This window comes from Mycobacterium sp. 852002-51152_SCH6134967, from assembly GCF_001667105.1.
GTDB lineage: Bacteria > Actinomycetota > Actinomycetes > Mycobacteriales > Mycobacteriaceae > Mycobacterium > Mycobacterium neumannii_A.
In genome coordinates this window covers 112142-227484 of the sequence record NZ_LZIK01000068.1, presented here as the reverse complement: position 1 = coordinate 227484, position 115343 = coordinate 112142, and the positions used below count along the sequence as shown (strand labels likewise).

The window sequence follows — 115343 nt, the reverse complement described above, 5'->3', positions numbered from 1 at the left end:
GGGCATCGCCATGGCGCTGCTCGGTATGCACACCTCTGTACAAGGAGCTATGCGTCCGGTTCGAGCCGCACTTGCCGCCGATACCGTAGTCGGTGACGAGCTGCCCCGCTCACATCCGACCTTCGCGGCGTGGCTCAACGTCGCGATGCTGGGCTCTCTGTTCGCTTCCACAGTCATCGGCGCGATGCTGGGCATCGTGTGGGATGCTGCCGCAAAGTTCCCGGCGCTTCTCGTCTTAATCGGTTGTGTGGCAATCGGTCTCTACTGGCCGATCACCGTCAGCGGCATCGTTCTACCGTCTTTGCGACCGATTCGCGACCTCGCCAGCGGCACCGAGCGGGTCGCCGCCGGGGACTACAGTCAGCGCCTTCCCGTGGTCCAGGATGACGACTTGGGTGCGCTTGCGGCGTCGTTCAATCGCATGCAGACGGGACTGGCTGAGCGGCGACGACTCCAGGCGGCCTTCGGAACCTACGTCGATCCTGCCCTAGCGAGTCGGCTACTTGAACAGGGCGACGACATATTTTCTGGTGAGCGCCGAGAGGTGACGGTGATGTTCGTCGACATCCGCGACTTCACGCCTTTTGCAGAGGCCAACCCCGCAGAGGACGTCGTCGCGCGTCTCAACGCGTTGTTCGAGATCGTCGTGCCTGCCGTCGTCGACGCCGGCGGGCATGTCAACAAGTTCCTCGGCGACGGCGCCCTGGCCGTGTTCGGCGCTCCCAACGACATTGCAGATCACGCCGATGCCGCGGTCAGTACCGCGGTATTGATCCAACGTCTTGTCGTCGAACGATTCGAAGGAGCACTTCGGATCGGCATCGGAATCAACACCGGCACAGTCATCGCGGGCACCATTGGTGGGGCAAGCAAGCTGGAGTTCACGTTGATCGGCGATGCCGTCAACGTCGCGGCGCGCGTCGAGCAGCTGACCAAGACCACCGGTGACGCGATACTTCTCACCGAGCAGTGCGTCGACGCTCTGACTTCACCACCGCTCGGACTGAGAGACTGTGGATCACATGCGCTGAAAGGTAAGTCAGCTGCCGTGCAGCTTTTCGGACTCGCCTCTGGGATTGCTCGTTGAGGCTTACATCCAGTACTGGCAGTACCAGCGAGACCGCAGCGCAGAGCGTACCAACCGGACCATCAAATTGCTGCGGCTGGCCCCCGCGTCGGAATAGGAACCCGTGACGAGGCAAGAGAACACCCCGGTCCTATTGGGCCGGGGGTGTTTTCGTGGTTGGGCCGGTTTCACGGCACCCTAAGCCTCGGCCGCTCTTCCTCCCAGTGTCAGGCCCGGGTGAGACCGATGGCGACGGGGACTGGGTTGGTGATCAAGTCGCGGACGGGCGAGTAGCGGGTGAGGCCGGCGAGCTCGGCGAGCTGATCGTCATCGAAGTCGCCGGTGACCTTGAGTGTGACGCTGATCTGCTCGTACCCAGGGCGCACACTGTCGTTGAGCCCAAGGATGCCCTGCGCGTCCAGGTCCCCTTGGATGGTGGCTTCCAGCCCCTCCAGTGCTATGCCGCGGGCGGCGGCGTGGAAAACGATCGTGCCCGTGAGACAGGCCGCAAGGGCGTGGAGAACATATTCGCTGGCGTTGGGCGCCCGGTTTTGACCGAGCAGGACCGGCGGCTCGTCGGCATCGACAGTGAACGTCGCCGTGCGGGAGGCGTCTTCTTGGCCGACGCCGTAAAAGTCCTTGATCGTCGTGCGACTGTAGCTGCCGTCGATCCACTCGTGGTGAGCCCGGAATTGAAACCGTCCTAACGCAGGGTCCTCAGTGACGGCGTCCATCGTCGCCGATATCTGGTCGACGTCGAGGCCATTGATGGTGGTGGTCGCGCGCATGATGAGCTCCTTTTGTGAGTAACTTAGCACGATCGATCGTGCTAACTAAGAAAGTACGACCGATCGTGCTATGTTGTCAACATGACGGCTGAAATGTCCCGGTCTCGAGTTCAGCGACGGTCTCGCGCCGACGGAGAACGAACCCGTGGCGCGATCCTGCGCACCGCCGCTTCGCTGGCCACCGTCGACGGTCTAGAGGGCCTTTCCATCGGGAATCTCGCCGCCGCGACCGGCATCAGCAAGAGCGGCCTTTATGCGCATTTCGGAAGCAAGCAGGAACTCCAGTTGGCCACCGTGGAGGAAGCGGAGCGGATCCTCGACGCCGAAGTCATACAGCCTGCGCTCGGCGCCCGGCCCGGCCTGGCGCAGTTGGCAGCGGTGTGCGAGGCGTTCCTCGACTACCTGCAGCGGCGTGTCTTCCCCGGCGGCTGCTTTTTCGCTGCGACAGCGCTCGAGATGGGCACTCGCTCAGGTCCGGTAAAGGAACGGATCGCCGCGTTTCAGGACAAATTCGTGGGATTGCTGCGGGAGATTGCCTTCATTGCGGTCGAACAGCACGAACTTCCCGCCGCCGAGAATCCCGATCAGCTGGCATTCGAGTTGCATGCGGCGCTCCTAGCCGCCGACGCCAGATTCGTACTTCACGATGATCCGGCAATTCTGGGCCTGGCCAGACAGGTCGTCCGCAAGCGGCTAGGACTGGCCGCCGGCGCGAACCCCGACTGAAACACGGCGGCGCGTCTGCCAGTGCCACTCTGGTTATCTCCTTAGACTTTTCGTTCACCGGCGAAAGGATCAACCGTGGGCAACACCGCTATCCGGTGGTCCCCCCGCCTGGGACCGCTGGTGGCCATCGCGGCGGCCAGTGTCGGCGTCATCTACGGCTACGACCTCTCCAACATCGCCGGTGCGCTTCTGTTCATCACCGACGAGTTCGGGTTGACAACCCGGCAGCAGGAATTGGTGACCACAGCGATAGTCATCGGCCAAATCGCCGGGGCGGTCGGCGGCGGGATGCTCGCCAACGCCATTGGACGCAAGAAGTCGATGGTGCTCGTCGCCGTCGCGTACGCGGCCTTCGCGCTTCTCAGCGCGTTGTCGGTGTCGGTGCCCATGCTGCTGGTGTCGCGCTTTCTGCTGGGCCTCACCATCGGTGTGTCGGTGGTGGTCGTGCCGGTGTTCGTCGCCGAATCAGCACCGGCGAAGTCCCGCGGTTCGCTGTTGGTCGCCTATCAGGTGGCCACGGTCGTCGGCATCATCATCGGCTACCTGGCAGCTTACTTCCTGGCCGGCTCGGGCAACTGGCGGTGGATGCTGGGCCTGGCAGCGATACCGGCGGTGCTCGTCACATTGCTGCTGCTGTGGATGCCGGACACCGCGCGGTGGTACATGCTCAAGGGTCGGGTCGACGAAGCCCGCCAAACGCTGCGCCGGGTCGAGGCCAGCGCCGACGTCGAGGCCGAACTCGCCGAAATCAGCCGCGCGCTCAAGGAGGAAACCGGGGGCGCCGTGCGCGAGATGCTCCGGCGGCCCTACCTTCGCGCCACGGTATTCGTGGTGGTGCTCGGCTTCTTCATCCAGATCACCGGCATCAATGCGATCGTTTATTACAGCCCTCGATTGTTCGAGGCCATGGGCTTCGAGGGAAACTTCGCACTGCTGATACTTCCAGCGCTGATTCAGGTAGCGGCCCTGGCAGCGGTGTTCGTTTCACTGATGCTGGTCGACCGAGTAGGTCGACGACCGATCCTGCTGGGCGGCATCGCGATGATGGTTGCCGCGAACGCCGTGCTGATCGGCGTCTTCGTGGTCGGAACGGAGTTCGGTGGTGCGCTCACCACGATCGGATTCCTCGGCGTGCTGCTGTTCACGATCGGGTTCACCTTCGGCTTCGGCGCGTTGGTCTGGGTTTATGCCGGTGAGAGCTTTCCCACCCGGCTGCGGTCGATGGGCTCGAGTGCGATGCTCACCTCCGATCTGGTGGCCAACGCCATCATCGCTGCCTTCTTCCTGACGATGCTCAATTCGCTGGGCGGTGGCGGGACATTTGCGCTGTTCGGTGCCTTCGCGCTGGCCGCTCTTGTATTCGTCTACCGATTCGCGCCGGAAACGAAGGGCCGCCAGCTCGAGGAGATCCGGCACTTCTGGGAAAACGGCGGGCGCTGGCCTGATGAAGCCGACGGCGCGGCCGAGGATCTCAACGCGTTGAAACAATGACGGCGGACAAGCCGCGGGCTGCACAGGTTAATGGAGATGCGGTGACGCTCATCGCCGCGGGGACCATCGTCCTGGAGGACCGGGTCTGCAAGCCGGGTTGGATGGCTACCTCTGCCGGTCGAATCATCGAGTGCGCGCCCGGCCCGCCACCGCGACCGCCCGACCATGACTTCGCGGATCACTTAGTGGTGCCCGGGTTTGTCGACATGCACGTGCACGGGGGCGGCGGGGCGTCCTACGCCGACGGCATCGGCTCAGAGATCGAACAGGCAGCCGAGTTCCACCTGCGCCACGGCACCACCACGACGGTGGCCAGCCTGGTCACCGCATCACCCGAGGACCTCTTGCGCCAAGTGCGCGTGCTCACCAGGATGACTCGGCATAGAACCATCGCGGGCGTGCACCTGGAAGGCCCCTGGCTGAGTGCGGTGCGCTGCGGTGCACACGACGCAACGTTGATGCGGGCCCCCGACCCCGCCGAGATCGACGCTCTCCTGACTGCCGCGGACGGCACCATCTTGATGGTCACGCTGGCGCCCGAACTGCCGGGCAGTCAGGACGCCATCAGCCGCATTGCGGACGCGGGTGTGGTCGTCGCCATCGGCCATACAGATGCCAGCTACGACGACGCGCAGCGTGCGATCGAATCGGGCGCGACCGTCGGTACCCATGTGTTCAACGCGATGCGGCCACTACATCATCGCGACCCGGGTCCGGCGTTGGCGCTGCTGGAAGACCCGCGCATCACAGTGGAACTCATTGCCGACGGCGCGCACCTCCATCCCGCGCTCGTGCGGCAGGTCATCGAGACGGTCGGGCCTGATCGCGTCGCGCTGGTCACCGACGCGATGGCGGCAGCCGGACTGCCGGATGGCTCATTTCGAATGGGGGCCGTCGAAGTGGAGGTCACTGAACGCGTCGCGCGCGTGCGCGGGACGTCGACGATAGCCGGCAGCACGACGACCATGGATAAGCTTTTCCGGACAGCGGTCGGCCAACTCGGTGGCTCGGATGAGGCGCTGGTGAAGGCGGCGCGGATGACGGCGACCACCCCGGCCCGCGCGTTGAAGCTCGACCGTGTCGGCAGCCTACGCGTCGGCATGGATGCCAATTGTGTTGTGCTAGAAGAGAGTCTACGTGTTCAGCAGGTGATGCGTAACGGTTCGTGGCTACTTCACTGTTAGCAGTTCAGGTGCTCACCGCGCTCGGTTCGAGCTGTAGGGGATCGCCACCAACGCCGGCCCGGATGTCGCGGTCGCGGTGAATGGGATCGCGGAACCACCTGCGGGACAACGCTTCAACGCCGCGACGCTCGCCTTCGGTGAATTGGCGACCGACGGAGTCGTCGACTCGGCCCGTGGTGCTGACCACCGAGACCGCCGTCGCCGACATGCCGGAGGACCATGGGCATGGACACGGGTGCGGGCATCACGACTATCGCTGAGTAACAAAACGAAACACCACGGGTGGACGAACCTTCGACGACCCGACGCGAGGGCACACCCTTGTACGGTGTGAACTCGAAATTTCGTACAAGGGTGCGCGCTGGGCGGGCAGAATTCCGCGTGCATCGCGATCCTGGGGCTTACGCTCCGAGAAGCCGACACGAGGTGGTGAGGACGTATGCCACATCTGTTCCGCGCGGCGGCCGCGGTGATCGCCGGCATGACCGCGATCGCGACTGCGCCACCGGTCGCGGCCGACCCGATGAACCCAATTCCGGGCAACGGGTTCTTCCTCGTCGGACCCGACATCGCGCCCGGCGTCTACAACACGGCCGGCTCCGCGTCGACCTGGGGCGAGTGGTTCACAAACAGCACACCGGATGCCAATAAGGACAACGTCGTCGCGACGAACATGTCGATCGGCCCGATGAACGCCAACATCAACTCGTCGGTGAAGGCCTTTGAATCGAGGAACTGCCAGCCCTGGAGACGGCTGACCTGACCCGACTTTTGGCAAACCTCCGGGCCCGGTATAACCTGGTCGGCGTGAACATCGTGACGCGCGCCGGCTATTGGCGCTTTATCGAGGCTCCGGGCGGAGCCGATAAGGCGCAGCGCTAAGCGACGCATCCACCCGGAGCCCAGGCAGTGACCACCAGGTCGCTGCCTTTCGTCATTCAAGGGCCCTGGGCTTTCAACGGGCGCCCACAATCTCTCCAGAAAGGCACCCGAACATGAATCTGGCGCAGACCGCCACCCCGCCCGCCACCTCGGACCGGCGGGTCCGCGGTTTCAGCGAGATCCCCAGCCCGCACGAGGTGCTCACCGAGTTCCCGCTGGGAGCCCGCCGCGCCGAGCGAGTGGTGCGGGACCGGGAGGAGATCGCCGACATCCTCGCTGGCCGCGACGACCGGCTGCTGGTCGTCGTGGGACCGTGTTCGGTGCACGATCCGTCAGCGGCCCTCGACTACGCCAGCCGGCTTGCCAGGGTGGCCGACAAGCTCAGCGACCGCCTCAAGGTCGTGATGCGGGTGTACTTCGAGAAGCCGCGCACCACGATCGGGTGGAAGGGCCTGATCAACGATCCCGGCATGGACGGCACCTTCGACGTGGCGCGCGGTCTGCGTATCGCCCGTCACCTGCTACTCGACATCGTCGACATCGGCCTGCCGGTCGGCTGTGAGTTTCTCGAGCCGACCAGCCCGCAGTACATCGCCGACGCCGTCGCGTGGGGTGCGATCGGCGCCAGGACCACCGAATCCCAGGTGCACCGCCAACTGGCATCCGGGTTGTCGATGCCCGTCGGCTTCAAGAACGGCACCGACGGCAACATCCAGGTCGCCGTCGACGGGGTCAAGGCCGCCGCGGCACCGCACGTCTTCTTCGGCATGGACGATCTCGGGCGCGGCGCGTTGGTCAACACCGCGGGCAACGAGGACTGCCACGTCATCCTGCGTGGCGGCACCAACGGGCCGAACTGCGACGCCGAAGCCATCCGGACGACCGCGGCCAAGCTGACCGCGGCCGGATTGCCCGGTCGCGTGGTAATCGACTGCAGCCACGCCAATTCCGGAAAGGACCACGTCCGCCAGGCCCAGGTCGCCGCGGACGTGGCGCAACTGGTGCGCGACGGCTTACCAGTCAGCGGGGTGATGCTCGAGAGCTTCCTCGTCGCCGGTGCACAGGCCCCCGAAGCCCGTCCCCTGACCTATGGGCAGTCGGTCACCGACAAGTGCATGGACTGGGCCACAACCGATTCGGTGCTGCACACGCTTGCCGACCGCGGGTAGGCGCCCCCGCCCGTCAGGAGGCGCGTCGGATACCGCGCTTCAGCAACAGTTCGCGCTCCGACTCGGACAGCCCGCCCCAGATGCCGTAGGGCTCACCGACGGCGAGGGCGTGTGCGCGGCACTGAGCGATCACCGGGCACTTACGGCACATCTCCTTGGCGCGCATCTCGCGTTGCGCGCGGGCGCGGCCGCGCTCCCCGTCGGGATGAAAGAACATGGAGGAATCTTCGCCTCGACAGAGCCCGGCCATCTGCCAGTCCCAAATGTCAGCATTGGGTCCGGGCAGTTGCTGCGGTTGTGGCATTGGAAACCCCTCTCTGCACATCCATTTCAAAAACGAACGGATGAGTGAGTTCAAAACCGATTCGAGCTCAAGTCGCCGATGACCACTCGTGGAGACAAAGTATGGGCGCCCACGAAATCTCGTCAATAGCCTGACCATGTGCTTATTGACATAACCGCAGGCCAAGAATTTACCTCACGTTCATCATTGCGACCCACAGACAACGAGAACGGTGCTAACCGGACCCACAGCGGTGGACCGAGGAACGCATTTTTCCAGCTCGCGATAATTCGCGGTAAGCGAGCAAATTCCGCCCGCTTACATGCAAGTAACATTGTGACCACCAACTGTTAACCAAGGCGGCGTCGCAATTGATACGGTCGCGACTCGATGTCCGCAGAGACCGTTCTGGCCGCAGCCGCATTCGGAGACGATCCCGGCCGCTGGCCGTTGCCTGCCGGCGCCACCGCGCGCGAGTTGTGGTTGCGCGCCGTCGCGGCGGGCGGACAGGGCCGCTATGCCAGCGCGCGTGTCGATCTGGCCAAGCTCTTCCGGGCCGCTGCACCCGAACGATCATTGGCCCACAGCACCGAGGCGTCGTTCCTACGTCAGCTCGGCTGGCACGCCCGGGCGCGGCGATGGGACGGTCGGGCGTTGGCGCTTGCCGGATCGGATACCGAAGCGGCTGCCGATGCCTTGATCGGTCTGGCCGCCGACGCGCTGGGAGTCGGCCGGTTCGAGGCGTCGGCGCGCGCGCTGGCCCGTGCCGCCGACCTGATGTCTGATACGGCGCCGCCGAGGCTGCGGGTTCGGCTGGGCTGGGTGTCGGCCGAATTGGCCATGGCGCAAGGCAGCGGCCAGGCGGCCGTGGGTCACGCCGAACGCGCCGTCGACGACGCCGCAGCCTTCGGCTCGGTACGCCACGAGGTGAAGTCCTCGGTCGTGCTCGCCGCCGCCTGGTGCAGCGCGGGTGACCTGGCCGCCGCCCGGTCGGTGGCCGACGCGGCGCTCGCCGAAACGCAGCGCTTCGGAATGGTTCCGCTGCAGTGGGCGTTGGCCTGCTTGCTGGCCGACATCGGCAGCGGCGCGCATCCGGCACTCGACATGGTGGCGATCCGCGATCGTTGTGCCGATACAGTGCGTCGGCGGGGCGGCGTGTGGTCGGTGCGGTAACCGGGTCCACACGGAAGTGAAAGTTATTGTTTAGCTGACCGGCCTACCGGATCCGGTCCTGTTCGTAACGTTGGAGAGATCGCCCACGATGACATTTTCGGGAGAACGTCTCGATGCTGTCGTTGCTGAGGCCGTGGCAGGGAACCGAGACGCGCTCCGGGAGGTACTGGAGACCATTCGTCCGATCGTCGTTCGGTACTGCCGGGCGAGGGTAGGGGCGACAGAGCGCAGTGGCCTCTCAGCCGACGACGTTGCGCAGGAGGTTTGCTTGGCCGCCATCACGGCGCTGCCGCGTTACAAGGATCAGGGACGGCCGTTCCTGGCCTTCGTGTACGGCATTGCCGCCCACAAGGTTGCTGACGCGCATCGCGCAGCAGCCAGGAATCGATCCGACCCGACCGATGTCGTGCCGGAGCGATACTCGCTGGACGCCGGACCCGAGCAGATCGCGCTCGATGCCGAGGCGTCGGCACGCATGAAGAAGCTTCTAGCGGTGCTTCCCGAGAAGCAGCGCGAGATCCTGATCCTGCGCATCGTCGTCGGGATGAGCGCCGAGGAGACCGCTGAGGCGGTCGGCAGCACGCCGGGCGCCGTCCGCGTCGCCCAGCACCGTGCGCTGGCGCGACTGAAGTCCGAGATCGTCGCGACGGGGCGTGACTATGCCTGACTTCGGACGCTGGACTTCCAACGGGGGAGATCCCTCGCTCAACGAGATCAACCGCACCGATCGGTTCCTCGATGCGCTGGCCACTGCGCAGCCGGTGTACTCGACCGATCCCAGTGAGGCGGAACTGGCTCAGCTGCTGGAGGGCTGGCGCGACGAGGTCCGCAACGCACCTCTGACCGCGACGGTCACACCGCGCGACGCGGTGCTGGCGCTCGACCGGGCCGCGGCATCGCGACGGCGTACGCGGACGTCGCTGGCGGTCGTCGGGTCGGCCGCAGCGGCGGTGTTGTGCATCGGCGGCTTCGGCGCGGTGGTCGCAGGTTCCGGTCCGGGGGACTCGCTGTACGGCCTGCGCACCATGCTGTTCGGCGAGCAACAGGACACCCGCGACGACGCCGTCGTCCTGGCCGCGCAGACGCAGATGGCCGAGGTGCAGCAGCTGATCGATGACGGTCAGTGGCAAGCCGCCCAGGACAAGCTCGAGACGTTGACCACGACCGTGGCGACGGTGAACGACACTGTGCGCAAAGAAGAGTTGGTCACGCAGTGGCAGGAGCTGACGGTCAAGGTCGAGGCCCAGGACCCGGCGGCGACCCTGCCGCCGAATGCGCCGCCGCCGACCTTCCCCGAGGTCGTGGTGATTCCGAGCGACGGCGCGACCTCGTCGGAGACGACTGTGCCGCCGGGCACCTCCGAGCCGACCAGCACCTCCGAGACGTCCGCGCCGACCAGCCCGACCTCTCCCTCGACGTCCGCGCCGACGACACCGTCGACCTCGCGGGCGCCATCCCCGTCACCGTCGACGACGGCTGCGCCGGGCGGCGCACCGTCGCCCACGTCGGTGCCCGGCACTCCGCCGCCGACGGTGAGTGCCACTCCGCCGCCGACGTCGGCTCCGAACTCGCCGACGGCGCTGCCGACACCGACGGCGCAGCCGACCCCGTCGGCCACGCCACGGCCGACGCCGACGGCGGATACACCGCTGCCGACTCCGAGCCCTCGGGTGGTCGAGCAGCAGGAGGATGAGGTACCGACGGCCGCGCCGACGTCACAGCAACCGACCGTGCAGGCGCCCGCGCCGAGAACGGCCGCTACGACGGTGACCGTCCCGGATGCGGTCGAGGAACCGAGCTAGTCAGCGATAGCCGTCGGACTCCGACGTCGCCTCGTTGAGCGAGGCATCGGCGTAGCCGCGGCAGTAATCCCACGTCACATAGGCGTCGGGTTCGGGATCATAGGCGGGCTCGTGCGGGCGCACCGTGCCGTCGACGAGCAGTTGCAGCAGGTTGGCGCGCAGCATGTCCCAGTCGTGATAGTGGTCCTGCTGGCATTCGTCGCAGCACACCACCAGTCCGCGGATGCCTCTGTGCGCCAGAAGCGCCTCGTACACCGCCAGATCGGCGAGATCGGCCTCGACTGCCGTCCGCTCCTGCGGGTCCAGCGGCTGGCCCGGCTCGAGCGCGTCGAGGGCGGCCGAAGGGTCGCACGGGTCGTCGGCGAACGGGTCCGGTGGCAAACCCGGTGGCAGGTGGTCACGCACGAGTCCACACTACGCAGCGGGGCGGGGATAACGCTAGCCGTCACGCCGACGTCGTCGACGAACCAAGAGTTATGTGCGTCATGGCACGTGAGACCGGGAAGCCGGCCGCCAGCCGATAGGATGGTTTCTTAGCTCGACGACAGTGTTCGGCTGCGTTTGTATCTGGAGGCCCCCACCATGTCGATCGCCGAAAGCAGCATCCCCCTCGCGGTGCCGGTGCCCACCGGCGGGGATGACCCGACGAAAGTCGCCATGCTCGGCCTGACCTTCGACGACGTGCTTTTGCTGCCCGCCGCCTCCGACGTGGTGCCCGCGACCGCCGACACCTCGAGCCAGTTGACGAGAAAGATCCGGCTCAAAGTGCCGCTGGTGAGTTCCGCGATGGACACCGTCACGGAATCGCGCATGGCGATCGCGATGGCCCGCGCCGGCGGGATGGGCGTGTTGCACCGCAACCTTCCGGTGGCCGAGCAGGCCGGCCAGGTCGAGACGGTCAAACGGTCCGAGGCGGGGATGGTCACCGACCCGGTCACCTGCTCGCCGGACAACACGCTGGCCGAGGTCGACGCGATGTGCGCGCGATTCCGGATCTCCGGGTTGCCCGTCGTCGACGACACCGGCGAGCTGGTCGGCATCATCACCAACCGCGACATGCGCTTCGAGGTGGACCAGTCCAGGCCGGTCTCCGAGGTGATGACCAAGGCCCCACTCATCACCGCCCGGGAGGGCGTCTCCGCCGAGGCGGCGCTAGGGCTGTTGCGGCGCAACAAGATCGAGAAGCTTCCGATCGTCGACGGGCACGGCAAGCTGACCGGGCTGATCACCGTCAAGGACTTCGTCAAGACCGAACAGTTCCCATTGTCGACCAAGGACAAGGACGGCAGGCTGCTCGTCGGGGCGGCTGTCGGTGTCGGTGACGACGCCTGGACGCGGGCGATGACGCTGGTGGATGCGGGCGTCGATGTGCTGGTGGTCGACACCGCCCACGCGCACAACCGCGGCGTGCTGGACATGGTCAGCCGGGTCAAGGCCGCCGTGGGCGACCGGGTCGAGGTGATCGGCGGCAACGTGGCGACGCGTGCGGCAGCGGCTGCGCTGGTGCAGGCCGGCGCCGACGCCGTGAAGGTCGGGGTCGGGCCGGGCTCGATCTGCACCACCCGCGTGGTCGCCGGCGTGGGAGCACCGCAGATCACCGCGATCTTGGAAGCTGTAGCGGCCTGTCGTCCGTATGGTGTGCCGGTCATTGCCGACGGCGGACTGCAGTACTCCGGCGACATCGCCAAGGCCCTGGCCGCGGGCGCGTCGACCGCGATGCTGGGCTCGCTGCTCGCCGGCACCGCCGAGTCGCCCGGCGAGCTGATCTTCGTCAACGGCAAGCAGTTCAAGAGCTACCGCGGCATGGGCTCGCTCGGCGCCATGCAGGGCCGCGGCGCGGCTGGGGCGCTGCGCGGGTCCTACTCAAAGGACCGCTACTTCCAGGACGACGTGCTCAGCGAGGACAAACTCGTGCCCGAGGGCATCGAAGGCCGGGTGCCGTTCCGCGGTCCGCTGGGGACGGTGATCCACCAGCTCACCGGCGGGCTGCGCGCGGCGATGGGGTACACCGGGTCGGCGACGATCGAACAGTTGCAGCAGGCCCAGTTCGTGCGGATCACCGCGGCGGGGCTCAAGGAAAGCCACCCGCACGACATCACCATGACGGTCGAGGCGCCGAACTACTACACCCGCTGACGAGCGCTTGCGCGAGGAACAGAACGTACTGACAGGAGAAACTGGCCATGCGAGACATGGTTGAGCTCGGCATGGGCAGAACCGCCCGCCGCACCTACGAACTCGACGACGTCAACATCGTGCCGTCGCGGCGCACCCGGTCGTCGCAGGACGTGTCGACGGCCTGGCAACTGGACGCCTACCGATTCGAGATCCCGGTGGTGGCCCACCCCACCGATGCGCTGGTGTCGCCGGAGTTCGCGATCGAGATCGGTCGGCTCGGCGGGCTCGGTGTGCTCAACGGCGAAGGTCTGATCGGCAGGCACGCCGACGTCGAAGCCAAGATCGCGCAGGTGATCGAGGCGGCGGAGAAGGAACCGGAGCCCTCGGCCGCGATCAGACTGCTGCAGCAGTTCCACGCGGCCCCGCTGGACCCGGATCTGCTCGGCGCATCCGTAGCGCGCATCCGCGAGGCCGGCGTGACGACCGCGGTGCGCGTCAGCCCGCAGAACGCCCGCGCACTCACGCCGACACTGCTCGCCGCGGGAATCGACCTGTTGGTCATCCAGGGCACGATCATCTCCGCCGAGCGGGTGGCCTCCAACGGGGAACCGCTGAACCTCAAGACCTTCATCTCCGAACTCGACGTGCCCGTCGTCGCGGGCGGCGTCCTCGACCACCGCACCGCGCTGCATCTGATGCGCACCGGCGCGGCCGGCGTCATCGTCGGCTATGGCTCGACCAGCGGCGTGACCACCAGTGACGAGGTGCTCGGGATCAGCGTCCCGATGGCCACCGCCATCGCCGACGCCGCCGCCGCGCGCCGCGAGTACCTCGACGAGACCGGCGGACGCTACGTCCACGTCCTGGCCGACGGCGACATGCACACCTCCGGCGATCTAGCGAAAGCCATCGCGTGCGGTGCGGACGCGGTGGTGCTCGGAACTCCGCTGGCGACCTCGGCCGAAGCGCTGGGCGCAGGCTGGTACTGGCCGGCCGCCGCCGCGCATCCGTCGCTGCCACGGGGTGCGTTCCTGCAAGTCGCGATGGGCGAGCGCCCATCGTTGCAACAGGTCCTTACTGGTCCCTCCGACGATCCGTTCGGCTCGTTGAACCTGGTCGGCGGGCTGCGGCGCTCGATGGCCAAGGCCGGTTACTGCGACCTCAAGGAATTCCAGAAGGTCGGCCTGACCGTCGGGAGCTGAGTCTTCGCGCCTACCCTGGACGAGGTGTTCTTCTTCCTCTTCAGCTACGGCACCAAACAGAAGCATCTCGGTGCCGGGGAGGTTCGGACCTGCCCGCGCTGCCACAACACCACCCAGTGGTCGCGGATTCGCGAGTTCAAGCAGTTCTCGCTGTTCTTCATTCCGGTGGCGCGTTGGAACCGTCGCCAATTCGAGGTGTGCGGCATCTGCGGCACCGCGGTCGCGGTCTGACCGACGTGGAAAGTTACCCTGCGGTAACGTCATACTGGGTGTATGGAACCTGACTACGACGTCCTGGTGATCGGTTCGGGGTTCGGCGGCAGCGTCACGGCGCTGCGGCTCACCGAGAAGGGCTACCGCGTCGGTGTGCTCGAGGCCGGCAGGCGCTTCGAAGACGAGGACTTCGCCAGGACCTCGTGGAACCTGCGCAAGTTCCTGTGGGCGCCGCAGTTGGGCATGTACGGCATCCAGCGGATTCACCTGCTGCGCAACGTGATGATCCTGGCAGGCGCGGGTGTCGGAGGCGGCTCGCTGAACTACGCCAACACGCTCTACGTACCGCCGGACCCGTTCTTCAACGACCCGCAGTGGAAGGACATCACCGACTGGCGCGCGGAGCTCATGCCGCACTACGACCAGGCCCAGCGCATGCTCGGCGTCGTCACCAACCCCACGTTCACCGACGCCGACCGCGTGGTCAAGCAGGTCGCCGAGGAGATGGGTGTGGGCGACTCGTTCGTGCCGACGCCCGTGGGCGTCTTCTTCGGCCCGGACGGCACCAAAGCGCCCGGCGAGACCGTGCCCGACCCGTACTTCGGCGGCGCCGGACCGGCGCGCAAGGGGTGCATCGAGGTAGGCGAATGTATGACCGGCTGCCGCCATAACGCCAAGAACACGCTGGTCAAGAACTATCTGTACCTGGCCGAGAAGTTCGGCACGACGATCCACCCGATGACGACCGTCACCGGCTTCGAGCAGCGCCCGGACGGGCTCTGGAATGTGCACACCGTCCGGACCGGTCGCTGGGTTCGCAAGCAGAAGCGCACTTTCACCGCGTCACACGTGGTGCTGGCGGCCGGCACCTGGGGCACGCAGCGGTTGCTGTTCAAGATGCGCGACACGGGCAAGTTGCCGAACCTGTCCGACAAGCTCGGTGTGCTGACCCGCACCAACTCCGAATCCATCGTCGGCGCCGGACGATTCGAGGTGACCGACGACCTCAACCTGACGCACGGCGTGGCGATCACCTCGTCGTTCCACCCCACCTCCGACACCCACATCGAGCCGGTGCGCTACGGCAAGGGCTCCAACGCCATGGGCCTGCTGCAGACGCTGATGACCGACGGCGACGGCCCCGAAGGCACCGACACGCCGCGGTGGAAACAGCTGTTCCTCAACGCGCGCAAGGATCCTCGCGGCACAGTGCGGTTGCTCAACGTCCGGCGGTGGAGCGAACGCACATTGATCGCACTGGTCATGCAGCACCTCGACAATTCGATCACCACGTTCACCAAGCGCAACAGGCTCGGTATCAGGCGCTACCTGAGCAAACAGGGCCACGGGGCGCCCAACCCGACGTGGATTCCCGTCGGGAATCGGGTCACCCGCCGGATCGCCGAAAAGATCGACGGCGTCGCGGGCGGCACCTGGGGCGAGTTGTTCAACATCCCCCTCACCGCGCACTTCCTCGGCGGCGCCGCCATCGGCGACGACGCGCAGCACGGCGTCATCGATCCGTATCACCGGGTGTACGGCTATCCGACGCTCTCGGTGCACGATGGTGCGTCGATCTCGGCGAATCTCGGTGTCAATCCGTCACTTTCGATCACCGCCCAGGCTGAGCGCGCGGCCTCGCTGTGGCCGAACAAGGGTGAGTCCGACCTGCGGCCGGAACAGGGGCAGCCGTACCGCCGCTTGGCGCCCGTCGCTCCGCAGACCCCGGTCGTCCCGGCCCACGCACCCGCTGCGCTGCGCTGGTTGCCGATCCCACCCGTCACCTCGGCTGGTTGAGAATCGGCCGATTCGGGTAACTAACTCCCGCTATCGCGACGGCACATCTTGCGAGTGAGGGGAGTCGCCGATGCGGACCGCTTATCACGAGCAACTGACCGCACTGAGCGCCCAGCTCGGCGAGATGTGCGGGTTGGCGGTCAGTGCGCTCGAGCGGGCGACGGAAGCCCTGCTGGACGCGGATCTCTCGCTCGCCGAGCAGGTCATCGCCGACCACGAGCACATCATCGAGCTCAACCGACGGGCCGAGGAGGCGGCGCTGCGGATCCTCGCGCTGCAACAACCGGTCGCCAGTGACCTGCGCAGGGTCGTCGGCTCCATCCACATCGCCGCGGACATCGACCGGATGGGCGCGCTGGCGGCCCACGTGGCCGGCATCTCGCGGCTGCGGCACCCGGATTGCGCGCTGCCTGCCGACGTGCGCGCGAGCTTCGCCGAGATGGGTTCGCGCGCGGTGCAACTGGCGAAGACGGCACAGGAGGTGCTGCTGTCGCGCGATCCCGACAAGGCAGCACGGCTGCGCGATGAGGACGACGCCGTCGACGCCGAGCACCGGCACCTGTTCACGCTGTTGATCGACCACAAGTGGCAGGACGGGGTGTGCTCGGCCGTCGATGTGGCGCTGCTGGGGCGCTACTACGAGCGGTTCGCCGACCACGCCGTCGAGATCGGCAAGCGCGTGGTGTTCGAGGCGACCGGCGGTCTGCCCGGTCACAAGCAGATCGGGTAGCAAGACCTAGGTCGGGCGCCGACGCACCGGCTCGCGCCCCGGCGGTTGTTGAGGCGTCGGCAGTAGCGGCCGGCAATGGCGAACCGGAACGGTTGTGGGCTCCCGGGAATCCAGGTGCAGGTCTTCGCCGCCGTGGCGGATCAGCAGTTCGCCCTCCGGGCCGTCACGCAGCGTATAGGCGACCTCGTCGTGATCGGCATCGACAGTGAGGCGAAAGTTCCTCCACCTCAACCGAAATCGAAGGCGAGAGATCCCGTCGGGCAGTCGGGGGTTGAGCTCGAGTACCCCTTCATCGTCACGGAGCCCGCCGAATCCCGCCACCATCGCGGCCCATGCACCGCCGAGCGACGCCATGTGCAGGCCATCGCGGGTGTTGTGGTGGAGATCGCGCAGATCGATCATCGCCGCCTCGTAGGCGTAGTCATGGGCGAGTTCGAGATGACCGACGTCGGCGCACATCACCGCCTGTGTACACGCCGACAGCGACGAATCCCGTGTGGTGCGTCGTTCGTAATAGTCGACGTTGCGGGCCTTTTGTTCGGCGGTGAACGCATGGCCCTGCCAGTGCATCGCCAACACCAGGTCCGCTTGTTTGATCACCTGCGCCGGGTAGAGCCGAACATACGGCTCGTTCATCAGCAGTGGATAGATCGTGTTGGCGTGAAAGTCCCACTCGCGCAACGTCGTGAAACCGTCACACTGCTGATGCACGCCCAGCTCCTCGTCGAACGGGATGTGGACCGTGTCGGCGGCGTGGCGCCACACCGCCATCTCTTCGGTGGTGACCCCAGCTGTCTGGGCGGCGTCGACATTGCGCGCACACGCCTCTGCGGCCGCCCGAAGGTTGGCCGCCGCCATCAGGTTGGTGAACACGTTGTCGCGCACGATGGCCGTGTACTCGTCGGGTCCGGTCACCCCGTCGACGTGCCACACCCCGTGACGGTCGTGGTGACCGAGTGACGCCCACAGCCGCGCGGTCTCGATGAGCACCGTCAGACCACATTCCTCTTCGAGCGAATGGTCCCCTGTGACAATGCGGTAGCGCTCGAACGCCATTGCGATGTCGGCGTTGACGTGGAAGGCCGCGGTGCCCGCCGGCCAGTAAGCCGAGCACTCCTCGCCGCGGATGGTGCGCCACGGGTATGCGGCGCCGTCGAGGTCCAGCAGCGTCGCCCGCTCCTTGGCCAGCGGGAGAATCGAAGCGCGCCAACGCAATGCGTCGGCAGCCGCCGAGGGCTGGGTGTAGGTCAGCAGCGGCAGGACGAAACCCTCGGTGTCCCAGAAGGCGTGGCCGTCATAACCCGTTCCGGTGAGACCCTTGCCGGGGATCGCGCGGCGCTCGGCGCGCGCGCTGGCCTGCAGGACGTGGAAGAGGGCGAACCGTACCGCTTGCTGGCAGTCGGGGTCGCCCTCCACCTCGACGTCCGCACCGTCCCAGAAATCGTCGAGGTAGGCCCACTGGGCATCAAGCAACCCCTGCCAGCCGGTGTAGCGCGCGCTGCTGAGCGCCGCCGCCGCCTGGTCGCGCAGTGCCGGGCGCGACCGCAGGCTGGACCAGCCGTAGGCGAGGTACTTGACGATGCGGAGACGCTGGCCGGGGCGCAGCCCGCAGATGACCGTCGTGTTGGCCCAGTCCTTGCCGGCGCCGGTGTCCACCTCGACACGACCGGGAACCTCGATGTCGTGGTCCATGGCCGCGGCCATCATCAGATTGCTTCCACGGGTGCGGTGCAGCAGGATCGCGCCGTGTTCGGAGTGCTCGTGCTGCACCGGCTCCAACGGTCTTTCCAGGACGGCCGATACCCGCGGGTCCTTCGTCGACGGCGGCAACTCCTCGTTGGCCACCAGTTCCGATTGCGCCGTGACACGGACGAATTCGTCCTGCGCCTCGACGATGTACTCGATGGCCGCGACGCTGCGTTGGGTCAGTGAAACGATCCGCGTGGAAGTGATTCTGATCCGCTTACCTGCCGGTGAACACCAGCAGGCGGTGCGTCTGAGCGTGCCCGTCCGAAAATCGAGAACTCGTTCGTGGTCGAGCAGTTCGCCGTAACGCACGTCGAACGGTTCGTCGTCGACCAACAGGCGCATCAACTTGCCGTTGGTGACGTTGACGACCGTCTGCCCGTCCTCAGGCCAGCCGTATCCTGCCTCGGCGTACGGAAGGGGGCGAACCTCGTAGAACGAATTGAGATAGGTGCCGGGCAAAGCGTGTGGTTCGCCTTCGTCGAGATTTCCACGCATGCCGATGTGGCCGTTGGACAGCGCGAACAACGACTCCGACTGTGCGAGCATGTCGAGGTCGAGCGATTGCTCGCGGATCTGCCACGGTTCGACGGGGTAGACGTCGTCGTGCAGGCTCACGTGAGCAGCTCCGCCAGGTCGGTGACCACGATGTCGGCCCCGTTGTGCCGCAACGCTTCTGCGTGGCCTACCCGATCGACGCCGATAACCAGGCCGAATCCTCCGGCCCGTCCTGCCGCCACCCCGGAGATCGCGTCTTCGTACACAGCACCCTGTTCGGGTGTCACGCCGAGAAGCTCGGCTGCGCGCAGGAACGAATCGGGCGCGGGTTTTCCTGCGATGTTCTCTTCGCGCAGCACGACACCGTCCACGCGGTGTTGGACGAATTCGGCCAGCCCAGTCATGTCGAGCACCTCGCGGGTGTTGGCGCTGGACGACACCACCGCGATGCCCAGGCCCGCTGCCGAGGCCGCCTCCAGATAGCGGCGTGAGCCCTCGAACACCTCGACGCCGTCGGTGCGCAGGATCTGTTGGAACAAGTCGTTCTTCGCATTACCCAGCCCGTGAACCGTCTCTTGCGGTGGCCGATCGTCGGGATCGCCTTCGGGCAACTCGATGCCCCGGCTGGACAGAAACGACCGCACCCCGTCTTCGCGCTTCTTGCCGTCGACATAGGTGAGGTAGTCACTTTGCACGTCGAACGGTGTGAACGCCTCGCCGGTGAGCTCCGCTCGTCGGCGGAGGAAGTCGTCGAACATCGCCTTCCATGCTTTCTTGTGCACGCTCGCGGTGTCTGTCAACACGCCGTCGAGGTCGAACAATGCGGCGCGGATCCCAGCGGGCAGACCTAGTCTTTCGGTTTCAGGCACAAACCACCCATTCCCGTCATCGCGCGCAGACATACCTGCGCGTCGATGAACTTACTGCAGCTTTGAAATTGACGCACTCAGCAAACAATTGCCTTATATTGAGCGAGCTTGTCCGCCCGACAGGGTGCTACTCGAGAAAAGGGACCCCCATGACCTATCCGCCTCAGCCTCCGCCGCCACCACCGCCGCAGGGTTATGGTCCGCCTCCCGGGGGTGGTTACCCAGCGCAGCAGCCCGACAGCAACCTCGTGTGGGGAATCCTGGTTACGGTGTTGTGCTGCTTGCCGTTTGGCATCGTGTCGATCATCAACGCCGCCAAGGTGTCCGGCTTGTGGAGCCAGGGTCAGTACGCGCAGGCGCAGAAGGCGTCCGACGATGCCAAGAAGTGGGCGATCTGGGGCGCGATCGCCGGCGCGATCGTCATCGTCATCTACCTCATCATCGGCCTGGCGGGCGGCGGGCTGGCATACATGTGACGCGCGTGCGCTCGCTCGCCGCGCCGCTGGCGGTCGCCACCGCCGCGGCGGGCGGGTGCGCGGCCATCTGGTTGGCGGATCCGACCGTTCCCGGTGGGATACTGCCCGTCTGCCCGACCAAGGCGCTGCTCGGCATCGACTGCCCCGGGTGCGGGAGCCTGCGGATGATCTACTCACTGCTGCACCTCGACGTCGCCGCGGCGGTCCGGTTCAACGCACTCGGCGTGCTCGTGTTGGTGTTCCTGCTGTGGGCATACGGGACCTGGGTCTACGGGTCTCTGGCGGGCAGGCGGGTGCGCAGTTGGCAGCACCTGCGGTGGTCGGCTCCGGTGGCGGTGGTCCTGACCGCGGCGTGGTTCGTCATGCGCAACTTGCCGTTTGAGCCGTTCACCGCGCTGCACGTCTGACGTCCTCGCGGCCAACTAGACTGACCGGGTGACGTCAGGATCTCCCCGACCCGTACTGGTTGTCGATTTCGGAGCGCAGTACGCGCAGCTGATCGCCCGACGGGTCCGCGAGGCGCGGGTGTATTCCGAGGTGATCCCGCACACCGCCAGTGTCGAGGAGATCAAGGCGCGCGACCCCCAGGCCATCGTGCTGTCCGGGGGGCCGGCGAGTGTCTACGAGGACGGCGCCCCGCAACTGAACGCGGAGCTGTTCGACCTCGACGTTCCGGTGTTCGGAATCTGCTACGGGTTTCAGGCGATGGCGCAGGTGCTCGGCGGTACCGTCGCGCGGACGGGAACCCGTGAATACGGCCGCACAGAGCTGAAAGTCACTGGGGGAGAGCTTCATTCGGACCTACCGCCTACCCAGCCGGTATGGATGAGCCACGGCGACGCGGTCACCGAGGCACCCGCCGGCTTCGAGGTGGTGGCCGCCAGCAGCGGTGCGCCGGTCGCGGCGTTCGAGCATCGCGGCCGCCGGCTGGCGGGTGTGCAGTACCACCCGGAGGTGATGCACACGCCGCATGGCCAGCAGGTGCTGAGTCGTTTCCTGCACGAGTTCGCCGGGATCGACTCGACATGGACGCCTGCCAACATCGCCGACGCGCTCGTCGAGCAGGTCCGCGAGCAGATCGGTGAGGGACGGGCGATCTGCGGGCTGTCAGGTGGCGTGGACTCCGCGGTGGCCGCGGCGCTCGTGCAACGCGCCATCGGGGACCGGTTGACCTGTGTGTTCGTCGACCACGGGTTGCTGCGGGCGGGGGAGCGGGCCCAGGTGCAGCGCGACTTCGTCGCCGCCACGCACGCCAACCTGGTCACCGTCGACGTCGCCGACCGGTTTCTCGAGGCGTTGTCCGGTGTGACGAATCCCGAAGGCAAGCGCAAGATCATCGGACGGGAGTTCATCCGGGCGTTCGAAAGGGCGGTGCGGGGGCTTGTCGAGGGCGGCGGTCCGGACGTCGAATTCCTGGTGCAGGGCACGCTGTATCCCGACGTCGTCGAGTCCGGCGGAGGGTCGGGTACCGCCAACATCAAGAGCCACCACAACGTCGGAGGCCTGCCCGACGACCTGAAGTTCAAGCTCGTCGAACCGCTGCGGTTGCTGTTCAAAGACGAGGTCCGGGCGGTGGGTCGCGAGCTCGGCCTGCCCGAGGAAATCGTTGCGCGGCAGCCCTTTCCGGGGCCGGGGCTGGGTATCCGGATCGTCGGCGAGGTCACTGCCGCACGGCTGGAGACGCTGCGTCGCGCCGATGCGATCGCGCGCGAGGAACTGACCTCCGCCGGGCTCGACAACCAGATCTGGCAGTGCCCCGTCGTCCTGCTCGCCGATATCCGCTCCGTGGGTGTGCAAGGTGATGGCCGGACCTACGGGCATCCGATCGTGTTGCGCCCGGTGTCCAGCGAGGACGCCATGACGGCCGACTGGACACGCGTGCCGTATGAGGTGCTCGAACGCATATCGACCCGCATCACCAACGAGGTGGCCGAAGTGAACCGGGTCGTGCTCGACGTGACGAGCAAACCGCCCGGCACCATCGAGTGGGAGTAATTCTCAGGACTCGTCCGTGGTTCGGGCGTCCTTGTCGATGACGTCGCCCAGGATCTGACCGACCAGCGACTCGATCGTCGACTCGATCGAGAACGCCAAGGTCGCCGATACCGCGGATACCGCCTGCGTGCGGAAGCGCACGAGCGTGGTGACGAGTTCGGCGATCTCGGTATCGGGTGGCAGCGCGGCGCCCGGATTGATGCGGTGCAGCACCTCCTCCACGCCCGCCTGCACCAGGATTGCGCTGATCTCGTCGAGCAGCGGAGCGATACGTTCGTGCAGGTCGATCAGTTTGTCGGTGGCTACGCCGTATTGCCGTATGTCGTTGAAGGCCTCGATGAGCCTGGGCCGCACGATGACGGCCTCCCCGTCTTCCAGCCTGATCACCCCGAGTCCGACCATCCGGTCGAAACCGGAGTCGTCGTCCACCAGTCGCCTGGCATCGACGACGCTCATGCGTTCGGGCTTCTCGGTCGCCCAACTGCCCGCGATCGCGGACTCCAGTCCGAGGATTTCGCCGACACCCTTGCCCTGTTCCCAGGCCGCCAGCATCTCGCGCACATGGGAGATGTTGTAGCCGCGGTCCAGCAGTGACGTGATGAGCCGCAACCGGGTCAGATGGGTGTCGTTGAACAGCGCGATGCGGCCCACCCGCAGCGGTGGATGCAGAAGGCCACGGTCGCGGTACACCCGGATGTTGCGAGTGGTGGTGCCCGCCAGCCGGGCAAGCTCCTCGATGCGGTATTCACCGGACTCGCCGACGCCGTGGGGCTGCACGGCGGCGGCGAACAGTTGCGAGACGGCCGTCTCGACGACGTCGCGGGAACCACGGCGCACGCGTTGGGGTGCGCGCCGAAGGCCGTTGAGAATGGCCGAGATCGGTCCCGCTTGTGGTCGCGGCTGTCGTGATGTCACATCAGGCCGCGACCGCGAGGTAGTCGTCCAATCGGAAGTCCCGCATCTGTCGAAGATACTGGGTCGCAAATCCCGGGTACATCGACGCGTTGAACCCGTCGGCCGTCAGGTACCAACTGTTGCAGCCCGACATCCAGGTGGTCTTGGTCAGCCGCTTCTGGATGCGTTCGTTGTAGCGCTGCTGAACGTCCTCGCGCACATCCAGATAGCGCACGCCCTCGCGGAGAACGGTGGTGATCGCTCGCACCGTGTAGTCGAGTTGGCCCTCGACGTAGACCAGGAGCGAGTTGTGTCCCGGTCCGGAGTTCGGGCCCGTCATGAAGAACAGGTTCGGGTACCCGTGTGCGTTGACGCCCTTGTAGGCCTGAGCCCCACCTGCCCAATCGTCGTTCAGCGAGCGGCCACCGACCCCGGTCACTTCGAACGGCGGTCCGGTCAGGTGAACGTCGTAGCCGGTGGCGAAAACCACACAGTCGAGGTGATGTTCGATGCCGTCGCTGGTGCGGATGCCGACCGGGCTCATGGTAGCGATCGGCCAGTCGATCAGCTTGCAGTTGTCGCGCTGCAGCGCCGGGAAGTAGTCGCTGGACATCAACATCCGCTTGCAGCCCGGGGTGAAATCCGGGGTGAGCTGACGGCGCAGCCACCGGTCTTTGACCTGCAGCCGAAGATGTGCCTTGCCCAGCCTGGCGACCAGCCCGGTGAGCGGGGTGTCCCACACCAGCGCGGTCGCGGTCAGCTCGTGACCCCAGAACAACGCCTGGCGTGCGATCTCGTGCAGCGCAGGAACTTTCGCGAACAGAGCCTGCGCCGCGGCGGGTGTGGCGATGTCCAGTCGCGGCAGCACCCAGCCCGGTGTGCGCTGGAAGACCTTCACGAAGTCGGCGCGCTTGACCAGTTCGGGCACGATCTGCACCGCACTCGCACCCGTGCCGACGACGGCGACCCGCTTGCCGGCAAAGTCGTAGTCGTGATCCCACCGCGCGCTGTGGATCTTGTGCCCGGCGTAGCTGTCCAGGCCGCGGATGTCGGGCCACTTGTGGTCGGCCAGCGGCCCGGATGCCAGGACCACGGTGCGCGCCCGAAAAGGCCCGCGTCCCTTCGCGTCGACCGTCCACACACCTTCGGCCTCGTCGAAGTGCAGCCCATTCACTTCGACTCCGAACCGGATGCGGCGATGAAGCCCGAAATCGTCGACCATGTCCTCGATGTGGGCGCGGATCTCGTCGCCCGGCGAGTACGACCGTGACCACCTGGGGTTCCTGGCGAACGAGAACGAGTACAGCAGCGACGGAATGTCGCATGCCGCACCAGGGTAGGTGTTGTCGCGCCAGGTGCCGCCGACCCGGTCGCTGCGCTCGAGGACGACGAAGTCTTCGACGCCGGCCTCGGAGAGCCTGATCGCCGCGCCGATGCCGGTGAACCCGGCGCCGACGATCACCACGTCGTGGCTGCTCATGTCAGGCCGCCGGCTCGTGGGTGACCTCTCTGACCCAACTGGGCACCGACGGCAGCAACGGTCGCGGATACCGGTCGGAAAGCCACACCATCGAATTGGCAAGTAGATGGTAGGGATGCCGCGGGTTGGTGACGACGCCGGCGTAGCGTCTTAGGAAGCGGTACGTCGGCACCCGGTTGGTGTGCTCACCGCGATCGCCGAGTTCCTTGAACCTCTTCACCGCCCGGTACAACCGCTCCGGCTCCATACCCATCGCGACGATCTCGTTGCGGATCCGGTTGATCAGCGGTGCACCCATCACCGCGCCGATGATCAGGCCCGGAGTGGCGTTATGGCCGACGAAGTCGATCAGCAGCCGGCGTATCTGGGCGTGTCCGATCATGTCGAGCACCTCGAAGTCGACCACGAGATGGCGGGACTCGTCGTTGTTGATCTTCTCGAAGACCTTGTGGCAGACCGGATCATGCACCTCATCGAGCAGGAACTTCAGCAGTGCGCCGTCAAGGGCGACCTCGAGCATCGGGATGACCGTGCCGAGCAGCGACAGCGGCATGTCGTCGGCCCAGCGGTCAAGCCAGTCGATGGCCAGGCGGATGTTGACGTTGGGTTCGGGAACCTCACCGTCTTCGAGCATGCCCCAGCGCTTCATCAGTGCCAGTTCGGCATTGGCGTGTCGTTGCTCCTCGGCGTGAAAGTAGCGGTAGATCTCCGCGATCGTCGGGGTCGGCGCCTTCTTGGCCAGCGCCGCGAACCCGCGCGCCCCGATGTTCTCGATCCAGCACAGGTCGGCCATGAACGCCTTCAGTTGCGGGCGCTGCTCGTCGGTGATCAGCTCGGCACCCGGTGCGTCCCAGTCGATGTCGGCCAACGCCCACTGCCGGTCCTTGATCTTGACCAGCATCGCGTCCATGTCGATTGCCATTACGCCTCCTAGAGGGTGATGCGGTTGGTCAAGCCGACGGCTCGCGTATACGCCGTCGGGGTGAATCGTTTGATGCCCCAGCCGATTCGGGCGTCCGGCTGCGGCATGCAATACAGCCCGCCGCGGTCGAGGGTGTCCAGGCAGGCGCGGGCCACCCGGTCCGCGGAGAAGCCGGTCCAGCGCATTAGCCGGTCGGCCATTTGGGTGGACTTGGCCGAGATGCGCCCGAATTCGACGATATTGGTCTTGACGAACGTCGGGCACAGCGCGGTGACATGCACGCCCGTGCCGCTCAACTCGGCGGCCAGGGTCTCCGAAAGCGACAGCACCCCGGCCTTGCTGACGTTGTAGGCCGCCATCCCCGGCGCCGCACCAAAGGCTGCGGCCGAGGCGACGTTGATGATTCCGCCGTAGCGTGCTTCGCGCAGGATCGGGGCGAATACGTGGCAGCCGTGGATCGGGCCCCACAGGTTGATGTCGAGCACCCAGCACCAGTCGTCCAGGGTGGTCTCGCCGATCGGCAGCCCACCCGCACCGACCCCCGCGTTGTTGATGACCACCGTCGGCGGACCGCCGAACCAGCATCGTGCGGCCTCGGCCAATGCGACGACGTCATCGATCCGGCTGACGTCGCAACGCATCGAGGTGGCTTGCCCGCCACGGTTTTCGATCTTCTCGGCGGTGGAGCGGGCCGACGCCTCGTCGATGTCGCTGCACACCACCCGGCCACCGCGCTTGGCGAGTTCGACGGCGAAGGCGGCGCCGATACCGCTGCCCGCGCCGGTGATGACGGCTGCTGCGTAGCGGCTGCGCTTGGGTCCGAAGATCATCTCGTCACCCGCCGGCCGGCTCTTCGTTGAGCACTGTCTCAGTGCAACACCGATTGGTGACATTTGTCAATGTCATCAATTGGTGATGTCGGAGAATCCGCGGGCCGCCGAGCGCACGGTTGTTCGCGGTCCCACTCGAAGTTTGCGTAAACAGCCGTGCGCTCGTGAACCGACCTTGGACGCCCGAAGCCGCTTGACGCTTGTCGGTGGCTGGGTGTTTACTCGAGATATCGAACATACATTCGAACAACTGGTGAGTCAGACGATGCGGGAGGTGCTGTTGTGACAGCGGCCGTAAGCCTGAACCAGCGTCAGCTTACCCGCGCTGAACAGGTGGAACACCTGCGTCGCAAGATTGCGGCGGTGTCCAGCAAGGTGGGCGATGGCCGTCGCGGCGTGGTCGCTGCAGTCGAGCCGCTTCCGGCCTCAGAAAGTTTGCTGCCGGTACCCGAAACCCTTGCCGAACTGGCGCAGTTGCCGCGCGGGACGGTGGCGGTGGTGGCGGGCGCCCGGTCGCTGTCGCTGAGCGTGGTGGCGGCGGTGACGGCGGGTGGCGGGCACGCCGCGATCGTCGGCCAGCCCGACGTCGGGCTGCTGGCGGCCGTGGAGATGGGCGCCGATCTGAGCCGCATCGCGGTCATCCCCGAACCGGGCGCCGACCCGGTCGAGGTCGCCGCTGTGCTGATGGACGGGATGGATCTGGTCGTGCTCGGCCTGGGTGGGCGATCGGTAACCGCCACCCGGGCGCGGGCGGTGATGGCCCGGGCCCGCCAGAAGGGGTGCACGTTGCTGGTCACCGGGGGCGACTGGCAAGGCGCATCGGTCCGGTTGGAAGCCGCGGTGTGCGGTTATGAGATCACGGGTCACGGTCGCCCGGGGTTCGGCCGCATCGGCCGGGTGCGACTGGTCACGCGGGCTAGGGGACGCTTGTTCGGTTCCGCGCGCGCGGTAGGCGGATGAGTGTCGCGCGTTCTGGCCATCTGGTGCATGGACTGGCCGGCGGTCGCCGCGGCGGCCGCAGCCGACCTGCCGCCGACCGCCCCGATCGCGGTGACGCTGGCCAACCGGGTCATCGCCTGTTCGGCATCGGCCCGATCGGCGGGAGTGCGACGCGGGCTGCGTCGCCGGGAAGCCCAAGCCCGGTGCCCGGAACTGCATGTGGTCACCGCCGATCCGGCGCGCGATGCCCGCCACTTCGAAAACGTCACGATCGCGGTGGACGACTTGGTGCCGCGCGCCGAGGTGTTGCGGCCGGGCCTGCTGGTGCTGCCGGTCCGGGGCGCGGCCCGTTACTTCGGGTCCGAACAGGCCGCCGCTGAGCGGTTGGTCGACGCGGTGGCCGCCGCCGGCGTCGAATGTCAGGTGGGGGTCGCCGACCAGTTGCCCACTGCGGTCTTCGCTGCGCGGGCGGGGCGGATCGTCGAGCCCGGACAGGATGCGCTGTTCCTGTCGGCGCTGTCGATCCGCCAGTTGGCCACCGAGCCCAGCCTGGCCGCCCCCGGCCGGGAAGACCTGGCGGACCTGCTGTGGCGCATGGGGATTCGCAACATCGGACAGTTCGCCGCGCTGTCCCGCAGCGATGTGGCCTCGCGGTTCGGGGCCGACGCGGTGGCCGCGCACCAGTTCGCCTGCGGCGAGCCCACCCGTGGTCCGTCAGGCCGGGATCCCGATCCCGACCTCGACGCCGTCATGGACTGTGATCCGCCGATCGACCGGGTGGACGCCGCCGCTTTCGCCGGACGGTCGCTGGCCGCCGACCTGCACCGCACCCTGGCCGCGTCCGGTGTGGGATGCACCCGGCTGGCCATCCGTGCCCGCACTGCCAATGGTGAAGAGCTGGAACGAGTTTGGCGTTGTGCCGAACCGCTGACCGAGGATGCCACCGCCGACCGGGTGCGCTGGCAGCTTGACGGCTGGCTGAACAGGCGCAATCCCAAAGACCGGCCCACCGCGCCCATCACGGTGATCCGGTTGCGCCCAGTGGAGGTGGTGTCGGCCGAGGCGCTGCAGCTGCCGCTGTGGGGCGGAGTGGGTGAAGAGGATCGACTGCGCGCCCGTCGTGCGCTGGTGCGCGTGCAGGGTCTGCTGGGGCCGGAGGCGGTGCAGGTCCCGGTGCTCAGCGGCGGTCGAGGCCCTGCCGAGCGCATCACGTTCACCCCGCTGGGGGATGAGCAGGTGCCGCGGGCCGATCCGTGTCAGCCTTGGCCGGGCCAGCTGCCCGAACCGTCGCCGACCGTGCTGCTCGACGATCCGGTCGAGTTGTTCGACGCCGACGGTCGTCCGGTGCGAGTGACGGCTCGTGGCCTGTTCTCCACCGATCCCGCGCGGTTGGACGCGCCGGGCAAGGCCGTCAAGGCGGGCAGATTGACCTGGTGGGCAGGACCATGGCCGGTCGACGAACGATGGTGGGATCCGGAAGGCCGCAAGCCCGGCCGCACCGCCCGCGCACAGGTGTTGCTCGACGACGGGTGCTCGCGCGAAGCCCGACCGGGGCAGGCCTTGCTGCTGTGCTACCGGCAGCGACGGTGGTACGTCGAAGGGATTTATGAATGACGACCGCGCGATGGGGTACCCGTGCGTCGATGACCGCCATACCGCCCGACCCAGAACCGTCCAACACGCCGGACCTCGAACCCGGTGGTGGAGTGCCGCCGGGGTCGACGCCGCCCGACTCCGACCAGGTCTCCGGTGTGGGCGCCGTCGAGTCCCGGCCGCGGCACCGGTGGACACCGACAGCCGTCGTCAGCGTCATCGCGCTCGCGATCTTTCTGCTGTTGTTCCTGGCGGTCGTGGTCTCGGTGATCCTCTAACCGTTCAGCGCTCGCGCGAGCGCGCCGACGCGCGCGATGAACCGGTCGAAGAACGCTCCCGGGTCGACGTCAACACCGATGAGCGCGTTGGGTTCCCGGCCCCACCGGTTGCTCCAGTCGGCGATGGTCATGCCGCGGGTCAGTGTGCCCGTCAACTCGACGTCGACGGTGGTCGGCCGGTAGGTGACGAGGTCGGGGTCCAGCGCCACCGCCGCGGCCAGCGGGTCGTGCAGATGAGCCAGATAACCCTCGCCCTGGTCGAAATGAAACTCGAAGTAGAACCGCATCGCGTCCTCCAACACCGCGATCAGCGGGTTGGCCGACGCCGACCGGGTGCCGCGGTCGTCGGACACACTCATCGCCACCGACTCCGCTCCGGCCTCGTCTGCGAGCCGGTTCAACAGGGCGGGTGTCAGCGCAATGTGTTCGGTCAGGTTCAGCCCCAACACGATTGGGAGGTGCGAGGGTTTCTCGGCTCCCCACGCCGCCGTCCATCCGGTGAACACCTCGGCGGCTGCTTCCGGGTCCACGCTGATGTTCCATTCGGCGACCGGGGTCGTGTTACCGCGGTAGTCGAACGCGCCGCCCATAATGACCAGCCGGCGCAGCAGCGTGGGAAGGGCGGGTTCGGCGCGAAGCGCCAGCGCGAGATTGGTCAGCGGGCCGACGGCGATCGCGATCAGATCGCCGGGATGGGCGTGAGCGGCACGCACCCACGCCTCGGCGGCGTCGTACTCGGTGAGCCGGCGCTCGGAGGCGGGTAACTGCGCGTACCCCATCCCCTCAGGACCGTGGGTGTCCTCGGCGGTGCGCAGCGGCGAGCTGACGGGCTGCTCGGACCCTTTCGACACGGGGATGTCCGGCATCCGGCACAGGTCCAACAGACCGAGGTTGTTGAGACAAACCTGTTGTACCGGAACATTTCCCGCTGTCGATGCGATGCCGACCACCTGGGCGTCGTCACTGGCGAACAGGTATGCCAACGCCATCGCGTCGTCAACGCCGGTGTCGACGTCGACGAAGACTGGCTGTTTCACCTGGCCAACGATAGGGACAGGCGGTTACCAGTGCACACCCGGTACCAGGCGCACCGCGGACTTCACCGGCCGCGGAACTCGCACGGTGCGGACGGGTCGCTTTGGGCGACGCGTGGTGAACGAGGCCGACGGGGCTGTCGGCACGCCGCGGGCCGCAGCCGAATCCGGATACCCGAGGTAGAGCTGGTGAAGGATCCGCCGCGAGAGTTTCGGCGTGAAGTAGTTGCCGAAGTCGGCAAGAGTGCCCAGCGGGGTGTCGATCCTGGCCGGCTTGTCGATCAGCGCGCGCACCACCATCGCCGCGGCGTGCTCGTCGCTGATCGCCGGAACCGGATTGAGCCGGCGCGACGGCACGATCATCGGCGTACGCACCAACGGCATGTGGATGGTGGTGAATGTGATGTGGTCGGATAGCGTCTCGGTCGCGACAACATCGGCGAACGCGTCGAGCGCGGCCTTCGTCGGGAGGTAGGAACTGTATTTCGGATTGCGCGCCTGCACACCGGCGCTGGACACGTTGACGACGTGGCCGAATCGCCGCTCGCGCCAATGCGGGAGCAGCGCAAGGACCATCCGCACCGCGCCGAAGTAGTTGACGGCCATCACCCGCTCATAGTCGTGCAGGCGGTCGGTGGAGGCGATCACCGAGCGGCGAATCGATCGGCCCGCGTTGTTCACCAAGTAATCGACGTGGTCGAACCGGCCCAGGATGTCCTTGACGGTGCTCTCTACCGAGGTCGAGTCGGTGACGTCGCAGGTGAACGCATGCGCCTGACCGCCGTCGGCCCGGATTTCGGCCACGAGGTCGTCGAGGGCATCGGCGTTGCGCGCCAACGCGAATACTGTCGCGCCACGTTCGGCGATCGCCAAGGACGAAGCCCGGCCGATCCCGCTCGATGCGCCGGTGACGATCACGTGCCTGCCGACCAGCGGGCCGTGGGGATCGTCGCGACGCGCCCGGTCGGGATCGAGATGTTCGGCCCAGTAGCGCCACAGGGCAGGCGCGTAGTCGGCGAAGTCGGGAACCGTGATTCCCGTGCCGCGCAACGCTTCCGAGGCTCGGTCGGCAGTGAACGTCGGCATCAGCCCGACCACGTCGAGGATCTCGGCGGGCAGGCCGATCTGGGTGAGCGCCATATTGCGGATCACCTTGGCGCGGCCGGAGGCCCTCAGGAACGGTGTCGCGGTGGAGCGGGGCAGGGACGCCCGCAGCGGCGGAAGCCCTGCCGTCTTCGCCACACCGCGATAGATTCCGTGCAACCCAACGGATTTCGGTGCGGTCAGATGGAACGTCTCGTCGTGTCGGTCGGGCACGTGCATCAGCGCGACGAGCGCGTCGGCGACGTAGTCGACCGGGACGAGGTTGGTGCGGCCGGCGTCGGGCAGGGCGATCGGCGCGATCGACGGTAGCTTGGCCAATTTCGCGAGCACCGGGAAGAGGTAGTAGGGGCCGTCGACCTTGTCCATCTCGCCGGTGTTCGAATCGCCCACGACGACGGCAGGCCGGTACACGCGGTACCGCAAACCGGGGGTCGTGCGGACAATCTGCTCGGCCTCGAACTTGGTGCGGTGGTACGGCGTGGGCAGGTCCTGGCCGACGTCGAAGTCGTCCTCGGTGAACTCGCCGCGGAACGTGCCTGCGACCGCGATCGACGACACATGGTGCAGCGTCGCGTCGAGCCGCAAGGTCAGGTCGACCACCGCGCGGGTGCCGTCGACGTTGGCCGCACGTTGATCGGCGTCGGAGGCGGTGATGTCGTAGACCGCGCCGCAGTGCACGACGTGATCGACGGCGCCGATGTCGGTGAGGTCGTCGGGCGTGAGTCCAAGGTGCGGTTCGCCGAGGTCGCCGATCAGGGGTTTCACGCGTTCACCCCAGGTCGTGGCCAATCGCTCGAACCGCGACAGCGAAGTGCGCCTGACGAGCACCAGCACCTCGGCGTCGCTGCTGTGGGCCAACAACCGCGTCACGACCCGTCGGCCGATAAACCCGGTACCGCCGGTAACGACATAGCGCATGCGAGCAATCGTGGACCCCCGCGGGCAAGACGTCAATGCGGATATCGTTCGAGGTATGCCTCTCGACCCCAACGCCATCGGCGCCAAGACCGACCCGCATCTGTTCGAATGGACCGACCGCGACACGCTGCTGTACGCGCTGGGCGTCGGCGCGGGCACCGCTGATCTGGCGTTCACCACCGAGAACAGTCACGGCATCGAGCAACAGGTGCTGCCGACCTATGCGGTGATCGCCTGCCTGCCGTTCGCGGCGGTCGGCCTGGTCGGCTCGTTCAACTTCGCGATGCTGCTGCACGGGTCGCAGGGGATCCGGCTGCACGAACCGCTTAAACCGGCGGGCAAGCTCAGCGTCGTAGCCGAGGTCGCCGACATCCAGGACAAGGGTGAGGGCAAGAACGGGATCGTCATGCTCAAGGCGACGGGTACCGACCCCGACACGTCGAATGTCGTCGCCGAGACCTTCACCACCGCCGTCATCCGCGGTGAGGGCGGCTTCGGTGGGCAACCGGGGCAGCGACCCGCCGCTCCGGAGATACCCGACCGCGAGCCCGACGCGCGAATTGCCTTGCCCACGCGCGAAGATCAAGCGTTGATCTACCGGTTGTCGGGTGATCGCAACCCGCTGCACAGCGATCCGTGGTTTGCGCGGGAACTCGCCGGGTTCCCGAAGCCGATCCTGCACGGACTGTGCAGCTACGGCGTGGCGGGTCGGGCGCTGGTCGCTGAACTCGGTGGCGGCGACGCGACGAAGGTCAGCGCGATCGACGCCCGGTTCACGTCGCCGGTGTTCCCGGGGGAGACGCTGACCACCTCGATCTGGCGGACCGAGGCTGGTCGCGCGGTGTTCCGCACGGAGGCGGCCGAACCCGACGGGTCGAACTCGCGGCTCGTTCTCGAGGACGGTGCTGCCGAGTATCGCGACTGACGCGCATTTGGTCGATCCACGGGCGTGCGCCGCTTCAGATTGAAAGGATGACCGACCATGAGGCTCGTCGTTGGATATCTGGCCACGCCCGGCGGCGCGGATGCGCTGGCGCTCGGCCTGCGGTTCGCCCGAACGCTCGGCGCCGACCTCGACCTGTGCATGGTGCTGCCGCCGGACCGGGTGACGCCGTCGATCAAGCCGGTCGGCGACTTCGAGAAGCACCTCGTCGCGCAGGCCGAACAGTGGTTGGAGGAGGCCCGCTCATCGGTGCCCGGCGACATCGTCGTGCGCAGCCACGTCCGCGTCGACGACTCGCCCGCTGATGCGCTGATCCAGGAAGCGGCGCGCGTCGAGGCCGACATGATCGTCGTCGGCGGATCGGGTGGCCTCGTCGCCAGCTACTCCCTGGGATCGACGGTCAACGCGCTGTTGCACTCGGCTCCGCTACCGGTGGCCGTGGCACCCCGGGGTACGAGGCATTCGCCCGTCGACCGCACACGCGAAGTGACATGTGCGATTGGCGAGCGCGAAGGCGCAGATGTGTTGTTGGACATCGCTGTTCAATACAGTCGGGTGGCGGGCACGCCGCTGCGCCTGGTGTCCCTGGTGGCCCTGGACCCCACGTTCGGGGCGCTGCGCGGCGACGGTGACGCGGTACGGGAGCATGCTCTCACTCATGCGCGCCACGTCCTTGAGATAGCGAAATCCGAGCTGCCGCAGGATTTTCCGGTGACCTCGATGATCGTAGAAGGTCGGACGATCGAGGAGGCGGTGGGCAAGCTGGACTGGCAAGACGGAGACCTGATCATGGTCGGGTCGAGCCGGCTCAGCGCGCCACGGCGACTGTTCCTCGGATCGAAGGCGGCCAAGATGTTGCGGGTGCTGGATGTCCCCATGGTGGTGGTGCCGCGTGAACAACTCGGCCCCGACGACTTGCCCTAGCGAAGGCTGACTCTGGTCATGTTCTCCGAGACGCGCTACGCGATGAACGGAGATCTGCGAATCGCCTTCCGCGCGTCCGGCGAGGGCGAGCGCGACATTGTTTACATCCCCAACTGGTTCACAAACAGCGAGCTCGCACCGGAACTTCCCGTCATGCGTGGCTGGGTTGAGGCGATGACATCGCTCGGCCGCCTCATCTTCTTCGACCAGCCGGGCATGGGGGTCTCTGATCCCGTCCCAGGTGGTGCGTTGCCGACCTTGGAGCTGTGGGTCGACAGCATCAGCGCGGTGCTCGACGAACTCGGCAGTCGCGAGGCCATCCTGATCGCGGGCGTCGGCGCGTTGGCGGCGGGGATCCTCTTCGCGGCCACGCATCCTTCACGCACAATCGCGCTGGTGGTGCTGGAGGGCTATGCGGACCCCAACGCTGTGCGCGCCAGTGGGCCCTCTCCTGAAGTCCTCGCGGCGATGATTGATATGTGGGGCACAGGAGAGTCGCAACATATCTTGAACCCGGATATGCCCTGGAACGAGGAGATCAGGGCAGCGTACGCTCGGTTCGAACGCCTGTCGGCGAGTCCGAGCACCGCCGCTTCGATGATGCGATTCATGTCCGAGATGGACGTGCGCGCACTGCTGCCGGCGATCCGGGTGCCCACGCTCGTCATTCAACACACCGATGACGCTGTGGTTCCGCGGGATTGGGGAAAGTACGTCGCGGATCACATTCCAGCTGCGAAATATGTCGAGCTGCCCGGACGGAACTTGTTGCACGTTGTCGAACCATGGCGAGATTCCTTCGAGGAAATAGCGCAGTTCCTCACCGGACATCGGCCCGAGGTGGTGGACGATCGCGTGCTGGCGACGGTGTTGTTCACCGACATCGTGGAATCGACGCGCCGCGCGTCGGAGATGGGTGATCGCGACTGGCGCGCCCTGCTCGATGCACACGATGCCATTACCCGCGCGCAGTTGGCGCGTTTCCGTGGTCGTGAGGTGAATACCACCGGGGACGGCTTTGTCGCGATGTTCGACGGTCCGCAGCGGGCCATCCGCTGCGCCAAGGTGATCCGCGATGCCGTGCAGGCGCTCGGCATCGAGGTGCGCGCTGGTCTGCACACCGGCGAGTGCGAGATGCGTGGCGATGACATCGGCGGTATCGCCGTGCATATCGGTGCGCGCATTGCTGCTCTGGCCGGGCCCAATGACGTGCTGGTGTCAAGCACCTTGCGCGACCTGGTGATCGGATCGGGGCTCGAGTTCGAGGATCGTGGGACACACCAACTCAAAGGTGTGCCCGGGGAATGGCCACTGCTCGCCGCCACCTAGAACGGTGGTGGCTTGTTGCGCTCGTCGGCGTAGGGCTGGTTGCGCTGACGCTCCGCTTTGATGGCGTCGGCCCGGCTCTGCTCGCGAGTTCGCTTGCGGCGGGGCATCTTCAGGCACCGAACCGCGTCGTCGAGTAGGTCGACGCTGGGGTCGACGACCGCGGGGGCGGTCGGCCGGCACAGCGACGGAAACAGCAGTCTGCTGCCGGGATGGGTCGTGTACTTCTGCCCGGTGGGTGAGAGCCAATCCACGGTGCCGTCCGGATGCTGTCGGTCCCGCCATCCTAGGAACGTCTTACAGAGATGATGAGTTCGGCACAGGCATTTGAGGTTTGACGCCTGTGTGGCACCCCGTGGATGAGGGATGGTGTGGTCGATGTCGCACTGGGTGGCCGGCTTGTCACAGTTCGGGAAACGACAGGTTAGATCGCGGCAGCGGACGAACCATGCCAGTGCCGCCGAGGGAACTCGTCGCTTCTCCGGAGCGGCATCACCAGGATGTCTCACGGGTCGACGCCTGGCGACGGCCAGCTTGGCGGCCACGATCGGTGCCGGCACCACTCGACGACCCATCACGTAGCCTGGCCCCGTCGCGGCAGGACCGACCAGCGTGGGATCGTCGGGCTCGACCGCCTCGACTGGCTTATCGCCGTCCAATTCGGCTGGGGTCTCATCATTTAGCGTGTCCTCGCTCGCCACGACGTGCACCACCACGTTGCTGGCCGTGAGACCCGCAGCGGGGCACTCGTTCGAACCGCACGCACACGGCAGCCCTTTGGCGCCGCTGACCGCCGCGGCCAGGGCGTCGCCGCGGCGCTGCTCTTGAGTGCGGGGATCGTTTTCGCACACCGTCGCGGCGAAAGCATCGAGGCGTTGGTCGATCAACTCGCCGTCGTGGGCGTAAACCGTCGCCTCGATGTAGGCAACACCCGTGCCGTTGCCGCTGTCCCGGACGTCGACGTAGCGGCTGCGCGAGCTGTTCTCGGCGCGGCGCACCGCGGCGGGATCGAAGCGGTCGACCCAGAAGTCGATCTTGGTGTGCAACTTCATCAACGACAGCGTCGTCCACTCCTCGACGTTCCCGGCGATCGCGGCATCGACTCCAGCCAGCGCGTCGCCGTCTTGGACCAAACGGGTACGCGACACGATTGCGGCGACCTCGCGGTACGAGATGGCGCCGGTCATGAACACAGCGTTGACGCCGGGGAAGCGGTCACGCAGGGCGACCGCGATCGCCAGCTGGGACGCGGCTAATCCCAGCGACACATGCTGGGTTGGGGCGATCTCGGCGGCGACGGCAGCGTAGTTGTCCAGGATCCATTGGTCGCGCTCGGCCGAGCCGTCGGCGGCGTACATCCGATCCAACACATCGGCCGCCGCCGAGAGCCGGCGCGCGCAGGCGGCGTTCTCGATGCGCGCCCACGCACCGGCCGCTCCGGCACCGCTAATGCCGTCGGCCGCTTCAACCAGCTGTTCGAACATACTAGCGAATTTAGCCACGGGGGCAGACGCGGATCGGCCGACGGCGCACTCCAGCGCCCAACCTGTGGATCAATCTGGTCTTGGGGATAACGTGCGCTCGCAAGACTTGCGCGTCGGAGGTATCCAAGTTGCCTCGCGTAACCGGGCGCGCTGCGCCAACGTCAACCCGATCCGCAACCCGTACGCGCGCATTTCTGATGAGTCAACGCGGTATCGAACGAAGGCAGCTGTTCGAACACAAGTTCGATACACTGCAACCATGGGCTGGCATACCGGACCGCCGAGCTGGGTGGAAATGGAGCGGGTGCTCAACGGCAAACCGCGCCGCGCCGGCGCTTGGCCTTCCCCCGCGAGCGGGGAATATGGCCCGGACGAGCAGATCGGCGACGGCGGCGACAGCCCGGCCTGGTCCAGTAGGCGAGGGGAGTACCAGCCACTCGACGTCGAGCGACCCACGTCGACGGTTCCCTACGCCGAACTGCACGCGCATTCGGCCTACAGCTTCCTCGACGGCGCCAGCACGCCGGAGGAACTGGTCGAGGAGGCGGCCCGACTGGACCTGCGGGCGATCGCGCTGACCGACCACGACGGCCTCTACGGCGTGGTGCGCTTCGCCGAAGCCGCCAGAGAACTGGAGATGTCGACGGTCTTCGGCGCCGAACTGTCCCTCGGCGGGGGCAACCGGACCGAAGACCCCGATCCGCCCGGCCCGCACCTGCTGGTGCTCGCGCGCGGCCCCGAGGGCTACCGGCGGTTGTCACGCGAACTCGCCAAGGCGCACCTGGCCGGCGGCGAGAAGGGCAAGCTGCACTACGACTACGACGCCTTGACCGAGGCCGCAGGCGGACACTGGCACATCCTCACCGGCTGCCGTAAAGGGCATGTTCGACAGGCGCTTTCAGAAGGCGGTCCGCAGGCCGCCGCCACCGCGCTGGCCGACCTGGTCGACCGCTTCGGCCGCGACCGTGTCAGCGTCGAGCTCACCCACCACGGGCACCCCTGCGACGACGAACGCAACGCCGCCCTCGCCGAGCTCGCGCCCCGGTTCGGTCTGAGCGTGGTCGCCACCACCGCCGCACATTTCGCCGAACCGTCAAGGGGTCGGCTGGCCATGGCGATGGGGGCGATCCGCGCCCGGCACTCGATGGACGAGGCCGCCGGTTACCTTGCCCCGCTGGGCGGTTCGCATCTGCGGTCAGGTGAGGAGATGGCCCGGCTGTTCGCCGACCGGCCTGAGGTGGTGACGGCCGCGGCCGACCTCGGTGAGCAGTGCGCGTTCGGACTTGCGCTGATCGCACCGCAGTTACCGCCGTTCGACGTCCCCGACGGCCACACCGAGGACAGCTGGCTGCGTCATCTGGTGATGGAGGGCGCGCACCGGAGATACGGCCCACCGCAACGGGCGCCGCGCGCATACGCGCAGATCGAACATGAGCTGAAAGTCATTGAGCAGCTGACCTTTCCCGGGTACTTCCTGGTGGTCCACGACATCACCCGGTTCTGCAGGGAGAACGGCATCCTGGCCCAGGGCAGGGGATCGGCGGCCAATTCCGCGGTCTGCTACGCGCTCGGCGTCACCAACGTGGACCCGGTCGCCAACGAATTGCTGTTCGAACGCTTCCTGTCCCCGGCGCGCGACGGCCCGCCCGACATCGACATCGATATCGAATCAGACCTGCGGGAGAAGGCTATTCAGTACGTCTACGACCGCTACGGCCGCGACTATGCCGCGCAGGTCGCCAACGTCATCACCTACCGGGGTCGCAGCGCGGTACGCGACATGGCCCGCGCACTGGGCTTCTCGCAAGGTCAACAGGACGCCTGGAGCAAGCAGCTCGGCCAGTGGGGCAACCTCGCCGAGGCGCCGCACACTGAAGACATTCCCGAGCAGGTCATCGATCTGGCCAAGCAGATCTCCAACCTGCCCCGCCACATGGGCATCCACTCCGGCGGCATGGTCATCTGCGATCGGCCCATCGCCGACGTGTGCCCGGTCGAGTGGGCCCGCATGGAGAACCGCAGCGTCCTGCAGTGGGACAAAGACGATTGCGCGGCAATCGGTTTGGTGAAGTTCGACATGCTCGGCCTCGGCATGCTCTCGGCGCTGCACTATTGCATCGACCTGGTGCGCGAGCACAAGGGCATCGATGTCGACCTGGCGAAACTGGACCTGTCCGAGCCCGCCGTCTACGAGATGCTGCAGAAAGCGGACTCCGTCGGGGTGTTCCAGGTGGAGTCGCGCGCCCAGATGGCCACCCTGCCGCGGCTCAAGCCTCGCGTGTTCTACGACCTGGTCGTCGAGGTGGCGCTGATCCGGCCCGGCCCCATCCAGGGCGGGTCGGTGCATCCGTACATCAAGCGCCGCAACGGCGAAGAGCCCGTCACCTACGACCACCCGTCGATGGAGCCGGCGTTGCACAAGACGCTGGGGGTGCCGCTGTTCCAGGAACAGCTCATGCAGCTGGCGGTGGACTGCGCGGGTTTCTCCGCCGCCGAGGCCGACCAGCTGCGCCGCGCGATGGGATCCAAGCGGTCGACCGAACGGATGCGCCGACTGCGGAGCAGGTTCTACGACGGTATGCGCCAGCGCCACGGCATCACCGGCGAAGTCGCCGACCGCATCTACGAGAAACTGGAGGCGTTCGCGAACTTCGGTTTCCCCGAAAGTCATTCGCTCAGCTTCGCGTCGCTGGTGTTCTACTCCTCGTGGTTCAAACTGCATCACCCCGCCGCGTTCTGCGCCGCGCTGCTGCGCGCGCAGCCGATGGGCTTCTACTCACCGCAAACCCTGGTGGCCGACGCCCGCCGACACGGTGTCACCGTGCGCGGGCCGGACGTCAACGCCAGCCTGGCGCACCCGACCCTCGAGAACGCCGGCACCGAGGTGCGGATGGGCCTCGGCGCGGTCCGCCACATCGGCGACGACCTGGCCGAGCAGCTCGTCGAAGAGCGAAAGACCAACGGCGCGTTCACTTCCCTGTTGGATCTGACGCAGCGAGTGCAGCTGTCCGTGCCGCAGACCGAGGCGCTGGCCACCGCCGGGGCCCTGGGCTGCTTCGACATCGCCCGACGTGAAGGGTTGTGGGCGGCGGGCGCGGCCGCCAGCCAACGACCCGACCGGCTGCCGGGTGTGGGCGCCTCGTCGCACGTTCCCTCGCTGCCGGGTATGACCGAACTCGAGTTGGCCGCCTCCGACGTGTGGGCGACCGGTGTCTCACCGGACAGTTATCCGACGCAGTTCCTCCGAGAAGATCTCGACGACCTCGGTGTCATCCCGGCAGGAAGGCTGCTCGACGTGCCGGACGGCACCCGCGTGCTGGTGGCCGGGGCGGTGACGCACCGGCAGCGGCCGGCGACCGCACAAGGGGCGACCTTCCTCAACCTCGAGGACGAGACCGGAATGGTCAACGTCATCTGCTCGCGCGGGCTGTGGGCGCGACACCGCAAGCTGGCGCAAACCGCTCCGGCACTGCTGATCCGCGGTCAGGTGCAGAACGCGACCGGCGCCGTCACCGTCGTCGCCGAGCGGATGGGCAAGCTCACCTTGGCGATCGGCTCGAAGTCTCGCGACTTCCGCTAGCCCGCTACGGTTGAGCGGTGCGGCGACCCGTCTACCTCCTCGTCGGTGCGGGCACCGCACTGATCGCCTGCTGCTACGGCTTCGGGCGGTTCTCCTACGGACTGTTCGGCCCGGTGTTCGGCGAGACCTTCCGCCTGAGCCCCACCATCGCCGGCGTGATCGGTGCGGGCAGCTACATCGGCTACTGCGCGGCGATCACCGCCAGCCTGCTGCTGACCGACCGCATCGGCCCGCGACGGGTCGCGGTCGCCGCCGGAGTCGTTGCCACACTGGGGATCTCCATCATCGCGCTCGCGCCCTCGACGTGGGTGCTCGCAGTAGGTGTGCTGGTCGCCGGCTGTAGCACCGGCATCGTCTCGCCGCCGCTGGCCGCCGCGGTCACCCAACACGTGCCGGCGAACACGGCCGAACGCGCCCAGACCGTCGTCAACGGCGGCACCGGAATCGGTGTGGTGCTGTCGGCGCCGATCGCGCTGCTGTTGCTGAGCCACTGGCGCGCGGCGTGGGTGGTGTACGCGTTGGTCTCGGCGGCGGTGACCGTCTGGGTGTTCCTCGCCGTGCCGGCCGACTCGCAGCGCGCGGCGAAACGGGTCGATCCGCTCTGGCGCACAGGTACTTTCGGCTTGCTGCTGGCAGCCTTGCTGACGGGCGTCGGCAGCGTCGCGGTGTGGACCTTCGGCCGCGACCTGATCACCACCGTCGGCGGGGCGGACGCCACCCGCTCGTCGTTGCTGTGGATCGTCATCGGCGCGGCGGGCATCGCCGGGGCGCTCGCCGGTGATGTGGTGCAGCGGATCGGACTGCAGTGGGCATGGGTGTGCGCGACCGTCGCGATGGCCTCGGCGACGGCGCTGTTGGCGGCCGCCCCGTGGAACCTCGGCGTCATGATCGCGGCCGCCACGCTGTTCGGCGGGGCCTACATCGCGTTGACGGGTTTGGCGCTGCTGTGGAGCGCCCGCTTGTATCCCGACAGCACCTCATCCGGAGTCGGCCTGTCGTTCTTCACGCTCGCGGCCGGTCAAGCCCTGGGGGCGCCCGTGGCTGGTGCGCTCATCGACCTGGCCGGCGGACGGGCCGCGTTCCTGGCGATCGCCGCGGTCGGCCTGTGTGCGCTTGCGGTGCGGCCCGTGAACACAGCGCCGGTGCCCGCAGCGCGCTAACCCTCGGTGGGCGTGGTCCAGACCTTGTCGACGCTGATCCTCAGCCGCGTGTCGTAGGCGGCGAGAAACTCGTCGCTGAAACCGAGGCTGGCCGCCAACTCGGCGTATTTCGCGCGATACCGCTCGTCGTGCAGCGGATTCGCGCCCTCGGCATCGACGGTCGCGGGTCCGCCGACGACGATGATCCCGCTACCGTTTCCATCGGAGTCCAGATTGAGGCTGACCCGTGGATGCGCCCGTATATGCCTGACTTTCGCGGCACTCGGTTCGGTGTAGACGATCATGTCAGTCCCGTCGAAGTAGAACCACACTAATTTCGGGACGGGTTGTCCGGACTTGGCCACCGTGGTCAACCAGCCGTGCTTCTCCGACGAGAGCCGGTCGATGACTTCCTGGGTGAATTTGACTGCCATGAAGCGAATGTAGTCTCGAAAAATGACCTTGAACCTCTCCGCCGACGAAGTCCTCACCACCACCCGTTCGGTGCGCAAGCGGCTCGATTTCGAGAAGCCGGTGCCGCGTGAGGTGTTGCTGGAGTGCCTCGAGCTCGCCATCCAGGCGCCGACCGGATCGAACAGTCAAGCGTGGCAGTGGGTGTTCGTCGACGACGCCGAGAAGAAGACGGCGCTCGCCGAGATTTATCGCAACAGCTGGAAGTTGTACCGCACGATGCCCGAACCCGAATACGCAGAGGGCGACAGCCGCGGGGAGCGGCGCCAGGCCGTGGTGTCGTCGGCCGAATACCTCGCCGAGAACATGGAAAAGGCGCCCTGGCTGCTGATCCCGTGCCTCGAGGGACGATGCGACGGTGTGCCCGGCGCCGTCAGCGCCAGCTTCCGGGGTTCACTGCTGCCCGCCGCGTGGAGCTACATGCTGGCGTTGCGCACGCGCGGTCTGGGCTCGGCGTGGACGACGCTGCACCTGTTGGGTGAGGGCGAGAAGCAGGCCGCCGACGTCCTGGGCATCCCGCACGACCAGTACAGCCAAGGCGGGCTGTTCCCGATCGCTTACACCAAGGGCACCGACTTCCGCCCGGCCAAGCGCCTGCCCGTCGAGCAGATCGCGCACTTCAACTCCTGGTGATGCTCAGGTCGCGCCGCTGAATCCGTGCTGGCGCCACGCCTCGTACACCGCGACGGCGGCGGCATTCGACAAGTTCAGCGAGCGCCTGCCGGCCAGCATCGGAATCCGCACCTGCGCGGTGATGTGCGGATCGGCCAGCGTCGCCTCGTCGAGGCCGGAGGGTTCGGGACCGAACATCAGCACGTCACCCGGCCGGTACTCGATGTCGGTGAACGACGTCGTCGCGTGGGCGGTGAATGCATAGACCCGCTCGGGCGCCATCGCGGACCATGCCGCGGCCAGATCGGGATGGACGGTCACCGACGCCAGGTCGTGATAGTCCAGGCCGGCCCGCCGCAACTTCGGCTCGGACAGGTCGAAGCCCAACGGTTCCACCAGGTGCAGTTCGCAGCCGGTGCCCGCCACCATCCGGATCGCGTTACCCGTGTTTGGCGCGATGCGCGGTGAGTAGAACATCAATCTGAACAACTGGCACCTCTGGGTGGAGAGCGCTTTCGGGGCGAAGGGATAATGCTCGCATGGTCGCGAAGAGCCTCTGGATGCAGAAGGTGGCGGCCGACCCCGGCCATTCCCACTGGTATATCGAGCGATTCCGCGCCATGGCGCGGGCCGGTGACGACCTGGCGGGTGAGGCGCGCCTGATCGACGCGATGGCCCCCCGGGGCGCCCACATCCTCGACGCCGGCTGCGGACCCGGCCGTCTGGGCGGCTACCTCGCCGCCGCCGGTCACCGCGTCGTCGGCGTCGACGTCGACCCCGCGCTGATCGAGGCGGCCGAACAGGACCATCCGGGCCCACAGTGGCTCGTCGGCGACCTCGCCGAACTCGACCTGCCCGGACGGGGCATCGCCGAGAAATTCGACGTCATCCTGTCGGCGGGCAACGTCATGACGTTCCTGGCGCCGAGCACCCGTGGCGAGGTGCTCACCCGGCTGCGCGCCCATCTCAAGGACGACGGGCGGGCGGTGATCGGCTTCGGCGCTGGGCGCGACTACGCGTTCGCCGACTTCTTCGACGACGCCTCGAACGCGGGTCTCGCGCCGGATCTGCTGTTGTCGACGTGGGATGTGCGGCCGTTCGCCGACGACTCCGACTTCCTCGTCGCGATCCTTCGCCCGGCGTAGGCGGGCGCTGCTGCCGGGGGGACATCACGATCGGGTCCCGGTATTTGCTCGGTATCCTCACACCGCTTTTCACCTGCGGTTTTGAACTCTGTCTGTTCAGTAAGAATGGTGGATTCGGCCGCACATCGCTGGCATACTCGTCCAATTGCCAGGGCCGGAACAGGCCCGCCAGGGTGGGCAGATCAGTAGAAAATCAGTGGGAAGTCTCATGAATGACGCGCCATCGCTGACGATGAAGCCGCCGGCCCTGCGAACGGGCGTGCGCCGATGAGCGTGTTCTCCCCGCGCGAACCCGAGCCACCGGTCAGACGGCCGTCGCGGTGGGCCTTATCCAACTGGCCGGTCCGGTGGAAAGTGCTCGCGATCGTCCTGGTGCCGTTGATCGTGGCCGCAACGTTCGCCGGCCTGCGCATCCACGGCGACGTGACCGCGGAGACCGATCTACGCCGCGCCGCCGAACGCGCCGAAATGGTGCCCGCGATCGAGCGCTACATGGAGGCGTTGGAAGCGGCGATGCTGGCCACCTCGGCCGACGGTGACATGCAGCCCGCCCTGAGCCGATTCGACAGCAGCCGCCGTGAACTCCAGCTCCGGATGGAGGCCACCGACGTCGCTCCGGACGTCCGCCAGGGCATCACCACCATGATCGACGACGGTCAGGCGCTGATGGACAGGGTCACCTCGAACAGCGTCGGACTGCGCGACAGCATCCAGGCCTACGCGCTGTTGCTGCTGCCCGCCGAGGATGCGGTGACCGGCTCGGTCCGCGTCGACGACGAACGCATCCGCGCGGAGACCGTCGGGCTGGCCCGGGCGATCGGGGCGCGCGGCCAGATGACGATGCAGACGCTCGCGCTCACCCGCGGTGCCGAGTTGCCCGAGCCCGAGTTGCGGACCGCCGTGATCGCACTTGCCGGCACCGAGCCGTCGACGTTGTTCGGTATGAGCCAGGTGCTCGGGGTGGGATCGCCCGAGGCCAAGACGCTGCAGGCCGAGTTCGTCAAGCGGATGGCGCTGATGACCGACCCGGCGGTGCCGCTGGCCAACAACCCCGAACTGCTGGGGTCGGTGGCCGCAACCGATCAGATCGCGTCCCAGATCATCGAGCGGACCACCGGGGCGGTCACGTCGGCCGTGCGGGATCGAGCCGACGCTCAGCGCACCACCTTGATCCGCGATGCGGTCATCGTCGGTGTGGCGATGCTGGTCGCGCTGATCATCGTGGTCCTGGTGGCGCGCACCCTGGTGCGACCGCTGCGGCGTCTGCGCGACAGCGCGCTCAAGGTCGCCCACGAAGACCTCGGCGCAGAAATCGAGCGGGTGCGTGCCGGTGGTGACGCCTCGCAGATCACCCCGATCCCGGTGCACACGACCGAGGAGGTGGGCCAGGTCGCCCATGCCGTGGACGAACTGCACGAGCAGGCCGTCTTCCTCGCCGCCGAACAGTCGCGGTTGCAGCTGCAGATCGGGGACATGTTCGAGACGCTCTCACGGCGCAGCCGCTCGCTGGTCGACCAGCAGTTGGCGTTGATCGACCGGCTGGAGCGCAACGAGGAGGACCCCGAGCGGCTCGAGAGCCTGTTCCGGCTGGACCATCTGGCCGCCCGGATGCGACGTAACGGCGCGAACCTTCTGGTGCTGTCCGGCGCGAGGGTTCCTCGCGAGCAGGCCGAGCCGGTTCCGGTCTCCGCGGTGATCAACGCCGCGGCCTCCGAGGTCGAGGACTACACCCGGGTCGTCACCGCGACCGTTCCCGACAGTGAGGTCGTCGGCGCCGTCGCCGGTGACCTGGTCCACCTGCTCGCCGAACTGCTCGACAACGCGCTGCGCTACTCGCCGCCGATCTCACAGGTGCGAGTGTCGGCCGTGCACACCGCCAACGGCGGACTGGTCATCGAGGTGAGTGACATCGGGCTCGGGATGACCGAGTCGGATCTGCGGGTGGCCAACTCCCGTCTGCAGTCAGGCGGACAGGTCGACCCCTACACCGCGCGGCACATGGGGTTGTTCGTCGTGGGGCGCCTCGCCGCGCAGCACGGGCTGGTGGTCCGGTTGCGGTCCACGATCGGTGGCGAGCCGGATTCGGGCACCACCGCGGGTGTGTACGTGCCGAGCGAGTTGTTGAGGCGACCCGGGGAGCCGCACCAGTTCAGCGAGCCCGAGTACGCCACGCCCGCCGACGCCCATTCGGGGATCGCGACGGCGCTGGCGCTCGACGAGCCGAGGCACGCCAATGGCCACTCTGATGCGCCGATTGCGGTCCTGCCGCAGCGCAACCCCGGCGCCAGCGGTATCGCGGCAACCCCGGACGAAGAAGTCGGGGAGCCGGAACCGGCCGGCCGGCCGACGGACACCTCGAGCTTCTTCGCGGCGCGGACCCAAGCGGCGGAATCGGCCGATGCCGACGACTCGATCTACCAGAGCATGCTCTCGGAGTGGCTGGTCGACCCCACCGAACTCGCCAACAGCGAGGACCTGAACTGGGAATCGGTCTGGGACCACGGCTGGTCGGCCGCAGCCGCCGCCGACGAGGCCCCGGTCACCGAAGTCACCGACGACGGGCTTCCGGTGCGCACCCCGGGTGCCCGCCTCGTGCCGGGCGCCGCACAGACCGGCGAGGTAGCATCGGCGGCTGAGTTCGGCGCGCAACCAGAAGCCTCGCAACGCGATCCTGACGCCGTTCGCGCCAGCATCAGCAGCCACTTCGGCGGGGTGCACGCCGGCCGCTCGCACGCACGAGAGACCAGAGGAACCGATACCGAATGACGTACCCGGCCCGTTCGACGCAGCGCGACTCGCTCGACTGGCTGGTCTCCAAATTCGCCCGCGAAGTGTCGGGGGTGACGCACGCGGTGCTGGTGTCCGCCGACGGGCTGCTGATGGCGGCCAGTGAGCACATCCCGACCGAGCGGGCCGACCAACTCGCGGCCGTGGCGTCCGGACTGGCCAGCCTGTCCACGGGTGCAGCGCAACTCTTCGACGGTGGCCACGTGCTGCAGTCGGTGGTCGAGATGGAGAACGGCTACCTGCTGTTGATGCGCGTCGGCGACGGCTCGAACCTGGCGACCCTGGCGGCACGGAACTGCGACATCGGCCAGATCGGTTACGAGATGGCGGTATTGGTCGAGCGGGTGGGCACCGTCGCCCAGTCGGCGCGACGGCGCGCACCCCAACATTCGTGAGCGGCCGATGGACCAGTGGGAGGGCGACGTCGCGGCCGAGCCGAGCCTGGTCCGGCCGTACATCCTGACCGCGGGCCGTACCGACTCCCGCATCTCGCTGCCGATGGAAGCGCCGATCGAGACGGTCGACTCGGCCAAGCCGCCGCGCTGGCCGGGTAACGACGTGCGCGGACAGATCGTGGCGATATGCGTCGACCGCCCGTCGGTTACCGAGATCGCTGTGAAGTTATCGTTGCCGCTCGGCGTGGCGCGGGTGCTCATCGGGGATCTCGTGACGCAGGGTTATGTGGCGGTCGGCAGCACCCTGGGCGAGTCGACCGACATCGACGAAAGACGTGAGTTGATAGGAAGGACACTGCGTGGCCTCAAGGCACTTTGAGGAGACCGCCTCCACGAAGATCGTCATCTCGGGTGGCTTCGGCGCCGGGAAGACGACGTTCGTCGGCGCGGTCTCCGAGATCATGCCGCTGCGGACCGAGGCCTTGGTGACCACCGCCTCGGCGGGCGTCGACGGACTCGAAGCCACGCCCCAGAAGAACACGACGACGGTGGCGATGGACTTCGGTCGCATAACCTTGGCCGATGACCTGGTGTTGTACCTGTTCGGCACGCCCGGTCAGCGCAGGTTCTGGTTCATGTGGGACGACCTCGTCCGCGGCGCGATCGGAGCCATCATCCTGGTCGACGTGCGGCGTCTACAGGACAGCTTCGCCGCAGTCGACTTCTTCGAGGCGCGCAACCTGCCCTTCCTCGTCGCGATCAACCAGTTCGACAGCGCGCCAAGGCATCCCGCTGCTGCGGTACGCAAGGCGTTGGCGCTTGGCGAGCACGTTCCGGTGATCACCGTCGACGCGCGAGACCGGCAGTCCGCCAAGGCGGCGTTGATCGCGATCACCGAATACGCTCTGGCGAACCTGACCTCCCTGCCCGGTTGACCGAGTGCGCCCCGACGAAACACTGTGGAGCGACGAGCACTACACCGGCCGCGACTTCCGCGACGACGACCTCAGCAGGCTACGCACCGAACGCGTGGTGTTCGACGAATGTGATTTCCGCGGCGTCGACCTCACCGAATCCGAACATGCCGGTTCGGCGTTTCGGAACTGCCGGTTCGAGCGAGCAACCCTGCACCACAGCGTATTCCGGCAGTGCAGCATGCTCGGATCGGTATTCACCGGAAGCCGCCTTCGGCCGATGACGCTGGTCGACGTCGACCTGACACTGGCCGTCCTCGGCGGATGTGATCTGCGGGGTGTGGATCTCACCGGATGCCGGTTGCGCGAGGCAGGCCTCGTCGACGCCGATCTGCGCAAGGCGGTGTTGCGCGGCGCGGATCTGAGCGGGGCGCGGGTGCAGAACCTGCGACTAGACGAGGCCGACCTTCGCGGCGCGAGGACCGACCCGTCACTGTGGACCACCGCCGGCCTCACCGGCGTGAAAATCGACGTCGACCAAGCGCTTGCGTTCGCCGCCGCGCACGGCCTGAACATCCACGGGGAATGATCCCCATCACGCACGGATATCGGCGCGCTAAGCGCTGCTCAGCCGAATCCGCCAGCGCACGAACGCCGTGTAGCCGATGGAGATCAGCGCCAGCATGGCCATGTCGAACAGCCATGTGCCCGCGCTGTGTTCCCAGTGTCGGTCGTTGGGCGTCAATGGGCCGGGCACCAACCGGATCAGGTCGATCGTCGAGGCCGAAGCCGCGAAACCCCAACGGGCAGGGGTGAACCAGGACATCTGGTCGAGCACGATCCGGTCCGTCACGGGGATCATGCCGCCCGAGAACACCAGCTGGGACATGATCGCCACCACCAGCAGCGGCATGATCTGTTCGTTGGACCTGGCCAACGCCGAGAGCGCCAGGCCCACCATCGCCGCGGCCACCGTCGTCACCGCGATGTCGACGAACAGCTCGATGCTGCGGTTGCCGATAAATGCACCGCTGTCGACGGCACCGGGACCCCAACCTTTGCCGATGATCGCGATCGCCGTCACGATCGCCGACTGGACGACCGCGAACAGGGTGAACACGAACACCTTCGCCAAAAGGTATGCGGTCGTTGACAATCCGACGGCCTGCTCGCGGCGGAAGATCGCCCGTTCGCCGATCAGCGCCCGGATGGTCAGCGCGGTGCCCATGAAAATGGCGCCGACGTTGAGCATGACCAGGATCTGGCCCGGCTCGTTGGGTGCCGGGCCGCCCTGCATCGCAGGCACGGGCACGCCGAACCCGACGTCACCGGGCACCGAGAGCGACAGCACGCCCATGATGAACGGCAGCAGCATCAGGAACGCGAAGTAGCCGCGGTCGGATACCACCAGTCGCACCTGTCGGCGCGCGATCGTCGAGAACTGCCGCCGCACGCTCGTGCTCGTCGGGCTGCCCAGATCGGACGGCTCCTCGGTCGGCGGTGGTGGTGGCGGAGGCCCGTGCTGGGACAGGAAGCGCTCGTTGGCCGCCTTGGGGTCGCTGGCCACCGAGCTGAAGATGTCGGCCCAGTTGGTGGTGCCCATCGACGGGCCGATCTGGCTGGGCGGGCCGTAGAACGCGGTCTTTCCGCCGGGCGCCAGCAGCAGCACCTGATCGCAGACGTCGAGATAGGTCAGCGAGTGCGTGACGACCAGCACGACGCGCCCGGCGTCGGCCAGTTGCCGCAGCATCGTCATCACCTGGCGGTCCAGTGCGGGGTCCAGACCCGAGGTCGGCTCGTCGAGGATCAGCAGCGACGGGCCGGTCAACAGTTCGAGCGCAACCGAAGCGCGCTTGCGCTGGCCGCCGGAGAGCTTGTCGACGCGGGTCTCCAGATGGTTGGTCATCTCGAGTTCCTCGAGCACCTGCATGACGACCTGTTCCCGGTCGGCCTTCGTGGTGTCCGGCGGCAGGCGCAGTTCCGCGGCGTACATCAGCGCCTGACGCACGGTCAGCTGACCGTGCACGACGTCGTCCTGGGGAACCATCCCGATCCGCGAGCGCAGCGACGCGTATTCGGCGTGCACGTTGTGGCCCTCGAAGGTCACCGTGCCCGTCGTCGGATGGGTGTAGCCGGCGACCAACCGGGCGAACGTCGACTTACCGGCGCCCGACGGGCCGATGATCGCGGTCAGCGTTCCCGGCCGCGCGGCGATCGAGATGTTGTCCAGCAGCGTTTTGTTGTTCTCGATCGTCCACGTGACGCCGTGGACTTCCAGTCCGCCGGTGCGGGTCGCGGCCTCGCTCTCGCTGCGGCGGACCAGCGTGCCGCCGGAGAAGACGAGGTCGATGTTGCCGATCGTGACCGTGTCACCGTCGCGAAGCAGCGCGGACTCCACGCGTGCACCGTTGACGAACGTGCCGTTGATGCTGCGGTTGTCGATGATCTCGGTACCGGCCGCCGTCGGCACCAGCGTGGCGTGGTGGCGCGAGGCCAGCACGTCGGGCACGACGATGTCGTTGTCGGTGGCTCGACCGATCTTGACTGCGCCGGGGACGTTGTCCGGCGGCCTGGTTCCCGGCCGCAGGATCTTGAGCATGCTCGTGGCGAGGTTGCCCTCGCTGGAGCGCGGCGCCGCGGTCGGTCCCATCATCGTCGCCGACTCGAGCGCCGGGGACGATATCACCTGACGCACCGGCTGTTGAGGGCTCGTATAGGCCGCGGGCTGCGGCGTGCTGGGATGACGGGGCGGGGGAGGCGCACTCGGGTAGGTCGGTTGCGGACGCGCCTGACCCGGCGGCGGACCGTATGGCCGCGTGGTGTGCGGAGCCGAGTGTGGACCCGAAACCGGCGGGGGCGGCGGCGCGGTGGGGTAGGTGCCCGTCGGTCGCTGGTTGGCGATCGGCACCGCCACGGTCGGCGTCCGGCCCACCGCGCCCTGATGGCGGCCGATCTCGAAAGTCAGTCGCGGACCGTCGGGATTGCCGATGTTGATCGTCTGACCGTCGTGGATGTCGACCGCGGAAACTCTGCGGTTGTTGACGAACATCCCGTTGAGGCTGCCGTTGTCGATCGCCACCCAGCGGCCCTGGTCAAAGCGCAACACCAGATGCGCACGGGAGATCAACGGATGGGCGATGCGAACGTCGGCGCGCAGATCGCGGCCGATGACGACGTCATTGCCCGCCGCGAAGGTTCGGGTCGATCCGTCGTACCGAACGGTCAGCGCGGGCGGGGCGGGTCGGCTCATCGTCGCCAACTCTAACGGTAGGCATGCGCGACCCGGTGCTCCGACCACGGAAGTTTGCCGGTCGTACGGCGAGTCGCGCGCTTATGGCGACGAAACGTGGTCACCATAGGTCATGGTGTCTCGGGCGCCTTTCCTGGTCTTCGGCATTGGCGGGCTCTGTGTCGTCGCGGCGTTCCTGGCGCCGACGGTCGATGCGCAAGGCGCCATAGCGATCGACGCCCGTGGGTTCGTCGACTCAAAAGCCCGTTGCGAGGCGCCATGGCAGCCAGCGGCTTTGGGCCGCACCCAGTTTGCGCTCGTCGCGATCTGCGAGCGGGGCAGCAGCTACGAGTACCGCGGGGTGCGGATGAGTGACGGTCTGGTGCTGACCGCGCCTGCCGTCGAAAACAGTGACGGCGTCTTCACCGTCGAGAACGAGGGCGCCACTTATACGTTCTCGCCCAAGGAACTCGTCGTCACCGCCGGAGACCAGGTTCTGGTGACCGAACCGATGGTGGCCTACGTCGAACCGCGGCCCGCCGTCGACGGCTGATAGTTGTCCGGCGCCCCGGTCAGCACACAGCGGGTGTGGCTGTAGATCGTCGGCATGCACTTGTTGCAGTGATCGCAGATCGACTGCACCGAGCTGTCGGCCTGGATGCGGTTGATCAGGTCCGGTTCGGCCAGCAACGCGCGTCCCATCGCCACGAATTCGAAGCCCTCGGCCATCGCGAGGTCCATCGACTCTCGGTTGGTGATGCCGCCCAACAGGATCAGCGGCATCTTCAATTCGGCGCGGAACTTCTGGGCGTGGCGCAACAGGAATGCGTCGCGGTAGGGGTATTGGCGCAGGAACTTCTTGCCGGTCATCCGAATGCCCCACCGGATCGGCGGCTTGAACGCGTTCGCGAACTCCTTGATCGGCGCGTCGCCGTGGAACAGGTACATCGGGTTGACCAGCGAACTGCCCGCCGTCAACTCGATGGCGTCCAGCCCGCCGTCCTCCTCGAGCCATTTCGCGGTCTGCAGCGACTCCTCGATCGGAATGCCGCCACGCACACCGTCGGTCATGGTCAGCTTCGCGGTCACCGCGATCGGGGCACCTTCCTTCTCCACCGCGCGCCGCACCGCCATGACGACGCCGCGGGCCACTTTGGCGCGGTTCTGAAGCGAGCCGCCGAACTCGTCGGTGCGGCGGTTGAGCAGCGGACTGAGGAACGAGCTGGCCAGGTAGTTGTGGCCGAGATGGATCTCGACCGCGTCGAAACCGGATTCGATCGCCAGGCGCGCGGCGTTGGCGTGGGCCTCGGTGACGTCGCGGATGTCCTCACGCGTGGCCTTCTTGGCGAACCGCATCGACAGCGGGTTGAAGAAGCGGATCGGCGCCAGCGCCTTGGCCTTGTTGGTCCGCGCATTCGCCACTGGGCCAGCATGGCCGATCTGTGCGCTGATCGCCGCGCCCTCGGCATGGACCGCTTCGGTCAGCCGCTTCAGCCCTGGCACCGCCTCAGGGCGCATCCAGATCTGCCAGCCGTCGGTGCGCCCGCCGGGAGCGACCGCGCAGTAGGCGACCGTCGTCATCCCGACTCCGCCGGCGGCGGGCAGCCGGTGGAAGTTGATCAGTTCGTCGGTGACGAGCGCGTTCGGCGTCGACGCCTCGAACGTCGCCGCCTTGATGATCCGGTTGCGCAGCGTCACCGGGCCGAGCTTGGCCGGGGTGAACACATTGGGCCGAGTGTTCATGGTCTCAGAGCATGCCAGACTGTGACGCGTGGGTGCGATCACACTGGACGGCAAGGCCACGCGCGACGAGATCTTCGTCGACCTCACCGAACGCGTCGCGGCGCTGACCGCGGCGGGACGTACGCCGGGGCTGGGCACGGTGCTCGTCGGCGACGATCCCGGCTCGCAGGCCTACGTGCGCGGTAAGCACTCCGACTGCGCGAAGGTCGGCATCAACTCGATCCGCCGCGACCTGCCCGCCGACATCAGCCAGGCCACGCTCGACGAGACGATCGACGAGCTCAACGCCAACCCCGAGTGCACCGGTTACATCGTGCAGTTGCCGCTGCCCAAGCACCTCAACGAGAACGCCGCGCTGGAGCGCGTCGACCCGGGCAAGGACGCAGACGGTCTGCATCCGACGAACCTCGGCAGGCTGGTTCTCAACGAACCGGCCCCGCTGCCGTGCACCCCGCGCGGGATCGTGCACCTGCTGCGCCGCTACGAGGTGGAGATCGCCGGCGCGCAGGTCGTCGTCATCGGCCGCGGTGTGACGGTCGGCCGCCCGCTCGGACTGCTGCTGACGCGTCGTTCGGAGAACGCGACGGTGACGTTGTGCCACACCGCGACTCGCCATCTTCCGGAGCTGGCCCGGGAGGCCGACATCATCATCGCCGCGGCGGGCATGCCGCACATGGTGACCGCCGAAATGGTGCGACCCGGCGCGGCGGTCGTCGACGTCGGGGTCAGCCGCGACGAGAACGGCAAGCTCGTCGGTGACGTCCACCCCGACGTCTGGGACGTCGCCGGCCACGTCTCGCCCAATCCGGGTGGCGTCGGCCCGCTGACGCGGGCGTTCCTTCTGACGAACGTGGTCGAGCGCGCGGAGGCACTGGCGGCGACGTGACGCCAAAGGAGTTCGCGCGCAAGGTTTTCGCGAGTCAGTGGCCGTTCTGGTCGGTCGGGCTGATCTTCGCCGCCGCGTTCGTCCTGGTGGTCGCGGGCTACTGGCGACGCGGCGCGCTGGTGATGGCGATCGGGGTCGGTGTGGCTGCAGCGCTGCGGCTGATGTTGAGCGACGAACGGGCGGGGCTGCTGGCGGTGCGAAGCCGAGGCGTCGATTTCGTCACCACCGCGACCGTCAGCGCGACGATGCTCTATGTCGCCTGGACCATCGACCCGCTGGGTACCAGCTAACGGCACAGTCGCCGAGACTTACGCTTTGGCGGGTTTTCCTCGACCATTTCCGCCAATACGTCGATCTCGGCGCGGCTGTCAGGCCAGCGTCGCCCGGATGCACACCGTGACGTACGGCAGCGCCAGCCCGGTGGAGTTGGCCAGCGCCGGGTGGGTCGACAGCAGCTCGCGCACACGGTCCAGGGTCCTGGTGCGCACCTGCTCCGGTGAGGTGATGCAGTAGCTGCGCGACGCCACCAGGTCGATAAGCGCCTGCGGGGTCAGATAACTGGTCCACTCGACCTGATGACGTTCGACATCGGTGAACGGTTCGGGCAGCGACACGGTGTTGCTGAACGGATCGTGTTCGTGACCGATGATGCGGCCGAGGTCTTTGACCCAGCCGAGCCGCTCGTCGCGGGTGTTCCACACCAGGCCCAGCCGACCGCCGGGGCGCAGCACGCGGGCGACCTCCTTGACCGCGATCTCGGGATCGAACCAGTGCCAGGCCTGGGCCACCAGCACGGCGTCCACGCTGTCGTCGGGCAGCGGGATCTCCTCGGCCGTGCCGAGCAGCGCGGGCGTCTCGGGAAGCGAACGACTCAGCAGGTCAAGCATTTCGGGAATCGGATCGACGGCGACGACGTCGAGGCCGCGCTCGACGAGGCGCGTGGTCAACTTGCCCGTGCCCGCCCCGAGGTCGAGCACCTTGGCGGCGGCCGACGGCAGCAGCCAGTCGATCGCCTCCGGCGGATACGACGGCCTACCGCGTTCGTAGGCCGCGGCTTCCGCGCCGAACGACAGCGAGCGATTTTGTTCCGGCCCGCTCACCGAGATGCCAGCTCCAGCGTTCGGCGGATCAGCTTGTTGACCGCGTCGGTCTCCACCAGGAAGCCGTCGTGCCCGTAGATCGACTCGACGACATCGAGTCCGGCGCAGCCGGGCAGCAATTCGGCCAGCTCCTCCTGCAGCCGAAGCGGGTAGAGCCGGTCGGAGGTGATGCCGCCGACCACGGCAGGCACACCACAGCCACGCAGCGCGGCCTCGACGCCACCGCGGTTCCGTCCGACGTCATGGCTCGACAGCGCCTCGGTGAGGGCCACATACGTGCCCGCGTCGAACCGCGACACCAGCTTTCGGCCCTGATGCTCCAGATAGCTCTGCACGGCGTAGCGGCCGCCGACGCCGGGGTCCTCGTCGTCCTGCGGATCGTTGGCGAACCGGGTGTCGAGCTCGAGTTCGCCGCGATAGGTCAGGTGGGCGAACCGGCGGGCGATCTCCATGCCGAGGTCGGGGGACAGGCCGGTGCCGTAGTAGTCGCCGTTCTGCCAGTTCGGGTCGGCCTTGATCGCGGCGACCTGTGAGCTCTGCGTGCCGATCTGGTCTGCGGTGGCACGCGCGCCGACGGCCAGCACCAGCCCCGAGCGCACCCTGTCCGGATGGCCGACCATCCACTCGAGCGCGCGGGCGCCACCCAACGAGCCGCCCATGACCGCGGCGACCTCGGTGATCCCGAACGCCTCCAGCGCGGCGATGTCGGCGCGCACCTGGTCGCGGACGGAGACGACCGGGAAACGCGAACCCCACGCCTTGCCGTCGGGATGCGGTGAGCTCGGGCCGGTGGAGCCGCGGCAGCCGCCGAGCACATTGGTCGCCACCGCGCACCAGCGGTCGGTGTCGATGGGTCCGCCGGGTCCCGCGACGCCGTCCCACCAGCCGGGGGTCGGGTGGTCGGGTCCTGCCGGACCGGTGATGTGCGAATCGCCGGTCAGCGCGTGCAGCACGACGACGACGTTGTCGCGCTCGGGCGACAACTCGCCCCAGCGCTGCACGGCGATCGACACGTCGTCGATGACCGCGCCGTTCTCCAGCGTCAGCGGGCCGATATCGACCACTTCGATCTCGCCTTCAACCGGCAGGGTCAAGGTGGGTACCTCCGATATCGTCATCAGAACGCCGCCGTGGTGCTCGGATCAATGCGTCTTGGAGAGCTGAACGGCTTGGCGGCGGCGAAGCCCTGCTCCAGATCGGCCAGGATGTCGTCGATGCCCTCGATGCCAACCGCCAGGCGCACCAGCCCGGGCGTGACACCGCTGGCCAACTGCTCCTCGGGTGAGAGCTGCGCATGTGTCGTGGAAGCGGGATGGATCACCAGCGAGCGCACATCGCCGATGTTGGCGACATGGCTGTGCAGGGTCAGCGCGTTGACGAAGGCCTTTCCGGCCTCGACCCCGCCCGCCAACTCGAACGCGAGCACGGCGCCGGTCCCCTTGGGCGCCAACTTCTTTCCGAGCTCATACCAGGGAGACGACGGCAACCCGGCGTAATTGACCGAGATGACATGCTCATGCCCCGCTAGATAATCGGCGACCTTCCGTGCATTCTCGACATGTCGCTCGACGCGCAGGCTCAACGTCTCTAGTCCCTGGGCAACCAGGAACGCGTTGAACGGCGACGCCGCCGAACCCAGGTCGCGCAGCAGCTGAACGCGCGCCTTCAGCGCGAACGCGGGCGGGCCGAGTTCGGCGAACACAACGCCGTGATAGCTGGGGTCGGGCTCGGTGAAGCCGGGGAACTTGCCGTTGGTCCAGTCAAAGGTGCCCCCATCGACAATGACACCGGCGATCGTTGTTCCGTGCCCACCGAGGTACTTGGTGGCGGAGTGCACGACGATGTCGGCGCCGTGGCTCAACGGTTGGATCAGATACGGCGTGGCGATCGTGTTGTCGACGATCAGCGGTACGCCGGCGTCGTGGGCGACGCCCGAGACGCCCGGGATGTCGAGCACGTCGATCTTCGGATTGGAGATCGTCTCGGCGAAGAACGCCGTGGTGTTCGGCCGCACCGCAGCGCCCCAGGAGTCGAGGTCGTCGGCGTCTTCGACGAAGCTGACCTCGATGCCCAGCTTCGGCAGCGAGTAGTGGAACAGGTTGTAGGTGCCGCCGTACAGCCGTGGGCTGGACACGATGTGGCCACCCGTGTCGGCGAGGTTGAGAATCGCGAACGTCGATGCGGCCTGACCGGAGGCCAGAAACAGTGCGGCGACACCGCCCTCGAGCGCGGCGATGCGCTGCTCGACCGCGTCCTGGGTCGGGTTCATGATCCGCGTGTAGATGTTGCCCGGCTCGGCGAGGCCGAACAGTGCGGCGGCGTGATCGGTGCTGTCGAACGTGTACGACGTGGTCTGGTAGATGGGCAGCGCCCGCGCGTTCGTCGCGCTGTCGGGGGTCTGTCCGGCGTGGACCTGTTTGGTTTCGAACGCCCACCGCGCGGTCGGGTCATCGTGTTCGGTGCTCATAGCTTCTCCTGTTGTGAGGGGCCGAAAAGGGGCATTTCACGCACTCAGCGGTAACTGCGCACGCCGGACCTCCACTGTCTTCTCTGGGGGCCCGTCACAACGGACCCGCGCTTGCCGGTAACCGCTTGTCAGCGGGTACTCAACCTGGTCATCACCCGGGGCACCCCACCGCGGTTGGAGGGTTGCCGACCAGCAAGCCGGGGCTTGTCGCTGGCACTCATGACCGATGAGAAGCTTATCGCACGTCACCTGCGTCTGCCAGCAAGGGATGCCGACGACTGGCTACCCGCCGGTAACGGATCACAGTGCTTCCCGGCGGACCCCCTGGCTCACACAGAGCACCGGGTACGGCGCAATACTGGTAGTCGACTGACCGAGGCCTGAACCGATTAGCGAGCCGGGAGAACCCCACATGACTGCCGAGCAGCCGACCATCATCTACACGCTGACCGACGAGGCGCCGCTGCTGGCGACCTACGCGTTCCTGCCGATCATTCGCACGTTCACCGAGCCGGCGGGCATCAACGTCGAGACCAGTGACATCTCGGTGGCCGCACGCATTCTCGCGGAGTTCTCCGACCGCCTCACCGACGAGCAGCGGGTGCCCGACAACCTGGCGCGGCTGGGCGAACTCACGGAGAGTCCCGACACCAACATCATCAAGCTGCCCAACATCAGCGCCTCGGTGCCGCAGCTGTTGGCCGCCATCAAGGAGCTCAAGGCCAAGGGTTACGACCTGCCGGACTATCCCGGCGAGCCAAAGAACGACGAGGAAAAAGAGATCAAGGACCGCTACGCCAAGGTTCTCGGCAGCGCGGTCAACCCGATTCTGCGACAGGGCAATTCGGATCGACGTGCACCGAAGGCGGTCAAGGAGTACGCGCGCAAGCATCCGCACAGCATGGGCGAGTGGTCGATGGCGTCGCGCACGCACGTGGCGACCATGAAGAAGGGCGACTTCTACCACGGCGAGAAGTCGATGACGCTCGATAAGGACCGCAAGGTCAAGATGGTGCTCGAGACACAACGTCCAGATGGGTCGAGCGAGACGATCGTGCTCAAGCCGGAGGTGGCGCTCGACGACGGCGACATCATCGACAGCATGTTCATGAGTAAGAAGGCGCTCTGCGAATTCTTCGAAGAACAGATCGAGGACGCCTACAAGACCGGCGTGATGTTCTCGCTGCACGTCAAGGCGACGATGATGAAGGTGTCGCACCCGATCGTGTTCGGCCACGCGGTGAAGGTGTTCTACAAGGACGCGTTCGCCAAGCACCAGAAGGTGCTCGACGAGCTCGGCGTGAACGTCAACAACGGCATGTCCGACCTCTACGACAAGATCCAGGCGCTGCCCGCCTCGCAGCGTGAGGAGATCGTCCAGGACATCCACGCCGTGCACGAGCACCGGCCGGAACTGGCGATGGTGGATTCGGCCCGCGGCATCACGAACTTCCATTCGCCGAGTGACGTGATCGTCGACGCGTCGATGCCCGCCATGATCCGGCTCGGCGGCAAGATGTACGGCGCCGACGGGCGGACCAAGGACACCAAGGCGGTCAACCCCGAGTCCACGTTTAGCCGGATCTACCAGGAGATGGTCAACTTCTGTAAGACCCACGGGCAGTTCGATCCGACGACCATCGGCACCGTACCTAACGTGGGGTTGATGGCGCAGAAGGCCGAGGAGTACGGCAGCCACGACAAGACGTTCGAGATCCCCGAGGACGGCGTCGCCAACATCGTCGACGTCCACACCGGCGAGGTGCTGATGACCCAGAACGTCGAGACCGGCGACATCTGGCGCATGCCGGTGGTCAAGGACGCCGCAATCCGCGACTGGGTGAAGCTGGCCGTGACGAGGGCGCGGGCCTCGGACATGACCGCGCTGTTCTGGCTCGACACCGAGCGTCCGCACGAGGTGGAGCTGCGCAAGAAGGTCAAGGAGTACCTCAAGGAGCACGACACCGAGGGGCTACACATCCAGATCATGCCGCAGGTGTGGGCCATGCGGTACACGCTGGAACGGTTGATTCGCGGCCAGGACACCATCGCCGTGACCGGAAACATCTTGCGCGACTACCTGACTGACCTGTTCCCGATTCTAGAGCTGGGCACCAGCGCGAAGATGCTGTCGATCGTGCCGCTGATGGCCGGCGGCGGCATGTACGAGACCGGTGCGGGTGGGTCTGCGCCCAAGCACGTCCACCAGCTGGTCGAGGAGAACCACCTGCGTTGGGATTCGCTCGGCGAGTTCCTCGCTCTGGGAGCGTGTTTCGAGGACATCGGGCGCAAGACCGAGAACAAGCGGGCCGTTCTGTTGGGCAGGACGCTGGACTCGGCCATCGGAAAACTGTTGGACAACAACAAGAGCCCTTCGCGCAAGACCGGTGAGCTCGACAACAGGGGCAGCCAGTTCTATCTGGCGATGTACTGGGCGCAGGAGCTTGCCGAGCAGACCGACGACCAGGAGCTCGCCGACCACTTCGCCGACCTCGCGAAGTCGTTGGCCGACAACGAGGATGCGATCGTCAACGAGCTCATCGAGGTGCAGGGCGACTCGGTCGACATCGGCGGGTACTACTACCCGGACCCGGAGAAGACCACCGCGGTGATGCGGCCCAGCAAGACGCTGAACTCGGTGCTGGAGGGCGCGACGAGCGAGCCGGTGACGAAGCTCTAACCGCCGAGCGCCTCCCGCGGCGGCGCGGCGTGCCGGTCGACGAAGTCGACGATCAGGTCGGCCACGCGCTGCGGCGCCTCGTACATCGGAATGTGGCCCACGTCGTCGAGGTGGGTGACCTGCGTGCTCTCGGGCAGCTGCTGGGTGAAGTGGCGGGTGAACCGCGGATGCGGCAGCACCCGGTCCTTCTCGCAGATCACCAGGTGGGTGGGGCACGCGCTTTCGGCCAGTTCCAGCAGACCCGGCGTCAGCAGCGACTTCACCAGCAGCTGGTAGTAGGCCGGGCAGTGGGTGACGTCGTCGATGATGTCGATGAGGTCGTCGTCGGACAACCGGTCCGGCGTGGCGCTGATGGGGAAGTGGGCCAGCCAGCGCGTGAAGGGGAGCTTCAGCACGCGTTGCCGGAACGCCAGGGTGAACACCCACACCGGGAAGCCGGCCAGGAACTTGCCGACGATCTCGAACTTCGCGGGCGTGTACCGACTCCACCCGCCGGCCGGCGCGATCCCGGTCAGCGTGCGTGCGCGGCCGCGGCGCTCCAACTCGAAGGCCACCCAACCCCCGAGCGAGTTACCGACGATGTGGGCGGTGTCCCAGCCCAGCGCGTCCATCCTGCGTTCGACGTCGTCGGCGAGCTCTTTGGTGTCGAGGAATCGGTGCCCCTTCACCCCGCCGTTGTGCCCGGGCATCGTCGGAGCCAGCACCTCGAAGCGGCCGGTGTCGGCGATGAGCGGGGCGACCTTTTTCCAGACGTTCTGCGACATCATGAACGGGTGTAGCAACACGATGGGCTCGCCTGAGCCGACGTGGAGCGGGTCGCGCGGCGATTTTCTAGCCATCAGCCCGACAGTAAAGGTGATACCGGCGGTACCGCAAGTGCGTCGGTATGGTCTGCCGCTGTGACCTCGCTGATCGTCAGCACCATCAACGTCAACGGCATCCGCGCCGCGGTCAAGGAGCGTTCGCTGCAGAACCGCGGCCTGCTGCCGTGGCTGGCGTCGACCCCGGCCGACGTGATCTGCCTGCAGGAAACCCGCGCCGACGATGCCCAGCTCGCGGCCGCGTTGGCACCCGCCCTGGCCGACGGTTGGCGCCTGGCGTCGGCCGAACCGCACGTCAAGGGTCGCAGCGGCGTGGCCGTGCTGTCGCGCCACCCGATCTCGGCGTCGCGGCTGCTCGAGTCCGACGAGTTCGGCGCGCACGGCCGTTATCTGGAGGTCGACACCGCCGGGGTGACGGTCGCGAGCGTCTACGTCAGGACCGGCGAGGCGGAGACGGACCGCCAGCTCGAAAAGGAACGGTTCATGGCCGAGCTCGCCGCTCGGATGGCGACGCTGACCTACCGCGAGACCGTCGTATGCGGCGACTGGAACATCGCCCACACCACCAACGACATCAAGAACTGGAAGGGAAACCTCAAGAAGTCCGGGTTCCTGCCGGGTGAGCGACAGTGGCTCACCGCGCTGCTCGCCTCGGGTTGGGTGGACGTGGTTCGCGAGTTGCACCCCGACCAGCCGGGTCCGTACGCGTGGTGGTCGTGGCGGGGCCGCGCCTTCGACAACGACGCCGGCTGGCGCATCGACTACCAATTGGCCACCAAGGCGCTGGCGGAGCGGGCCGTCGCTGCCCGGGTGGAGCGCGCCGAGGCGTATGCGCTGCGCTGGTCGGACCACGCGCCGGTGACGGTCGAATACCGGTCGCGTGAAATGATCGGGCGATCATGAGCAGTTCGCCGAAACCCGTCGTCTTCTCCGGTGTCCAACCGACCTCCGACTCGCTGCACCTCGGCAATGCGCTGGGAGCGATCCAGCAGTGGGTCGGCCTCCAGGACGACCACGACGCGTTCTTCTGCGTGGTGGACCTGCACGCGATCACGATCCCGCAAGACCCCGAGCGGCTGAGGCGGCGCACGCTGGTCACGGCCGCGCAGTACCTCGCGCTGGGCATCGACCCGGGCCGGGCCACGGTCTTCGTGCAGAGCCATGTTCCGGCGCACGCCGAATTGGCTTGGGTACTCGGCTGTTTCACCGGTTTCGGGCAGGCGTCGCGGATGACGCAGTTCAAGGACAAATCGCAGAAGGAAGGCAACGAGGCCACCACCGTGGGGTTGTTCACCTATCCGGTGCTGATGGCCGCCGATGTGCTGTTGTACGACACCGAGCTCGTGCCGGTCGGGGAGGACCAACGCCAACATCTGGAGCTGGCACGCGATGTGGCGCAACGGGTCAACTCCCGCTTCCCGGACACCTTCGTCATCCCCGAGCCGATGATCCCGAAGGCGACGGCCAAGATCTACGACCTGCAGGACCCGACGTCCAAGATGAGCAAATCCGCGGGAACCGAGGCCGGCCTGATCGGCCTGCTCGACGATCCGAAGGCGTCGGCCAAAAAGATCCGCTCGGCCGTCACCGACAGCGACCGCGAGGTGCGTTACGACCCCGACGCCAAACCCGGCGTCTCGAACCTGCTGACCATCCAGTCGGCGGTCACCGGCTCCGACATCGACAAGCTTGTCGAGGGTTACGCGGGTCGCGGATACGGCGACCTCAAGGCGGACACCGCGGAGGCCGTCGTCGAGTTCGTGACACCCATCAAGGAACGGGTCGACGAACTGCTCGCCGATCCCGCCGAGTTGGAATCGATTCTGGCGGTGGGCGCCGAACGGGCCCGCGACGTGTCTGCGACGACACTGCGCCGGGTATATGACCGGTTGGGGTTTCTGCGGCCGGGGGGCTGACGTGGGGAGGCTGTTGTGAAACCTCCGGGTGAGCCGGAAGAGCCCGACGAGAAGAAGGGGTTCGTCGACCGGCTGCGCGCGCGGCACGAATGGATCGACCACGTCATGCGGGCGCAGGAGCGCTACAACGACAGCAAGGGCGACTTCTACGCGGCGGGCATCACATACTTCACGGTCTTCGCGATGTTCCCGCTGTTGATGGTCGGATTCGCGATCGGCGGTTTCATCCTGGTGAGCCAGCCCGAACTGCTCGCCGACATTCAGGACCGGATCAGGGCGTCGGTGTCCGGCGACGTCGCCACGCAGCTCGTCGAACTGATGGACTCCGCGATCGAGTCCCGCACCTCGGTCGGGATCATCGGACTGGCCACCGCGGCATGGGCCGGGCTGGGCTGGATGGCCAACCTGCGCGAGGCGCTGAGCCAGATGTGGGGCCTGATGCGACGCGAAACCCCCGGCTTCGTGCGCACGAAGTTGTCGGATCTGACGGCCATCGCCGGCCTGTTCCTGGCGATCGCGGCCACCATCGCACTGACCGTGGTGAGTAGCTCCGGAGTGGCCCGCAAGGCCGTCGAATGGGTTGGGCTGGGCGATGTTCCGGGCATGAGCATCCTGCTGCGGGTGATTTCGCTGGCGTTTTCGGTGTTGATCAGCTGGCTGCTGTTCACCTGGATCATCGCGCGGCTGCCCCGCGAATCGATCAGCTTTCGCTCGGCGATGCGGGCCGGGCTGCTCGCGGCGGTCGCGTTCGAGGTCTTCAAGCAGGTGGCGTCGATCTACCTGCGCTCGGTGGTGACCGGCCCGGCCGGCGCGACATTCGGCCCGGTTCTCGGCCTGATGGTGTTCGCCTACATCACCGCTCGGCTCATCCTCTTCGCCACGGCGTGGGCCGCCACGTCGATCGAGAACATGGAGGCCGCGCCGCTCCCGCCGCCGGGGCTCGTGCAGATCGCCCCCCGGGTGCAGGTGCACGAGGGTGTCGGGGTTGGCGGTGTGCTGACCGCGGCGGCGGCGGGAGCCCTTGGCGCGCTAGGGATTTCGAAGCTCCGACGGCGTCATTGATTCTGGCTGACCAGCTGCAGGCCGACCACGCAACCGATGATGCCGAGCAGCAGTGCCACCTTGATCGGTGACGCGCTCTCCTCGCCGGTGGCCAGCGCATAGACGACGGTGAGCGCGGCGCCCACGCCCACCCACACCGCATACCCGGTGCCGACGGGCAGATCCCGCAGGGCGATACCCAAACCGCCCATCGAGATGATCAGTGCCACAACGAAAACGGTTATCGGAACCGGGCGGGTGAAACCTTCCGACTTGCTCAGGGCGACCGCCCACACAGCTTCGAACGCACCCGAAACTATGAGGATGACCCAGGGCATGAAACAACACCTCCGAAACGCCGTCTTGTCGCTGGCCGGGTACGGCGCCGCTCGTCCGGTGTCGACTGCTGACAGCCCCACCGTAACAAAGCGGTAACGTCGCATCCGTGCCCCTTGCGACGCCGTGGTCCCGCCGCATCGGCCTCGAGGTGCCGATCGTCAACGCGCCGATGGGCGGCACGGCGGGCGGCGTTCTGGCCGCCGCGGTATCCCGGGCGGGCGGCCTCGGCATGGTCGGGATGGGAAGTTCGGCCACCGCCGCGAAGTTGGCGGCCGAACTCCCGCACGTCTCGGAGCTCGGGCGTCCGTTCGGTATCGGGCTCGTGCACTGGGTAACGGCGGCAGAGCCGGAACTGTTGGAGGTGGCGCTCGCCGCGAAGCCCGCGCTGCTGGCCGTCAGCTTCGGCGACGAATGGTCCTGGGTCCGGCGGGCCCACGACGCTGGCGTATCGGTGGCCGCCCAGGTCGCCGATGTGACCGGTGCGCGGCGGGCGGCCGACGCGGGTGTCGACGTGATCGTCGCGCGCGGGTCGGAGGGCGGCGGGCACGGCGAGGCGCGCATCGGTACTCTGCCGTTGCTCGCGGAGGTGCTCGACGCGGTGACGGTGCCAGTGCTGGCCGCCGGGGGTATCGGCACGGGCCGCGGGCTTGCGGCGGTGCTGGCCGCTGGAGCGTCGGGCGCCTGGCTGGGTACGGCGTTCACAACCTGCACCGAAGCGACGACGTCCGATGGTGCGCGCCGGCAGCTGTTGCGCGCATCCGGCGACGATACGGTGACGACCCGCGTCTTCGACATCGCGCTCGAGTACCCCTGGCCGGCAACGCTTTCCGAGCGGGTGCTCCGAAACGAATTCGTCGACCGCTTCGACGATCGCGAGGGGCTCATCGACGCCGACGCCCGCGCCGAACTCGCCGCCGCCGCGACCGCCGAGGACTACCGGGTGGCGCCCGTCAACGCCGGGCAGGGCGTCGGCATGGTCGCAGAGTCGTGCTCCGCGGCGGAGGTGATCGAACGGCTCTGCGCCGATGCGGAATTGTTGTTGCGCCGCTGGTGCTAGTGCTGCGGTCGCCGGTTCATCGACCGTGCGCCCATGATCAACGAGAACACGATCACGCTGCCGACCACCCCGACACCGACCCGCACCGGCATCGCGTCGATGTCCGACATCATCGGGGCCGCGTTGAGCGCGGGGTTGGCGTCGTCGCCGTCCGGGTTGGTTCCCAGCAACGACGGGTCGGGCTCGATCAGTGTGCCGACGCTGGTGCCCGGCGCCGTGGCGAAGCCGTAGTCGAGCAGATGCGCGGCTTGCTCCCACGGTGCGATCGGCTGGCGGGTGCCCTTGAGGAGCACCGCGACGAGCCGACGGCCGTCGCGGTCGGCGGCGCCGACGAACGTCTGCCCGGCGTCGTCGGTGTAGCCGGTCTTACCGCCCATCGCGCCGGGGTAGTTGAGCAACAGCTTGTTGTCGTTCTCGATCGGGTAGCCGACATCGCCGCGGCCGGGGAAGTCGAATGCGCGGGTCAACACGATGTCGCTGAAAACCGGGTTGCGCCAGGCGTACCGGTAGAACAGCGCCATGTCGTAGGCCGAGGTGCTCATGCCGGGACCGTCGAGCCCGGACGGCGTGGCGACCCGGGTGTCGAGGCCACCCAGCTTGCGGGCCAGGTCGTTGAGCTTGTGCAGCGCGGCGTCCCAGCCGCCCATCTGGCGAGCCAGTGCGAACGCGGCGTCGTTGCCCGAATACATCAGCAGCCCGTGCAGCAGGTCGTTGATCGAGTAGTGGCCGCCCTCGCCGACGCCGACCTTGGTGCCCTCCTGGGCGGCATCCTCGGCGGTGCCGGGCACGACCTTGTGGAGCGGCAGTTCCTTGATCGCCTGCATGGCGGTCAACACTTTGACGATGCTGGCGGGCCGGTGCCTGCCGTGCGGATCCTTGGCCGCGATGACGTCGCCGGAGTCGAGATCGGCGACCACCCATGCCTCGGCGGAGATGTCGTTCGGTAGTGGTGGCGTGCCCGGCGCGGTGATGACGCCGCAGCCGGAGAGCTTCTCGCCGCCCATCGGCGTGGCGGGCACCGGCAGCGGTGCGGGTGGTGCCTGACCGGGTTTGGGGACCTCGGACGCGTCGACCGCGGGTGGTGTCACCTCGCGGTACGGGCATGCGCTCGCCTCCGGGGCAGCCGGCGGCTGCGCGCTTGCCACGGCCGGTCCCGCGGCCACGAACAAGGCCGTGGCCAGTACGGCGGCGCGTTGCAGCGGAATTCGAAACTTCGCCATCGTGACCGCACATTAAGCCGCGAACGGGCCGATCGCGGGTAGGCGCGCTGTGACTGGTGTTACTTGAGTTTCATTTGTGACTTAAGCGGTCAAAGGGACAGCGGCGCCAGGTCGACGTGCGCGACCGCGGGGAAGCCGATGCTGCCCATCCACAGTCGGCCCTCGGACTCGACCAGACCGGTCACCATGCCGAACCGCGGATGCTCGCAGCGGATACCCGCGACGACGTCACCGGTGTCCGGATCGAACGCCACCGCCCACACCTCGGGCTTGATCTGCGGCTGCAGCTTGTCGGGCAGCTTCCACAACAGCTTGCGCAACGCCGGCCAGCGCGGCGCGAGCCATTCGGCAGCGGCGTTGAGCGGTGAGACCATCGCGCACCAGATGCGGCCGTCGGCGCCGGTGGACAGGTTGTCGGGATGGCCGGGCAGGTTTGCGCGAAGCGGCGTCACCGACCCGGCGCGCTCACCGGTGAGCCAGAACTTCGACAACCCGCGCCCCATCGTCTCGGCGAACACCAACGCCGACCCGTCGGCGGTGGGGGTCACACCGTTGGCGAAATACAGCCCGGCAACCGCGGTGAGCACGGTGCCGTCGGCGTCGCGCCGGAACAGGCTGCCGCGCGGGCGCGCCTCCATCACCGCACCCTTGAAATGGGCGTAGTCGAACGCGCTCGTCGACTCGGTGAAATAAATTGTGCCGTCCGGTGATTGGGTGACGTTCGAGCAGAACATCAATCGCCGGTCATCGACCTCGGCCACGAATGTCTCCACCGTGCCGCTGGCCGGGTCGAGCGACAGCAGGCCGCCGGGACTGGTGCAAACCAGGATGCGGCCGTCGTGGGCGACGTGCATGCCCAGCGGCCGGCCCTCGGTGGTGGCGACGACGACCGGGTCCCCACCGCCGGGGGTGATGCGCACGATGCGGCCGTCGTCGACGCCTGCCCAGATGGCGCCGTCCGCGTCGACGACCACGTCCTCGGGCGCGTTGCCCGGGAGCGGGACGACGGTCAGGTCGGCCGCCGGCAGATCCGGAAGGGGATCGACGGGCGGAGGCTGCCAGCGGACGGGATCGATCGGCGGCTTCTTCGGCATCGGCTTGGTGGACACGCCGCCAGTCTCGCCGAAATGGCATTCCAGCAGGCAGTTACTCGTACTTTCGCTGCTGGAATGCAATCTCGCGCAAATTCAGATGCGGCGGCCGGCCTCGGCGAGCACATCGCGCATGATCTGGTAGATCGCGTCGAACTCCTTCTGACCGCTGATCAGTGGCGGGGCCAACTGCACGACCGGATCGCCGCGGTCGTCGGCGCGGCAGTACAGGCCTGCCTCGAACAGCGCCGGGGTCAAGAAGCCGCGCAGCAGCCGCTCGGACTCCTCGTCGTTGAAGGTCTCCTTGGTGGCCTTGTCTTTCACGAGTTCGATGCCGTAGAAGTAGCCCTCGCCGCGAACGTCACCGACGATCGGCAGGTCGTACAACTGCTCGAGGGTGGCCCGGAATCTCGGCGCGTTCTCCTTGACGTGGTCGTTGAGCCCCTCGCGTTCGAAGATGTCGAGGTTGGCCAGCGCCACCGCCGACGACACCGGATGCCCGCCGAAGGTGTAGCCGTGCGCGAACATGGTCTTGCCGTCGTTGAACGGCTCAAACAGCCGGTCGCTGGCGACCATCGCACCGATGGGCGAGTAGCCGGACGTCAAACCCTTTGCGCAGGTGATGATGTCGGGGACGTAGCCGAAGTCGTCACAGGCGAACATCGACCCGATCCGGCCGTATGCGCAGATGACCTCGTCGGACACCAGCAGCACGTCGTACTCGTCGCAGATCTCCCGGACCCGCTCGAAATACCCTGGCGGCGGCGGGAAGCACCCACCCGCGTTCTGAACCGGTTCGAGGAAGACGGCCGCGACGGTGTCGGGGCCCTCGAATTCGATGGCTTCGGCGATGCGGTCGGCGCAGTACTGTCCGAACGCCTTCTCGTCGTCCTGGTACGGCGCGGGGGCGCGGTAGAAGTTCGTGTTGGGCACCCGGAAGCCGCCCGGTGTCAGCGGCTCGAACGGCGCCTTGAACACCGGCAACCCGGTGATGGCCAACGCACCCTGCGGTGTGCCGTGATAGGCGATGGAACGCGAAACCACCTTGTGCTTACCGGGTTTGCCGGTCAGCTTGAAGTAGTTCTTGGCCAGTTTCCACGCCGACTCGACGGCCTCGCCGCCACCGGTGGTGAAGAACACCCGGTTCAGGTCGCCGGGCGCGTAACCGGCGACGCGTTCGGCGAGTTCGATCGCGGTCGGCGTGGCGTAAGACCACAGCGGGAAGAACGCCAACTGCTCGGCCTGTTTGGCGGCGGCCTCGGCCAATTCCTGGCGGCCGTGACCGACCTGGACCACGAAAAGCCCTGACAGCCCGTCGATGTAGCTCTTGCCGTTGCTGTCCCAGATCGTGACACCCTCACCGCGTGTGATGATCGGCGGGGTGATGCCGGCGCCGTGCCGGGCGAAGTGACCCCACAGGTGACGGTTGGCTTTCGCGCCGAGGTCGGCCGAAAGGGTTGTAGTCATCGAGTGCCCCAATTGTATTGCTGCTTGACGAGTTTCAGGTAAACGAGTGTCTCGGTGGATATCACTCCCGGCAGCGCGCGGATCTGGGTGTTGAGCAGGTCGAGCAGGTCGTCGTCGTCCTCGCAGACCACCTCGACGATGGCGTCGAAGGATCCGGCGGTGAGCACCACGTAGTCGACGGACTCGATGGCGGCCAGCTTCTCGGCCACCTTGGTGGTGTCGCCGGTGCAGCGGATGCCGATCATCGCCTGGCGGGCGAAACCCAGTTGCATTGGATCGGTGACGGCGACGATCTGCATGACACCGGCGTCGACCATGCGTTGCACGCGCTGCCGGACGGCGGCTTCGGACAATCCGACCGACTTGCCGATGCCCGCGTACGAGCGGCGGCCGTCCTGCTGGAGCTTCTCGATGATCTGCTTGCTCAAGTCGTCGAGCGGAAACGCGGCGCCGGGACGGGACTGGTTGAGTCGGAACGAAACGGGGCCGAGGCCGTGCGTCGCACCCGGAGTAGGCATGCCAGTGATTGTGCACGGAATTCGTCGTCAGAGGCAACCACAGCCATGAAATCACTCGTTCGGGCCCGGCTCGGCTATGGGAAAGCGTAGGGGTCCGTTAGCGTGTGGCCATGACTGCGACATCCGTTTCCGCCAGTGTGTCGGGCAGCTGGATCGACGGCGCCGCGGTGGCGACCGGCGGGCCCGCCCACCGGGTCACCGACCCCGCGACCGGGCGGGCCGTCGCCGATTACGCGTTGGCCGCCCCCGCCGATGTGGACACCGCGGTGGCCTCGGCCCGCGCGGCGCTGACCGACTGGTCCACCGCCACGCCCGCAGAGCGCTCGGCGGTCCTGTTCAAGCTGGCGCAACTGGCGGGCGAGAGCGCGGATGCATTGGTCGCCGAGGAGGTCAGCCAGACCGGTAAGCCGGTGCGGCTGGCCGCCGAATTCGACGTCCCCGGCAGCGTCGACAACATCGATTTCTTCGCCGGCGCGGCGCGCCACCTGGAAGGCAAGGCGAGTGCCGAGTATTCCGCCGATCACACGTCGAGCATCCGGCGTGAGGCGGTCGGTGTGGTCGCGACGATCACGCCGTGGAACTATCCGTTGCAGATGGCGGTGTGGAAAGTATTGCCCGCGTTGGCCGCCGGCTGTTCGGTGGTGATCAAACCGTGTGAGTTGACACCGTTGACGACGTTGACGCTCGCGCGCCTCGCCAAGGAGGCGGGCGTGCCCGACGGCGTCTTCAATGTGGTCACAGGACTCGGCGGCGATGTCGGCACGGCGCTGGCCGGCCACCGCGACGTCGACGTCGTGACCTTCACCGGGTCGACGCCCGTGGGCCGCAAGGTGATGGCTGCGGCGGCGGTGCACGGCCATCGGGTGCAGCTCGAGCTCGGCGGCAAGGCGCCGTTCGTGGTGTTCGACGACGCAGATCTCGACGCCGCCGTCCAGGGCGCTGCGGCCGGCGCGCTGATCAACACCGGTCAGGACTGCACGGCGGCGACGCGGGCGATCGTCGCGCGCGAGCTCTACGACGATTTCGTCGCGGGCGTCGCCGAGGTGTTCTCCAAGGTCGTCGTCGGCGACCCCCAGGACCCGGACACCGATCTGGGACCTCTGATCTCAATGGCGCACCGGGCGAAGGTGGCCGGCATGGTGGAGCGGGCTCCCGGTCAGGGCGGGCGGATGGTCTGCGGCGGGTCGGCCCCAGACCGGCCGGGTTCTTTCTACCTGCCGACCGTGATTGCCGACGTCGACGAGCAGTCGGAGGTGTATCGCGACGAGATCTTCGGACCGGTCCTCACGGTGCGCTCGTTCACCGACGACGACGACGCGCTGCGGCAGGCCAACGACACCATGTATGGGTTGGCGGCCTCAGCGTGGACCCGCGATGTCTACCGCGCGCAGCGGGCGTCGCGGGAGATCAAGGCCGGCTGCGTGTGGATCAACGACCACATCCCGATCATCAGCGAGATGCCGCACGGCGGCGTCGGGGCCTCCGGGTTCGGCAAGGACATGAGCGACTACTCGCTCGAGGAGTACCTCACCGTCAAGCACGTGATGAGTGACATCACCGGGGTAGCCGAAAAAGAGTGGCACCGCACGGTTTTCGCCAAGCGCTAGAGGAGTAACCTCGAATCCATGACCGCCAGCACGCGGGTTGACGAGTTCGAGGAACTGCGACCGCATCTGCTGTCCGTCGCCTACCGGCTCACGGGCACGATGGCCGACGCCGAGGACATCGTTCAGGACGCCTGGTTGCGCTGGAGCGCCGCCGGGCACGAATCGATCAAGGACCTGCGGGCGTGGCTGACGACGGTGGTCAGCCGGTTGGCCCTGGATCGGCTCCGTTCAGCCGCACATCGACGCGAAACCTATGTGGGCGAATGGCTTCCGGAGCCGGTGGTCACACCTCTGGACAGCGACGACCCGTTGGCCGTGGTGGTCGCGGGCGAGGACGCCCGGTTCGCCGCGATGGTGGTGCTCGAGCGGCTCAACCCGGATCAGCGAGTGGCCTTCGTGCTGCACGACGGCTTCTCGGTGCCGTTCGGCGAGGTCGCCGCCGTGATCGGAGTCAGCGAGGCGGCGGCGCGCCAACTGGCCTCGCGCGCGCGGCGTGCCGTTGCGGATGCCCCGCCGCCGGCGCCCGACGACATACACAACGAAATCGCGGGTGCGCTGATGGCGGCGCTCGCCTCCGGTGACATGGAAGCCGTTGTGCGGCTGCTGCATCCCGCCGTCACCTTCACCGGTGACTCGAACCGCCGGGCGCCGACGGCACCACGTGTCATCCACGGACCGGAGAAGGTGGCCCGCTTCCTGTTCGGCCTGGTCCGGCGGTACGGCCCGGGGTTTCTGTCGTCGAGCCAGCTGGCGAACGTCAACGGTCAGCTGGGCAGTTATCTGCTCGGCTCACCGGCCGGCGATGGCTATCCAGAAGTGATGCCGCGCGTCACCGCGATGACCGTGCGCGACGGCAAGGTCTCCGCGATCTGGGACATCGCCAACCCTGACAAGTTCACTGGTTCACCGCTGAAGGCTTGTCGGTAGCCCACGGAACGCGGCACGAGTCGCCGGACCCGAAGCCCTGTTCGGTGATGCCCAGCGCCGAGTACATCCGAGCCCGCATGTTCTCCACGCCGATTTGATACGTCAGCTCGATGACACCGTCGTCGCCGAACCGCCGCCGAAGACCCTCGACCTGCTCGTCGGTGATGGTGTGCGGGTCGGTGGTCATGGCGTCGGCGTAGGCGATCGCGGCGCGCTCGTCGTCGGTGAACAGCGGCGACGTCGCGTAGTCGTCGATGTGCTTGAGCCGATCGACGTCGAGGCCGTCGAGGCGCTGCAGCATCGCGCCGAAGTCGACGCACCACGAGCATCCGATCGTGCGGGCGGTCCAGAACACCGCGAGCTCACGGACGCTCTTGGGCAGCTTCTTCGACCCGGACTGCAGCATGCCTTCATGCACGACGTTGGCGAGCATCAACCGCGGGTGGTGCGCCGCGACGGCGAAGGGTTCGGGCACCTCGCCGAACCGCCGCTTGGCGACCCGGTACAGGAGCTTGGTGAGCAGCGTCGCGCGCTGCGGGGGCAGGGGTTCGATGCGGGTTTTCTGTCCGTTTTCGGTCATACCCAATAGACGAGACCGCCGCTCGATATGTGACAGCAGCAGGTAACGGCTGATCCACGGAGGCGAAAATCCAGTTGAGATCGATCAAGTCTGTCCAGGCCCGGACTTGGCGGACCGTCGGGGGTTGTCCTTCTCAGTTTCCTGAAATGTGGGGGAGACGAGGAGTCGCAGATGAAGGTCAAGAAAGTCATCGCACACGGCACGATCGCCGTCATACTCAGCGGTGCGGCGCTGGGATCCGGTCTCGGGTCCGCATCCGCCGATCCCGGCCACGGAGGCCGCGATCACGACCACTGGGTCGGTGACGACTGGCAGCCCCAGGGTCGCGATTGGCAGTGGAACCGGTGGAACGACCACGACTGGGACAAGTGGTGGAAGGCCAACAAGTGGCGCAGTGACGACCGTCCCCCGTGGGGTTGGGGCCCGCCACCGGCGGTGCACTGGCGTGGGCATCCGCCGCCGTGGATCGACTACTGGGGTTACCGGGTGCACCCGGTGTGGGACCCGGGCTTCAAGGCGTTCGGCTTCTGGCTGTTCGGCGTGTTCATCCCGGTGGTCATCCTGTAGCGACCAGGCCAAGCCCCCTCAGCCGAATATCCGACGCGCGGTCATCGCTGGTGACAACATATTGACGTGGAGATCGGGCGGGGTGCCGCCGGGGCCGTGACCGCCGCTGAGCTTCGTTGCGCCGGCTGCGAAGCGCCGCTGGCTGCAACCGCGAAGTTCTGCAGTGAGTGTGGCGCCGCGGTGGCACACACCGCCCGAGCCGCCGAGTACAAGCACGTGACCGTGCTGTTCGCCGACGTGGTGCGGTCCATGGACATCGCCGCGGCGGTCGGTGCCGAACGGTTGCGCGAGATCATGACCGACCTCGTCGAGCGCTGCGCCGCGGTGATCCGGCGCTACGACGGCACCGTGGACAAGTTCACGGGGGACGGACTGATGGCGGTGTTCGGCGCGCCCGTGGCGTTGGAGGACCACGCCGCGAGCGCCTGCCTGGCGGCCCTTGGGGTGCAAGAGGAAACCGAACGCCTCGCGGCCGACGTCGCGGGACGCGACGGTGTCGAGCTACGGGTGCGTGTCGGCCTGAACTCGGGCCGGGTCATCACCGGTGACATGGGTTCCGGCGCATTCGGTTACACCGCCATCGGCGAACAGGTCGGCATCGCGCAACGCATGGAGTCGGTCGCCGCGCCCGGCGCGGTGATGCTCAGCGAGTCGACGGCGCGGCTGGTCGACGGCATAGCGGTGCTCGGCGAACCGGAGCGGGTACGGATCAAGGGCGGAGACGAACCGGTGGCGGCGCGCCGACTGATCAGCATCAGCAGGGTCCACCGCCCCGATAGGCGCGAAGAATCGCCGATGGTCGGCCGACGGTGGGAGCTGGCCGCCGTCGAGGGGCTGCTCGAGGGTGCGATCGACGGCCGCGGCGCCGTGGTCGGGTTGGTCGGACCGCCGGGAATCGGTAAGAGCCGGCTCGCTCGCGAAGTCGCGACGCTGGCCGAAGGGCGCGGCATCGAAGTGGTCCGCTCATATTGCGAGGCGCACACCAAACAGGTTCCGTTTCATGCGCTGGCCGCATTCCTTCGGGCCGCGACCGGAGTGGAGCGCCTCGACGCCGCCTCGGCTCGTGCCCGGCTCCGCGCCGGGCTCACCGATTTCGACCCCGAGGACGTTCTTCTGTTCGAGGATCTGTTGGGTATCGGTGAACCCCACGCAGCGTCGGCTGCCATCACTCCTGATGCCAGACGGCGACGCCTGACCGCGTTGGTCAACACCTTCACACTGGCCCGCAAGAGTCCTGCCGTGTACGTCGTCGAGGACGTGCACTGGATGGATGAGGTCAGCGAGTCGATGCTTGCCGACTTCCTCAAGGTGGTGCCCCAAACCCATCTCCTCACGGTGATCACGTATCGCCCTGAGTACCAAGGGATTTTGACCCGGGTGCGAGGTGGTCACACCATCGCACTGGCACCGCTTCGCGATGCGGAGGTGCGCACGCTCGTCGATGGCCTGCTCGGAGCCGCCTATTCGGTCGGCGAGCTGCGAGAGACGATATGCGAACGGGCCGCAGGCAATCCGCTCTTCGCCGAGGAGATGGTGCGTGAACTCGCCGAGCGCGGCGTGCTCGACGGCGAGCCCGGGCGGTTTCGCAACGCGGCAGACGACGCCGGTGTGAGCGTGCCCGCGACTCTGCAGACGACGATCGCGGCGCGCATCGACCGTCTGGACTCGAAAGCGAAGCGCACGCTCTGCGCCGGGGCGGTCGTCGGCGCGGAATTCGGTTTGGATCTCGTGAGTGCGCTCGGGGTCGAACCCGCCGTGGAGGATCTGCTCGATGCGCAGCTCATCGAGCAGATCAGGTTCGGTCGTCGGCCTGAGTTCGTCTTCCGCAATCCGCTGATCCGCACGGTGGCACTCGAGTCGCAGCTGAAATCCGAACGCGCCGAGCTGCATCGGCGCCTGGCGGCCGCAATCGAAGAGCGTAGCCCGGCGGGTGAGAACGCGGCGTTGATCGCCGAACACCTGGAAGCGGCAGGCGATCTGGCAGCGGCGTACAACTGGCACCTGCGAGCGGCCTCCTGGTCGGTACAGCGCGACATCCGAGGCGCGCGGGCGGGTTGGGAGCGCGCCGCGAAAGCCGCCGACGCGTTGCCCGAGGGCGACCCGAACCGCACGGCCCTGCGCATCGTGCCGAAGACGATGCTGTGCATGTCGACCTGGCGAGTCGGCGGTGGCCTGGCCGACACCGGCTTCGAAGAACTCCGGGAACTGTGTGAGGGTTGCGGTGACTACCTGTCGCTGGCGATCGGCATGTACGGCCAGATCGCTTTGCTGAGTTTCCAGCATCGCCACCGCGAAGCTTCCGCGCTGGCGTCCGAGCAATTCGAATTGCTTCAGCGATGCGACGGTGCGGTGAGGGCGCTCGCGTACATCCATGCGGGCGTGATGGCGAAGATACTCGCCGGGGAGGTGCGAGAGGCGCATCACATCGCGGATTGGGCGGCCGGACTGCTCGAGGGTTACACAGGCGCGGACATGAGCGGCGAGCAGGTCAGCTCGGCGCTGGCGACGGCGTTGATCTGGGGTTCGGTCGCCAAATGCGTTCTTGGCGAACCCGATTGGTTGCAGAGCGCACGCCGAAGTGCCACGCTGGAACGTGAAGTTCGCCCGGTTGGGACACTCCTGGTGTTCGTTATCGGAATCGGCTACTCGTTCGGCATGCACACAAAGGCCATCGTTGCCGACAATCGCGTCCTTGCGGACACGGAGGAAGCGGTCCAGAAGGGACGGGAGATCGGCGACGTTCTCGCGCTGGCCACCGCTTGTTCGGCCCTGGGACTGGTTCTCACTTCGCAGCCGACGGAAGCCGAGCGGCGACGCGGATTGGAGGCTCTCCGCGAGTCGTGCGGCCTGTACGAGGGCAGTTCCATTTTCTCGCCCGCGGTCGGCGCCAGAGTTCGCATCGCCGAGATCGCCGCCGCTTCAGGCGACCTCGACGACGCCATCGAGGACCTGAGATCGATTGTCAACACGCTAGTGCGACACGAAGAGAAGCTCTTCTCTGTAGAGGCCATCGCGGTTCTGGTGGAGTCGCTGCTTCGGCGCGGCGGACCCGATGACATCCGGGAGGCGGCCGAGCACATCGACCGGTTCGCGGACGTAACCACCGAACCCGGCGTGGTTGTCAACGAGATCCAGCTGCTGCGCATGCGTGCCCGACTGGCCCGCGCGCAAGGCGACGACAGCGGCTTTCGCGACCTCGTCGAGCGCTATCACGCCCTGGCGGTCGAATTCGGCTTCCAGGGACACGTCCAGCTCGCCGACGCGATGCGTCTTCCTAGCGCGCGAACATCAGCGCGCGCTTGACCTCCTGGATCGCCTGGGTGACCTGGATGCCGCGCGGGCAGGACTCGGTGCAGTTGAACGTCGTGCGGCAGCGCCACACCCCGTCGACCTCGTTGAGGATGTCGAGCCGCTCGGCGGCGGCCTCGTCGCGGCTGTCGAAGATGAACCGGTGCGCGTTGACGATCGCGGCGGGACCGAAGTACGACCCCTCGCTCCAGTAGATCGGACAGCTCGTCGTGCAGCACGCGCACAGGATGCACTTGGTGGTGTCGTCGTAGCGGGCCCGGTCGGTCTGGCTCTGAATCCGTTCGCGCGTAGGCGGATTGCCGCTGGTGATCAGGTACGGCTTGATCGCGCGGTAGGCGTCGAAGAACGGCTCCATGTCCACGACGAGGTCCTTCTCCACGGGCAACCCGCGGATCGGCTCGATGGTGATGGTGAGCTGCTTTTTCGGGTTTTTCGGCAGCATGTCGCGCATCAGCACCTTGCAGGCCAGCCGGTTGACGCCGTTGATCCGCATCGCATCCGAGCCGCACACACCGTGCGCGCACGACCGCCGGAACGTCAGCGTGCCGTCCAGGTACCACTTCACGTAGTGCAGCAGGTTCAATAGCCGGTCGGTGGGTAGGCACGGAACCCGGAAGCTCTGCCAACCGCCCGAATCCGCATAGGCGTCGGGGTCTTCCGGATTGAACCGCGCGATCTTCAGCGTCACCATCACCGCGCCCTCGGGCACGGGCGGCAGTTCGGGATTCTTGGTCTCGACCTCAGGCGCGATAGTCATTTCTCCTCGCACAAGTGCTCGTCGGGAGTCATTGATCAGTACTTCCGTTCCATCGGCTCATAGCGGGTCTGAACCACGGGCTTGTAGTCCAGCCGGATGTCGGACAGCAGATCCGCACCCTCCTTGTAGGCCATGGTGTGGCGCATGTAGTTGGTGTCGTCGCGGTTGGGGTAGTCCTCGCGGGCATGTCCGCCGCGAGATTCCTTGCGGTTCAACGCCCCAACGACGGTGACCTCGGCGAGCTCGAGCAGGAAGCCGAGCTCGATCGCCTCGAGCAGATCGCTGTTGTAGCGCTTGCCCTTGTCGTGCACCGTGATTCGCGAGTACCGCTCCTTGAGTGCGTGGATGTCGGTCAGCGCCTGCTTCAGCGTCTCCTCGGTGCGGAACACCGCGGCGTTGTTGTCCATCGACTGCTGCAGGGCGCCGCGGATGTCGGCGACGCGCTCGTTGCCGTGCTCGGAGAGGATGTCGCCGACCCAGTCGACCACCATGCCCGCCGGATTCTGCGGAAGCGGGACGTGGTCGTGTCCCAGTGCGTAATTGGCCGCGGCGATGCCGGCGCGACGGCCGAACACGTTGATGTCCAGCAGCGAGTTGGTGCCCAGGCGGTTGGCGCCGTGGACGGACACGCACGCGCATTCACCCGCGGCGTAGAGGCCGGGGATGATCGTCGTGTTGTCGCGCAGCACCTGGCCGTTGACGTTGGTCGGGATGCCGCCCATCACGTAGTGGCACGTCGGGTAGACCGGCACCAACTCCTTGACCGGGTCGACGCCCAGGTAGGTGCGGGCGAATTCGGTGATGTCGGGCAGCTTGGCCTCGAGGACGTCCTCGCCGAGGTGGCGCACGTCGATGTAGACGTAGTCCTTGTTGGGCCCCGCGCCACGGCCCTCGAGCACCTCGAGCACCATCGACCTGGCGACGATGTCGCGTGGTGCCAGGTCGACGATCGTCGGCGCGTAGCGCTCCATGAAGCGCTCGCCATCACCGTTCAACAACCGGCCACCCTCGCCGCGCACCGCCTCGGAGATCAGGATGCCGAGGCCGGCCAGACCGGTCGGATGGAACTGGTGAAATTCCATGTCCTCCAGAGGAAGTCCCTTGCGGAAGACGATGCCCAGACCATCCCCGGTCAAGGTGTGCGCGTTGGAGGTCGTCTTGTACATCCGCCCCGAGCCACCGGTGGCGAACACGATGGCCTTGGCGTGGAAGACGTGGATGTCCCCGGTGGCCAGCTCATAGGCGATGACGCCGGTGGCCACCGGCCCGGCCTGGGTCTCGGTGATCGCGATGTCCAGCGCGTAGAACTCGTTGAAGAACTCGACGTCGTGCTTGACGCAGTTCTGATACAGCGTCTGCAGGATCATGTGGCCGGTGCGGTCGGCGGCGTAACACGCCCGGCGCACCGGAGCCTTGCCGTGGTCGCGGGTGTGCCCGCCGAAACGGCGCTGGTCGATGCGGCCCTCGGGGGTCCGGTTGAACGGCATCCCCATCTTCTCGAGGTCCAGCACCGCGTCGATGGCTTCCCTGCACATGATCTCGACCGCGTCCTGGTCGGCGAGGTAGTCGCCGCCCTTGACCGTGTCGAAGGTGTGCCACTCCCAGTTGTCCTCTTCGACGTTGGCCAGCGCGGCGCACATGCCGCCCTGGGCCGCACCGGTGTGGCTGCGCGTCGGGTACAGCTTGGTCAGCACCGCGGTGCGGGCCCGCGGACCCGCCTCCACCGCCGCGCGCATCCCGGCGCCACCCGCGCCGACGATGACGACGTCGTAGCGATGTTCAACAATCATGTGAAGCTCACCCTCATGAGATGTTCGCGTCGAAGGTCACCAGCACGTAGCTACCCAGGACCAGGGTGAACCCCGTCGCCAGCAGCAGCACCGAGTTCAGCCAGAACTTCGTGGTGTTCTTGCGTGCGTAGTCACCGATGATGGTCCGCAGGCCGTTGGCCCCGTGCAGCTGGGCCAGCCACAGCAACGCCATGTCCCAGATCTGCCAGAACGGAGACGCCCAGCGTTCGGCGACGTAGTTGAAGTCGATGCGGTAGACGCCGTCCTCCCACATCAGCATCACGAACAGGTGGCCGAGCGCCAGGAAGACCAGCGCGACGCCCGAGAACCGCATGAACAGCCAGGCGTACTTCTCGAAGTAGGGGATACCGCGCGGACGCCGTGGTGCTCGCGGGTGGTCCAGACCGGCCGGCCTGTCGTGTTCCTTCTGCATCACCGGGGCTACGCGGCCTTCGCGGTGGTGCGGCGTCCAGGCTCCCGAGGACCCGCCGGCCGGCGCGCTCACAGGAACCGCTCCGCCATGTGCATGCCGATGATGCCCAGCGACGGGATGAAAATCGCCAGGAAGACGCCGACCACCACCCAGAGCATCACCCGCTGATAGCGCGCGCCGTGCTGCCAGAAGTCGATGAGAATCACCCGAACGCCGTTGAGGGCGTGGTAGAGCACGGCGACGACCAGCCCGATCTCCATCAGTCCGATCAGCGGAGTCTTGTAGGTCTCGATGACCTCGTTATAGGCCTGCGGGCTGACCCGCACCAGCGCCGTATCGAGCACGTGAACGAACAAGAAGAAGAAGATCGTCGCACCGGTGATGCGGTGTAGGACCCACGACCACATTCCGGGATCCCCGCGGTAGAGGGTTCGCCTGCGCGACGGTCGCGATCGTGGAGCGGCTGGGCTCTCGGGTGTCGCAGTACTCATCTGGCCTCCAACGCCTTCGGTGGACGATTGGGCTTCGGAGCTGCACCGGGTGGCAGGTTCCTTCCTGGCGGTCGGTTCCGGTTGGCGCACTTCACCCAAACCTCAGCGGCGACTCTAAACCCAGTCGTACTGCTAAACGAACTACGGTTTAGCCGTCGATGTCTTGAAAAACGCCGAAGTTAGGGTTGCCTATTCCGATCTCCGGCTCCGAGGAGGGGGCATCGGAATGCATTCAGAACCGGCCTGGCGAGGGTGAGACGATGTCGGAGATCAACTGGAATAGGTTGCGCCGTAAGGCAACACAAGTATCTGAGAACGCCTACGCGCCATATTCGCGCTTCGCGGTGGGCGCGGCCGCCCTGGTCGACGACGGACGTGTGGTGACTGGTTGCAATGTGGAAAATGTCTCATATGGTCTTGGTCTCTGCGCGGAGTGCGCGGTGGTCTGCGACCTGCATTCGAGCGGCGGTGGACGCCTGATCGCGCTGTCGTGCGTCGACGCGGCCGGGGAGCTGCTCATGCCGTGCGGCCGGTGCCGTCAGGTGCTGCTCGAACACGGCGGGCCCGCGATGCTGATCGACCATCCGAGCGGACCGCGGCCGCTGGCCGATCTGCTGCCCGACGCGTTCGGGCCACAGGACCTCGCCCGGCGGGACCGGTCGGGAGGTGAGGAAACTCCGTGACGCAGTTCACATTTGATGCACCGTCGGTGATCCGGACCAAGCGCGACGGCGGGGCGCTCTCGGACGCGGCGATCGACTGGGTGGTCGACGCCTACACCCAGGGCCGCGTGGCCGACGAGCAGATGTCGGCGTTGCTGATGGCGATCTTCCTACGCGGTATGACGCCGGCCGAGATCGCCCGTTGGACGGCGGCGATGGTCGACTCCGGCGAGCGGCTGGACTTCAGCGATCTCCGCCGGGGCGGTAAGCCTCTGGCGTTGGTGGACAAGCACTCCACCGGTGGTGTGGGGGACAAGATCACCATCCCGCTGGTGCCCGTGGTGATGGCCTGCGGCGGGGCGGTGCCGCAGGCCGCCGGCCGCGGACTCGGCCATACCGGCGGCACCCTCGACAAGCTCGAGTCCATTGCGGGGTTCACCGCCGAGATCTCGAAACACCAGATCCGCCAACAGCTTTGCGATCTGGGTGCCGCGATCTTCGCCGCGGGTGAGTTGGCGCCCGCCGACCGGAAGATCTACGCGCTGCGCGACATCACGGCGACCACGGAGTCGCTGCCGCTGATCGCGAGCTCGGTGATGAGCAAGAAGATCGCCGAGGGCGCCGACGCCCTGGTGCTCGACACCAAGGTCGGTTCCGGCGCGTTTCTGAAGAGCGAGGAGGAGTCGCGGGAACTCGCCCGCACGATGGTCGAACTGGGCACCGCACACGGCCTGGCCACCCGGGCGGTGCTGACCGACATGTCCACGCCGCTGGGCCGCGCCGTCGGCAATGCCGTGGAGGTGGCCGAATCGCTGGAGGTGCTCGCCGGTGGCGGCCCGCCCGACGTGGTGGAGCTCACGCTGACGCTGGCAGCCGAGATGCTGGACGCCGCGGGCCTCGACGGTGTGGATCCGGCCCAGACCCTTCAGGACGGCTCGGCGATGGACCGGTTCCGCGAACTCGTCGCCGCGCAGGGCGGTGATCTGGCAGGGGACCTGCCCGTCGGCCGCCACACCGAGACCATCACGGCGCCGCGCGATGGCAGGATGGAGAGCATCGACGCGATGGCGGTGGGTCTGGCGGTGTGGCGGCTCGGAGCGGGCCGCTCCGCTCCTGGTGAGCGGGTCCAGCCGGGCGCCGGGATGTACATCCACCGGCGGGTGGGCGAACCGGTGAGCGCCGGGGAGCCGCTGTTCACGCTCTACACCGAGACCCCCGGCCGTTTCGAGCGGGCGATCGCCGAACTGGACGGCAACTGGGCCGTCGGTGACGCCGCGCCGCCGCCGCGTCCGCTGATCATCGACCGAATCACGAGCGGAGACTAGAACCGGAGAGCGAGATGACGACGCCGCTGACGCTGGACTCGATCAGGCAAGCGCCCAAGGCGCTGCTGCACGACCACCTGGACGGCGGGCTGCGCCCGGCGACCGTCCTCGAGCTGGCCGAGGCGACCGGATACGACGACCTTCCGGCCACCGATGTCGACGAGCTGGCGACGTTCTTCCGCACCGCCGCGCACAGCGGTTCGCTGGTGCGCTATCTGGAGCCGTTCGCCCACACCGTCGGCGTCATGCAGACCCCCGAGGCGCTGCACCGGGTGGCCTACGAATGCGTCGAGGACCTGGCCGCCGACAACGTCGTCTACGCCGAGATCCGCTTCGCTCCCGAACTGCACATCGATGGTGGACTGTCGCTGGACGCGGTCGTCGACGCGGTGATGGCCGGGTTCGCCGACGGTGAGAAGGCGGCCAGCGCCGAAGGGCGGACCATCACCGTGCGCTGTTTGGTGACCGCGATGCGGCACGCGGCGCGCTCCCTGGAGATCGCCGAATTGGCGATCCGCTTTCGCGACAAGGGCGTTGTCGGTTTCGACATCGCGGGCGCAGAAGCCGGCCATCCGCCCACACGGCATCTCGACGCCTTCGAGTACATGCGAGGCAACAACGCGCGCTTCACGATTCACGCGGGGGAGGCCTTCGGTCTGCCGTCGATTCACGAGGCGATCGCCTACTGCGGCGCCGACCGCCTCGGCCACGGTGTGCGCATCGTCGATGACATCACCGTCGCACCCGATGGCACCGCGCAACTGGGCCGGCTCGCGGCGCTGCTGCGCGACAAGCGGATCCCGTTCGAGATGTGTCCCTCGTCCAACGTCCAGACCGGTGCGGTCGCCAGCATCGCCGAGCATCCGTTCGACCTGCTGGCCCGGCTGCGCTTCCGCGTCACCGTCAACACCGACAACCGGTTGATGAGCGACACGACGATGAGCCAGGAGATGCTGCGTTTGGTCGAGACCTTCGGCTACGGCTGGAGCGATCTACAGCGGTTCACGATCAATGCGATGAAGTCGGCATTCATCTCGTTCGACGAGCGCCTGTCGATCATCGACGACGTGATCAAACCGCGCTACGCGGTCCTGATCGGCTGAGTTCCTTTTCGCGCGAGCGACCGTGTTTGCGCACCGACACGCCGCGTGCGCGTGACAGTTTGCGGTCGCTCGCGGCGAAGGCCTGCCCCTATTCGGGGCGAAGCCGGGACTCGACGAACGCCTCCAACGCCTCCCACTGCTCGACGGCCTTGGCGTACGGCGGGCTCGGTGCGCGGACGGTGTCGGGTTCCAGGACGTGGGCGATCAGCCTGCCGAGCGGTTGGTCCGGATCGAGGGTCTGGTCGACGGTCGTGTCTTCCGAGTAGTCGCCGACGTCGCGGAGCAATTCGACGGCGAGCTCGAGTTGGTCGCGGTCGAGCGCGTCGGGCCCGTCTGCGAGGTCGTCGACGATGCCGGTCAACACGTAGACGTTGTCGTCGGTGATTTCGACCTGCAGCGAGCCGTCGGTGGCCGCCGTGCGGATGTCGTCGTAGGTGGCCAGACCGGACAGGTCGTGGTCGTGTTCGTCGGCCAGATAACGCGCCAGCGCCCGCTCGGAGCCGAACACGCTGATGCGCCCATTGCGGCCGAGGAAGACCGGCTGGTCGTCGAGGTAGCAGCGCAGCGTGTAGTAGGTGCCCGCGCTGGTCATCAACCGGACCGGATCGATGCCGACCTTGAGCCAGAAGTCCTCGTCGCTGCCCAGCACCTGGCTCTGCGCCTGGGTGGTCAGGGCGTCGGACTCCTCCTCGGACTCCTCGGTGTCGTCGACCTCGGAGACCGAGTCGATCAGCTCGTCGTCTTCGGGTTCCGGCGCAGGCTCGGCCAGCTCGGCTTCGGCCTTCTGCGAGGCGGCGGCGTCGACGTCGGGGAGTGTGATCACCTCGTCGAGCGCGTCGACGACGTTGTCCCAGGCCCGGGCGATGACCGCCTCGATCTCGCCCCACCGCTTACGTCCGCTGCGGCCGGAGAAGGCCTCGATCCCGCCGCCGAGAGTGCCCAGCACCGGGTTGCCGTTGAAAAACCTTGTGACGACCGGAAGTTCGCACACCGAGCCGAGCGACGAGACGATCACCAGTGTGCGGTGCAGCTGCCGAACCGCGTCCTCGCTGACCTTCTCCGCGACGATCTCCGGCACGCCGATGACGTCGTAGTGGTGCACCTCGGCGGGGTCCAGGCGGTGGGCGTTGGCCTCGGTGATCTTGGTCCATGCGGGGTGATCGACCAGATCGTTGTCCTTGTCGGTCCTGACGAACGCGACCAGGTCGGCGACCGACTCGAACCCGTACAGATCCTCGTCCTTGCCGAGGAACGCCTCCCACTCGTCGCCGCCATCACGCCAGCGTGGAGCCCACAACGTGTAGAGGTCGCCCTTGGTCAAGCCGAGCCGGATCGCCACGATGTCAGCAGCCATGCGGCACAGGATAGCCACTCGACCCGCACGCCCCTACGCAGAGCAGGGCCCAACGGTAGCGAGCCGCTTCGGAGGGTTCGTGTGGTCGGCGCGCGAAATCAGCCCACCTTCGGGAGCACCTAGGGCAGGCTGGCGTGATGACGGAAGCCACCGACCTGGTCGATGCGGTGGTCGACCTGAGCCAGGTGTTGGCACGGACGACATTTCCGCTACCTGCGCCGTCGGCGTGGCCGGCCGAGCGTGACCGCCGCGAGCTGGCCGGGCAGCTGGCCGACTATCTGATTCCTCGGTTGCGCAGTATCGACGCCCCGCTGCTGGCGGTCGTCGGTGGCTCCACGGGCGCCGGGAAGTCGACGCTGATCAACTCATTGGTCGGTGTCGATGTGAGCCCGGCAGGTGTGCTGCGGCCAACCACCCGGGGGCCGGTGATCGTGTGCCATCCCACAGACCTGATGTGGTTCACCGACAATCGGATCCTGCCGCAGTTGCCGCGCTCGTCGGGGCCGGATGGCCTGCGGTTGGCGACGAATCAAGGTATCGGCCCCGGGCTCGCGCTGCTCGACGCTCCGGACATCGACAGCGTGGTGAGCACGAACCGGGAGCTCGCGGCCACCCTGCTGGCCGCCGCCGACCTGTGGATCTTCCTGACGACCGCGGCCCGCTACGCCGACGCGGTGCCCTGGCAGCTGCTGCACACAGCGCGGGACCGGGGGACGGCGATCGCCATCGTGCTCGACCGCTGCCCGCCGGAAGCGGTGAAGGACATCGGTGCGCACCTGTCGGACATGCTCGCAGCCAATGGGTTGGGAGGCGCGCCGCTGTTCGTTATCGCCGAGCAGTCGTTACGAGGCGGGCTGTTGCGGGAGAAGGCGATCGCCCCAATCCGCTCGTGGCTGGCGAGCCTGACCGCGGATGCGGAGCAGCGTGCCGCGGTGGTCCGCTACACCTTGGACGGGGCACTCCGCAGCCTCGCGCCTCGGACGTATGCGTTGGCCGAGGCGGCCGATGAGCAGGCCGCGGTGCGCAAGCAGCTGGAGTCGTGCGTGTCTTCGTCCTATGCGGGCGCGCTGGCGCGGGTGGAAGAGGCGATCCGCGATGGCGCGTTGCTGCGCGGCGAGGTGCTGGCTCGCTGGCAGGACGTCGTCGGAACCGGCGAGTTCCTGCGCAAACTGGAGTCGCGCGTCGGCCGAATCCGCGACCGGGTGGTGGCCGCGGTTAGCGGGCGGCCCACCCCCGTCGAGGAACTGGGTTCAGCATTGGAGTCCGGCATCGCGACGGTTGTTCAGGCCGCAGTGGAGGACGCCACCGAGACGGCGTACGGCTGCTGGGCCCGGCACCAGGCCGGAGCAAGCCTGCTGACCGACGCATTGGCCCGTCCCGCTGCCGGGCTGGCCGAGGCCGTGGAGCGGATGGTCCGTGACTGGCAGGAGTTTGTGCTCGAACTTGTGCGTACGGAGGGCGCGTCGAAGCGGACGGGGGCACGACTGGCCTCCTACGGCGTCAATGGTGCGGGACTGGTGGTCATGTTGGCGGTGTTCAGCCAGACGGCCGGGCTGACTGGCGCGGAGATAGCGGTGGCGGGCGGCACGACGGTGGCCAGCCAGAAGGTCCTCGAGGCGATCTTCGGCGAGCAAGCGGTCCGCGGCTTGGCCCGGCGGGCCCGCGAGGAGCTGCTGGTCCGTGTCGACGGGCTGTTGCACCAGGACGCCGCTCGGTACGACGAGGTGCTCGGGGCGGCGTCGACGATGATCTCCGGTGACCAGTTGCGAGCGGCCGCCGATCGCATGGCGGCGGTGCTGCGGTGACGCTGACCGATCGCCTGGCGGCGTTGTCGGCGATCACCGCGCTGGGCGACGGTCGCCTTCCCGACGAGCTGCTCGCCGAACTGCGAAACCTGGACCAGCGTGCCGGAACTCGGTTACGGCTGTCGGGCGAGAACACCGTGGTTGCGTTGGCCGGCGCGACCGGCAGCGGGAAGTCGTCGTTGTTCAACGCCATCGTCGGCGCGCCTTTGGCCGCGGTCGGGGTACGCCGGCCGACGACGTCGGCGACCCAGGCCGTTGTGTTCGGGCGTTCGGGCGCAACGGAACTGTTGGATTGGTTGGAGATCGGGACTCGACAGTACAGCGATGCGTCGGCGGCCCCGGAGTGGTCCGGCCTGGTGCTGCTCGACCTGCCGGATCACGACTCCACCGAGTTGTCCCATCGGGCCGAGGTGGACCGGCTGGTGCGCCTTGTCGACGCCTTTGTCTGGGTGCTCGATCCGCAGAAGTACGCAGACGCGGTGCTACACGACTCCTATCTGCGACCGCTGGCCGCGCACCGAGATGTCATGGCGGTAGTGCTCAACCAGTCCGACCGGCTCTTGTCTTCCGATGTGGACGCGTGTGTGCGCGACCTCCACCGGCTGCTGGCCGACGACGGGTTGGCCGGGGTGCCCGTGCTGGCGACGTCGGCGGTCACACCCGACGGGGTGGCCCCCCTGCACGACTTCTTGGCCGCCACCGTGGCCAACCATCGAGCCCGGACCGCGCGGGTCAGCGCGGATCTGGATGCGACAGCCGCCCGCCTTGCCCCGCTGATACCGGAGCGGCGGTCCGATCCCGCGCTGCGCGACGGCGGACGACGGCTGCAGAGCGCGCTGGCGGCCGCGGCCGGTGTTCCCACCGTCGTGGCCGCGGTCGGCCGGGCCTATGATCGACGCGGGTTGGCCGCGGTCGGTTGGCCACCGCTGCGCTGGCTGGCCAAAGTGCGGCCAGATCCGTTGCGGCGGTTAGGAATAAGTCAGCTCGACGGGCATGACAAAGTACTTCGTCGCACGTCGTTACCGTCGGCGTCTGCGGCCTCGCGCGCGGCAGTTGACACCGCCGTCCGCTCGCTGGCCGACGTCGCGTCGGCTGGGCTGCCGGCACCGTGGCCTCGTAAAATGTTGGAGGCAGCCAAGTCTCGGACGCCAGACGTGCCCGATGCGCTCGACCGAGTCGTCGGCGGAACCAACCTCGGCCTGGACCGTGCGCCGCGGTGGTGGGCGTTGGTCGGCGCGCTCCAGTGGGCGTTGCTCGCCGCGGCGGTTGTGGGCGGAGCGTCACTTGGGGTGATTGCCGTGTTGGCCTACCTGCAGATCGATGTCGAGGCCCCGTCACTCGGACCATTCGCCTGGCCCACAGTGCTTCTCGTCGGCGGACTCGCCCTCGGCATGGCGCTGCGGGTGATCATTCGGCCCTTCGTTGCGGTGGGTGCGGCGCGGCGCAGGCGACGAGCGGCAGCGGAACTGCGGCGGCGGGTGGACGCGGTGGGAGAGGAGCTCATCCTGGCACCGCTGCGGGCGGAACTGGCCGTGTACGAGCAACTGTCGGCGGCTGTCCACCGCCTCGGCAGTCGCTGAGGCGCCCCAAAGCTACGCGGAAAACCGTGGTGCTGCGGTTAAGCCGTCGGCCGCCAGAACCCCTGGAAGCCCTGCCCGGCGTTCGTCGTCCGGATCGGCGACAACTTCACCGGGTCGCCGGCCTCGATCATCTGGCCGTTGCCGACCACCATCGCCACGTGGCCGTCCCAGACCGCGAGGTCACCAGGCCTCAGGTCGCCCGGCGACACGGGCGCGCCGACATCCTGTTCCTGCGCCAACCGTGGCAGGGCCAAACCGGCTTCGGAGTAGGCCCACTGCGTCAAGCCGCTGCAGTCCAGTCCGACGCCCGGCGTGGTGCCGCCCCAGTCGTACGGGACCCCCAGTTGGGTCAGGGCATACCTGACGGCGCTCGCCGCCGTCGCGTTCGGTGCGGTCGCCGTGCTGCCATCGGGTAACCGCACCGCCACACCGTCGCCGAAGGTCGCCGCGTCCGGGGTCGGAGCCTCGGGACGGGACAACTCGGCGACGTCGCGCACCAGCGAGGCCAGCCCCGCCGGGTTCGCACCGAACCCGCCTGACGGCGAACCCAGCCCTCCGGCGCCGGTCGGCAGTCCCGCACCACCACCGCCGAAACCCGGCGACGGCGCCGACGGGCCGGTGAACCCCGCCGGCGCGGTCGGTGCCAACCCGGCAGCCGGCGTCGACGCTGCAGCGGGAAGACCTGCGGCATACCCGTCCAGTTCGGCGCGCAATTCCTCGACGACCGCCAGGGCCTCATCTAGTGATCGCCGCGCCTCGGCGACCAGCTCCTCCGTCACCCCCGGCGAGTCGAGGAACGGCTCGAGCGCGGCCGCCCGCGCCTCGAAGCTGTCCACGATGTCGCTCAGGCGCTCACGAGCCCGCGCCACCGCGGCGCCGGCTGCCTCAGCCGCCGTGCCGAGCCGCCCCACCCGCTGCGCGAGCTCGTCGGTTTGTGCGACGGCGGCGTTGAACACGCCCGCGGCCGCATCAGCACCCGCGCCCGCCCAGTGCTGCGCCGCGCGGCCCCACGCCTGGCCGACTGACGCCGACACCTCCCGCAGTGCGTTGTGCGCATCGCGCAGTGCGGTCGTGAGCTCGGCATGCGATCCCGACCCGACCAGCGACTGGACGTTCCGCAGGGGCGCCGCCAGCCCCGCGACCAAGGCGTTGGGCATCGTCAGAGGCCAAGGACCCTGGCGCCCACGCGGTCGTCGGCGTCGTCATAGGCGAGCGCGGTCCGGTATGCGGCCTGACCGCTCGCCGACGCGTGATCGCGCAGCGAAGCCACCATGCGGGCCTCACACTCGACGGCGGCGGCCAGCGCCGCGAGGAACCGCCGGCCTACGGGTCCGAATGCAGCAGCGGATGTGGTGAGGGCGGCGAGCTTCGAGGCGATGGCGGACAGTTCGTCGGCATGCGCGGCGGTGGTCGCGGCCAATGCTCGGACCGCGTCGGTGTCAGCGTGCATATGGAGTAGGACGCGGCGCGGCGACCCTCGGTTCCCGCTATGGTCGCCCCATGGATGTGCGCGTGGTCGATCACCCGCTGGCGGCCGCGCGACTGACCACTCTGCGCGACGAGAACACCAACAACGCCGCCTTCCGGGCGGCACTGCGCGATCTCACGCTGATGCTGGTGTACGAGGCCACCCGCGACGCCGCGGTCGAAACCGTGCCGGTGCGCACCCCCCTCACCGAGACGACCGGCTGCCGACTAGCCAATCCGCCGCTGCTCGTGCCGGTGTTGCGCGCCGGCCTCGGCATGGTGGACCAGGCGCACGCGCTGATACCCGAGGCGCGCGTCGGCTTCGTCGGCGTGGCACGCAACGAGGAAACGCATCAGCCGACACCGTATTTGGAGTCCCTGCCCGAGGATTTGAGCACGCAGCCGGTGATCGTGCTGGACCCGATGCTCGCGACGGGCGGATCGATGGTGCACACCGTCGAACTGCTGTATTCGCGCGGGGCCGTTGACGTCACGGCGGTCTGCGTCGTCGTGGCCCCCGAAGGCCTTGCCGCACTGGAGAAGGCGGCTCCGGACATCCGGCTGGTCACCGCGACGATCGACGAATGCCTCAACGACATCGCCTACATCGTGCCGGGCCTCGGCGACGCGGGGGACCGCCAGTTCGGTCCGCGTTAGTGCCTGACGGTCACCAACGCTCGGCGACCCCCCGCAGCTCGTCCTGCAGGCCCCGGGCCCGCTGCTGGGCCCCGACCAGATCGTTGACGTCGCTACAGCGAACCTCGATGTAGGACTTCACCTTCGGTTCGGTACCGGAGGGCCGCACGACGATGCGCACCGAGACGTCGTCATCGCCTCCGGACATGACCAATGCGTCGGTGCCCTCTTCGGGCAGCAGGTCGGTGACGGTCACGTCGTATCCGGCGATGCTCTCGGGTGGTGTCTCCCGCAGACGTTTCATCACCTCGGCGGTCTCGTGGGTGTCCTCGACGAGTCGCGACACCGCGGTCGTGGTGTGCACACCGTGGCGGCGGGCCAGGTCCTCGAGTGCATCGAGCAGTGTGTGCCCGCGGTCGCGCAGCGCGACGATCAGATCGCAGATCAACACCGCCGCGCTGATGCCGTCCTTGTCCCGGACCGCGGACGGATCGACGCAGTGCCCGATCGCTTCTTCATAGGCGTACACCAGCGTGCTGCCGGGCAGGTCGACGTCGGCTCGGGACAGCCACTTGAAGCCGGTGGGCGTCTCGACGTGCTGTGCACCGCGCTCGCGCGCGATCGCCGCGAGCATGCGCGACGACACCAGGGTGCTGGCCACGACCGTCGTCTCCATCACCGGTCCCGGCTCGATCTGCGAGAGGATGTAATCGCCGAGCAGCCAACCCGTTTCGTCGCCGGAGAGCATCCGCCACCCGTCGGACGTGGGAACGCCGACCGCACATCGGTCGGCGTCGGGGTCCAGTGCTATCGCGACTTCTGCGTCGACTTCGCGGGCCAATCTCAGGACCGCTTCGACCGCCTCGGGTTCTTCGGGGTTGGCCGTGGAGACGGTGGGGAAGTCGGGGTCGGGTGCGAACTGCGCATCGACGACGTGCACGTCGGGCAGCCCGGCGCGGACGAACGCGTCGAGCGCAAGTTCCCCGCCCACACCGTGCAGCGGGGTGAACGCAATGCGGACCGCTCCGTGGGTGTGCCGGACACTCGCGGCGCGTTCGACGTAGCGCTGCACTTCGTCGACGCCGCCCGGGGTGACCTCCTGCCGGGGAATCTCGTCGGCGTGCGGCGCCTCGGCCATGGCCGCCTCGATTTCACGGTCGGTGGGCGAGTTGATCGGGAACCCGCCGCCGAAGAACACCTTGAAGCCGTTGTCGGACGGCGGATTGTGCGAAGCGGTGATCTGGATACCCGCAGCCGCGGGGCGATGGCGCACCGCGAACGCGAGGGTCGGCGTGGGCACGGCGGTGAAGAACAAGGTCACAGGAAAGCCCTGCGCGGCAAGCACTTCGGCGGCCGCCAGCGCGAAGTCGTCGGACCCGTGCCGGGCGTCGCGCCCCACGATCACGTCCTGGCCGGCCAGGCCTCGGTCCTTGAGCACCTTGGCCACCGCCCAGCTGGCACGCAGCACGACGGCGAGGTTCATTCCGCCGGGGCCCCCGCGCAACGGCCCGCGCAGACCGGCGGTGCCGAACGTCAAGGGGTGTGCGAACAGCTGCTCGAGCTCTTCATCAGAACACTCCGAGAGCTCGGCGGCCGTCTTGGGATCCGGGTCATGAGAGATCCACTCCTGCGCAGTACTTGTGGCCGGCGACGCAGTCATGCGGTTAGTGTGCCCAGTTTCACGGCCGCATATTCCGGCGACTTCGACCTCAAAGCCGGGCGATGACCGCCGCCAGCAGGGTGCCCATCCGCGTCGCCGACTGACGGCCGGCCTCTAGCACCTCTTCGTGGTTCAACGGCTGCCCGGTCATGCCCGCCGCGAGGTTCGTGACCAGCGAGACTCCCAGCACCTGCGCGCCGGCTTCGCGGGCCGCGATGGTCTCGTGCACGGTCGACATCCCGACGAGGTCGGCGCCCACGGTGCGCAGCATCCGGATCTCGGCGGGCGTCTCGTACTGCGGCCCCGGCAGGCCGGCGTAGACGCCGTCGACCAGCGTCGGGTCGATCTCCCTGGCGAGCTCGCGCAGGCGCGGGGCGTACGCGTCGACCATGTTGACGAACCGAGCACCCACCAGCGGTGACCGTCCGGTCAGGTTGAGGTGGTCGCTGATCAGCACCGGCTGTCCGACGGTGAAGTCCTCGCGCAGCCCACCCGCGGCGTTGGTCAACACGATCGTGTGCACTCCGGAAGCGCAGGCGGCGCGGACCTGATGCACGACGTGGCGCAGGTCGTGGCCCTCGTAGGGGTGGATGCGGCCCACGAAGACCAGCACTCGGTGATCGGCGATGCGCATCGACAACACCTGGCCGCCGTGTCCCTCGGCCGTCGGTGGCGCGAACCGTGGCAACTCCGCGACCGGCACGACGGCGACCGGATCGCCCAGTGGTTCCACCGCAGGCGCCCAGCCCGAACCGAGCACGACGGCGACGTCGTGGCGGTCGACGCCGGTGCGCTCGGCCAGCGCTTCGGCCGATTCGACGGCCACTGCCTGGGCATCGGTCACAGTGGGCGAGCTTATCTGTCGAACCCGGCGCTCGGCCGCAGTGAGATACTGCCAAGATGCCAGCACCCACCGCGTCGGACGTCGTTGAGGACGCCGTCCGCCGACGCCGTGACGACCTGGTCGAACTTTCGCATTCCATCCACGCCGAGCCCGAACTCGCGTTCGCCGAACACCGCAGCTGCGCCAAGACCCAGACGCTGGTCGCTGAGTACGGATTCGAGGTGACACGGGCGCCCGCGGGGCTCGAGACGGCGTTTCGCGCCGAATACGGCAGCGGGCCGCTCGTCGTGGGCATCTGTGCCGAGTACGACGCGCTGCCCGGTATCGGGCACGCCTGTGGGCACAACATCATTGCGGCCTCAGCCGTCGGCGCCGCCTTGGCCTTGGCGGACGTGGCCGACCGGCTGGGATTGACGGTGGTGCTTCTCGGCACGCCTGCCGAGGAGGCGGGCGGCGGGAAGGTGCTGATGCTGAACGCGGGCACGTTCGACGACGTCGCCGCCTCGGTGATGCTGCACCCCGGTCCGCTCGACATCGCGGCCGCGCGCTCGCTGGCACTGTCGCAGGTTGCGGTCCGGTACGAGGGCAGGGAAGCCCACGCCGCGGTGGCGCCGTACCTCGGCATTAACGCCGCCGATGCGATCACCGTCGCGCAGGTGGCGATCGGGCTGCTGCGCCAGCAGATGGCGCCGGGCCAGATGGCGCACGGCATCGTCACCGACGGCGGCCAGGCCACCAACGTCATCCCGGCGCGCGCCGAGATGCAGTACACGATGCGGGCCAACGACGCGACGTCTCTGCGCGACCTCGAACAGCGGATGGCGGACTGCTTCCTGGCCGGGGCGGTGGCCACCGGTTGCGGCCACGACGTCGCCGAGACCGAACCCAGCTACCACGAACTGACCCCGGACACCTGGCTGGCCGAGACGTTCCGCGCCGAGATGCAGCGGATGGGCCGCGAGCCGGTTTCTCCCGAACTGGAGGCGGCGTTGCCGCTGGGCAGCACCGATATGGGCAACGTCACGCAGATGATGCCCGGAATCCACCCGATCGTGGGCATCGATGCGGGCGGTGCGTCGGTACACCAGCCCGCGTTCACCGAGGCCGCGGCGAGCCCGAGCGCCGACAAGGCGGTCGTCGAGGGCGCGGTCATGCTGGCCCGCACGGTTGTGCGGTTGGCCGAGACGCCCCACGAACGCGACCGGGTACTGGAACTGCAAGCGAGGCGGGCATCGTGAGCGTGCTGCCCCACGCCGCCGCCCGGTGGCTCTCGGCCCACTTCGACGATCTCGTCGAGTGGCGCCGCCACATCCACATGCATCCGGAGTTGGGGCGCCAGGAGTTCGCGACCACGCAGTTCGTCGCATCCCGGCTGGCCGACGCGGGCCTGAACCCGAAGGTGCTGCCCGGTGGCACCGGCTTGACGTGCGACTTCGGGCCCGAGCACGGGCCGCGGATCGCTTTGCGTGCCGATATGGACGCGTTGCCGATGGCCGACCGCACCGGCGCGCCCTACGCGTCGCTGGTGCCGGGCGTCTCGCACGCCTGCGGGCACGACGCGCACACCGCGATCCTGCTGGGCGCGGCGCTGGCGCTGGCGTCGGTGCCCGAACTTCCCGTCGGGGTGCGGCTGATCTTCCAGGCCGCCGAGGAGCTGATGCCGGGCGGCGCGATCGACGCGATCGCCGCGGGCGCGCTGTCGGGGGTGTCGCGGATCTTCGCGTTGCACTGTGACCCGCGGCTGGCGGTCGGAAAGGTGGCGATGCGGCCCGGCCCCATCACGTCGGCCGCCGATCAGCTCGAGGTGACGTTGCATTCGCCCGGCGGTCACACCTCGCGACCGCATCTCACCGGCGACCTCGTCTACGGGCTCGGCACGTTGATCACCGGCGTGCCTGGCGTGCTGTCGCGTCGCATCGATCCGCGCAACAGCACCGTGATGGTGTGGGGTGCGGTGAACGCGGGCGTCGCCGCGAACGCGATCCCGCAGACGGGGACGTTGGCGGGCACCATCCGGACCGCGAGCCGCGACACCTGGGAAACGCTCGAAGCGATTGTGCGGGAGATCATTTCGTCTTTGTTGGCGCCGCTGCACGTCGAGCATACGGTGCAGTACCGTCGCGGTGTGCCGCCGGTGGTCAACGAGGAGATCTCGACACGCATCCTCACCCATGCGATCGAGGCGATCGGCCCCGACGTGCTGGCCGACACCCGGCAGTCCGGTGGCGGCGAGGATTTCTCGTGGTACCTGGAGGAAGTGCCGGGCGCCATGGCCCGGCTGGGTGTGTGGACGGGTCGAGGACCCCAGTTGGATTTGCATCAGCCGACGTTCGACCTCGACGAGCGCGCGCTCGCGGTGGGCGTGCGGGTGCTCGTCAACATCATCGACCACGCCGCCGCGTTCTAGGCCCTGCCCTCTGCCCCGCGAGCGACCGTGTCTGCCCCGCGACACGCCGCTATGAGCGGACAGTAAGCGGTCGCTCGCGGCGGTTGATCGTCCCCAAAGCGCGCTTCATCCACATTCGCGTGCGACACCCGCGGCCGATGAGCGTTCCTCGTTGACGATCGGCGGGTGAACCCAGAGTTGCTGCGACTCTTCAGCGCCCAGGCAGGACTGGCGTCCAGCGGCCAGATTCTGCAGCACATGACCAGACGGAGTTTCGAGAAAGCGCTCGAAACCGGTCCGCTGCAACGACTTTGGCCGGGCGTCTACTGTCTGGACGAACCCGACGACATGTTGCGGTTGCGGGGGCTCGACTTCCGCTGCGGAAGGCCGGTCGCGGCGTGCCTGCACACGGCCGCGGCGTTGTACGGCTTCGATACCGAGGAGCCGGCCGACCTCCACGTGCTCAGCCCGCCGGGCTCACGGTTGCGGTCGAGCGACGGCTTGGTCGTTCATCGTCGTGAGGGTGCGCCGCTGGGTGTCGTCAGCGGCAGACGGGCAACGACGCCGGCGTGGACCGCCGTGGAAGTCGCCCGCTCCCAACGCCGCCCGAGGGCACTGGCCACCTTGGACGCGGCTCTGCGCAGCGGCACCTGCAATCGGACCGAGTTGTGGCGGGCCGCGGTCGCCCAGGCGGGGCGACGCGGCATCGTCGCCGTGCGGGAGTTGATCGCCCTGGCCGACGCGCGTTCGGAGTCGCCGATGGAGAGCGAAGCGCGCCTCGCGATGATCGACGGTGGCCTGCCGACACCCGAGCTTCAGTACGGGGTCGCTGACGGTAACGGTGAGCTGCGGCGCCTGGACTTCGCGTGGCCCGACGTGCACGTAGCCGTCGAATACGACGGCGTCGATTGGCACAGCGACCCCGAGGCCATGCGGCGCGACCGCAGGCGGAGTGCAGCGCTGCTCGACGTCGGCTGGACGGTGATTGCGATTGTTTTCGACGACGTCCGCCACCGGCAGTGGCAGTTGGTCGACCGCATCGACAGACAGCTTCGGCGCGCTCGCGCGGCGTGAGCGACCGCGAATTGTCCGCGAAGTACGGCGTGTCGCGGGACAGACACGGTCGCTCGCGGCACAGGGACTAGGAGCCCGGGCCGATGTTGAGTGCGGGTCGGGTCCGCAGATGGTGCACGTATTCGGCTGGCGCGCCTGCGATTTCGGCGGCGTCGGCCATCACGCCGAGATAGCGCGCCGACGGCAGACCACCCTCCCACGCGTCCACCACGTACAGCCAGGCGAGCACGGGCTCGAAGTCGGTGTCCGACGAGATGCGATGCACCCGGCAGCGGATCTTCTTGTGGAACCCGAGTTCCGAGCCTTCCCAGCGATCCAGGTTGGACTCGTCGTCCTTGGTCATGTCGTAGAGCACGACGAAGACCTTCGACGTCGGATCCTCGACGACGGTGGCGAGCGCACCCTCCCAGCCGATGTCCGCCCCGCCGAACGTCAGACGCCAGCCGTACAGCCAGCCCGTTCCCGCCATCGGAGAATGAGGTGCGCGCTGCAACATCTGCTCCGGATGCATGTTCGATCCGTAAGCGGCATAGAGCGGCACCAGGAAAGACTAAGGGTTCGCGCGCCGCGCGGGCGATCAACCTCCCGCTTCGTTAGGTTGGGGACGTGGCAACCCGCATCGTGATCATCGGCGGCGGGCCCGCCGGCTATGAGGCCGCACTGGTCGCCGCGGCCCGTGGACCCGAAGTTGCCGAGGTCACCGTCATCGACTCCGACGGCATCGGCGGCGCCTGCGTGCTGTGGGACTGTGTCCCGTCGAAGACGTTCATCGCGTCCACCGGTGTGCGCACCGAACTGCGTCGGGCCCCCGACCTCGGGTATGCGCTGGAGTTCTCCGACGCCGAGATCGCGCTGTCCAAGCTCAACGAGCGGGTCAAGACGCTGGCCGCCGCGCAGTCCGCCGACATCGCCGAACGGCTGCGCAACGACGGCGTCACGCTGATCGCCGGCCGCGGTGAACTGGTCGACGACATGGCGGGGATGGCGACCCACACGGTCAAGGTGACCGAGCACGACGGCACCGTCAGCACGATCAAGGCCGACGTCGTGCTGATCGCCACCGGCGCCAGCCCCCGCGTGCTGCCCGGCGCCGAACCCGACGGCGAACGCATCCTCAACTGGCGCCAGCTCTACGACCTCGACGAACTGCCCGAACACCTCGTCGTCGTCGGCTCCGGTGTCACCGGCGCGGAGTTCGTCAACGCCTACACCGAACTCGGGGTCAAGGTGACGGTGGTCGCCAGCCGCGACCAGATCCTGCCGCACGAGGACTCCGACGCCGCCGCCGTGCTCGAGGACGCGCTGAGCGATCGCGGTGTGACGTTGGTCAAGAACGCGCGCGCCCAGTCGGTCACGCGCAACGGCTCCGGCGTGCTGGTCACGATGACCGACGGGCGCACCGTGGAGGGCAGCCACGCGTTGATGACGGTCGGGTCGGTGCCCAACACCAGCGGCCTTGGCCTCGAACGGGTGGGCATCGAGCTCGGTGAGGGCGACTATCTGAAGGTCGACCGGGTGTCGCGCACGGGGGTGCCCGGCATCTACGCCGCCGGTGACTGCACGGGCCTGATGCTGCTGGCGTCGGTGGCCGCCATGCAGGGCCGCATCGCGATGTACCACGTGCTGGGCGAGGGGCTCGAACCGATCCGGTTGCGGACGGTCGCCGCGGCGGTGTTCACCCGGCCCGAGATCGCCGCGGTGGGGGTGCCGCAGTCCAGAATCGACGACGGATCGGTGGCGGCGCGAACGATCACGCTGCCGCTCAACACCAACGCCCGCGCCAAGATGTCGAGCCTGCGGCGCGGTTTCGTCAAGATCTTCTGCCGCCCGGCGACCGGAGTGGTGATCGGCGGTGTGGTGGTCGCGCCGATCGCATCGGAGCTGATCATGCCGATCGCGCTGGCCGTGCAGAACGGCAACGACGTCGAGGATCTGGCGCAGACGTTCTCGGTCTACCCGTCGCTGTCCGGGTCGATCACCGAAGCAGGCCGCCGCCTGATGGCGCACGACGATCTGGACTGAGTCCACGTAGCCTGGACGGGCGAGCGTACCCACGAGTAACTAGGAGCCAATCCGGTGAGTGACCCGATCCCGGCGAACGGGCAGACGCTTCTGGGTCCCCAGCAACGGGCCGAGGCCTGGGAGCGGCTCGGCAGCGAGCAGTTCGATGCCGTCGTGATCGGCGGGGGAGTCGTCGGGGCCGGTGCGGCACTGGATGCGGCCACGCGCGGTCTGAAGGTCGCGCTTGTCGAGGCGCGCGACTTCGCGTCGGGCACCTCGAGCCGCTCGTCGAAGATGTTCCACGGCGGACTGCGTTATCTCGAGCAGTTGGAGTTCGGGTTGGTGCGCGAGGCGTTGCACGAACGCGAACTGTCGCTGACGACGTTGGCGCCGCATCTGGTCAAACCGCTGCCGTTTCTGTTTCCGCTGACCAATCGGTGGTGGGAGCGTCCGTACGTCGCGGCGGGCATCTTCCTCTACGACCAGTTGGGCGGCGCGAAATCGGTCCCGGCGCAAAAGCATCTGACGAAGTCCGGAGCGCTGCGGCTGGCACCGGGACTCAAGCGGTCGTCGTTGATCGGCGGCATCCGGTATTACGACACGGTGGTCGACGACGCACGCCACACGATGACGGTGGCGCGCACGGCCGCGCACTACGGCGCCGTGGTGCGGACCTCGACACAGGTGGTCGCGTTGCTGCGGGAGGGTGACCGCGTCACCGGCGTGGAGGTCCGCGACTCCGAGAACGGCGCCGTGACCGAGGTGCACGGGCACGTCGTCGTGAACGCCACCGGCGTGTGGACCGACGAGATCCAGGCATTGTCCAAGCAGCGCGGGCGATTTCGGGTGCGCGCCTCCAAGGGCGTGCACATCGTGGTGCCGCGCGACCGGATCGTCAGCGAGGTGGCGATCATTCTGCGCACCGAGAAGTCGGTGCTGTTCGTGATTCCGTGGGGCACGCACTGGATCATCGGGACCACCGACACCGACTGGAATCTGGACCTGGCGCACCCCGCGGCCACCAAGGTCGACATCGACTACCTCCTCGAAACGGTCAACACGGTGTTGGCGACGCCGCTGACCCACGACGACATCGACGGCGTTTACGCCGGGCTGCGACCGCTGCTGGCCGGCGAGAGCGAGGAGACCTCGAAGCTGTCGCGCGAGCATGCCGTCGCGGTGCCCGCCCCGGGATTGGTCGCGATCGCCGGCGGCAAGTACACGACCTATCGGGTGATGGGTGAGGACGCCATCGACGCTGCGGCCGAGTACATCCCGGCGCGGGTGGCGCGCTCGATCACCGAAAAGGTTCCCCTGATGGGCGCCGACGGCTACTTCGCCTTGATCAACCAAACCCAAAGCGTCGGAAAGCATTACGACCTGCATCCGTACCGGGTGCGCCACCTGTTGGACCGGTACGGCTCGCTGATCGGCGAGGTGCTGCAGATGGCCGAGGGCAATCCCGAACTGCTGACCCCCATCACCGAGGCGCCTGTCTACCTGAAGGTCGAGGCTTTCTACGCCGCGGCCGCCGAGGGCGCGTTGCATCTGGAGGACATCCTGGCCCGGCGGATGCGGATCTCGATCGAGTACCCGCACCGCGGCGTGGACTGCGCGCGCGAGGTCGCCGAAGTGGTTGCGCCAGTGTTGGGTTGGAGCGACGAGGACATCGACCGCGAGGTCAACACCTACCTGGCGCGGGTGGATGCGGAGATCCGCTCGCAGCAGGAACCCGACGACGAGTGCGCCGATGAGTTACGGGCGGCGGCGCCGGAGGCGCGCGCCGAGATCCTCGAACCCGTTCCGCTCAATTGAGGCGCAGGCGTTGAGGCGCCCGGCGCCGCTGCCCGTGCGGGACGGGTTGGGTCCGGCACGGGTGCGGCTGCGTGGCGGCGCGGTCCTGGTCGAGCTGGCCGACCGGTTCGGTGAGGCAGCCGCGGCCAAAGTGCTTGCGGGCGAGGTGGTGACCGCCGACGGCGACGTCGTGACCGCGGGGACCGTACTGCCGCCCGGTGCGTTCGTGTACCTGTACCGCGAACTGCGCGAAGAGGTTCCGGTGCCGTTCGACATCCCCGTCCTGCACCGCGACGACGACATCGTGGTGGTCGACAAACCGCACTTCCTGGCGACGATGCCGCGCGGTCGCCATGTCGCGCAGACGGCGCTGGTGCGGCTGCGCCGCGAACTGGACCTGCCGGAGTTGTCGCCGGCGCATCGCCTGGACCGGCTGACTGCCGGTGTGCTGCTGTTCACGACGCGGAGTGAGGTGCGCGCGGCATATCAGACCATGTTCGCGCGCGGTGGGGTGCGCAAGACGTATCTCGCGCGGGCCGCAAAAGATCCGGCGCTGGAGTTCCCACTCGTAGTGCGCAACCGGATCGTCAAGCGGCGCGGACAGTTACAGGCGGTGGAGGAGCCGGGCGAGCCGAACGCCGAGACGCTGGTCGACCATCTCGGCGACGGGCTGTACCGGTTGATGCCGCGGACCGGAAGGACGCATCAGCTTCGGGTGCACATGGCCTCGCTGGGCCTGCCGATCGTCAACGATCCGCTATATCCGGACGTGACCGACGTCGCGCCGGAAGACTTTTCGCGCCCGCTGCAGCTTCTGGCACAACGCCTCGAGTTCACCGACCCGCTGAGCGGAGGTCAGTGCGACTTCGTCAGCACCCGGACCTTGTGACTCAGCGACGCTCGACCGGCTCGTCGACCTTTGCCCCCGCGGCGATCACGGCGCGGTTGCGTTCGGCGACCGTCCGCAGCGACATCTTGACCAGCCAGCGGTCGTAGGTCATGTACCCGTTGACCTCGTTCTCGACGTCGGTGGTCTGGGTGTAGATGGCGCCGGACAGGCCGCCCTTTCGGACCTCGTCCTCGAGGTCGCGGCTCACCTGGACGTAGCGCTCGGTCAATCGTGCTCGGCTGTCGGTCATTTCGTAGGCCTGCGGCCTGCCGGGCCAGCGGTTGCCGTGGGGGATCAGCCCGAGGCCGCCGTACTCGCCGTTCACCACGACCCGGTGCTCCAGCGGAATCGGGCGGTTGCCCAGCATCGTGCGCTCGTCGCGCGGGGTGGCCGGGTTGTCGTGCAGGACCGGGCGACCGGGCCCGACGTACGTGTGGTCGTCGTACACGTCGCCGGCCCTGCTGTCGGGCCGCGACTTGCAACAGTTCACCCCGCTGTTGGCGTTCACCATCCGGGTCGGGTCGGCGGCCTTGGCCACGCCTGCGATCCGCGCGGTGTCGAACTCGCCCCACCCTTCGTTGAAGGGGACCCAGCCGACGATCGAAGTGACGCTTCGCAACTGATCGATCATCTCGACGAGTTCACGTTCGAAGTTGACCTTCGCCGCAGGCGACGGATCCGGTGCGGGACCGACCGGGACGTCGAGGGACACGTCCAGCGACGGCATGTCCTGCCACACCAGCAGCCCGAGCTTGTCCGTCCAGTAGTACCAGCGCGCCGGTTCCACCTTCGCGTGCTTGCGCACGAAATTCATGCCGAGCGCCTTGGTGCGTTCGAGGTCGAACCTCAGCGCGTCGTCGGTGGGAGCGGTGAAGATGCCGTCGGGCCAGTAGCCCTGGTCCAGCGGGCCGTGCAGGAACGTGATCTTGTCGTTCAACGCGATTCGCGGACGGCCCTGCGGGTCTCTGACCGTGCTGATGGTGCGCAGACCGCCGTAGCTGGCGACCTCGTCGACGACTTTGCCTTCGGGCGCGACCAGTCGCACCTGCAGGTCGTAGAGGTACGGGTCGTCCGGTGTCCACAGGCGTGGGTCCGGAACCTGCACGCGCACCGGCTTGCCCGGTTCCCCGTAGTTGCGGGCCAACGTCGGACCGTCGGGCGCCGACACGATCACCTCGGCGCGTTCGTCGGTCGTCCCCGTGGAGCGCGTTGTGACGGTGAAACCCTTTAAATCCGCTGTGACGTCGAGCTTCTCAACGTGGGCGGCGCGCACGGGTTCGATCCACACCGTCTGCCAGATGCCGGACGCGCCGGTGTAGAAGAGACCCTCGGGATCGTTGCGCTGCTTGCCGACGGCGAACGGTGCGGCTTCGTTGCGGTCCTCGGCGCGCACGACGATCTCCTGGGTGCCCGACCAGCGCAGCGCGTCGGTGATGTCGGCGCTGAACGCGGTGAACCCGCCTTCGTGGTGGGCGACACGCTTGTTGTTGACCCACACCGTCGCGGTCTGGTCGACCGCGCCGAAGTGCAGCAGTACCCGCTGTCCGCGCCAGGTGCCCGGCACCTGAAAGTTCTTGCGGTACCACATCTGGTCGTCATGACGCTTGATCCCCGACAGCGCCGACTCCGTGGGGTAGGGGACCAGGATCTTCTCGTCGAACTCCTTGGCCGACGGCGGCGTCGTCACCGCGGTGTCCTGCGAGCGCCCGGTGTAGGCCCAGACCCCGTTCAGATTCAGCCAGCGCGCCCGCGCCATCTGCGGACGGGGGTATTCCGGCAGGGCGTTGTTGGGTCCGACGAGATGCGTCCACGGCGTCGACAGCGGCGGGCTCTGCCGCTGCCACGCCTCGGCCGCGTTCGCCGGGGCCGCGCAGATCGCGAAACCCGCCGCCAAGGCCAGCGGTACGGCCGCCATCCGGCTGAGTATCTTGCGCACACGGTGCCGGTTGTTCGACAGCTCGGTGTTCACGGCCACGACTGCTAGTCCCCCCTGCTGGAAACCATCGACGGAAATGCGGTTCGGGTGCTGCGCACCGGACGCCATAGCAAACCTAGTCAGGAGCAGGCCGCGAGGAATCAGGTGTTTCCCTATGCTTTGCATCGGCATGGACGAACCAACCGGTTCGGGCAGGTATCGCGCACCGATCGTGGAAACGATCAAGCTCGCGTGAGTGCGTGAGAGTTGGTGTGCCACACCATAAATGCAAAGTCAAGACGCGCGTCTAGCCTAGCATCGATCCATCGCCGGTGCCACGGGTCGCGCGGCTGTGCGCTGCCTTCCGGACCGAGTGTGTCTCGTCGCTGCGCTGAGGCCGGACACCAAGATATAGCAAATGGTGAATAGGTGAGCTAGATGTACGGCTGGGTATCCTGTTCGGAGCCGGATGCGGCCACCATACAGGAAGGAATGGTTCGGGCATCGCAGTAGACATCGAAGACGCTGAGGGCGTCGTTACGGCGACTCGCCGATCGCGCATTCGGCCCCCTGACGCGAGCGTCACTGCCACAATCGGGTCGGGCGACGGCGCTTGGCACGTCGCCGGAGGGAGGAGATGTGCGCAAGGTAGTGCTGTGCGCTGCTGCGGCCTTGTTCGCCGGGGGATTGGTGACCGTGAACCCGCCGAGCGCCGAGGCAACGCTCTGCGGTTCGGTCGGCGGCAGGTTCGTCGATGTGACCGGCTGCGCGGACCCGCTTTCGTATCTCAACGAGTTGCCGCCACCGCCTCCACCGCCGCCACCACCACCGGTGTACGTCCCGCCACCACCGGCGCCGAACGTCAACGTGTGCGCGAACGTCGGACGACGGATCAGCGTGAGCGGTTGCATCTGAGGTCAGGCCCATCTGCTTGACTGACGGCCGTGGACCGCGCTTCGTTCGACCGTCTCTTCGACATGACCGACCGCACCGTGATCGTCACGGGCGGAACCAGGGGCATCGGCCTCGCGCTGGCCGAGGGCTTCGTCCTCGCCGGCGCCCGCGTCGTCGTGGCCAGCCGCAAACCCGACGCCTGTGAGCGGGCCGCGGAACATCTGCGCGGACTCGGCGGCTGGGCCGTCGGCGTGCCGACCCACCTGGGTGAGGTCGACGCCCTCGAGGCGCTGGTGCAGCGCACCGTCGACGAGTACGGCGGCGTCGACGTCGTGGTCAACAACGCCGCCAACGCCCTGGCGCAACCACTGGGTGAGATGACGCCCGATGCGTTGACGAAATCCTTCGAGGTCAACCTGCGCGGGCCGGTGTTCCTGGTGCAGGCGGCCCTGCCCTACCTGAAGGCCAGCGCGAAAGCCAGTGTGATCAACATGGTTTCGGTCGGGGCGTTCAACTTCTCGGCGTTGACCTCGATCTACTCTGCCAACAAGGCCGCACTGATGTCGTTCACCCGATCGATGGCCGCCGAGTTCGCGCCCTCGGGCATCCGGGTGAACGCGATCGCCCCCGGACCGGTGGACACCGACATGATGCGCAACAACCCGCAAGAGGTCGTCGACGGGATGGCGCGCAGCACCTTCCTCAAACGGCTCGCATCGCCCGACGAGATGGTCGGCACCGCCCTGCTGTTGGCCTCGGATGCCGGCAGCTACATCACCGGAACGGTCATGATCGTGGACGGCGGCGGAACGCCTCGCTAGCCTCGCGCATCTCACCGCTGGTCGAGGCCAGGATCTGGCTGCGGTTCTCCAAGTGCAGGGCGGCTTCCAGGCTCGACGCCTCCAAGTTCGCACACAGCACCTGCTTCGTCGACTCGAGGCCGAACTTGCCATAGCCACAGAGTGTCTCGGCGATCGCCATGGCGTCGAAAACGATCGCTTCGTCGGTCGACACCCGCGACACCAGGCCGAGCCTCAGCGCTTCCGGGGCGTCGACGGCGCGCGCGGTGAGGATGAGGTCGAACGCCGGTCCGGCGCCGATGATCCGCGGAAGCGTGTAGCTGACCCCGATGTCGCAGCCACCGAGACCCAGCTTGATGAACTGGGTGCAGAAGCGCGCCGACTCCGAGGCGATGCGGATGTCGCAGGCCAGCGCGATGCCCATTCCGCCGCCGTATGCGACCCCGTTCACCGCGGCGATCACGGGTTGGCGCAGCCGGTGGATGCGTGCGGTCAGGTCGGCGATGCGCTCCTGCCAACGCATTCCCGAACGCGGGAACTCCGTTCCTTGGCCTGTCTTCTCCGGGTTGGGATCGGTCAGGTCCAGACCCGAGCAGAACCCCCGTCCGGCTCCGGTGAGCACGACGACGCGGCACTCGTTGTTGGAGTCGATCTGCGCCAGCGTCGCGTGGAGGTCCTCGACCAGTTCGTAAGACAGCGCGTTGAGCTTCTCGGGGCGGTTCAGCGTGAGGACGGCGATGTCGGGACGGGGGTAGGCCAATTCGAGGTGCGGCATGCAGCACACGCTAACCCGCGCCTGGTTTCACCCGCTGCTGCGCCATCCCGCGACACCGACTGCGATCATGCGCAGCTGTTTGACCGCCACTCGTTTGATCTCGTTGAGCGCGGCCTGGTCGTGGGCGTCCTCGATGGCCTCGGCGATCACGATCATCGCGTTGACGAACAGGCTCGCCAGGATGTTGAGATCTTCGCTGCTCCACGTGTTCAGGTTCGGGAAACGGGCCAGGTCGATCGCGAGCTCGGAGGTGATCAGCCGGATCTCGGTGCGGATGGCGTAGCGCAGAACGGTGACGCCGCTGTTCCGTTCGCGGCCGATGAACCGCCAGTGCTCGCGCCGTTCGTTCACGCCGTCGATGAGGATGTCGACGCTGGACTCGATGACCCGCTTCGGGTCGAGCCTCCCCGCGCGGGCCCCGCGCAGCATGTCGCGCAGGCTGCGGAATGACTCGTCGATGAGGACGAGACCCAGGGCTTCCATCGACTCGAAATGCCGGTAGAACGCCGCGGGCACGATGCCCGCTTCGCGGGTCACCTCCCGCAGGCTCAGCGCGGAGAAGCTGCGGTCCTCGAGCAACTTGAGGCCCGCCGCGACGATCGCCTGCCGGGTGGCCTCCTTGCGCTCCTCGCGGGACATGGTCGTGCGCGGGTGCTCGCGCGAACGTGACCGTCCCGACCGGCTCGACCGTGAGCCAGGCGTACGACTGTTCACTGTGTGAAACATACCACAACCTGGGTGAATGGGTTGACGAGGTGCTGTACATGCAGGGACGGTGTACATATGTTCACTCAAACGTTGACGCGTGGTCTCCGGGACAGAGTGCTCGGGTCACCGCTGGTCGACCTGCTCACCGGCCCCCATGGCGTGGACCGATACACCGAGCTTGTCGCGCCCACGTGGACGCGCTCAGATGCTCGCGCGGAAGTCGTCGCGGTGCGGCGGCAGACGCCGCGCAGCGTCACCCTCACGCTGGAGCCGAATCAGGCGTTCACCGGTTTTCGCGCCGGACAGCACATCAACCTCACGGTCGAGATCGACGGTCGTCGTCGCACCCGGCCGTACTCTCCGGCCAACGCCGAGGGGGACCCTTACCTCGAGCTGACGGTGGGACGCCATGACGGCGGGCTGGTCTCCGCGCACCTGTGCGAGAACGCCCACCCCGGCATGATCGTGGGATTGGATTCGGTCGGCGGCGACTTCGTGCTCCCCGACGACGCACCGCGCCGCATCCTGTTCGTGTCCGGCGGCAGCGGCATCACACCGGTGATGTCGATGGCGCGGACGCTGCGAGCCCGCGGGTACGGCGGCGAGGTGGCATTCATCCACTACGCCCGCTCGGCCGAGGACGCGTGCTACCGCGCCGAGCTCGACACCATGACCGGCGTGCGGGTACTGCACGGCTATACGCGGTCGACGGCCGGCTCCGACCTGACCGGTCGCTTCGGCCCCGCGCATGTGGAGGCGGCGATGCCCGACCCCGATGCGGTGTTCGTCTGCGGCCCGCCCGAACTCGCGTCGGCCGTGCGCGAGCACTGCACGAACGTGCACTCGGAAAGCTTTGTGCCCCCGACGTACACCGCGCCCGCCGAACCCTCGGGCGGCACGATCACGTTCGCCGATAGCGGGGTGGCAGTGACCGACGACGGCCGCCCGCTGCTGGAGCAGGCCGAAAACGCCGGCCTGACCCCCGAAAGCGGATGCCGAATGGGCATCTGCCACAGCTGCACCCGTCGCAAGACGCGCGGCGTGGTGAAGAACCTGGTCACCGGCGCGGTGTCGACCGCGGAGGACGAAGACGTGCAAATCTGCGTCTCGGCCCCTGTCGGCGACGTCGACCTCGCGTTGTAGAAACCGAAAGGAGTTCGACATGACCGTCATCACCGACATCACTTCGAAACCGCACACCCTCGAAAAGACGGTGGCGGGCAAGAAGATCAGTCTGACCGCCGAGCAGGCCGAGGCCTTCGGCCGCGAACTCGACGCGCTCAAGGAACGCGTGATCGCCGACCTCGGCGAGCGCGACGCCACCTACATCCGTCGAATCATCAAGACGCAGCGCGCATTCGAGATCGGCGGGCGGGCCCTGCTGTTCGGCGGAGTGTTCCCGCCGTTCTGGCTGGCGGGCACCGCGCTGCTGGGACTGTCGAAGATCCTCGACAACATGGAGATCGGCCACAACGTCATGCACGGTCAATACGACTGGATGGGCGATCCGAACATCTCCAGCCGGGGCTTCGAGTGGGACACCGCCTGCCCGGGCGAGCAGTGGCGCCACTCGCACAACTACATGCACCACACCTACACCAACATCGTCGGGATGGACCGCGACGTCGGTTACGGCATCCTGCGGATGAGCAAGGACCAGAAGTGGACGCCGTACTTCCTCGGCAACCCCGTCTACGCCTTCCTGCTGATGGTGCTGTTCCAGTACGGCGTCGCGCTGCACGAACTCGAAACCGAGCGCATCCGCGCCGGCGAGATCACGATCGCCGACAAGCGAGAAATCCTCGAGGGCATCTGGCGCAAGACCAAACGCCAGACGCTCAAGGATTACGTGGCGTTCCCGCTGCTGGCCGGGCCGTTCGCGCCGTGGGTGGTCGCGGGGAACCTGACCGCGAACCTGATGCGCAACGTGTGGGCGTACATGATCATCTTCTGCGGCCACTTTCCCGACGACGTGCAGGAGTTCTCCGTCGAGGAGACCAAGGCCGAGACGCGCGGTCAGTGGTATTTCCGGCAGGTGTTGGGCTCGGCGAACCTGACGGGCGGAAAGCTGTTCCACATCCTGAGCGGTAACCTGTCGTTCCAGATCGAGCACCATCTGTTCCCCGACATCCCCGCGCATCGCCTGGCCGAGATCTCCACCGAGGTCAAGGACATCTGCACCCGCTACGGGATCCCGTACAACGCGGGGTCGCTGCCGAGCCAGTTCGCGACGGTGGTGCGCAAGATCGTCCGACTGGCGCTGCCCTAGCGCCTCCGGGCGCCGGCGAGACTGCGGTTTCTGATGGAAATCGGCCGAAACCCGTCATAAACCGCAGTCTCGGCGCGGCTCAGGTCTGACAGACCGGACACCAGTAGGACACCCGATCGCCCGGCTTGTCGGGACGCGCCGAGTCCGACTCGATGGGCGTGCCACACCGTCGGCACGGTCGGCCACGCCGGCCATAGACCCACAGGTCGCGACCGCCGCGGGTGTCGCCGGTCGTGGTCCGGTTAACGCGGGACCTATTCAGCCACAGCATGTCTCGGGCCCGCTGCACCATCCGCAGCGGGTCTCTGACCTTGCCGACCGGGGTGGTGGGCAGGTAGCCGGTGACGAAGCAGAGCTCGTTGGCGTAGACGTTGCCGACGCCCGCCATCACGCGCTGGTCCAGCAGCGCCTCGGCCAGCGGCCGTTCCTGGTCCTCGACGAGGTTGGCCCTGGCGACGCGCGGTTCCCAGTCGTCGCCGAGCAGGTCGGGGCCGAGGTGTGCGACGGCTTCCATATCGTGGTCACGCTGCAGGATCTCCAGCACGCCGAGGTCGACACCGGCAGCTCGGGAGTCGCTGGTGTGCAACAGGATCCGGATCTTGTACTCCGGCACCCGCCTGATTTGGCCGCCGACCAGCCAGGCGCCCTCCATCTTCAGATGTGAGTGGATGCTGGCGTCCTCGACGCGGATGAAGAGGTGCTTACCGCGGCTGATCACCTCGTCGACGACGCAGCCCGTCAGGTCGACCGTCGCGAACTTCGGCACCCGCACGTCACAACGGGTGAGCTGCTTGCCCACCAACGCCTCGCGCAGCTTGGTGGCGGTGCGGTAGACCGTGTCGCCTTCGGGCATCCGTCAGCGCCTTCTGTTCGTCGCGCAGGCTCTCATCACCGTAACCGCAGGCCGCGCGGTGTACGGGCGAACCCAGCGCCCAGCAGGGCGTCGTGGACCGCGGCGCGCTCACCTTCTGCACCCGGTTCGAGAACGGGGACCCCGTTGACCTTCTCGATGAGAAATGATCCCACCCGACCGCTGCTGACCAGATCGGCCAGGGCCGCAGCGACGGCGACGTGCGCGTCGGTGTCCTCGGTGAAGCTCAACAGCGAGCGCCCGCCACGTTCGAGGAACCACACCAGTTCGCCGTCGACCATCGCGACCAGTGCACCGGCTTTGCGACCGGGGCGGTGTGAGACGTCGTCATCGGATCGCCGCGTCGGCCACGGGAGTGCGGCGCCGTAGGGGTTGGCCGGATCGGCGGCCGCCAGGACGACCGCGTGGTACTCGCGGTGGTCCTGGTCGACGCTGTCCAGATAGGTCCGCAAGCGGTCCACCGTGGATGCGACGGCGAACTGGGCGCCGCCGAGTGACTCGACGAAATAGCCCCGCTGGCATCGGCCGGCGTCCTCGAACGCCGTCAGCACCTTGTAGAGCATCGCGAAACCGCCGGGCACGCCCTCCGCGCCGACGGCTCCCTTGGTCAAGACCCCGTGCCTGCCGAGCAGCAGTTCGGCCTGGAAGTGCGCGCGCACAGTCGATTCCGGTTCGGGCATCGGCAGCGCCGACCACCGTCCAGCCACCGTGGGGTCGGCGTTGCGGGTTTGGGCGTGCGCGACGCTGTAGCGGCTCAACCGCGGCGCCCGCTGCCGCTGCCGGTGTGCTGGTGCGCTGCGCCGCCCCGACGATCCACGGGCGCCCATCAACTTCGCGCGCACCGGCGCGAACGTGTCGCCGGTGATCCAGCCCGCCCAGACCAGATCCCACACCGCGTTCTTGTGGTCTTCGGTCGGATTGTCCGCGAGCTGACGAAAAAAGAAAGCGCCGCCGCGGCCGAGCGCGTCGAGGATCGCCCGGTGGGTGTCGGTGAACTCGATCTCGGTGGGGGCGGTCAACGTCAACGGCGCCGACTCGGCGGCATGGAAGGCGATCCACCCGTCGCCACCACCGATCTGGCCGGCTCCCGACCAGGTGACCTCACCGGAGGCCAGCAGTTCGTCGAGCATGGCGGGCTGGTAGTCGCGGACGCGCTGACCGAACACCAGCGGCTCGACGGCCGAAGCCGGAATCGGCACGCCCGCAAGCTGATCGATCACGGCAGCGAGCCCGTCGACGCCGCTGTTGTGCGCCGAGCCAACCGACTGCCACGCGGGCAGGAAGCGTCCGTACGCCGCGGTGCTCACCGGCTCGATCTGCGCGCGCAGCGCCGCCAGCGACCGGCGCCGCAAAATCTTGAGCACGTCGCTGTCGCACCACTGCTCAGCAGCGCCCGGGTCGGCGACCGGCAGATCGGTGAACTCACCGCGAATCAGCTTGCCGTCGATGGCCATCCGGCCCAGCACGTCGGCGGTGACGCGCAACCCCAGGCCGAACCGCGCGGCCGCATCGTGTGTGGTGAACGGCCCTCGGGTGCGGGCGTAGCGGCCGAGCAGCTCACCCAGCGGGTCATCGACCGACTCGGTGAACGCCGTCGGCACCCCGACCGGCACGGCCACACCCACGCCGTCGCGCAACAGGCCGATGTCCTCGATCGCGGCCCACCAAGTCTGGTCGGCGAACGACACGGTCAACGCGCGCTTGGCAGCGCGCAGGCCCTCGAGCCAGCCGCCGATGTCGGAAGTCGTGCAGCGGTCGGCGATCTCGGTTTCGGTCAACGGGCCCAGCAGCCGCAGCAGGTCGGCGATGCCCTCGGCGTCACGGGCCCGCCGGTCCTCGCTCAGATGCTGCAGTTGTCGCGTCGTACTCGTGATCACCTGCGGGTCGAGCAGCTCGCGCAGCTCGACCCGGCCCAGCAGTTCGGCGAGCAGGACACTGTCCAGCGACAGTGCCGCCGCGCGGCGTTCGGCCAGCGGACTGTCGCCCTCGTACATGAAGGCGCCGACATAGCCGAACAGCAGCGAGGCGGCGAACGGCGACGGCGTGGTGGTCTCCACCTCGACGATGCGCAACCGGCGCTGGGCGACCCGGTGCATCAGCTCTGTCAGCGCAGGCACGTCGTAGACGTCCTGCAGGCACTCCCGCACGGCCTCCAACACGATCGGGAAGTCGGGGTACTTGCGCGCGACGTCGAGCAATTGCGCGGCGCGCTGACGCTGATGCCACAGCGGGGATCGCTTGCCCGGATGGCGTCGCGGCAGCAGCAACGCGCGGGCAGCACACTCGCGGAAACGGGACGCGAACAGCGCCGAGCCTCCGACCTCGGCGGTGACGATCGGCTCGATCTCGTCGGCGTCGAAGACGAACAGGTCTGCGCCAGGAGGCGCGTCCTCGGTGTCGGGCAGCCGCACGATGATGCCATCGTCGGACGCGGTGGGCTTCTCCTCGATGCCGTACCGCTCACGCAGCCGTCGCGACACCGCCAGCGCGAGCGGGCCGTGCACCCGCAGTCCGTAGGGCGAGTGCAGGATGACGCGCCAGTCGCCGAGTTCGTCGCGGAACCGTTCGACGACGAATGTGGCGTCCGAAGGGACAACGCCCGTGGCTTGGCGTTGGTCGTCGATCAGCTGCCACAGGTTGTCGGCGGCGAACTGGTCGAAACCCATTGAGCGGCAACGCTGGTCGAATTCGTCCTTACCGAGGCGGGCCAGCTCGCCGGTGTATGCCCCGACCGCAGCGCCCAACTCTGCTGGGCGGCCGACGCCGTCGCCGCGCCAGAACGGGAGTCGCGCCGGCTGACCGGGCGCGGGGATCACCAGGACGCGGTCGTGGGTTATCTCGGTGATCCGCCAACTCGTCGCGCCCAGCGAGATGACGTCACCCGGGCGTGATTCGTACACCATCTCCTCGTCGAGTTCCCCGACGCGGGAGGGCTTTTCGGAATCGGTGGCCAGATAGACCGTGAACAACCCGCGGTCGGGGATCGCGCCGCCGCTGGTGACCGCCAGCCGCTGTGCGCCGGGCCGAGCCGTCAGCGTGCCGGTATCGCGGTCGTACACCAGGCGAGGTCGCAGCTCGGCGAACTCCGTCGACGGGTACTTACCCGACAGCAGGTCCAGCGTCGCCTCGAACGCGCTGCGCGGCAGGGTGGTGAACGGGGCGCTGCGCCGCACCGCGTCGAACCAGCGGTCGGCGTCGAGCGGCTCGAGCGCACACGCGGCGACCGTGTGCTGCGCGAGCACGTCGAGCGGGTTGGTCGGCACCCGCATGGTCTCGATCTCACCGGAGAGCATCCGTTTCACCGTCACCGCGCAGCCGATCAGGTCGGTGCGGTGCTTGGGGAACAGCACGCCCTGCGAGATCTCGCCGACCTGGTGGCCGGCGCGGCCGATGCGCTGCAGCCCGCTGGCCACCGAGGGCGGGGCCTCCACCTGGATCACCAGATCGACTGCGCCCATGTCGATCCCGAGTTCCAGGCTCGAGGTCGCGACGACGGCCTTGAGCCGGCCGCTTTTCAGGTCGTCCTCGACGATCGCCCGCTGTTCCTTGCTGACCGAACCATGGTGCGCACGCGCCAGCAGCGTGGGCGCACCCGACGCCTGCCCACTGCCCATGATGTGGGCGGGTGAACCGCCGGCGACGCCGGTGTTGGGTCCCGTCTCGAGCTCCTGGCCGGTGCGTTCGGCGTGGATCTCGTTGAGCCGCGACGTGAGTCGTTCGGCGAGCCGTCGCGAGTTGGCGAACACGATCGACGAGTTGTGCGATTCGACCAGGTCGACGATGCGTTCCTCGACGTCCGGCCAGATGGTGTTGTTCTCGAGGTTCGCCATATCGGGCACCGGCACCTGGACCGACAGGTCGAACGTCTTGGCGGCGGGCGGCGCCACAATCGTCGTGCGGGCCTGACCCGACAGGAACCGCGCCACCTCCTCTGGGGGTCGGACGGTGGCCGACAACCCGATCCGCTGCGCGGCTGTGTCCAGAAGTTGGTCCAGCCGCTCGAGCGACAGCGCGAGGTGGGCGCCGCGTTTGGTGGCCGCCACGGCGTGCACCTCGTCGACGATGACGGTCTGGACGTTCGCCAGGGTGTCGCGCGCCGCCGAGGTCAACATCAAAAACAGCGACTCGGGCGTAGTGATCAGAATGTCGGGCGGCCGGGCGATCAGTTCGCGCCGTTGCGCGGGGGAGGTGTCGCCGGAGCGCACGCCGACGCTGATCTCCGGGGCTGGCACGCGGCGCCGTTCGGCCACCCGGGCGATGCCGGTCAGCGGGGTGCGCAGGTTGCGCTCCACGTCGACGGCGAGCGCCTTCAGCGGCGAGACGTAGAGCACTTTGGTGCCGGCCCGCGGTTCGGCGGGAACGGATGCCAGTTGGTCGATCGCCCACAGGAACGCGGCGAGCGTCTTACCGGATCCGGTCGGCGCGATGACGAGTGTGTTGTCCCCATCCGCGATCGCCGCCCATGCTTGGGCCTGGGCGGGCGTCGGCTCGGCGAATGTGCCGGTGAACCACTCCCGGGTCAGCTCGCTGAACCGGGCGAGGGAGGATTCGCTCATCGACATCCATGGTGCACCCCACCACCGACAACTCTCCGGCGGTTTGGGTGCACTAGGTATCGCCCAGCGATAGTTAGTGCACCGAAATCACAGGTCAGCGGTGTTTCGGCGAGACCGCTTCACGGAGGGTAGAAGGGATGCCCGGTACCCGTCCGACGGCGTCGAACAGGGCGTGTGCGCACGCGTCGGCGACCAGACCGGCCTCGATGGACGGGTCCATCAGCCGTTGTCTGCACATCTCGAAGGTGAAGGCCAGCCAGCCGTAGACGGTGACGCGTAGATCGCGCTCCACCTTGGAGTCCAGGTCGTCGCCCACGGCGGCGTGGATGCGGCCGAGGATGCGGTTGGCCTGGCGATCGTTGTCGGTGTCCTCGATGCCGCGCAGCACGGCGTCGGAGCGGCCCGATCCCACGTAGGCGGCCCAAGCACCGTGTGGGTGCTCGTCGTCATAGCGCAGATAGGCGAGCACACCCTCGCGCACCTGGTCGAAAAGGCTCTGCCCGGGCCGCGGCGGCACGTTGGTGGCCTCGAACAACCGCTCGCCCTCCGCGCGGATCACCGCGGCGAAAAACGCCCGCTTGTCCGGGAAGTAGTGGTACATCAGCGCCCGGGACACTCCGGCGCGCTCGGCGATCTCGTCGATGCGGACCTCGTCGTAGGGCCGCTGACCGAACACCTCGGCACCGAGCGTCAGCAGTTCGCTGCGTCGGTCGGCGGGGGAGAGCCGCCGTCGTGAGTCGGCCATGCCGCCATCGTAGTGAACACATGTCAAACAGCGGCACTTCCGACATGCGGCCGGAGTATTCGGACAGCTCCGGGGTAACCCCTGGGGCGAGACATTCCGCGACCACGAGAGGCCATCGATGAGTTTCCCAGAACAACAGCAGTCCCCGCCCGGCGTGCAGAGCGAGATGACCCCAATCCCTGACTGCGGCGAGACGAGCTACCAGGGGTCCGGTCGGCTGACGGGTAAACGCGCGGTCATCACCGGAGGCGACAGCGGAATCGGCCGCGCGGTCGCGATCGCCTACGCGCGCGAGGGTGCCGACGTGCTGATCGCTTACCTGAACGAGGACGGCGACGCCAAGGAAGTGCAGAAGTACGTCGGGGAGGCCGGGCGCAAATGCGTGTTGATGCCGGGTGATCTCGCCGACCCGGCGCACTGCCGCGCCGTCGTCGACCGCGCCGTCGAGGAATTCGGCGGCATCGATGTGCTCGTCAACAACGCCGCCTACCAGATGACGCACGACACGCTCGACGAGATCAGCGACGAGGAGTGGGATTACACGTTCCGGCTCAACGTCGGGGCGTACTTCTACCTCGTGAAGGCCGCGCTTCCGCACATGGGCGCCGGTGCGTCGATCATCGGCAGTTCATCGGTGAACTCCGACATGCCGAACCCGAAACTGGCGCCGTACGCGGCCACCAAGGCGGCGATCGCCAACTTCTCCGCGAGCTTGGCGGAGATGCTGGGCGAGAGGGGCATTCGCGCCAACAGCGTTGCACCGGGCCCGATCTGGACGCCGTTGATCCCGTCGACGATGCCGCCGGAGAAGGTCAAGCAGTTCGGGGAGAACACGCCGCTGGGCCGTGCTGGTCAGCCGGTCGAGTTGGCGCCGGTCTACGTGATGCTGGCCTCTGACGAGGCGAGCTACGTGACGGGCGCGCGGATCGCGGTGACCGGCGGCAGGCCGATCCTGTAGCGTGCTGCGACCGGTCGATCGGGCGGTTTCACCCGCTTCTCGCGGCGTGTCGCGTATGAAACGGCACGTTCGGGCATCAGGGCGCCGACGGCTCCAGAAGTCGCCGGATCGTCGACCGTAACCGCGGGAGGTCGGCGCCGCCGACCAGCTCACATCCGTGAAGTTCGGCGAGTTTGCGTGCGGCGGCGGTGAATTCGTGGTTCGTGACGACCATCGTCCTGGTGCAGTCCTGCATGGGCGCACCGGCCACCACTTCCTGCACGGCGCTCGCGCCGACGGGGCGCGACTGTCGTTTGCACTGGATGGCAAGGCGATC

Annotated in this window: 104 protein-coding genes, 1 pseudogene and 2 riboswitches (2 of these 107 running past the window's edge); of the genes and pseudogenes, 61 read left to right on the top strand and 44 right to left on the bottom strand. The window is 67.6% G+C overall.

The annotated features are described in order from the left end of the window. A protein-coding gene (locus tag A5790_RS22185; protein WP_066849307.1) for an adenylate/guanylate cyclase domain-containing protein crosses the window boundary here: on the top strand, positions 1-1087 show its 3' portion. 425 nt of this gene lie to the left of the window's left edge; 1087 of the gene's 1512 nt are visible here — the last part of the coding sequence; its start codon lies off the left edge, out of view; it ends in the stop codon at positions 1085-1087. A gap of 206 nt (positions 1088-1293) precedes the next feature. Here A5790_RS22185 and A5790_RS22180 read toward each other — a convergent pair whose 3' ends face one another. Beyond that, on the bottom strand, positions 1294-1854 hold the full coding sequence (locus tag A5790_RS22180) for an OsmC family protein (protein WP_066849800.1): 561 nt from the start codon (positions 1852-1854) through the stop codon (positions 1294-1296). An 81-nt stretch (positions 1855-1935) separates the two neighbouring features. Here A5790_RS22180 and A5790_RS22175 point away from each other — a divergent pair, with 81 nt between their 5' ends. The 3 genes from A5790_RS22175 to nagA all read left to right on the top strand — a co-directional run bounded on the left by A5790_RS22175 (position 1936) and on the right by nagA (position 5255). Next, positions 1936-2580, top strand: coding sequence for a TetR/AcrR family transcriptional regulator (locus A5790_RS22175; protein ID WP_197696860.1), 645 nt, complete (start codon positions 1936-1938; stop codon positions 2578-2580). Between the two features lie 75 nt (positions 2581-2655). Further along, positions 2656-4071, top strand: coding sequence for a sugar porter family MFS transporter (locus A5790_RS22170; RefSeq protein ID WP_066849304.1), 1416 nt, complete (start codon positions 2656-2658; stop codon positions 4069-4071). A 41-nt stretch (positions 4072-4112) separates the two neighbouring features. After that, positions 4113-5255 carry an N-acetylglucosamine-6-phosphate deacetylase gene (gene nagA, locus A5790_RS22165; protein ID WP_066849797.1) on the top strand — a complete coding sequence of 381 codons (1143 nt, stop codon included), beginning with the start codon at positions 4113-4115 and terminating at the stop codon, positions 5253-5255. A 4-nt stretch (positions 5256-5259) separates the two neighbouring features. Here nagA and A5790_RS26550 read toward each other — a convergent pair whose 3' ends face one another. Next, positions 5260-5463 carry a hypothetical protein gene (locus A5790_RS26550; RefSeq protein WP_066849301.1) on the bottom strand — a complete coding sequence of 68 codons (204 nt, stop codon included), beginning with the start codon at positions 5461-5463 and terminating at the stop codon, positions 5260-5262. Between the two features lie 231 nt (positions 5464-5694). Here A5790_RS26550 and A5790_RS22155 point away from each other — a divergent pair, with 231 nt between their 5' ends. Together A5790_RS22155 and A5790_RS22150 are read left to right on the top strand one after the other, a co-directional pair. Then, entirely contained in the window at positions 5695-6018 is a 324-nt protein-coding gene (locus A5790_RS22155) for a hypothetical protein (protein WP_064413311.1), read from the top strand. A 232-nt stretch (positions 6019-6250) separates the two neighbouring features. Then, entirely contained in the window at positions 6251-7306 is a 1056-nt protein-coding gene (locus tag A5790_RS22150; protein WP_066849299.1) for a 3-deoxy-7-phosphoheptulonate synthase, read from the top strand. A 13-nt stretch (positions 7307-7319) separates the two neighbouring features. Here the strand turns inward: A5790_RS22150 and A5790_RS22145 are convergent, their stop codons facing one another. Continuing rightward, positions 7320-7610 carry a WhiB family transcriptional regulator gene (locus A5790_RS22145; protein WP_064419454.1) on the bottom strand — a complete coding sequence of 97 codons (291 nt, stop codon included), beginning with the start codon at positions 7608-7610 and terminating at the stop codon, positions 7320-7322. Between the two features lie 369 nt (positions 7611-7979). Here A5790_RS22145 and A5790_RS22140 point away from each other — a divergent pair, with 369 nt between their 5' ends. The 3 genes from A5790_RS22140 to A5790_RS22130 all read left to right on the top strand — a co-directional run bounded on the left by A5790_RS22140 (position 7980) and on the right by A5790_RS22130 (position 10564). Further along, the gene (locus A5790_RS22140) at positions 7980-8762 is read left to right on the top strand and encodes a hypothetical protein (protein ID WP_066849297.1); all 783 of its coding nucleotides are present in this window, start codon (positions 7980-7982) and stop codon (positions 8760-8762) included. 88 nt (positions 8763-8850) lie between these two features. Then, positions 8851-9429 (top strand): sigma-70 family RNA polymerase sigma factor, encoded by a 579-nt coding sequence (locus A5790_RS22135; protein WP_066849295.1) that lies wholly within the window; start codon positions 8851-8853, stop codon positions 9427-9429. Next, the gene (locus A5790_RS22130; RefSeq protein ID WP_066849293.1) at positions 9422-10564 is read left to right on the top strand and encodes an anti-sigma-D factor RsdA; all 1143 of its coding nucleotides are present in this window, start codon (positions 9422-9424) and stop codon (positions 10562-10564) included. Before A5790_RS22135 ends, A5790_RS22130 begins: the two co-directional genes overlap by 8 nt. Here the strand turns inward: A5790_RS22130 and A5790_RS22125 are convergent, their stop codons facing one another. Continuing rightward, on the bottom strand, positions 10565-10969 hold the full coding sequence (locus tag A5790_RS22125; protein ID WP_064345682.1) for a DUF5319 domain-containing protein: 405 nt from the start codon (positions 10967-10969) through the stop codon (positions 10565-10567). A gap of 177 nt (positions 10970-11146) precedes the next feature. On the opposite strand from A5790_RS22125, the gene guaB reads away from it, so the two are divergent. The 5 genes from guaB (at position 11147) to phoU (ending at position 16624) form a co-directional block, all read left to right on the top strand. Beyond that, the gene (guaB, locus tag A5790_RS22120; RefSeq protein ID WP_066849290.1) at positions 11147-12700 is read left to right on the top strand and encodes an IMP dehydrogenase; all 1554 of its coding nucleotides are present in this window, start codon (positions 11147-11149) and stop codon (positions 12698-12700) included. A 56-nt stretch (positions 12701-12756) separates the two neighbouring features. After that, positions 12757-13884 (top strand): GuaB3 family IMP dehydrogenase-related protein, encoded by a 1128-nt coding sequence (locus A5790_RS22115; RefSeq protein WP_197505940.1) that lies wholly within the window; start codon positions 12757-12759, stop codon positions 13882-13884. 24 nt (positions 13885-13908) lie between these two features. Further along, positions 13909-14115 (top strand): zinc-ribbon domain-containing protein, encoded by a 207-nt coding sequence (locus tag A5790_RS22110; RefSeq protein WP_066849288.1) that lies wholly within the window; start codon positions 13909-13911, stop codon positions 14113-14115. A gap of 42 nt (positions 14116-14157) precedes the next feature. Further along, the gene (locus A5790_RS22105; protein ID WP_066849287.1) at positions 14158-15894 is read left to right on the top strand and encodes a GMC oxidoreductase; all 1737 of its coding nucleotides are present in this window, start codon (positions 14158-14160) and stop codon (positions 15892-15894) included. 70 nt (positions 15895-15964) lie between these two features. Then, the gene (phoU, locus tag A5790_RS22100; protein WP_066849285.1) at positions 15965-16624 is read left to right on the top strand and encodes a phosphate signaling complex protein PhoU; all 660 of its coding nucleotides are present in this window, start codon (positions 15965-15967) and stop codon (positions 16622-16624) included. Between the two features lie 6 nt (positions 16625-16630). On the opposite strand, the gene A5790_RS22095 is transcribed toward phoU, so the two are convergent. Continuing rightward, complete coding sequence (locus A5790_RS22095) at positions 16631-18982, bottom strand: glycoside hydrolase family 65 protein (RefSeq protein WP_066849796.1); 2352 nt, start codon at positions 18980-18982, stop codon at positions 16631-16633. 2 nt (positions 18983-18984) lie between these two features. After that, positions 18985-19737, bottom strand: a complete 753-nt coding sequence (locus tag A5790_RS22090) for a beta-phosphoglucomutase family hydrolase (protein ID WP_231987866.1) — start codon at positions 19735-19737, stop codon at positions 18985-18987. 149 nt (positions 19738-19886) lie between these two features. On the opposite strand from A5790_RS22090, the gene A5790_RS22085 reads away from it, so the two are divergent. Genes A5790_RS22085 through guaA form a run of 3 tightly spaced genes read left to right on the top strand, consistent with a single transcriptional unit; the run spans position 19887 to position 22208 of the window. Beyond that, positions 19887-20213: a CD225/dispanin family protein gene (locus A5790_RS22085; protein WP_066849282.1), complete on the top strand. Its 327-nt coding sequence runs from the start codon at positions 19887-19889 to the stop codon at positions 20211-20213. 5 nt (positions 20214-20218) lie between these two features. After that, on the top strand, positions 20219-20620 hold the full coding sequence (locus A5790_RS22080) for a DUF2752 domain-containing protein (protein ID WP_231987865.1): 402 nt from the start codon (positions 20219-20221) through the stop codon (positions 20618-20620). 28 nt (positions 20621-20648) lie between these two features. After that, entirely contained in the window at positions 20649-22208 is a 1560-nt protein-coding gene (gene guaA / locus A5790_RS22075; RefSeq protein ID WP_066849274.1) for a glutamine-hydrolyzing GMP synthase, read from the top strand. Positions 22209-22211: 3 nt separating this feature from the next. Here guaA and A5790_RS22070 read toward each other — a convergent pair whose 3' ends face one another. Genes A5790_RS22070 through A5790_RS22055 form a run of 4 tightly spaced genes read right to left on the bottom strand, consistent with a single transcriptional unit; the run spans position 22212 to position 26334 of the window. Then, a complete protein-coding gene (locus A5790_RS22070) occupies positions 22212-23123 on the bottom strand; it encodes a MerR family transcriptional regulator (RefSeq protein WP_066849266.1) in 912 nt (303 codons plus the stop codon). Position 23124: 1 nt separating this feature from the next. Continuing rightward, positions 23125-24582, bottom strand: a complete 1458-nt coding sequence (locus A5790_RS22065) for an NAD(P)/FAD-dependent oxidoreductase (RefSeq protein WP_066849265.1) — start codon at positions 24580-24582, stop codon at positions 23125-23127. A gap of 1 nt (position 24583) precedes the next feature. Further along, complete coding sequence (locus A5790_RS22060; protein ID WP_066849263.1) at positions 24584-25504, bottom strand: reductase; 921 nt, start codon at positions 25502-25504, stop codon at positions 24584-24586. 8 nt (positions 25505-25512) lie between these two features. Beyond that, a complete protein-coding gene (locus A5790_RS22055) occupies positions 25513-26334 on the bottom strand; it encodes an SDR family NAD(P)-dependent oxidoreductase (RefSeq protein ID WP_156616792.1) in 822 nt (273 codons plus the stop codon). A gap of 282 nt (positions 26335-26616) precedes the next feature. Here A5790_RS22055 and A5790_RS22050 point away from each other — a divergent pair, with 282 nt between their 5' ends. Genes A5790_RS22050 through A5790_RS22040 form a run of 3 tightly spaced genes read left to right on the top strand, consistent with a single transcriptional unit; the run spans position 26617 to position 29144 of the window. Further along, a complete protein-coding gene (locus tag A5790_RS22050; RefSeq protein WP_066849262.1) occupies positions 26617-27294 on the top strand; it encodes a hypothetical protein in 678 nt (225 codons plus the stop codon). Between the two features lie 27 nt (positions 27295-27321). After that, complete coding sequence (locus A5790_RS22045) at positions 27322-28887, top strand: DNA polymerase Y family protein (RefSeq protein WP_066849792.1); 1566 nt, start codon at positions 27322-27324, stop codon at positions 28885-28887. A 29-nt stretch (positions 28888-28916) separates the two neighbouring features. Then, a complete protein-coding gene (locus A5790_RS22040) occupies positions 28917-29144 on the top strand; it encodes a DUF6480 family protein (RefSeq protein ID WP_066849790.1) in 228 nt (75 codons plus the stop codon). Here the strand turns inward: A5790_RS22040 and A5790_RS22035 are convergent. Then, entirely contained in the window at positions 29141-30181 is a 1041-nt protein-coding gene (locus tag A5790_RS22035; RefSeq protein ID WP_156656485.1) for a nucleoside hydrolase, read from the bottom strand. The two genes, A5790_RS22040 and A5790_RS22035, sit on opposite strands and share 4 nt — an antisense overlap. Before the next feature lie 24 nt (positions 30182-30205). Then, positions 30206-32200, bottom strand: a complete 1995-nt coding sequence (locus tag A5790_RS22030) for an SDR family oxidoreductase (RefSeq protein ID WP_066849261.1) — start codon at positions 32198-32200, stop codon at positions 30206-30208. Positions 32201-32255: 55 nt separating this feature from the next. Between A5790_RS22030 and A5790_RS22025 the strand changes: the two genes are divergently transcribed. The 3 genes from A5790_RS22025 to A5790_RS22015 are packed head-to-tail and all read left to right on the top strand — an operon-like array spanning position 32256 to position 35396. Then, positions 32256-33125 carry a MaoC family dehydratase gene (locus A5790_RS22025; protein WP_066849259.1) on the top strand — a complete coding sequence of 290 codons (870 nt, stop codon included), beginning with the start codon at positions 32256-32258 and terminating at the stop codon, positions 33123-33125. Positions 33126-33182: 57 nt separating this feature from the next. Then, on the top strand, positions 33183-34067 hold the full coding sequence (locus A5790_RS22020; RefSeq protein ID WP_066849257.1) for a universal stress protein: 885 nt from the start codon (positions 33183-33185) through the stop codon (positions 34065-34067). An 18-nt stretch (positions 34068-34085) separates the two neighbouring features. Next, a complete protein-coding gene (locus A5790_RS22015) occupies positions 34086-35396 on the top strand; it encodes an adenylate/guanylate cyclase domain-containing protein (RefSeq protein WP_066849254.1) in 1311 nt (436 codons plus the stop codon). Here the strand turns inward: A5790_RS22015 and A5790_RS22010 are convergent. Beyond that, positions 35393-36877: an HNH endonuclease signature motif containing protein gene (locus A5790_RS22010; RefSeq protein WP_066849251.1), complete on the bottom strand. Its 1485-nt coding sequence runs from the start codon at positions 36875-36877 to the stop codon at positions 35393-35395. The genes A5790_RS22015 and A5790_RS22010 overlap by 4 nt on opposite strands. 259 nt (positions 36878-37136) lie before the next feature. Here A5790_RS22010 and A5790_RS22005 point away from each other — a divergent pair, with 259 nt between their 5' ends. Next, a complete protein-coding gene (locus A5790_RS22005; RefSeq protein WP_066849248.1) occupies positions 37137-40457 on the top strand; it encodes an error-prone DNA polymerase in 3321 nt (1106 codons plus the stop codon). Positions 40458-40474: 17 nt separating this feature from the next. Further along, entirely contained in the window at positions 40475-41617 is a 1143-nt protein-coding gene (locus tag A5790_RS22000) for an MFS transporter (RefSeq protein WP_066849245.1), read from the top strand. On the opposite strand, the gene A5790_RS21995 is transcribed toward A5790_RS22000, so the two are convergent. After that, positions 41614-42030: a TIGR03667 family PPOX class F420-dependent oxidoreductase gene (locus A5790_RS21995; RefSeq protein ID WP_066849242.1), complete on the bottom strand. Its 417-nt coding sequence runs from the start codon at positions 42028-42030 to the stop codon at positions 41614-41616. The genes A5790_RS22000 and A5790_RS21995 overlap by 4 nt on opposite strands. 22 nt (positions 42031-42052) lie before the next feature. Between A5790_RS21995 and A5790_RS21990 the strand changes: the two genes are divergently transcribed. After that, the gene (locus tag A5790_RS21990; RefSeq protein ID WP_066849237.1) at positions 42053-42700 is read left to right on the top strand and encodes a nitroreductase family protein; all 648 of its coding nucleotides are present in this window, start codon (positions 42053-42055) and stop codon (positions 42698-42700) included. 3 nt (positions 42701-42703) lie between these two features. On the opposite strand, the gene A5790_RS21985 is transcribed toward A5790_RS21990, so the two are convergent. After that, positions 42704-43168, bottom strand: a complete 465-nt coding sequence (locus tag A5790_RS21985; RefSeq protein ID WP_066849235.1) for a tRNA (cytidine(34)-2'-O)-methyltransferase — start codon at positions 43166-43168, stop codon at positions 42704-42706. Positions 43169-43218: 50 nt separating this feature from the next. Here A5790_RS21985 and A5790_RS21980 point away from each other — a divergent pair, with 50 nt between their 5' ends. The 6 genes from A5790_RS21980 (at position 43219) to A5790_RS21955 (ending at position 48509) form a co-directional block, all read left to right on the top strand. Next, positions 43219-43824, top strand: a complete 606-nt coding sequence (locus A5790_RS21980) for a bifunctional 2-polyprenyl-6-hydroxyphenol methylase/3-demethylubiquinol 3-O-methyltransferase UbiG (RefSeq protein WP_066849233.1) — start codon at positions 43219-43221, stop codon at positions 43822-43824. 267 nt (positions 43825-44091) lie between these two features. Next, a complete protein-coding gene (locus A5790_RS21975; RefSeq protein ID WP_066849231.1) occupies positions 44092-46590 on the top strand; it encodes an ATP-binding protein in 2499 nt (832 codons plus the stop codon). Beyond that, positions 46587-47006: a roadblock/LC7 domain-containing protein gene (locus A5790_RS21970; protein WP_066849230.1), complete on the top strand. Its 420-nt coding sequence runs from the start codon at positions 46587-46589 to the stop codon at positions 47004-47006. Before A5790_RS21975 ends, A5790_RS21970 begins: the two co-directional genes overlap by 4 nt. 7 nt (positions 47007-47013) lie before the next feature. After that, complete coding sequence (locus A5790_RS21965) at positions 47014-47385, top strand: DUF742 domain-containing protein (RefSeq protein WP_066849229.1); 372 nt, start codon at positions 47014-47016, stop codon at positions 47383-47385. Beyond that, on the top strand, positions 47366-47941 hold the full coding sequence (locus A5790_RS21960; protein ID WP_066849228.1) for an ATP/GTP-binding protein: 576 nt from the start codon (positions 47366-47368) through the stop codon (positions 47939-47941). Before A5790_RS21965 ends, A5790_RS21960 begins: the two co-directional genes overlap by 20 nt. A 4-nt stretch (positions 47942-47945) precedes the next feature. Beyond that, positions 47946-48509 carry a pentapeptide repeat-containing protein gene (locus tag A5790_RS21955; protein ID WP_066849226.1) on the top strand — a complete coding sequence of 188 codons (564 nt, stop codon included), beginning with the start codon at positions 47946-47948 and terminating at the stop codon, positions 48507-48509. Between the two features lie 27 nt (positions 48510-48536). Here the strand turns inward: A5790_RS21955 and A5790_RS21950 are convergent, their stop codons facing one another. Then, positions 48537-51170, bottom strand: coding sequence for an FHA domain-containing protein (locus tag A5790_RS21950; RefSeq protein ID WP_066849224.1), 2634 nt, complete (start codon positions 51168-51170; stop codon positions 48537-48539). Between the two features lie 115 nt (positions 51171-51285). Here A5790_RS21950 and A5790_RS21945 point away from each other — a divergent pair, with 115 nt between their 5' ends. Next, positions 51286-51702 (top strand): hypothetical protein, encoded by a 417-nt coding sequence (locus tag A5790_RS21945; protein ID WP_126315890.1) that lies wholly within the window; start codon positions 51286-51288, stop codon positions 51700-51702. Here the strand turns inward: A5790_RS21945 and A5790_RS21940 are convergent. Continuing rightward, on the bottom strand, positions 51669-52892 hold the full coding sequence (locus A5790_RS21940; RefSeq protein WP_066849219.1) for an NADH:flavin oxidoreductase: 1224 nt from the start codon (positions 52890-52892) through the stop codon (positions 51669-51671). The genes A5790_RS21945 and A5790_RS21940 overlap by 34 nt on opposite strands. 28 nt (positions 52893-52920) lie before the next feature. On the opposite strand from A5790_RS21940, the gene A5790_RS21935 reads away from it, so the two are divergent. Together A5790_RS21935 and A5790_RS21930 are read left to right on the top strand one after the other, a co-directional pair. Beyond that, the gene (locus tag A5790_RS21935; protein WP_064394250.1) at positions 52921-53778 is read left to right on the top strand and encodes a bifunctional methylenetetrahydrofolate dehydrogenase/methenyltetrahydrofolate cyclohydrolase; all 858 of its coding nucleotides are present in this window, start codon (positions 52921-52923) and stop codon (positions 53776-53778) included. Further along, the gene (locus A5790_RS21930; protein ID WP_064394249.1) at positions 53775-54068 is read left to right on the top strand and encodes a DUF3017 domain-containing protein; all 294 of its coding nucleotides are present in this window, start codon (positions 53775-53777) and stop codon (positions 54066-54068) included. Before A5790_RS21935 ends, A5790_RS21930 begins: the two co-directional genes overlap by 4 nt. Before the next feature lie 78 nt (positions 54069-54146). Here A5790_RS21930 and A5790_RS21925 read toward each other — a convergent pair whose 3' ends face one another. The 3 genes from A5790_RS21925 to A5790_RS21915 are packed head-to-tail and all read right to left on the bottom strand — an operon-like array spanning position 54147 to position 57345. Then, a complete protein-coding gene (locus tag A5790_RS21925; protein WP_197696859.1) occupies positions 54147-54878 on the bottom strand; it encodes a class I SAM-dependent methyltransferase in 732 nt (243 codons plus the stop codon). Further along, positions 54875-55996: a homoserine O-acetyltransferase gene (locus A5790_RS21920; RefSeq protein WP_066849209.1), complete on the bottom strand. Its 1122-nt coding sequence runs from the start codon at positions 55994-55996 to the stop codon at positions 54875-54877. The genes A5790_RS21925 and A5790_RS21920 overlap by 4 nt, the downstream gene beginning before the upstream one ends. Further along, positions 55996-57345, bottom strand: coding sequence for a bifunctional o-acetylhomoserine/o-acetylserine sulfhydrylase (locus A5790_RS21915; protein WP_066849206.1), 1350 nt, complete (start codon positions 57343-57345; stop codon positions 55996-55998). Before A5790_RS21915 ends, A5790_RS21920 begins: the two co-directional genes overlap by 1 nt. Before the next feature lie 102 nt (positions 57346-57447). After that, positions 57448-57570: riboswitch (SAM riboswitch) on the bottom strand. Between the two features lie 187 nt (positions 57571-57757). Between A5790_RS21915 and A5790_RS21910 the strand changes: the two genes are divergently transcribed. Next, positions 57758-60025 carry an NADP-dependent isocitrate dehydrogenase gene (locus tag A5790_RS21910; protein WP_066849201.1) on the top strand — a complete coding sequence of 756 codons (2268 nt, stop codon included), beginning with the start codon at positions 57758-57760 and terminating at the stop codon, positions 60023-60025. Here the strand turns inward: A5790_RS21910 and A5790_RS21905 are convergent. Beyond that, positions 60022-60864, bottom strand: a complete 843-nt coding sequence (locus A5790_RS21905; RefSeq protein ID WP_066849199.1) for an alpha/beta fold hydrolase — start codon at positions 60862-60864, stop codon at positions 60022-60024. The genes A5790_RS21910 and A5790_RS21905 overlap by 4 nt on opposite strands. A 69-nt stretch (positions 60865-60933) precedes the next feature. Between A5790_RS21905 and A5790_RS21900 the strand changes: the two genes are divergently transcribed. Genes A5790_RS21900 through yhjD form a run of 3 tightly spaced genes read left to right on the top strand, consistent with a single transcriptional unit; the run spans position 60934 to position 63824 of the window. Further along, positions 60934-61749 (top strand): exodeoxyribonuclease III, encoded by an 816-nt coding sequence (locus tag A5790_RS21900; protein WP_066849785.1) that lies wholly within the window; start codon positions 60934-60936, stop codon positions 61747-61749. After that, positions 61746-62762 carry a tryptophan--tRNA ligase gene (gene trpS, locus A5790_RS21895; protein WP_066849196.1) on the top strand — a complete coding sequence of 339 codons (1017 nt, stop codon included), beginning with the start codon at positions 61746-61748 and terminating at the stop codon, positions 62760-62762. The genes A5790_RS21900 and trpS overlap by 4 nt, the downstream gene beginning before the upstream one ends. Positions 62763-62777: 15 nt before the next feature. Next, the gene (yhjD, locus tag A5790_RS21890; protein WP_066849193.1) at positions 62778-63824 is read left to right on the top strand and encodes an inner membrane protein YhjD; all 1047 of its coding nucleotides are present in this window, start codon (positions 62778-62780) and stop codon (positions 63822-63824) included. Here the strand turns inward: yhjD and A5790_RS21885 are convergent. Continuing rightward, positions 63818-64141 (bottom strand): multidrug efflux SMR transporter, encoded by a 324-nt coding sequence (locus A5790_RS21885; RefSeq protein WP_064345721.1) that lies wholly within the window; start codon positions 64139-64141, stop codon positions 63818-63820. The genes yhjD and A5790_RS21885 overlap by 7 nt on opposite strands. 14 nt (positions 64142-64155) lie before the next feature. Then, positions 64156-64223: riboswitch (guanidine-III (ykkC-III) riboswitch) on the bottom strand. Between the two features lie 25 nt (positions 64224-64248). Between A5790_RS21885 and A5790_RS21880 the strand changes: the two genes are divergently transcribed. Next, the gene (locus A5790_RS21880; RefSeq protein WP_066849190.1) at positions 64249-65199 is read left to right on the top strand and encodes a nitronate monooxygenase family protein; all 951 of its coding nucleotides are present in this window, start codon (positions 64249-64251) and stop codon (positions 65197-65199) included. Here A5790_RS21880 and A5790_RS21875 read toward each other — a convergent pair. The 4 genes from A5790_RS21875 to A5790_RS21860 form a co-directional block, all read right to left on the bottom strand. After that, positions 65196-66419, bottom strand: a complete 1224-nt coding sequence (locus A5790_RS21875; protein WP_066849181.1) for a D-alanyl-D-alanine carboxypeptidase family protein — start codon at positions 66417-66419, stop codon at positions 65196-65198. The genes A5790_RS21880 and A5790_RS21875 overlap by 4 nt on opposite strands. Before the next feature lie 89 nt (positions 66420-66508). Further along, positions 66509-67513 (bottom strand): SMP-30/gluconolactonase/LRE family protein, encoded by a 1005-nt coding sequence (locus A5790_RS21870; protein ID WP_066849782.1) that lies wholly within the window; start codon positions 67511-67513, stop codon positions 66509-66511. Between the two features lie 93 nt (positions 67514-67606). Next, positions 67607-68977 carry an aspartate aminotransferase family protein gene (locus A5790_RS21865; protein WP_066849178.1) on the bottom strand — a complete coding sequence of 457 codons (1371 nt, stop codon included), beginning with the start codon at positions 68975-68977 and terminating at the stop codon, positions 67607-67609. After that, complete coding sequence (locus A5790_RS21860) at positions 68974-69495, bottom strand: Lrp/AsnC family transcriptional regulator (protein ID WP_064345726.1); 522 nt, start codon at positions 69493-69495, stop codon at positions 68974-68976. Before A5790_RS21860 ends, A5790_RS21865 begins: the two co-directional genes overlap by 4 nt. 110 nt (positions 69496-69605) lie before the next feature. On the opposite strand from A5790_RS21860, the gene A5790_RS21855 reads away from it, so the two are divergent. Both A5790_RS21855 and A5790_RS21850 read left to right on the top strand, forming a co-directional pair. Beyond that, entirely contained in the window at positions 69606-71102 is a 1497-nt protein-coding gene (locus A5790_RS21855; protein WP_066849175.1) for a gamma-aminobutyraldehyde dehydrogenase, read from the top strand. A gap of 18 nt (positions 71103-71120) precedes the next feature. Then, positions 71121-72029: a sigma-70 family RNA polymerase sigma factor gene (locus A5790_RS21850; protein ID WP_066849172.1), complete on the top strand. Its 909-nt coding sequence runs from the start codon at positions 71121-71123 to the stop codon at positions 72027-72029. Here A5790_RS21850 and A5790_RS21845 read toward each other — a convergent pair. Beyond that, positions 71998-72594: pseudogene (locus tag A5790_RS21845) on the bottom strand (carboxymuconolactone decarboxylase family protein); the annotation flags it as partial. The gene A5790_RS21850 and the pseudogene A5790_RS21845 overlap by 32 nt on opposite strands. Positions 72595-72780: 186 nt before the next feature. Here A5790_RS21845 and A5790_RS21840 point away from each other — a divergent pair. After that, positions 72781-73176, top strand: coding sequence for a hypothetical protein (locus A5790_RS21840; protein WP_066849170.1), 396 nt, complete (start codon positions 72781-72783; stop codon positions 73174-73176). Positions 73177-73242: 66 nt separating this feature from the next. Then, positions 73243-76479, top strand: a complete 3237-nt coding sequence (locus A5790_RS21835; protein ID WP_231987864.1) for an adenylate/guanylate cyclase domain-containing protein — start codon at positions 73243-73245, stop codon at positions 76477-76479. Here the strand turns inward: A5790_RS21835 and A5790_RS21830 are convergent. The 4 genes from A5790_RS21830 to sdhC are packed head-to-tail and all read right to left on the bottom strand — an operon-like array spanning position 76451 to position 79956. Next, positions 76451-77242, bottom strand: coding sequence for a succinate dehydrogenase iron-sulfur subunit (locus A5790_RS21830; RefSeq protein WP_066849169.1), 792 nt, complete (start codon positions 77240-77242; stop codon positions 76451-76453). The two genes, A5790_RS21835 and A5790_RS21830, sit on opposite strands and share 29 nt — an antisense overlap. Before the next feature lie 35 nt (positions 77243-77277). After that, the gene (gene sdhA, locus A5790_RS21825) at positions 77278-79032 is read right to left on the bottom strand and encodes a succinate dehydrogenase flavoprotein subunit (protein WP_066849167.1); all 1755 of its coding nucleotides are present in this window, start codon (positions 79030-79032) and stop codon (positions 77278-77280) included. Between the two features lie 13 nt (positions 79033-79045). Then, complete coding sequence (locus A5790_RS21820) at positions 79046-79537, bottom strand: succinate dehydrogenase hydrophobic membrane anchor subunit (protein ID WP_197696858.1); 492 nt, start codon at positions 79535-79537, stop codon at positions 79046-79048. After that, positions 79534-79956: a succinate dehydrogenase, cytochrome b556 subunit gene (sdhC, locus tag A5790_RS21815; protein ID WP_082696446.1), complete on the bottom strand. Its 423-nt coding sequence runs from the start codon at positions 79954-79956 to the stop codon at positions 79534-79536. The genes A5790_RS21820 and sdhC overlap by 4 nt, the downstream gene beginning before the upstream one ends. A gap of 260 nt (positions 79957-80216) precedes the next feature. On the opposite strand from sdhC, the gene A5790_RS21810 reads away from it, so the two are divergent. The 3 genes from A5790_RS21810 to A5790_RS21800 are packed head-to-tail and all read left to right on the top strand — an operon-like array spanning position 80217 to position 83046. Beyond that, complete coding sequence (locus A5790_RS21810) at positions 80217-80639, top strand: cytidine deaminase (protein ID WP_066849163.1); 423 nt, start codon at positions 80217-80219, stop codon at positions 80637-80639. Next, on the top strand, positions 80636-81943 hold the full coding sequence (locus tag A5790_RS21805; protein WP_066849160.1) for a thymidine phosphorylase: 1308 nt from the start codon (positions 80636-80638) through the stop codon (positions 81941-81943). The genes A5790_RS21810 and A5790_RS21805 overlap by 4 nt, the downstream gene beginning before the upstream one ends. 14 nt (positions 81944-81957) lie before the next feature. Further along, the gene (locus A5790_RS21800) at positions 81958-83046 is read left to right on the top strand and encodes an adenosine deaminase (RefSeq protein WP_066849156.1); all 1089 of its coding nucleotides are present in this window, start codon (positions 81958-81960) and stop codon (positions 83044-83046) included. Positions 83047-83134: 88 nt separating this feature from the next. Here A5790_RS21800 and A5790_RS21795 read toward each other — a convergent pair whose 3' ends face one another. Next, on the bottom strand, positions 83135-84400 hold the full coding sequence (locus A5790_RS21795; protein WP_066849153.1) for a primosomal protein: 1266 nt from the start codon (positions 84398-84400) through the stop codon (positions 83135-83137). Positions 84401-84537: 137 nt separating this feature from the next. Here A5790_RS21795 and A5790_RS21790 point away from each other — a divergent pair, with 137 nt between their 5' ends. Together A5790_RS21790 and A5790_RS21785 are read left to right on the top strand one after the other, a co-directional pair. Then, positions 84538-86205 carry a dynamin family protein gene (locus A5790_RS21790; protein ID WP_082961845.1) on the top strand — a complete coding sequence of 556 codons (1668 nt, stop codon included), beginning with the start codon at positions 84538-84540 and terminating at the stop codon, positions 86203-86205. Further along, a complete protein-coding gene (locus A5790_RS21785; protein ID WP_066849148.1) occupies positions 86202-87785 on the top strand; it encodes a GTPase in 1584 nt (527 codons plus the stop codon). The genes A5790_RS21790 and A5790_RS21785 overlap by 4 nt, the downstream gene beginning before the upstream one ends. A gap of 38 nt (positions 87786-87823) precedes the next feature. On the opposite strand, the gene A5790_RS21780 is transcribed toward A5790_RS21785, so the two are convergent. Beyond that, positions 87824-88942: a C40 family peptidase gene (locus A5790_RS21780; RefSeq protein WP_066849145.1), complete on the bottom strand. Its 1119-nt coding sequence runs from the start codon at positions 88940-88942 to the stop codon at positions 87824-87826. A gap of 2 nt (positions 88943-88944) precedes the next feature. Continuing rightward, positions 88945-89235 (bottom strand): type VII secretion target, encoded by a 291-nt coding sequence (locus A5790_RS21775; protein ID WP_066849143.1) that lies wholly within the window; start codon positions 89233-89235, stop codon positions 88945-88947. A 50-nt stretch (positions 89236-89285) separates the two neighbouring features. Between A5790_RS21775 and upp the strand changes: the two genes are divergently transcribed. Next, entirely contained in the window at positions 89286-89909 is a 624-nt protein-coding gene (gene upp / locus A5790_RS21770) for a uracil phosphoribosyltransferase (protein ID WP_066849140.1), read from the top strand. Between the two features lie 10 nt (positions 89910-89919). Here upp and A5790_RS21765 read toward each other — a convergent pair whose 3' ends face one another. Both A5790_RS21765 and A5790_RS21760 read right to left on the bottom strand, forming a co-directional pair. Next, on the bottom strand, positions 89920-91548 hold the full coding sequence (locus tag A5790_RS21765) for a phospho-sugar mutase (RefSeq protein WP_066849137.1): 1629 nt from the start codon (positions 91546-91548) through the stop codon (positions 89920-89922). 49 nt (positions 91549-91597) lie between these two features. Continuing rightward, positions 91598-92392: a purine-nucleoside phosphorylase gene (locus A5790_RS21760; protein ID WP_066849133.1), complete on the bottom strand. Its 795-nt coding sequence runs from the start codon at positions 92390-92392 to the stop codon at positions 91598-91600. 56 nt (positions 92393-92448) lie between these two features. Between A5790_RS21760 and A5790_RS21755 the strand changes: the two genes are divergently transcribed. The 3 genes from A5790_RS21755 (at position 92449) to A5790_RS21745 (ending at position 95852) form a co-directional block, all read left to right on the top strand. After that, a complete protein-coding gene (locus A5790_RS21755) occupies positions 92449-93630 on the top strand; it encodes a M20 family metallopeptidase (RefSeq protein ID WP_066849127.1) in 1182 nt (393 codons plus the stop codon). Further along, complete coding sequence (locus A5790_RS21750) at positions 93627-94799, top strand: amidohydrolase (protein WP_066849124.1); 1173 nt, start codon at positions 93627-93629, stop codon at positions 94797-94799. Before A5790_RS21755 ends, A5790_RS21750 begins: the two co-directional genes overlap by 4 nt. Before the next feature lie 165 nt (positions 94800-94964). Next, positions 94965-95852: a hypothetical protein gene (locus tag A5790_RS21745; RefSeq protein WP_066849121.1), complete on the top strand. Its 888-nt coding sequence runs from the start codon at positions 94965-94967 to the stop codon at positions 95850-95852. Between the two features lie 67 nt (positions 95853-95919). Here A5790_RS21745 and A5790_RS21740 read toward each other — a convergent pair whose 3' ends face one another. Continuing rightward, positions 95920-96393: a gamma-glutamylcyclotransferase gene (locus A5790_RS21740; RefSeq protein ID WP_064394215.1), complete on the bottom strand. Its 474-nt coding sequence runs from the start codon at positions 96391-96393 to the stop codon at positions 95920-95922. Positions 96394-96458: 65 nt separating this feature from the next. Between A5790_RS21740 and A5790_RS21735 the strand changes: the two genes are divergently transcribed. Genes A5790_RS21735 through A5790_RS21725 form a run of 3 tightly spaced genes read left to right on the top strand, consistent with a single transcriptional unit; the run spans position 96459 to position 100536 of the window. Beyond that, positions 96459-97874, top strand: a complete 1416-nt coding sequence (locus A5790_RS21735; RefSeq protein ID WP_066849118.1) for an NAD(P)H-quinone dehydrogenase — start codon at positions 96459-96461, stop codon at positions 97872-97874. A gap of 54 nt (positions 97875-97928) precedes the next feature. Further along, the gene (locus tag A5790_RS21730; RefSeq protein ID WP_066849115.1) at positions 97929-99668 is read left to right on the top strand and encodes a glycerol-3-phosphate dehydrogenase/oxidase; all 1740 of its coding nucleotides are present in this window, start codon (positions 97929-97931) and stop codon (positions 99666-99668) included. A gap of 10 nt (positions 99669-99678) precedes the next feature. After that, on the top strand, positions 99679-100536 hold the full coding sequence (locus tag A5790_RS21725) for a pseudouridine synthase (RefSeq protein ID WP_066849114.1): 858 nt from the start codon (positions 99679-99681) through the stop codon (positions 100534-100536). Between the two features lies 1 nt (position 100537). Here the strand turns inward: A5790_RS21725 and A5790_RS21720 are convergent, their stop codons facing one another. Beyond that, entirely contained in the window at positions 100538-102451 is a 1914-nt protein-coding gene (locus tag A5790_RS21720) for a glycoside hydrolase family 2 protein (protein WP_066849775.1), read from the bottom strand. A 639-nt stretch (positions 102452-103090) separates the two neighbouring features. On the opposite strand from A5790_RS21720, the gene A5790_RS21715 reads away from it, so the two are divergent. Then, entirely contained in the window at positions 103091-103366 is a 276-nt protein-coding gene (locus tag A5790_RS21715) for an RNA-binding protein (RefSeq protein WP_066849111.1), read from the top strand. Between the two features lie 29 nt (positions 103367-103395). After that, on the top strand, positions 103396-104166 hold the full coding sequence (locus tag A5790_RS21710) for an SDR family NAD(P)-dependent oxidoreductase (RefSeq protein WP_066849105.1): 771 nt from the start codon (positions 103396-103398) through the stop codon (positions 104164-104166). Here A5790_RS21710 and A5790_RS21705 read toward each other — a convergent pair. Together A5790_RS21705 and A5790_RS21700 are read right to left on the bottom strand one after the other, a co-directional pair. Then, positions 104132-104920 (bottom strand): enoyl-CoA hydratase/isomerase family protein, encoded by a 789-nt coding sequence (locus tag A5790_RS21705; protein WP_066849103.1) that lies wholly within the window; start codon positions 104918-104920, stop codon positions 104132-104134. The two genes, A5790_RS21710 and A5790_RS21705, sit on opposite strands and share 35 nt — an antisense overlap. Before the next feature lie 27 nt (positions 104921-104947). Next, positions 104948-105634 (bottom strand): TetR family transcriptional regulator, encoded by a 687-nt coding sequence (locus A5790_RS21700; RefSeq protein WP_066849772.1) that lies wholly within the window; start codon positions 105632-105634, stop codon positions 104948-104950. A gap of 69 nt (positions 105635-105703) precedes the next feature. Here A5790_RS21700 and A5790_RS21695 point away from each other — a divergent pair, with 69 nt between their 5' ends. Together A5790_RS21695 and A5790_RS21690 are read left to right on the top strand one after the other, a co-directional pair. Further along, positions 105704-106771 (top strand): ferredoxin reductase, encoded by a 1068-nt coding sequence (locus tag A5790_RS21695; protein ID WP_066849101.1) that lies wholly within the window; start codon positions 105704-105706, stop codon positions 106769-106771. A gap of 19 nt (positions 106772-106790) precedes the next feature. Next, entirely contained in the window at positions 106791-107897 is a 1107-nt protein-coding gene (locus tag A5790_RS21690; protein ID WP_066849099.1) for an acyl-CoA desaturase, read from the top strand. 79 nt (positions 107898-107976) lie between these two features. Here the strand turns inward: A5790_RS21690 and nei2 are convergent, their stop codons facing one another. The 3 genes from nei2 to A5790_RS21675 all read right to left on the bottom strand — a co-directional run bounded on the left by nei2 (position 107977) and on the right by A5790_RS21675 (position 114069). After that, positions 107977-108750 (bottom strand): endonuclease VIII Nei2, encoded by a 774-nt coding sequence (gene nei2, locus A5790_RS21685; RefSeq protein WP_066849092.1) that lies wholly within the window; start codon positions 108748-108750, stop codon positions 107977-107979. A 35-nt stretch (positions 108751-108785) separates the two neighbouring features. After that, complete coding sequence (locus tag A5790_RS21680; RefSeq protein ID WP_156656484.1) at positions 108786-113324, bottom strand: ATP-dependent helicase; 4539 nt, start codon at positions 113322-113324, stop codon at positions 108786-108788. Between the two features lie 94 nt (positions 113325-113418). After that, positions 113419-114069, bottom strand: a complete 651-nt coding sequence (locus A5790_RS21675; protein WP_066849085.1) for a TetR/AcrR family transcriptional regulator — start codon at positions 114067-114069, stop codon at positions 113419-113421. 118 nt (positions 114070-114187) lie between these two features. Here A5790_RS21675 and A5790_RS21670 point away from each other — a divergent pair, with 118 nt between their 5' ends. Beyond that, positions 114188-115027 carry an SDR family oxidoreductase gene (locus tag A5790_RS21670; protein WP_066849082.1) on the top strand — a complete coding sequence of 280 codons (840 nt, stop codon included), beginning with the start codon at positions 114188-114190 and terminating at the stop codon, positions 115025-115027. Between the two features lie 76 nt (positions 115028-115103). On the opposite strand, the gene A5790_RS21665 is transcribed toward A5790_RS21670, so the two are convergent. Next, positions 115104-115343: the 3' end of a restriction endonuclease gene (locus A5790_RS21665; protein ID WP_066849080.1), read on the bottom strand. The gene runs 342 nt beyond the window's last position; 240 of the gene's 582 nt are visible here — the last part of the coding sequence; its start codon lies off the right edge, out of view; the stop codon is at positions 115104-115106.

Excerpts from the sequence above, each read along its gene's own strand:
- A5790_RS21975 (WP_066849231.1), top strand. The coding sequence starts at position 44,092 with ATGAGCGTGTTCTCCCCGCGCGAACCCGAGCCACCGGTCAGACGGCCG.
- A5790_RS21840 (WP_066849170.1), top strand. The coding sequence starts at position 72,781 with ATGAAGGTCAAGAAAGTCATCGCACACGGCACGATCGCCGTCATACTC.
- A5790_RS22055 (WP_156616792.1), bottom strand. The coding sequence starts at position 26,334 with ATGATCTTCGGACCCAAGCGCAGCCGCTACGCAGCAGCCGTCATCACC.
- A5790_RS22030 (WP_066849261.1), bottom strand. The coding sequence starts at position 32,200 with ATGCGCTATGTCGTTACCGGCGGTACCGGGTTTATCGGCCGACGGGTC.
- A5790_RS21875 (WP_066849181.1), bottom strand. The coding sequence starts at position 66,419 with ATGGCGAAGTTTCGAATTCCGCTGCAACGCGCCGCCGTACTGGCCACG.
- A5790_RS22020 (WP_066849257.1), top strand. The coding sequence starts at position 33,183 with ATGAGGCTCGTCGTTGGATATCTGGCCACGCCCGGCGGCGCGGATGCG.
- A5790_RS21850 (WP_066849172.1), top strand. The coding sequence starts at position 71,121 with ATGACCGCCAGCACGCGGGTTGACGAGTTCGAGGAACTGCGACCGCAT.
- A5790_RS21860 (WP_064345726.1), bottom strand. The coding sequence starts at position 69,495 with ATGCCTACTCCGGGTGCGACGCACGGCCTCGGCCCCGTTTCGTTCCGA.
- A5790_RS22040 (WP_066849790.1), top strand. The coding sequence starts at position 28,917 with ATGACCGCCATACCGCCCGACCCAGAACCGTCCAACACGCCGGACCTC.
- A5790_RS21865 (WP_066849178.1), bottom strand. The coding sequence starts at position 68,977 with ATGACTACAACCCTTTCGGCCGACCTCGGCGCGAAAGCCAACCGTCAC.
- A5790_RS21970 (WP_066849230.1), top strand. The coding sequence starts at position 46,587 with ATGACGTACCCGGCCCGTTCGACGCAGCGCGACTCGCTCGACTGGCTG.
- A5790_RS22140 (WP_066849297.1), top strand. The coding sequence starts at position 7,980 with ATGTCCGCAGAGACCGTTCTGGCCGCAGCCGCATTCGGAGACGATCCC.
- A5790_RS21990 (WP_066849237.1), top strand. The coding sequence starts at position 42,053 with ATGACCTTGAACCTCTCCGCCGACGAAGTCCTCACCACCACCCGTTCG.
- A5790_RS21885 (WP_064345721.1), bottom strand. The coding sequence starts at position 64,141 with ATGCCCTGGGTCATCCTCATAGTTTCGGGTGCGTTCGAAGCTGTGTGG.
- A5790_RS22145 (WP_064419454.1), bottom strand. The coding sequence starts at position 7,610 with ATGCCACAACCGCAGCAACTGCCCGGACCCAATGCTGACATTTGGGAC.
- A5790_RS22105 (WP_066849287.1), top strand. The coding sequence starts at position 14,158 with ATGGAACCTGACTACGACGTCCTGGTGATCGGTTCGGGGTTCGGCGGC.
- upp (WP_066849140.1), top strand. The coding sequence starts at position 89,286 with ATGGATGTGCGCGTGGTCGATCACCCGCTGGCGGCCGCGCGACTGACC.
- A5790_RS22060 (WP_066849263.1), bottom strand. The coding sequence starts at position 25,504 with ATGGCAATCGACATGGACGCGATGCTGGTCAAGATCAAGGACCGGCAG.
- A5790_RS21705 (WP_066849103.1), bottom strand. The coding sequence starts at position 104,920 with ATGCCGCACCTCGAATTGGCCTACCCCCGTCCCGACATCGCCGTCCTC.
- trpS (WP_066849196.1), top strand. The coding sequence starts at position 61,746 with ATGAGCAGTTCGCCGAAACCCGTCGTCTTCTCCGGTGTCCAACCGACC.
- A5790_RS21800 (WP_066849156.1), top strand. The coding sequence starts at position 81,958 with ATGACGACGCCGCTGACGCTGGACTCGATCAGGCAAGCGCCCAAGGCG.
- A5790_RS22010 (WP_066849251.1), bottom strand. The coding sequence starts at position 36,877 with ATGTTCGAACAGCTGGTTGAAGCGGCCGACGGCATTAGCGGTGCCGGA.
- A5790_RS21910 (WP_066849201.1), top strand. The coding sequence starts at position 57,758 with ATGACTGCCGAGCAGCCGACCATCATCTACACGCTGACCGACGAGGCG.
- A5790_RS22025 (WP_066849259.1), top strand. The coding sequence starts at position 32,256 with ATGCCTCTCGACCCCAACGCCATCGGCGCCAAGACCGACCCGCATCTG.
- A5790_RS22180 (WP_066849800.1), bottom strand. The coding sequence starts at position 1,854 with ATGCGCGCGACCACCACCATCAATGGCCTCGACGTCGACCAGATATCG.
- A5790_RS22085 (WP_066849282.1), top strand. The coding sequence starts at position 19,887 with ATGACCTATCCGCCTCAGCCTCCGCCGCCACCACCGCCGCAGGGTTAT.
- A5790_RS26550 (WP_066849301.1), bottom strand. The coding sequence starts at position 5,463 with ATGTCGGCGACGGCGGTCTCGGTGGTCAGCACCACGGGCCGAGTCGAC.
- A5790_RS22065 (WP_066849265.1), bottom strand. The coding sequence starts at position 24,582 with ATGAGCAGCCACGACGTGGTGATCGTCGGCGCCGGGTTCACCGGCATC.
- A5790_RS21905 (WP_066849199.1), bottom strand. The coding sequence starts at position 60,864 with ATGGCTAGAAAATCGCCGCGCGACCCGCTCCACGTCGGCTCAGGCGAG.
- A5790_RS22175 (WP_197696860.1), top strand. The coding sequence starts at position 1,936 with ATGACGGCTGAAATGTCCCGGTCTCGAGTTCAGCGACGGTCTCGCGCC.
- A5790_RS22135 (WP_066849295.1), top strand. The coding sequence starts at position 8,851 with ATGACATTTTCGGGAGAACGTCTCGATGCTGTCGTTGCTGAGGCCGTG.
- nei2 (WP_066849092.1), bottom strand. The coding sequence starts at position 108,750 with ATGCCCGAAGGCGACACGGTCTACCGCACCGCCACCAAGCTGCGCGAG.
- A5790_RS21870 (WP_066849782.1), bottom strand. The coding sequence starts at position 67,513 with ATGCCGAAGAAGCCGCCGATCGATCCCGTCCGCTGGCAGCCTCCGCCC.
- A5790_RS21965 (WP_066849229.1), top strand. The coding sequence starts at position 47,014 with ATGGACCAGTGGGAGGGCGACGTCGCGGCCGAGCCGAGCCTGGTCCGG.
- A5790_RS21780 (WP_066849145.1), bottom strand. The coding sequence starts at position 88,942 with ATGCCCAACGCCTTGGTCGCGGGGCTGGCGGCGCCCCTGCGGAACGTC.
- A5790_RS21940 (WP_066849219.1), bottom strand. The coding sequence starts at position 52,892 with ATGAACACTCGGCCCAATGTGTTCACCCCGGCCAAGCTCGGCCCGGTG.
- A5790_RS22045 (WP_066849792.1), top strand. The coding sequence starts at position 27,322 with ATGGACTGGCCGGCGGTCGCCGCGGCGGCCGCAGCCGACCTGCCGCCG.
- A5790_RS22015 (WP_066849254.1), top strand. The coding sequence starts at position 34,086 with ATGTTCTCCGAGACGCGCTACGCGATGAACGGAGATCTGCGAATCGCC.
- A5790_RS22150 (WP_066849299.1), top strand. The coding sequence starts at position 6,251 with ATGAATCTGGCGCAGACCGCCACCCCGCCCGCCACCTCGGACCGGCGG.
- A5790_RS21670 (WP_066849082.1), top strand. The coding sequence starts at position 114,188 with ATGAGTTTCCCAGAACAACAGCAGTCCCCGCCCGGCGTGCAGAGCGAG.
- A5790_RS21810 (WP_066849163.1), top strand. The coding sequence starts at position 80,217 with ATGTCGGAGATCAACTGGAATAGGTTGCGCCGTAAGGCAACACAAGTA.
- sdhC (WP_082696446.1), bottom strand. The coding sequence starts at position 79,956 with ATGAGTACTGCGACACCCGAGAGCCCAGCCGCTCCACGATCGCGACCG.
- phoU (WP_066849285.1), top strand. The coding sequence starts at position 15,965 with ATGCGGACCGCTTATCACGAGCAACTGACCGCACTGAGCGCCCAGCTC.
- A5790_RS21675 (WP_066849085.1), bottom strand. The coding sequence starts at position 114,069 with ATGGCCGACTCACGACGGCGGCTCTCCCCCGCCGACCGACGCAGCGAA.
- A5790_RS21755 (WP_066849127.1), top strand. The coding sequence starts at position 92,449 with ATGCCAGCACCCACCGCGTCGGACGTCGTTGAGGACGCCGTCCGCCGA.
- A5790_RS21795 (WP_066849153.1), bottom strand. The coding sequence starts at position 84,400 with ATGGCTGCTGACATCGTGGCGATCCGGCTCGGCTTGACCAAGGGCGAC.
- A5790_RS22155 (WP_064413311.1), top strand. The coding sequence starts at position 5,695 with ATGCCACATCTGTTCCGCGCGGCGGCCGCGGTGATCGCCGGCATGACC.
- A5790_RS22115 (WP_197505940.1), top strand. The coding sequence starts at position 12,757 with ATGGTTGAGCTCGGCATGGGCAGAACCGCCCGCCGCACCTACGAACTC.
- A5790_RS21995 (WP_066849242.1), bottom strand. The coding sequence starts at position 42,030 with ATGGCAGTCAAATTCACCCAGGAAGTCATCGACCGGCTCTCGTCGGAG.
- A5790_RS21950 (WP_066849224.1), bottom strand. The coding sequence starts at position 51,170 with ATGAGCCGACCCGCCCCGCCCGCGCTGACCGTTCGGTACGACGGATCG.
- A5790_RS21720 (WP_066849775.1), bottom strand. The coding sequence starts at position 102,451 with ATGGCGGCCGTACCGCTGGCCTTGGCGGCGGGTTTCGCGATCTGCGCG.
- A5790_RS21790 (WP_082961845.1), top strand. The coding sequence starts at position 84,538 with ATGACGGAAGCCACCGACCTGGTCGATGCGGTGGTCGACCTGAGCCAG.
- A5790_RS22005 (WP_066849248.1), top strand. The coding sequence starts at position 37,137 with ATGGGCTGGCATACCGGACCGCCGAGCTGGGTGGAAATGGAGCGGGTG.
- A5790_RS21980 (WP_066849233.1), top strand. The coding sequence starts at position 43,219 with ATGGTCGCGAAGAGCCTCTGGATGCAGAAGGTGGCGGCCGACCCCGGC.
- A5790_RS21775 (WP_066849143.1), bottom strand. The coding sequence starts at position 89,235 with ATGCACGCTGACACCGACGCGGTCCGAGCATTGGCCGCGACCACCGCC.
- A5790_RS21765 (WP_066849137.1), bottom strand. The coding sequence starts at position 91,548 with ATGACTGCGTCGCCGGCCACAAGTACTGCGCAGGAGTGGATCTCTCAT.
- sdhA (WP_066849167.1), bottom strand. The coding sequence starts at position 79,032 with ATGATTGTTGAACATCGCTACGACGTCGTCATCGTCGGCGCGGGTGGC.
- A5790_RS21830 (WP_066849169.1), bottom strand. The coding sequence starts at position 77,242 with ATGACTATCGCGCCTGAGGTCGAGACCAAGAATCCCGAACTGCCGCCC.
- A5790_RS21855 (WP_066849175.1), top strand. The coding sequence starts at position 69,606 with ATGACTGCGACATCCGTTTCCGCCAGTGTGTCGGGCAGCTGGATCGAC.
- A5790_RS21915 (WP_066849206.1), bottom strand. The coding sequence starts at position 57,345 with ATGAGCACCGAACACGATGACCCGACCGCGCGGTGGGCGTTCGAAACC.
- A5790_RS21920 (WP_066849209.1), bottom strand. The coding sequence starts at position 55,996 with ATGACGATATCGGAGGTACCCACCTTGACCCTGCCGGTTGAAGGCGAG.
- A5790_RS22130 (WP_066849293.1), top strand. The coding sequence starts at position 9,422 with ATGCCTGACTTCGGACGCTGGACTTCCAACGGGGGAGATCCCTCGCTC.
- A5790_RS21680 (WP_156656484.1), bottom strand. The coding sequence starts at position 113,324 with ATGAGCGAATCCTCCCTCGCCCGGTTCAGCGAGCTGACCCGGGAGTGG.
- A5790_RS21695 (WP_066849101.1), top strand. The coding sequence starts at position 105,704 with ATGTTCACTCAAACGTTGACGCGTGGTCTCCGGGACAGAGTGCTCGGG.
- guaB (WP_066849290.1), top strand. The coding sequence starts at position 11,147 with ATGTCGATCGCCGAAAGCAGCATCCCCCTCGCGGTGCCGGTGCCCACC.
- A5790_RS21690 (WP_066849099.1), top strand. The coding sequence starts at position 106,791 with ATGACCGTCATCACCGACATCACTTCGAAACCGCACACCCTCGAAAAG.